The sequence below is a fragment of the Ruegeria sp. AF3 genome (assembly GCF_056536285.1).
Map to the genome: position 1 here is coordinate 629,907 of NZ_JBQFJM010000002.1, position 113,916 is coordinate 743,822.

Consider the following 113,916-nt stretch of genomic DNA (forward strand, 5'->3'; position numbering starts at 1 on the left):
AGAGCATCACTACGTGGCCTCAGTTCCCTTCCACGCGTTACCTCGCCTTCATGAGAAGCTGAAAGACCACATTCATGTTGAGCCTGGGGGGTATCTGGCCGCCCATCGCGAGATCTTGAGGCAGATCCGGCAGAAGGCGGAGGTGTAACTCATGGCGGATGAAAAACCCTGGAAAGACGTGATCGAGACAACTCGGCTGGAAAAGAACTGGGTCACACGGGTCGAGATCGGCTCACGTATCCTGGCGGTCTACGACACTCCCGGCGGCGTCTATGCCTCGTTGGCACTTTGCAATCATGGCGGTGCTGATCTGTGTGACGGGTATTTTGAAGGCTACGTCATCGAGTGCCCTTTGCATCAGGGCGCATTCGATGTGCGTGACGGACATGCGGTTTCGGCCCCTGCGACACGACCAATGAAGGTATTCGAAGCCCGCATCAAAAACGGCATGGTGCAGATCCGGGCGTAGCCCCGAACAGTCCTAGTCCGGTGCCGGCAACCCCGGCATCAGGATATATCCCGACGGAGCTTCAATACGCGCGATCCACGAATGGACTGCCGGGTAAGGAGCCAGCGATAACTTTCCCTGATAAGCCAGTGCTATGTAGGGGTAACAGGCCGGATCGGCGATCGTTGGACGATCACATGCCAGCCAGCGTCGTCGTGACAGGTGCTGCTCCATAATCTGCAGGGATTTTTGCCCAAGTGCCTGTGGCCCGGTCAAATCGATGTCGCGTTCAAACAGAACAATCGCGCGGGCCGTTGCAACGCCGTGGAAAATCTCGTTTACCGAATAGGACAGCCATTGTTGTATATCCCCATGCTCTTCTGGCGAATCCGGCGCCCAATCTGCCGCGCCATACTTCTGTGCCAGATACATCATGATTGCGGTGCTGTCGCGCAGGGTAAAGCCGTTGTCGTCCAGCACTGGGACCTTGTTCAGCTGGTTGACCTGCAAGAATGTAACCTGGTTCTGATCTCCGCTCAGCAGGTTGACATTGATGATTTGATGAATTGATGATCCAGCCGCAGCATGGACAGCAGCAGCCGAGCTTTGTGGCAACTGCCCGAGAGCCGGAAATCATATATCCGCGTTGCCCCGGGCCGTTCGCGTCAGCGCCTGTCTGACCGCTTTTCAAGTCGTGCAAACAATCGGCTGAGGCCGAAACACACAACAAAATAGAACCCGGCCGTGGTGATCCACGCCTCAAAGATCATGCGGGACGAGGCCACAAGCTCGACTGTTTTGTAGGTGAGTTCCTGCACCGAGATCAGCGACAGGATCGAGCTGTCCTTGATCAGCGAGATGAATTGGTTTGCCAGCGGTGGCACCACTTTCTTCAACGCCTGCGGCAGAATCACGTAACGCATCTCCTGTAGTTTGCTCATACCAATCGAGCGCGCCGCTTCGCGCTGGCCTTTCGGGATCGACTGGATACCAGCCCGGACAATCTCGCCGACAAAGGCGCTTTCAAACAGGGCCAGAACGATGACACCAGAAACCAGTGAGGGAAAACGGCGCATTTCGCCGAAAAAGAAGGTCCAGATATGTTTGTCCTCTTGCCGCGCTATACCACGAGCCCAACGTTCGAGGTTGAGCGCGTCAATCAATTGTTGTGACAGGAAGAAAAAGAAAATGAAAACGACCACAACCGGCGGCACGTTGCGGAGAAATTCAAGATACGTCCGTGCCAGCATCCGGATCGTCAGGTTTGCTGAACACCGCGCAACCCCCAGAATGGTGCCAAGCAACAAGGCCAGAATGCCCGAGTAAATACTGATACGGACTGTCGCCATAAGCCCCTGCAGAAACAGGTTCGCGAAATACTCTTCGCGGCCCGAATGCCAGCCAACGACATAGCCCGGGATCAATTCCCAGCGCCATTTGTAGTTCAGCGTGCCTTCGATCGACAGCCAGATATACCCGAAGAAAGCGATCAGAGTCACCACGATCAGATAATCTGGCCATCTCAGTTTCTTCAGGAAATCTTGCACCGGGATTGCTCCGCCTCAGGGTCGGGGGCGGCAATGCCGCCGCCCTTTGTTTTAGTCACTGAGCAACCTGGTCGGCCCACTCTTCTGTTGCGAACCAATAATTGTGACGCTCTTCCAGCCAACCCGAACGCCATTGCTGAGCAATCCAATTGTTGAAGAAGTTCAATGCATCCGGATCACCTTTGCGCATAGCAAAGGCTTCGCCACGCGGATCAAACAGATCGCCTTCCATCACGCGCAGAGTTTCAGGATTACGCCCTGCTTCCCGGTTGGGCGTAGGCTGTGAAGCCATTGTTGCGTGTGCATTTCCGTTAAGAACTTCTTGCGTCGACGCGCCATCTTCATCAAATAGCAACAAGTTTGCTTCCGGGAAGTTTTCCGCGATCACGACAGCGGGCGTTGCACCGCGACGGGCTGCGAACGTCACGTCTGCAGAATTCAGATCAGCCTGAGTCATTCCATCTGTCAGTTCCTTATTTACCAAGATGGCCAGACCGGAAAAAGCATATGGATCGGTAAAGTTGACAGTCAGGTTTCGCTGCGGCGTCACAGACATGCCCGAGATGATCACGTCGAAATTGCCCGAAACCAGCGCCGGAATGATACCGTCCCATGCGGTGGGAACAAATTCAACTTCGACCCCCATGTCTTCGGCCAGCTTGCGACCGACATCCAGTTCGAAACCGATCAGGTCACCGTTCTTGTCGCGCATCGACCACGGTACGAATAGCGACAGCCCAATGCGGATCACTCCATCCTGCTTGATGGTTTCAATCACACTTTCGCTGGACAGGTTCTGCGTTGTGCTTTGCGCCCAACCTGATGTTGCGACGCCTGTTGCAACGACCGCGCTCAGCGCCGCCCCCAACATTCTGCGAGAAAGCTTCATCTTGGTTCTCCTTGTTGTCCGACATAGTTTTCAGTTTTATTGGTCGACGGCATATTTCTTCTCCAGGTGGGTTACGCCAATCGACAGGATCAGGGTCACCACCAGATAGACCAGTGCAATGGTGAACCAGATTTCGAAACTCATGTAGGTATCGGATATGATGTTGCGTCCAAACGTGGTCAGTTCAGCCACCGCGATCACGCTTACAATCGCTGAGGATTTGATCAGGTGAACTACCTCACCGGTCATCGGTGGCAGCATGAACCGTACTGATTGCGGCAAAATGATATAGCGATAGGTCTGATACGGTGTCATCCCGATGGATTTTGCCGCCTCCCACTGACCCGTGGGAATTGCGTTGATACCAGCGCGGAAAATCTCGGAAATCAGGGCCGAATGAAAAACGGCAAGTGTCAGGATACTTGCCGTGTATCGGTCAAACCCAAAGATCGGCCCGAGCACATAATAGAAAAGATAAAGCAGAACCAGCAGCGGAATATTGCGGATCAGTTCCAGGTACCCCACGGCAACCGCTGACCCGATGACCAACCCCGATAGCCGCAACAGAGCCACCAAAAGGCCTATCGCCGTTGCCAGCAAAAAGGCGGTCACCGACAGTTGGATGGTGGCTACAAGCCCAATTGGGATTTCACCCCATTCAAACCCGACCTCGGTATTGCGGTACAGGAATTGCGGCACACGATACCATTGCCAGTTATAACCCATACTCTGCGCCCCGGCGTAAGCGCCATAGGCGATTAGACCAACAATAATGGAATAAATGACAACGGAAATCAGGACCGAGTCGAAAAACCGCTTGTGAAACGGTGGCTTTGGCAACGGCTGGCCCTTTGGCCCGGATATGCCCAGATCGCTCACGTTCAATGCGCCAGAATCTGATCCAGGAACAGGCGGCACCGTTCGCTGGAAGGGTTGGTAAAGAACTGTTCAGGCGGCGATATCTCGACGATCCGACCCGCCTCCATAAAGACCATCGTGTCTGCGACCTTGCGGGCAAACCCCATTTCGTGGGTAACCACAACCATGGTCATGCCGGTTTCGGCCAACTCGACCATCACGTCCAGAACTTCGTTGATCATTTCCGGATCGAGCGCCGAGGTCGGCTCGTCAAACAGCATGATCCGGGTTTCCATGCACAAAGAACGCGCAATCGCCACGCGCTGCTGCTGACCGCCAGACAATTGTGCCGGATATTTGTCGGCCTGTTCCGGAATATGCACGCGCTCAAGATAATTTCGCGCGGTCTCTTCGGCCTGTACCTTTGAAACTTTGCGCACTTTCATTGGGCCGATCATAAGATTTTCCAGCACAGTCAAATGCGGAAACAGATTGAACTGCTGAAAAACCATCCCAACTTCCTGGCGCAGTTCGCGTATCTCCTTGGCCCCCTCGTAAACTTCGATACCATCTATCACCAAACGGCCCGAATTGTGCCACTCCAGACCATTGAAACAACGGATCAGTGTGGACTTTCCCGAACCAGAGGGTCCGCAGATCACTACTTTTTCACCCTGATGAACCGTCAAACTAACGTCTTTCAGCGCATGGAACGTGCCATAATACTTGTCCAGATTGGTCACTTCAATCATCGGAGTGGCGTGTGTCATGTCGCGCCTGTCATGGTTCGGGACACCATACCTGGCAGTCTTTTGCGGTGAAAATTGCGCCGTGATTTCTCAGTTGGCCTCTCCGAAACCGTAGCGCGCGCGGGCCGACAAAGGGCGGTAGCGAAACCGTCCTGAAAGCTAGTGCCAGATTGGCGCTTTGACTGAGTGAGGCAGTCGGGCAAGGCCTGAGAATCCTTAAATCTGTTGCGCGCTAATTAATATGGTTGCTTAATATGCAATACTCGTCAATAAAAAACTCAGCGCGCCGTACAACACGACCCATAATTTGTGCTGACGACTAAGGAAGGAACCAAAAATGTCTGCCTGGATCAGGATGATATCTGACGAAGACGCCGACGAGCATCTGAAGGCCACTCTGGATCTGGCCCGGACGCCACATGGCACAGTGGACAACGTCATGCGTGTTCATTCCCTGCGCCCCAACACAATGAAGGGGCACGTGATTTTGTACCGGGCCTGCCTGCATGATGAGGCAAACACGGTTCCGATGTGGTTTCAGGAAGTCATCAGTTCCTATGTATCCACCCTCAACACTTGCCCCTATTCTTACGCCAACCACTGGTCCAACGCCCGACATCTAATTGATGATGACGCCCGCGCCGACCAGATTGAGGCGGCGCTCAAGGCGCATCGTCCGCAGGATGCCTTTGACGGCGCCCATCTTGCCGCGCTGACCTACGCAGAAAAACTGACGCTGACACCGGGTACGATGGTCGATTCTGATGTGGCCGGGCTAAAAGAGACTGGTTGGGATGATGGTGAGATACTCGAAATCAATCAGATCGTCGGCTATTTCAACTACGTGAACCGCTTGTTGAACGGGCTTGGCGTGACCACGGACGGAGATGTTGTGGGCTATTACGGCAGCGAGTGAAGGGAGAAGCCATGCAGGGAGACCCGCCGGGAAGACAGATCGACCGCGCAATTGGAGCATCGCTGAAAGAGCTGCGCCAAAGCCGAAAGCAATCGGCCCGCCGACTGGCCGAGCAATCGGGTATTTCCGCCGCAATGGTCAGCCGTATCGAAAACGGGCTTGTCTCTCCTTCGATCGACACCCTGGCTGCGCTGGCCGAAGCGCTTGAAGTCCCGATTGTGTCACTATTCCGCGAAGCCCGCACCGATCACACCGACTATACGCTCGTCCGCCACGGCGAAGGCTTGAAATCCACCCGTATCGCCGCAGGCCATAGCCATGAATATGTCAATCTGGCATTGCATTCACGCAAGGACCTGCGTTTTCAAGCCCGGCGCGTAACCCTTCTGCGCGAGGGTGGTCATCCTCCGACTTATGTCGGTCACGGCGTAGTTTTTGTTCAGGCGCTCGAAGGTGAGGCGGTCTATCGGTATGGCGAGGCCCGGTTCAAGCTGACCGCAGGCGACACGATCAGCGTCGACGCTGAACTGAACCACGGCTTCGAAGAGGTTCTGACCCCGGAATTCGTCTTTCTGACTGTTCAGGCCGAGCGCCCGTGATGCCTGCGTGACATGGCTCAGCCAGTCGATCTTGACCTGACCCGAGGGTCTATTCCGGCACATTTCCGGACACTGGCAGTGCCTGCTGCAATCGGAATGCTGTTCAACACGCTCTATAATGTCGTGGACATCTTTTTTGCCGGGCTGTTGTCGACAAGCGCACAGGCCGGGCTGGCCCTTGGGTTTCAGGCCTTCTTTATAACTTTGTCTGTTGGGGTTGGTCTTGGAGCCGCCATGAGCGCCCTTGTCGGCAACGCACTGGGGGCAGGCAACCACCGCATGGCCCGGCGATTGGTGGCGCAGGGTCTGACATATGGTTTTATCGCCGCCGGGCTTCTGGCGTTGTCAGGCCTCTGGTACGGCCCCGCGCTGATACATCTTGTGTCCGACCCCAGCGAATACCGTGATGCGGGGCTACGCTATTTCTATTGGCTTCTTCTGGCACTGCCCGGATTTCTGCTGGCTCATGGGTGCAACGGAATCCTCCAGGCTCATGGGGATGCGGTATCAATGCAGCGCGCCCTGATCGTGGCCTTCTTCGCCAATATCGCCCTGAATCCTCTGCTTATTTTTGGCATCCCTGGGCTGATCCCGGGGATCGGTTTTGACGGGTTGGCCATTTCTACCGTTATCAGTCAAACCGGTGTCATGATCTACATGATCCGGCAGGTGCTGCGACGACGCCGGATGCAGCGAATGCGGGTCGCCTATTTCACCCCGCGCCTGAATCGCTTTACCGTGATTTCCGTTCAGGTCCTGCCAACGGCGGTGTCTTTCATGGTGATGCTGCTTTCAGGATTTGTCATGCAGTTTGCCCTGAAAATATTCGGGGAACATGCCATTGCAGGCTTCGGGGTCGCCATTCGGCTGGAGCAAATTCTGCTTTTACCTGTGCTGGGTGTTACCGGCGCTGTGCTGCCAATCGCATCGCAGAATTTCGGCGCCCGGGATTTTCAGCGCGTGCGGGCGGCCCTGTTTTATTGCTGGAAAGTCGGATTTATCATGACGGCGATGGCCATCCCAATCCTGTGGGGCCTGAGCCCGCATCTGATGCGCCTGTTTACCACCGACCCCGAAGTCATCCGAGTAGGCGTCAGCTATCTGCGCGTCGACAGCCTGATTCTGCCGTTTTACATGATGCTCTTTTCCATCAATTCGCTGCTTCAGGCCCTCAAAAGACCCATCTGGACGGTCTGGATCAGCCTCTACCGCCAGGGCTTCGGGGTCGCATTCTTTGTCTGGGTCTTCGTCGGCCTGTGGCATTTCAACGAGATCGGTGTCTGGTTCGGAACGGCTACCGCAGTCGTCACGGGTTGGATCATCGCAATTCTGACGGCGAGTCACGTGGCACGGCATGAAATGGGCGGGTTATGGGTTTCGCGTCACCAGGACTCAAATCGAATCCAAAACTGATCCCGCCGCAAATCTCCTACCGCAGCCGCAATCCGGTTTCCGGATCAAACAGCATCGCACGCTCGGGCCGGATCGAGATGCCGATTTTCTCACCTTTCCGACTGCGCTGATCTTCGCGCTCTTCTACGATCAGTTTATCGCCATTGGGTGTCAGCAGGTAAGAATAGGACTCACCGACCAGCGCCTCTGTCAGGTCAACTGTGCAGATGTCACCGGGCCGATCAACCTGAATATGCTCAGGGCGAATGCCTAGTGTCACCCGCGTCGCTGCCTCGGACACCGATGGTGTCACTGGAATGGGGCTTGTCAGCGCCGGGTGACGAACAACCCCATCGGCCACATTGCATTCTAGGAAATTTATCGCGGGGGATCCGATGAAACCGGCCACGAAACGGTTGTCGGGATCGCGATACAAGTCCATCGGAGCACCCACCTTCTCAATCCGGCCATCCAGCAACACCACGATCTTGTCAGCCATGGTCAACGGCACTGCCAAATTTATCGCCCTCCGCTTCTCGGATAGCGAGGCACCATGACGATACCCATCTCGATGCCATGCCTGAAGGGCTTTCGTTTTCCCCGCGAGATCATCTCCTATGCCGTCTTGGCCTACCATCGGTTTGGGCTGAGCACTGCCGATGTCGAGGACTTGCTCGCCGAGCGCGGTGTCATCGCCATTCGTCTCTGGGTGAACCTGTTCGGTCCACAGTTCGCGGCTTGTATCCGACGCGATCGACCCCGGCCGCACGACAAATGGCATATGGACGAGCGCGTCGTCCCGATCAACGGCGTAAACACTGGCTGTGGCGGGCCATCGATGCCAACGGAGACGTTCTCGACATTCTCATTCAACCCCGCCGCAACGCCAAAGCCGCAAAGCGATTTTTCGCTCGTTTGGTCGCCGCCTACGGCAATCCGCGTGTCCTGATCACCGACAAGCTCCGCAGTTATACCAAGCCGATCCAGGCAATCACGCCTGACGCTGACCATCGAACACACAAGGGCCTCAACAATCGGATCGAAGGGTCACATCGGCCAACGCGGAAACGGGAAAAGATCATGGGCCGGTTCAAGTCACCGCGCCAGGCACAACGGTTTCTCGCGGTCCACGATCAGGTCAGCACAATCTTCCGCCCTCGCCGCTATCGCCTCACCGCCAAATCCTATCGCCACGCAATAGCCGATGCCTTTGATCTTTGGAACGGCTACACACCCGAGATGACCGCCTGACGGGCGCGGATCAGACCGCATTCAGCCCGGTGCAAATAAGTTGGCAATGCCATCTGATCTCATTCGCAATTAATGTGAGTTTGAGCCTCCGGATAAACGCAAACAATTCGAGCGAAAATTCACGATGATTGCAAGCCGAACTCAGGATAAGTGCAATCCGCTACAACTATAACAATCGTCGTTACCATGAGAGCTTGGAGAATCTGACACCCGCCGACGTCTATCACGGCCAAGGCGCAAAGATCCTAAAGATGAGAGAAGAGATCAAGAACCAGACAATCCGAAAACGCCGGTTACAGCACCAGGCCGTAGCCGCCTAAACTCAAACGAAACCGAACTAGAGCCTCCGTTGAAAAACCGCCTCAGCTCTCCGGAAGACTCTTACGACGGACAGGTTATTCATTCCAGGCGGCTATCTGGTTTTGTCGCATTTCATTAACCATCTGCCATGCGGAATGCAGTTATGATAGTCGCTTGCGCAAAATTGACTTAAGCAGGCCGTGACGATCTCAATCAAAGGTGGCAGCCGATTATTCTTTCACTATGATAGTCCCCATCATATGCGGGTGAAACACACAGAAGTAGACATAAACCCCGGGCTTGCCGAATATCACGGTTGCCTTTTCGTTTCGCTCTAGCGACCCGGTGTCCCAATCTTGCATCTCTTGTTCTGTTGCGGTGTGAGGCGCGATGTCCAGATTGGTCCAGATCACCTCATCACCAACCGAAATCTCAAGTTCTTCAGGCGCGAACTTGAATTTGCGAATGGAAACCTGATGGCTGGTTGCCCCGGCGGACGCACCCCGTGCGCCAGCCAGGAGAGAAAGCGGTGCCGCACCCAGTACCGCACCAAACTTTCTGCGTGACAGTGCAGCCATCAGCCGCAATTCAGCCCAGAAACCATCTGTTCGGCATGGCCTTCATGCTGTTTGAATGTGGTAAGAGCGTCCTGCAACAGGTTGGTGAGCGGTTCAACGGTGGTGTTGGGGATGAACTCGTCCTCAACCGTTTTGTTCACGATCTGATGATAGGCGAGCTCATTCTGCGCGTAGGCGCAATCAAAGGCTTCGCCGCGCAGCCCGCTCAGCTCATCGCGTTTCTCGACCGAATCTTTAACCAGTGCCTGGCTAAGCGCGTTGTCCTGGGGCGTCACATTCAATTGCTGGATCAAGGCCCCCGCCGCTTGATTCACGGCCGCATGATCACGGATCATTGTGTTTGCAAAAGCTCGAACGTCGTTATTGTCAGACAAAGCAAGAGCAAGATGCGCATAGCGGATGTCTATCTCACCGGCTGTGTACGCGGTATGTGCGATTTCAAGATCATTCATCTTGTTCTCATCTGCAACAGCAGCATATCCGGCAACGACAAGAGCAGCGGAAAGGAAAGCGGTTTTCATCTGGAATCTCCAAAGTTGATTGAAGCCCTGATATGCGTACAGTTAGCCTTGTCTTTGAATTACCTGTCGTACAGAAGGCATGCCCTATCGTTCGAACATGTAGACAGATATCGTACTCTTGGTAATATCAGCAACCATGCTTGATCTGCTAAGTGATATCCTGACCCGCCTGTCGCTTAAGGGGACACTCTATTTCCGTACCAGCCTTAGCGAACAGCCCTGGGGGATCCAGGTGCCGGCGTTCCAGAACGTGGCCCGGTTCCATTATGTACATCGCGGTGAGTGCGTGGTGCGCGTCGCAGGTGAAGATCGGGCGCTACGCCTTACCAAGGGCGATCTTATCCTGGTTCCACACGGGGCGGCGCATACGTTGAATTGTCGTGTTTCGGGCCCGGAAGACGCCTTGCCGCTTGATGATGTGCTTGAAAGGTCCGGCTATGATGGTAAGGGCGTTTTGGTGTATGGCGGCAACGATCCCAACATGGAGAACCAGCTGATTTGTGGTCATTTTTCCCTAGCCGAAGGATCAAGGCATCTCTTGTTTGACCGATTGCCGCCAAGCATTGTCATCCAGGATTATGGCACCGAGGCCAGCGATTGGCTGGAAGCGACATTGCGTGTGATAGGGTCCGAGGCAGGGTTCGGCCGTTTTGGAGGTGATTTGATAGCGCTGAAGATGTCAGAGGCGATTTTTGCGCAGGCTATCCGGTGCCATATCGAAGATACCGCCAGAACAGGGGGAAAACTCGCAGGTTTCGCCGATGTTCATCTTACCCGCGCATTGACGGCGTTCCACAATGACCCGACAGCGCAGTGGAGTGTCGATTCTTTGGCCAACAGGGCGGCATTGTCTCGGACAAGTTTCGCAATGCGGTTTTCCGAGAAGCTTGGGATCACACCGATGCAATATGTGACTGCATGGCGTATGCAGATTGCCCGCAGCGCGTTGGTAGAGAAAGGTGTCAGCGTTGCCGAGGCCGCGGATCTGAGTGGGTATTCCTCAGAAGCAGCGTTCAGCCGCGCGTTCAAGAAAGAGATCGGGCAACCACCTGCCAGATTTCGAACCTCTGCGTTACCGACTCAGGTCTGAACGATCTGCAATGTTGCCGGGTATATATTCATTTAAACGACAGTGCTCAAAAGTACCTGTTGCTGAGGAGAACACTTTTCCGTCGCAAAACAACGGAGAAGAAAGTTTCTGCTATTTGCCACCAAAGATATAACCGCCCTTATCGATTCTCCCGTCGCCATCGCCTTGATGGTGCCTTCTTCTTTCTCGGACTGGGCACTTTCAACTTCCTGACCCTCTATATCTCGCCGGCGTTCGGTCTTGCTGCGATGGTCCTGACCGTGTTCACCGAATACCGTCCGGGTTTGTTCTCGATTGCAGCCATACAAGCTTCACCATACAGTTGATTTGGTGATGGGGCTGGCCTTTCTCGCAATACCGGTCGTCCTTGGATTTTCGGAGCTGGATACGATGTATTACTGACTCAGCAGGGATGCGATTGCTACAGTGATCTCATTGCCCAAGCCGGAATTAACTGCCGAGGCCTCCCCGGTAGTCAAGAGCGCCGGTCAGCCTAGCTGCCCACAACGTTACCGATCAGAAAGGGACAACTCACCAAGGCCTGGCCTTAGATCCCATCTAATCGATTTTTTTTGACCGATAGACAATCAAGCCTTATGCCGAAGCAGATGTCTGCCGCCTTCACCTTTAAGAAGGTTGATCGTATCGCGCATGATCTCGTCAATGATCTGTCCTGCAGGTTTCGAGGTTCTTATGATACCCACACCTTCGCCGACAATACCGGGAGCGATTGACGGATTTCCGGATTTCTGAGCATTGTTCCAAAGCCGTCTTTCGGCATCCAAGTCGGCGTCTAGCGCGGCTTCTCGACCATGCCATTTATTGACAAAATCATTTCGACGCACCCGGATTGAGTATCGGTCCGGCCAAGAATAACCGCGAATGATGTCGGGAACCGAGGTTCGGACGGTTTCATCCCCTGATGCGCGCAAGATGTCGCTGAGAATCTGCGGATGGATCAGCGCCTCATCTGCAGCAACAAACCGAGTTCCGATCACAACGCCATCTGCGCCAAGCATCAGGGCCGCAGCCAGACCGCGACCATCGCCGATACCACCGGCGGCGCAAAGTACAGCCGAACTGTTCGATGCGTCAATTTTGTCAGCCACTTCGGGCACAAGCGCCATCGTGCCGCGCACCTCGCCGTGGCCACCAGCTTCGGCCCCCTGAGCCACGATGACATCGGCGCCAACCGCGATGGCGCGCCGCGCGTCCCGAAGCGTCTGGACTTGGCAGATAAGCGGAACGCCCGTCCGTTTGATCCTGTCGGCAAAGGGTGCAGGATCACCAAAGGACAGAAAGACCGCGGCTGGCCCGCGCTCCAGCACGTAATCGAGCAAAGAGGGCTGCTCTGCCAGCTTCCATGTGATCAGACCGCACCCGACCGGGGTGGTTCCGGCTGCATCGAACTGTTGCGCAATCCAGTGCAGATCGCCGTAGCCACCTCCAATCAGCCCAAGCCCGCCCGCCTGTGTCACAGCCGAGACCAATGCCCCACCCGCAACAAACGCCATTGGCGCCTGAATGATCGGGAGGGACAGGCTCAGGCTTTCGGTCAGCCGGGTTTTCACGTGACCTTCTTTCGGTAGTCGACAACAGGAAGCCCGCCGATGCCCCAGTTGTCCAGATCGACCTCGTCGATCACGACGACAGTCGTTGCGGGATTTTTGCCCAACACCTCGTGCAACAGTTCACTCACCCCTGCGACAAGCCTTGCTTTCTCGCTTTGGCTTGGGCCGGTTCCGTCAGGACCGCCTTCGCGGGTCACTTTGATATTCACATATGGCATGGGTTTACTCCTTTCGTGGAACGTAAGCGAAGACCTTGGTGACAATCCGCCAGTCGTTGCCGTGGCGGACAAGGGAAAGGTAGTCCAGATAGTCGCGCCCCATCATGGACATACGAGCCGTGACATGGGCCAGCCTCGGGCTGCCGAAGGAAATCTGCAGTATCTCTTCATCACGCGGGTCACCGCGCTTGGCAGGTGGTTCGCGTTGATCCACACGGGCCATATAGGCCTCGAGATCCAGATACAGCTCGTCGCCGTCAGTGGCGCAGACATAGGCCAGCTTCGGGTGAAACACATTTCTCAGGGCGTTGCTGTCAGCGTGATGAAGGCCCTCGAAATAGGCCTCCATCAATCCGACCACAGCTTTGTGATCGGCTGGTGTCATTGGATAAGCCCTTCGGCGCGCATCGCCGTTTGTGTTGCAGGACGTGCTGCCACCCGCTCGACATAAGCTTTCAGTTTTGGCCAACCAGACAAATCGATATCCGTAAAGTTCGCCCAGTTCGAGACAACGAAGAGATATGCGTCTGCGACCGAAAACTTACCGTCCACAAGATATTCCCGCCCATCGGCCAGTATGTTTTCGACTTGATCGAATTTCGTTTTGACGATGCTGCGTGCCTTAGTTTTTTCGGCGTCGGTGGAATCGTTCTTGAACAGCGGGCTGAAAGATTTGTGCAAATCGGCCGACACGAAACTCAAGTATTCCTGAACCCATGTCCGGGCCATCGTTCCGTTTGAGGGTGCCAGACCAGAAGACGGGTTCTTATCAGCAAGATATTGAAGAATGGTGGATCCTTCCCTGACAATTTCACCATTGTCCAGCGCAAGCACTGGCACGTATCCTCTGGGGTTGATGGTATAGAAATCCTCGCCGGATTCAGTTCGGCCAGCAGCAGTATCAACGGCCTCGGCTTCAAAAGGAGCGCCGATTTCGGTCAGTGCGATGTGGCAGGCAAGCGAACAAGCGCCCGGTTTGTAGTAGAGTTTCATGATGTTCCTTTCTGGGGATCAATGTTGACACCAGTGACATGGCGAAGGTGATAACCGTTGACAACTAGGTTTCGCTTGGTTACCCCGAAAAATGAGTAACCGAGCAGAAACCTGGTAACGCCCCATGGTCCTGAAGATGCGGAAAAACCGAAGCCCGGCCCCACCCGAACCCTGTATGCTGACCGAATGCATGGCAGTGATTTCTGGCGCGTGGGCGCCAAATGTGATCTGGTCGCTGCGGGCTGGACCACGTCGCTTTAGCGAGTTGCGTTCGGATATTCCGCCGATTTCTGCCAAGGTACTTTCGGCCCGTTTGTCGGAACTGGCTGCGCGAGGTGTACTGGTCCGCCATGTCCGACGCACGTCGCCCCCCTCGACGGAATACAGCCTGACCGAGCTTGGGGCCGAATTGATCCCGGCCCTTGACGCGATTGTTCAGGTCGGCCACCGACTGAAGGCACGACAAAGTGGTCAACAGGAGGCAGATGAAGTGGTCCCGTCTTCTCGGACAGCTTTGCAGCAAATCTAGGGTCAAGGTTCATTGGTTTTCGTTGTGCCGCGTGCTTCACAGCTCCGAAAACGGAGCGGTGACATGAGTGATTTTCTAGCTGACCGACGCGCAAATGGCGCGTCTCGAGCCTTTCTTTCCGAAGTCTCACAAAATACCACGGGTTGACGACAAGCGAGTCTTGAGCGGGATAATATTGGTCAATCGTAGTAGCTGTGTTGGCGAAGCCCACCCACAGCCTACGGACCACACAAGACGCTCTACAGCCGCTGGAAATGCTAGAGCAAGAAAGGTATCTTCGCGCAGATGATGCCGGGTTTGGCCGTCGAGCACGCAGAAGAGCAGACCGTGATGATCGACGCCACCCACCTGAAGGCTCACTGATCGGCGTCTAGTTCGGGCGTCAGTGCGGCGGGCGTGGACGCCTGATTGGTCGAACCAAGGGCGGCATGAACACAAAGCTGCACGCCATCTGCATCAGCCGAGAACGCCCCCTAGATGTCAATCGGCATGGAACTTTGGCCCCCTAAGGGCATCCAAAATTGACCCCCTGTTGACGTGCGGTTAACTGGCGCGATGCGGTGTAGCCTCCACAAGACGAAGCCGTATCGGGCCCGCGTTTGCTCGGCTATTCTCGGGTTTTGAAGCACCAGCTCTCGTTGCCAGTTTCGACGATGTCGCAATGGCGGGTAAGGCAGTCGAGCAGCGCGGTAGTCATCTTGGCATCGCCGAAGACCAAGGGCCATTCGCCGAAGTCGAGGTTGGTCGTCACGATGATCGATGTGCGCTCGTAGAGGCGGCTGATGAGGTGGAACAATAGCTGACGACCGGTTTGTGCAAAGAGAAGATGGCCAAGCTCGTCGAGTATCAGGAAGTCGAGGCGGCACAGCAGATCCGCCGTGCGCCCCTGTCGACCAGCGCGGGCTTACGCATCGAGTTTATTCACCAGGTCCACAACGTTGAAGAAGCGCCCCCGTCTGCCGCGACGGATGCACGCCCGAGCGATGCTGGCGGCCAGGTGAGACTTACCGGTTCCCGTGCCGCCGATCAGCACGACATTGCGTTGCCGCGCCAGAAACTCCCCGGTCGCCAGATCACGGACCAGCGCCTCGTTGACCGGCGTGCCTTCGAAGCTGAACTCATCGACTTCTTTCGCCAGGGGCAGCTTGGCAATCGTCATCTAGTATTTGATTGTCCTTCCCCCTGCAACTCTCACGGGTGTTTCGTCTCCTGATAGGAGCGACGCTCCGTGCCGAGCTTGGCGTTTATGTCAGTTAAACCACATTGCACTGGTGCGTTATACGATTTTCCGGTGCGATCGCTGAAATAGCACGCCGTCAAAAAACGCCATGTTGTTGCAGAGTTAGGACGAAACTTACGTCAAAGCAAAGAACGTGGGTTTACCATTTTCAAACTTTCGACAAGCACGGAAAACCCCTTAACTTCATGCTTTCACAGCGTTGAAAAAGCTGCCGCCGCCAAGTTCTTAAACTGAATATTGTAGGTAAATGGAGTGCCGAGGAAGATCGTCATCAATTAAAGCTGCATAACGATGGCGGGCCTCAAGGCCATCAACAAGATGTTGCAGAGCTTTGGCTGCGTGATCCGGATTGTGAAGCGGACGTATTTGAACAAAGTCGTCGAGTTGGACCACCGTGTCTTTAAGCGGCACTCTTGACCGGCGCCGGGATTCAAAGCCTTCTCTTCAGCAAAGGCAACTTTGGGGTACGGTCAAAATCGTGAACAGGATCTGCAAATATCAGTTCATGCCCGGGCTCAGCTCGCTTCGCCAATTCTCGAAAATGGCTCCTTAACCTACGGGTATGGCGCAATCTCCCAGGACGGCAAAAACTCGTAAAAGACCCCGGCTCAGTCGGGGTATTTTCTGCGACCCTCAAGAATTCGGATACAAGAGCAGGTGCGGATTCCTTGACTGAACTCGCGTAGGTAACGGCAATTCCGGGCAAACGGCCTCGGTGGCGAAGTCGAGTTACCCGAGATGCGTCCACGCATCCCGGCGTCGCAGTTTGCACCTATAGGAGTGGCAGGGCGTTACCGCGCCAAGTTAGGTCAGGTCGTCGACACGTGCGTCCGGTGCGTTCCGCTTGACCGACTCGATCCCGTTATCCCGCCCAGAAGCGCTGGTATAGCTCTCGCTGGTGCCGATGACCTGCCCGTTGCTGGCCTTCAAATTGAACATGTGACCGCCGGACTTGGTTTCCTTGCGTTCATACCGCTCGTCATCCGGTGCGTTCTTCTTGACTGACTCGATCCCGTTCGTGGCACTTGCCTTTTGAACATATCCTTCACTGGCCAGAATGATTTCACCATTCCCGGCTTTCAGACGAAACCGAAATTCCCCGGCCTTGTCTTTGTATATTTCGAACTTCCCGGCCATTTGACGCCTACTCCTCTGTTCTGCATTCGATTTTTCGAATACAGTCCTATAATTACACAATCGCCTCAAGAAAAAAGATGAGGCGTGTTATCTGCTCAGATCAAGCCCCCCTCCCCTTCTCCTTAGCCTTGCTTCCTAAGATTTTTCAGCTGTTACCGTAGTAAAGCTGGCACCCGAAGGTGCCGGTGGTCATTTGGTCAAAACTGATGTCGTGGGACGCATTTAGTTGCCTCAGAATCGCGAACAAAGTCCGTTCCGCAGCACTTTGGATAAGCAACTTCTGTTCAATCCGCTAAGCCAAGGGTCTTAGCATATTTTGTAAACGAACTGTATTTGATACCTATATATAGTGTAATTTACGCCTGAAATATGAACAGCTGCAAACTCTGTTTTGAAGCTTGTACTGTGTTTCAAGGGTTGCGTTCTGATGGTCAGCGGTGAAAGCGCGACGCCTCCGCGCCACCTCTAGTTTCCGACTGGATGGCCGTAAATTCTATAAAACTCCTTTTGCAAATTTTCGATATCTTGGGAAATCTCGAACTCGACTAAAGAACAAGTCTTAACATGTCGGTTGCTTTGTTCGCTTCAGTGCCCGTGACGTCCGCTTCAGCTTGGACAGGCGATGTATCCGACGATGCCAACAAGCCCCCTTCCCCAGCGCGCTAAGAAAAGGCGCCGGAACCTTTCCGACGCCTTTTCCTGCTTTGCTGGCCCATGATCTTACCCGTGGGTAAGGTCGTCTTCTTCGGGAAGCGCATCGATCAGCGCGGCAATCGCCGCTTCCAGCTTGCTTCGATCAACGCGTGTGAAATCCAGATCATACCGGATCTCGATCCGTCCACTTGAGGCAGCGCATTTTGCGATCCCAGCCCTACCCGAGACCTGAAATGTCGTTTTCGCACGGCGCGGTTTACCTGCGCTGACTGCATCCGACTTGCTTGAAGACGTGGCTTCTGGCTCAGCCAGAAATGACCTGAGAATTGCAACCTCGCGCGTACCATCCCGATCAGGCTCGCTCTTCAGTGCCTCGCTCACTTGGCGAACCAGACCCGGCGTCGCGTCGAACTTGCGCTTTAGCTCTACGCCCACGTTTCGCGGAATGTCGTTCGGGTGGATCAGAACTTTGTCCAGCATCAGCAACAAACTGGCGAAAGACCGGATATAGCTACGCTTAGTATAGCTGGCAGACTTAAACAGCGTGGAAACCGCTTTGTCGACATCCGGACAGTCATTCGCTGGGTCTTCGGAATATGCACGGGCGAGGGCGCCCATTTCCGCAAATGAGATATCCTTTCGGATCAGGTTCTCGTCAACCATGCGCCGGTAACTGTTGTCCAGATCACCCGCGTCAGAAATCCCCGCTGGAATTTTGGCGTAGGTTTCGTCCCCGGTCTCATCGTACAAAGCACGATAGGCGGACAAACGGCGCATGCCTTGGATCAATTCATACAGCCCGTCCGATCTGCGTTCCAGACGGATCGGGTTGGACAAGCCGATGTCCCGGATCGAATCTTTGAGTTCATCCAGTTCCGGATCAGGACCTGGTTTGCGATCTCGCGTCAGTTTTTCTGTGACAACGTCATTCAGCAACACCCGTTCTGTCACCAAACCTTCGGCTCTCAGCCGAACCAGTTCATGTGCAAGACGGTCGTTTTCGGCGCGGATGGATTGTTCCGTCGATTGCTGATCACGTAAAGCGTCGGCATTTTCCGAAATTGCCGCGGCCATTGGACCGCGTCGTTTTTCAAAAACTTTGTCCGGTACTTTACCAACAGGAATGTCATCCATAGTAGGTAGGTCAATATCGAACATTCTCCGCTTGCGGCTCATGCGTCATCCTCCACCTTGTCCCAGGCCGATAACATTACGCCCCGGAATTCCTCATACACATTGTCAAAAGTCGAGCGGGCACGCCGCCAGGTTTCGCGGGTCATCTCGCGGTAGTCCATTTCGTAAACCGAACTCAGAAAACGTCCCGACTGCTCCACCGCGCGGGTCATTTCTACCGGGTGCTGAGCGACATGTTCGCCAAAGACCTTCTTAAAGGCATCAAACATCGCCAGATGGAGCGCATTGCCCGGTTCATACCGCGTCAACAGGAACCGCAACTCACAGAAGGTTTTGGGCAATCCAATCTTACCCGTGGGTAAGGTCTTGTCGAACCCATAGGCCAGATCTTCCAACGCTTCTGCCAACTGGCCGATGAACGATGTGGTCGAGTCATACTCCCAATATCCGGGCCCAGAAGGGATATAAAGCATGTCAGCGGCAAAGACCGCATTCATAGACTGGTATCCGATTGCGGGCGGACAATCGAACAGAATGAGGTCATAAGCATCATCCGGAATCTGATCCAGATACCGGGAAACCGACGCAAAGAAGGACCATTCGGGATTCAGGTGCCGGTACTGGGCCGACGCAAATTCAACAAAGGCTGCGTTCGCACAGGAAGGTATCGCATCGATCGTCGACCAAGAGGTCTTCTTGATGAAATCACCAATTCGCAGATCACCAAGGCCCATGTCCGTTATCGCGGGCGGCAACTCCCGGCGGGGCAGGGTGGTTCCCGATTCCGCAGCGGCGGGGCGGTTATTCATGCGCTCTGTCTCACGAATGAGGTCGCGCGCCATGATCCCCCAAACCGTGTAGTCTTCGGCCACATCCGTCAGGCCCATCGAATGGCTCAATGTTGCCTGAGGGTCGAAATCCACCACGAGGACCCTATACCCGTCCAGGGCGGCCGCATGGGCGAGGTGCAGCGCCACGGTCGACTTTCCCGCGCCTCCCTTGAAGTTTGCGACAGCCGCACGAATGGCGCGCTTGCCTTCAGGGCGAGGGGGCATCAGGGACTTGCGATTAATCTTGAGCCGTCGCCGCAGCTCATTCACTTCTTCCAGGCTGAACCAGCGCTGACGCCCGTCGGGCTCAACTTCTCCGCCAGGCAGGGAAGGATCGGCTGCAAGCTTTCCGCGAAAGGTCGACTGGTTAACCCGGAAGATCAGTTCGGACACCTCCCAACTGGAAAACCGGCGGAGCGTTTTCTCCATCTCAGGGCTAAAGGTCTGCTGGCGAATCCAGCCCTGCAATTTGAGGGACTGATTGCGCAATGCGTTCAGGTCTTCGTGCGTGTACATGCCTCAGGTCTCGTAGTTTGGAACGTAAATTTCTGCTCGTTTCCTATTTACGCCTGATTTGCACTTTACGCAAAAGAAATTATGATGAGGGTGCGCTCTTACCCGTGGGTAAGAAAACAAGGCCTTAAACCCTACGAAGCGATTCGGCGGACCCTGTGAATACCAAAAGGCCCGGAAGGCCCCCGGCGACCAGTATATAGGGGGGCATTCTGGCAAGAAATGCTACATATTGGGGGACATAAAGGGCCGATAGGGGGACACCCAGAATGGCCCCCATCACCAATACTTCACCAAATTTCTTTTAGTTTTTTGAGATTGATCCGCACAAGATCAGGCGAAGTTCCAGTCTCTTCTTGACAGAATCGAAGCTTTGGACGCTAATTATCCCAAGATGGTGAAAAGCGTTGGCAAACGGCGCGAGATTGGCGGGACACACCCGCCTGAGGCAGACAGAGCGGTGAGAACGGGTATGCAGCTTGCGAAACCGGTCGGGCGAAATGCGCCGGCTTTAAAATATGATATACTGTCCGCACTGACCGTTCATGCGCTGTCAGGCGACAAGCACCGGCAACGAAGTATTCTGCGTATCATTGCGTTGATTACGACCCGATATAACTGGCGTAACAACGAATTATCCATTGGGCGGGAAGAAATTGCGCGCCTGTGGACAGTGAACGAAAGAACAGTAAAGCGCGAAATGTCCAGATTTCGCGCATTAGGTTGGATAACGGTAAAACGGCCTGCTGCGCGGGGTCGTGTTGCTGTGTACGAGATTGACCTGAAACAAATCCTGATAGACACCGAAGAGGTTTGGCCTGTTATCGGAACAGACTTTCAAGCCCGGATGACCGACGTGCCAGAACCTGAAACGAATGTTATTCCTTTCGCGACCAAACCAAATGCCCCGGAAAGCACCGAAGGGGATGTGTGGTCTCAGGTTCAGGCGATTCTTCACGGGCGCGATCCAGAACTATGGGCCAGCTGGTTTCAACATCTGTCCGAAGCAGAAAGGGCAGGGGGGCGCGTTGTTCTTGTCGCGCCGTCACGCTTCATGGCCGACTATATTTCGCAAAAGTGGACAGCGCGACTGTTGGCTGCCTACAGCCGCGTCGATCCGGGCATCAGGACGGTTCGCGTGGACGCTGCCGAATAACTGACTTTTGCTGTGTATCCTGCGGGATCTCCTCGTTCAGTTGACCAGGGAAACAGATACGAATACCCAATCGAAGCCGATCTGCCGGTATCGAACGACCTGGCCCGAGTAAAGAACGCATCATGGTTTCCGAGAGTTTTCTTCCCTTTCATGTCGAACAATTCTTGTCTGAAATGGAACATGGTGTGGTTTTCAACTTCTCGGAAAGTGGCGTGCACCCGATGTCGTTGAAGGGGTTGGTGGATCTGGCGGAAATCGATCTGGATCAACTGCTGGCGACCATGATCGACTATCCGCAAGTCAACGGAAAGCAATCCCTGCGCGAAACCATTGCCGGGTTTTATCCGAGCGCGTCGCCCGATGGTGTCATGGTTACGGTCGGAGCAACTGAGGCCAATACTCTGGTGGCAAATACCTTGCTGACCGCCGGGGACAACGTTGTGTGTTTTCGTCCGACATATGAACAGATTTCGGGGAATGTCGCCAATCGTGGGCACGAGGTGCGTTGGGTCAATCTGCTTGAGGCGAACGGATGGGGCATCGACGCTGAAGCACTGGACCGCGCTGTCGATGACAAAACGCGTATCATTCATGTGGTCAATCCCAACAACCCGACGGGCCGAGTGTTGAGCGACACCGATCGAGCGCACATCATAGCGGCCGCCAATCGTGTCAGTGCCTGGATTGTCGTCGATGAGGTCTACGCCGGAACTGAGCGGGAAGGGGACATTGAAACACCGTCATTCTGGGGCAGCACAGATCGGGTGCTGGTGGTGAACTCCATGTCAAAGGCCTATGGCTTGCCGGGCTTGCGGCTGGGTTGGCTGGTTGGTCCAGAAGACATCATTCAAAAGTGCTGGCGGCGGCATGAATATGCTTCGATTGCGGCGTCGATTCTGTCAATGGAACTGGCGGACAAGGCACTTGCTGAACCGGCACGGTCCAAGCTGAAAGACCGTGCGCGGCGTCTGATCCGCACCGGGTTCGATGTGCTGACACAGGAATTGGCGCGACACCAAGGTGTGTTTTCTGTTGTACCGCCTCAGGCCTCAGCCATGTCTTTTGTCCGGTTCAACCTTTCCATCGCGTCGGAAGAGCTGAGTTTGCGCCTGTTGCGCGAGAAAGATGTGCTTGTCATTCCCGGCTCACGGTTAGGGGTCGAAAGCCATTTTCGGTTCAGCTCCGCACTGCCGGAAGACCACTTGCGAGAGGGGCTTGCAAAGCTCAACGTTCTGACCGGTGATATTCTAAACCACGCGTGACGGGTAACGGATTGCAGGATTGTTAAAACGTCGCCACTGATTCGCGCCGTTTTGGTTTGTCGGAGACCGGGATGCGGTTGCCATTCGGGCACGAGGGATCGTTCGGAACCCGCGTGGCTTCACGAAAATGTCACGAAAACCGGGCCGATCCTCAGAAAATTGCCAGCGACAGGTCGTTGGGGATATTTCTGCTTATGGTTGCTTGAAATTTCATCAAGGCTTTATCCCAGAGCCAAAAGATGTCACGGTTTGCGGCAGCGAAAGACAACTTTCGCAACTTCTTTACCGACAGAAACCAAGAAAGCTGCGACGCAGTGTTCCTTGCGAATTGGCAAAATCAAAATCGAAATGAACGAAGTCTCAGCGGGCGTCGGTCTAATCCGGCTGCTGCGTGCGACCCCGATCAAGTGGGGCCGCGCAGCGACGAACTTATGGGAGAGAAATCATGAACAGATACATTCGGAACTCAGTGGCGGGGCTTTTGTCGTCGACCATGATCACAGGTGCCGCGTTTGCCGCTGGCACGCATCCTGAAACCGGCGAAGCGCTGGCGGACGATCAGACCTTTACCTACCGCATTCTGGACGAGCACAGCTCGGTCGATCCGCAGGTTGTCGAAGACGTTTCCGGTGCTGAAATTGTACGTGACCTGTTTGAAGGGCTGATGAACCAGGATGAGGATGGCAATCTGGTTCCGGGCGTTGCAACAGGTTACACCGTCGATGACAGCAAGAAGGTTTACACCTTCACACTGCGCGACAATGCGAAATGGTCGAATGGCGACCCGGTAACCGCCGGAGATTTCGTTTTTGCTTGGAAACGCGCAGTTGATCCGGCACTGTCCTCTCCTTACGCGTGGTTCATGGAGCTGATGTCGATCGAAAACGCTTCGGCAATCATCGCAGGCGAAAAGCCGATTGATGATCTGGGCGTCAAAGCCATCGATGACACAACCCTGGAAGTCACGTTGAGCGCGCCGCTGCCGTATTTCCCGCAGATGACGACGCATTCGACAACCTTCCCGGCACCTCAGAAGGTGATCGCGGAATTTGGTGATGAATGGACCAAACCGGGAAACATCGTGTCGAATGGCGCGTATGTTCTGACCGAGCACTTGCCGCAGGAACGTTCGGTCCGTGAGCGCAACGAGATGTACTGGGACAATGACAACACCATCATCGACAAGGTTGTGGCACTGGTCATCAATGATGAAAACGTAGCCCTGACCCGCTATCTGGCCGGTGAACTGGACCGGACCGAAGTTCCTGCCGGTCAATTCCCGCGTCTGCAAGAAGAGCATCCGGGCGAGGCAATCAGCTTCCCGCGCCTGTGCAACTATTACTACACGTTTAACGTGTCTGACAGCGGCCCTGAAGAATTCAAGGATCCCAAAGTTCGTCAGGCTCTGTCGCTAGCCGTTGACCGGGACATCATCACCAAGAACATCAAGGCCGGTGGCGAGCCGCCCGCGTATACATTCGTGCCAGAAGCAACCGCAGGCTTTACGGTTCCGGTCGTTGAAATGGCGTCAATGAGCCAGGCCGAGCGCGATGAGCTGGCCAAGGAACTGTTGGCCGAGGCCGGCTTTGGTGCGGATAACCCTTTGACCTTCTCGATGGTTTACAACACTTCGGAAGCCCACAAGAAAGTTGCTGTCGCGCTGAGTCAGATGTGGAAGCAAAAACTGGGCGCCAATGTTGAACTGGCCAACATGGAATGGAAAGTCTTCCTGGAAGAGCGGGGCAACCAGAACTTTGATCTGGCCCGCGGCGCGTGGTGTGGCGACTATAACGAAGCCTCAACCTTCCTTGACCTGTTGCAGTCGGATTCGGGCTACAACGACGGCAAGTATAACAATGCCCGTGTGGACGAGTTGTTGGCCGAAGCCAAAACTTCGGACGATCCGGCACCGCTGTACACCGAGGTCGAGCGTATTATCGCTCAGGAAACCCCCGTTATCCCGATCTATCACTATGCTGGTGTCTACATGATGGACAGCGATGTCGGAAACTGGCCGGTCAAAAACGTAGAGCAAAACTGGTATTCCAAGAACCTCTACAAAATCGCCGAGTAATCATCTTCTGACCATGACCTGCCCCGAAGTTTTCTTCGGGGCAGCGCCATCTATTGGGGGCATTGAATGCTTGCCTATGTCATTCGGCGGGTCCTGACCGCCATACCGACGATCCTGCTGCTGATCGTCGCCTGTTTCTTTTTGATGCACTATGCGCCCGGTGGGCCCTTTACCTCGGAACGGACGTTGCCGCCGCAGGTTTTGGCCAATATCGAGGCGCGGTATGGTCTGGACCAGCCGTTGTGGAAGCAACTCTGGGACTATCTGTACAATATCGTTGTGCATTTCGATTTTGGACCGTCCTTCAAGTTCAAGGACCGCGATGTGAACGACATCATCGCGCAGGGCTTTCCGATCTCGCTGACCTATGGGTCGCTGTCCTTTCTGGTCGCTACGGTGGTGGGCATCGGACTGGGGATTGCCGCCGCAATCCGGCACAACAGCTGGATCGACTACTTTGCGGTTGGGCTGGGGATTGCAGCGCAGGCGCTGCCCAACTTCATCATGGGTCCGATCCTGATCCTGACCTTCACCCTGTGGCTGGGATGGTTGCCCGGCGGTGGGTGGAATGGTGGTCAATGGCCCTATCTGATCATGCCGGTTATCGCCCTTGCGACATCTTACATGGGATCGATTGCACGGATCACCCGGTCTTCAATGCTGGAGGTTCTGAATTCGAACTTTATCAGAACCGCCCGTGCCAAGGGCCTGCCGACAAGAACCGTGATCTGGCGCCATGCGATGAAGCCGACCTTGCTGCCGGTCGTATCTTATCTGGGGCCGGTGTTTGTGTATGTGCTGACCGGATCCGTCTTTGTTGACATCTACTTCTCGACCGGTGGTCTGGGGCAGGCTTATGTCGGCTCGGCCTTGTCACGCGACTATGCCGTGCTGCTTGGGGTTACGATCCTCTATGGCGTTCTGACCGTTCTGGTAAACCTGCTGACCGATCTGGCCTATGCCTGGTTCGATCCGAAGATCCGCTACTGAGGGGCTGGATATGCTAGGAAAATCACAAAAAGCCGCGCATCTGGCCGAAGAAATCACCGATTATACAGCCGTTCAGGGGCGTTCGCTCTGGCAGGACGCGCGCATGCGCTTTGTACGAAACAAAGCAGCAATGGCCAGTGTGTTCATTTTGCTGCTTATCGTGTTGTTCACAATCCTTGGCCCGTATTTTGCGGTCTGGAGCAATGAAGAAATCGACTGGAATGTCATGGGCGATGTCCGGGGCATGGGAATGCCGTCGATGGAAACGGGTCACTATTTCGGTGTCGATGATCTGGGGCGCGATCTGTACAGCCGCGTCATTCAGGCTACTACGACGTCCCTGCTTGTGGGGTTGATCGGGGCGGCGACCGCTCTGATCGTTGGTACGTGTTATGGCATTACTGCCGGTTACTTTGGGGGTCGGACGGATGGCGCCATGATGCGTTTTGTCGACATCCTTCTGGCTATCCCGACAACTCTGATCATCATCCTTCTGCTGGTTGTTGCCGGGCGATCCTTCTTCACGCTTTTCATCGCACTAGGCGCGGTTGGATGGCTGACCATGTCACGTATCGTTCGCGGGCAGACGCTTGCCCTGAAGAACCGCGAATTCATCGAGGCTGCTCGCGCCGCAGGCGTCAGTGAATTCACGATCATGTATCGCCATATTTTGCCCAATCTGCTGGGTGTCGTGATCGTCTATGCCTCACTTCTGGTGCCCGAAATGATCCTGACCGAAAGCTTCATCTCATTCCTGGGACTGGGGATCTCCGAACCTTACACGTCGCTGGGAAGGCTGATCGCAGAAGGGGCGGGAACCATGGGCTATGGAACGCTGTGGCAATTGATGTTCCCACTGACATTCTATGTTGCCATTATCATCACGATGTTCTTCATCGGCGATGGTCTGCGTGACGCTTTGGACCCGAAGGACCGCTGATATGAGTCTGTTTTCCGTAAAGAACCTGAGCGTCCGGTTTGACACCCCCGATGGTGTCGTCGAGGCGGTCAAAGACATCAGTTTTGATATCAATCCGGGCGAATGCCTTGGTATCGTCGGTGAAAGTGGATCCGGCAAAAGTCAGACCTTCATGGCGGCAATGGGTTTACTGCCCCCCGCCGGACACACCAGCGGGTCAGCCAAGCTGAACGGTCAGGAGATTTTGAACCTGCCGGTGAACAAACTGAACCAGATCCGCGGCGATGATGTCGGCATGATCTTTCAGGATCCTCTGACCGCTTTGACGCCACACCTGAAGATTGGGCAGCAGATGCGCGAAGTGCTGCAGGTCCACGAGGGCCTGAAGGGGTCAGCCGCGCGCGCGCGCTGTCTGGAGTGGTTGGACAGGGTGCGCATTCCAGAAGCGGGCCGCCGTCTGGACCAGTTCCCGCACGAATTATCCGGCGGAATGCGACAGCGTGTTATGATTGCGATGTCGATGCTGTGCAGTCCCAAACTGCTTATTGCGGACGAGCCGACGACGGCGCTGGATGTCACTGTTCAGGCAGACATCCTTGATCTGATGGTTCACCTGCAAAAGGATGAGGGAACCGCGATTGCACTGATCACGCATGACATGGGCGTTGTTGCGCGCATGTGCGACCGGGTTCAGGTCATGCGCATGGGCCAATTCGTCGAAGCGGGCGAAACACGCGCGCTGTTCCGAAATCCGCAACATGAATACACGCGGGCCCTACTGGAGGCGATGCCCCGGATTGATGCCGGCGACGCACCGCGTGCTTTGGAAAAGGCCGAAGAACCCCTTCTCAAGGTCGATGACGTCAAAGTTCATTTCCCCATTCATGTCTCTGGCGGGTTGTTCGGGCGCAAGGTTCCGCTGAAAGCTGTCGATGGTGTCAGCTTTGATATTCGCAAGGGCGAAACTCTGGGTGTCGTGGGCGAATCCGGTTGCGGAAAATCGACACTGGCGCGCGCGGTTTTGCAGCTGATCGAACCCAGCGCGGGGGGTGTCAGCTGGTTAGGCCATCCGATCGTCGGCTTGAAGCGATCCGAGCTGAACAAGTACCGCAAGGACCTGCAGATCGTGTTCCAAGACCCTTTGGCCAGTCTTGATCCACGCATGACCATTTCAGCGTCGATTGCTGAACCGCTGAAAACCTACCGCCCCGATCTGACGGACCGGGAACGCAAACAGATGGTCGCCGCGATGATGGAGCGGGTCGGGCTGCAAGCGAACATGATCAACCGTTACCCGCACGAGCTTTCCGGAGGGCAGAACCAGCGCGTCGGCATTGCGCGGGCGATGATCAACAAGCCCAGGCTGATTATCTGCGACGAGGCGGTTTCAGCGCTCGACGTTTCCATTCAGGCGCAGATTGTCGAGCTGCTAAAGGAACTTCAGCAGGAATTTGGCCTGTCGATGATTTTCATCAGCCATGACTTGTCGGTTGTGCGTGCGGTATCGAACCGGATCATGGTTCTGTATCTCGGGCGAATTGTGGAAATGGGTGACGGTGAGGTGATCTGCTCGGAACCGATCCACCCTTATACTCAATCGCTGATTTCGGCCGTGCCAATACCGGACCCGGATGTAGAGCGGACGCGGCAGCGCCTCAAACTGCCGGGTGAGCTGCCATCGCCGCTTGATCCCAAAGCTGCATTACGTTTTTTGCCCAGTCGGCTGGTCAACGGTCGCAGTGATTATGTTCCAAAGCTGCAAGAAGTCGCTCCAGACCATTTTGTAGCGGAACATGACACACTGGATTCCATCATGGCCAATGGCTGATCGAAAGGTCTGCTGCAGGTTTTCGGTGCTTGAAGCATGCGCCGAAAACCTGCGCAGGGACTGTACGAAGAAACCGTAGCGTGTGGTGGGGCTTAACGCTCGGGAATGAAAGACAATCCTGACACAAGCTGTCGCAGGCCAAGAGCTGCTCCGGCAAAGATCGCCGCAAAGGTTATGGGTGCGCTATAGGCCAGCAGAGAAAAAGCGGAGATGCCTTGTCCGACACTGCATCCAACCGCAATTATTGCTCCGGGCCCCATTATCGCCGCCCCCAGCATCTGCCGCTTAAGCTCACGTGGATCTTCGCAGGCTTCCCAGCGGAAATGACCTTTTGACCATGACCCGAGGAAAGCACCAATCAGAACCCCTGAAACTGAACCGACCGCAAACGAGAGCGTGGTGCCTGAGGCGGTCATGAGATAGAACACGGTATCACCCAAAGGCGCGGCAAACGTGTGTGTCTGCAAGGTCTCACCGTCAAACCCGTGTGTGGCTACCCAATTGGTGCCAAGCCAGCCTGAAACGACTGCCAATCCGACCGCCGCACCCCAAAAAACCTGCGCAGGTGATTTACGAAAACGATCATTTGTCAGGGCAAACACTACTATGGCAGAGCCGACAAGCGTTCCTGTAACCCATGCAGGTATCGACGTCAGCCGTTCGGCAAGGAAGCTGACGCTTTGTGGATTACCGAGATCCATGGCTTCGGGAAAAAGCCAGATCCTGACATAGGCCAGAGGGCCGGACATGACCACATATGCGGAAAGGCCCACGATCAGGACAATGACGAATGACCGAAGGTCACCGCCGCCAAGGCGCGCGAGCGCGCCATAGCCACAGTTTCCGCTGATGGCCATGCCATATCCGAACATCAATCCGCCAATGACCGATCCGATCGGATTCCACGTCTGCGCAATATAGGTCGTGCTGAGTGGATCAATCCACCCTAACGCCATGCCCAAATGGCTGCCGACGATCGCAACACCAATCGCGACGGCCCACATACGCAGGCGCCGGTCGTCATTTGCATAAAGATAATCTTCAATCGCACCCAAGGTGCAGAACCGCCCAATGCGCGCGGCAAGCCCAAGTACAATGCCGCCGACCAGACCGACCAGCGCAACTGAATTGGCGTCTCCCAGAAGTTCGAACATGGCCAGTCTCCTCCCAAAGCTGGCGGTGTTTCTCTCGGGCTTCTACTTGTCCCGACAGAAAAGATTGTAGACGACTTCCAGAATCTGAGTCGACCGGTCGTCCGCCAATCTGTAGTAGATCGTTTTGCCTTCGCGTCGTGTCTTGACCAGCCCTTCAAAGCGCAGGCGGGACAACTGCTGGGAAACGGCAGCTTGTCTGGCCGACAGCATTTCCTCCATCTGCGTGACGGATTTCTCGCCAGATGACAAATAACACAGAATCATCAGCCGCCCCTCATGGCTGATCGCCTTGAGGAAATTGGACGCCGTCTGGGCGTTATCCATCATCCTGTCCAAGTCCTCGTCGCACATGTCCTTGGTGAACACGGGCAGTTTCGACTGTTTGTCCAACAAGATCCTCTCGCTTTCGTGGCTTCACGTATTCAAAACAGTATATGTAAATCCTGGGGATTTAACCAGAGCTCTCGATCATTACTCCGGCGTCACGTAGTAAAACACCCAATAGCCCCCAGAAAAAGTCTTCGCCAGGATAACCCTCGATCCGGCCGATTTCTTGACCGTCCTCCAGCAAAACAAAGGTCGGCGTATAGAAAAGAGGCCGATCCAGGGTAATCCCTTCGGGCGTGGTTGCGTGGATGTCCGTTCGTTGCAATGGGGCAGCTTTTCCTTCCGCTGTCAGCGGGTAGATCTCGGAAATTTCGGCGTCCCAGCGGGCGCACCACATGCACCCGTCTTCTTCCGCCATCAGCAACACCATTTCGGCCCGCGACGCAGCAGGCCAGATCAACAATGTGATGACGAACAATGTTTGAATTGCGTGACGCATCAAAAGCTCCGATTGACCGAGGTAGTATATTTTTATTATTTTGAATGTATGAATAATAGCCTGTCAGGACGGATTTGACCATGCTCGACATCACGTTTGCAGGGGCTCTGATCGCGGGGCTTTTGTCTTTCCTGTCCCCCTGCATTCTGCCCATAGTCCCGTTCTACCTCAGCTATCTGGCGGGCGTCGGGATGGAGCAGATTTCGGCCGGTTCGACGATCACCCCGGATGTTCGCCGCCGGGCGACCCTGTCAGCGATAGCTTTTGCCGCTGGGATCATAACGGTCTTCATGGCGCTTGGGGCCACGGCGTCGATCTTCGGTCAGATGGTACGCGCGTATTTCGACATTCTGCGATGGATCGCTGCGCTCATCATCATCGCGATGGGCCTGCATTTTCTGGGTCTTTTCCGTATCGGCTTCCTGTATCGGCAGTTTCGCGCAGACATCGGTGAGACGAGAAATGTAAGCGTGATCGGGGCATATGTTCTGGGGCTGGCTTTTGCCTTTGGCTGGACGCCTTGCGTCGGGCCGGTTTTGGCGGCGATCCTGTTCACGGCGGCTGGAACCGAGACCGCTTGGCGCGGTGCCGTGCTTTTGTTCGTCTATGGGGTTGGCATGACAGCGCCGTTTGTTCTGGCAGCCTTTCTGGTTCGGCCCTTCATGCAATGGATGGCACGTTTCCGGAAACATCTGGGAATGATTGAAAAGGCGATGGGTGTCTTGCTGATTCTTTTTGGCATCCTGATCGCGACCAATTCCATAAATCTAATCGCACAATGGATGCTGGATCACATGCCTTGGCTGGCGGCCATTGGCTAATTCGGGAGAACACCATGAAACGGATAGTATTGTTCTTGATTGCAGGGCTGTTTGCTGGGGCGGTTTACGCAGCTGAACTGGGGGATGACGGTCTGCATAAAACGCCGTGGATGCGAGACACGTTCAAAGACCTTCGTGAAGACCTTGAAGAAGCGAGGGGGGAAGGCAAGCGGCTGGTTCTGTTCATTGAACAACAGGGCTGCATCTACTGCAAAAAGATGCATGAAGAGGTTTTCCCGCAACCCGACCTATCTGCGTATATCGAAGAAAACTTCTTTGTCGTTCAGCTGGACCTACACGGAAGTACGATGGCCACCGATTTTGACGGAGAAGAAGCCGAGCAAAGATCACTGATGCGCAAATGGGGGATTCTGTTCACCCCTACATTGGTTTTCTTGCCGGAGGACGTGTCAGAGGATGCCACAGCAATCGAAGCGGCCGTTGCGGTCATGCCCGGGGCGTTCTCGAAGGGAACGACCCTCGATCTTTTTACCTGGGTCAATGAAAAACGGTACGAGCTTGATAACGGGGAAGATTTTCAACGGTATCACGCGCGCCGCATTCAAGAGAGAAACAATGTTTCGCAAGATTGACGTGTTGCAATATAAATAAAAAAATTCATTAAGATGAATTTAATGTTGCGATGAACCCTGCCCGTCGACTACGGTACACAGAGGCTTTGGGTCGCAAAGCGCCATCGGCGCGGTAGCAAATGGGAGGGATCATGAAGCTGAGACACTTGACTTTGGCTTGTATCATAACAGGCAGTGCCGCCATCGCGGCAGAAACAGGACCAAAAGAGGTACAGTTCGACGATTATGGCGCGGTGGAGGCTTCATTGACCGGCGTCGCTGGCGATGCGGCAAACGGTGCGGTCATCGTGGGCGAGAAATCCAAGGGCAACTGTGTGGCCTGTCATCAGGTCACGGCTTTGGCGGATATTCCGTTCCATGGCGAAGTCGGTCCGCTGCTGGATGGGGCCGGGGACCGGTGGTCCGAGGCGGAGCTTCGAGGACTGGTCGCAAATGCCAAGATGACGTTTGACGGAACGGTCATGCCGGCCTTCTACAAGGATGACGGCTATATCCGCCCGGGCGACGCCTATACGGGCAAAGCCCCGTCAGGGCCTTTGACGTCAATCCTGACTGCACAGGAAATTGAGGACGTCGTCGCGTTCCTCGCAACCCTAAAAGAACAATAATCACGCTTTCAGGCGTGAATTCGTGAGGATCCAAAGGAGATTGAAAATGGAATTTTCTCGTCGCGAGACTCTGGCTCTTGGTCTGGGCGCTGCGGTCCTGACCCTGATGCCGTTCCGCGCAAATGCGGCTGCGGAAGACGCGATAGCCGCGTTTACTGGCGGTGCAGACATGGCCGACGGCGGTGTGACACTGACGGCGCCGGAAATTGCCGAGAACGGAAACACCGTTCCGATCGAAGTCAGCGCGCCGGGTGCGGCTGCGATCCTGATCGTAGCGGCCGGAAACCCCGAGCCCGGCGTTGCCACGTTCAACTTTGGCCCGCTGGCTGCTGCGCAGGCGGCTTCGACCCGCATTCGTCTTGCAGGAACGCAAGATGTCATTGCTGTGGCCAAAATGGCTGATGGTAGCTTTGCCAAAGCTTCGGCAACCGTAAAAGTGACAATTGGCGGCTGCGGCGGCTGATCGCCACGCGCCCTGAAGAACAGGAGAACAACCAATGGCATCCGGTGTAAAACCCCGCGTCAAGGTTCCAAAAACAGCCGCTGCTGGCGAAGCAATCACGATCAAAACGCTGATCAGCCACAATATGGAAAGTGGCCAGCGTAAGGATAAGGAAGGCAACGTCATTCCGCGTTCGATCATCAATCGGTTCACCTGCGAATTTAACGGAGAACTGGTGATAGACGTGACGATGGAGCCGGCGATTTCGACAAACCCGTATTTTCAGTTCGATGCAACCGTGCCTGAAGCCGGGGAATTCGTTTTCACCTGGTATGACGATGACGGGTCCGTTTACGACACAAAAAAACCGATCGAGATCGCCTGACGGCTCGACCGTAACGGCAGATCAGCGCCGGTGGTAAAAACCTGCGCTGATCACCCAAGGGAGGAACGCAATGAATAAAAAAGCACTCACGGCGATCGCGGCAGTTCTGGCTTTCCCGGTTTCAGTGGCAGCTGGACCTGACGAAGACAAGCTGGTGATCAACGAAGAACTGGAAATGGTTTCGGTGACCGAGGCCCCGGCCCATGTCGAGAACTTCGATACGATCTACTCGGGGTGGCATTTCAGGACCGATGAAACGCAGGCGTTGCAGATCGACGATTTCGACAACCCGGCTATGATCTTTGTCGACCAGGCCGCTGATCTTTATGAGGCTGTCGATGGCGCGGCTGGCAAAAGTTGCTCTTCGTGCCACGATGATGTGGAAAGCTTCAAAGGGCTGCAAGCGTCCATGCCGAAGGTCGATGCGGAAACCGGCAAGCTGGTTGTGATGGAAGATCTGATCAACAAGTGCCGTACGGAACGCATGGAAGCAGATGCGTGGAAATGGTCTGGTGCCGATATGCAGGGCATGGTCGCGCTGATTGCCTTTCAGTCACGAGGGCTGCCCATGAATGTCGCCATTGACGGCGATGCTGCCCCATATTGGGAGCAAGGCAAGGAAATGTACTACACCCGATATGGTCAGCTGGAGTTGAGCTGCGCCAACTGTCACGAAGACAATTGGGGCAACATGATCCGGGCCGACCATCTGAGCCAGGGGATGATCAACGGTTTCCCGACTTATCGTCTGAAACAGGCCAAGCTGATCTCGCGCCACAATCGCTTCCGCGGCTGTATTCGCGATACACGCGCTGAAACCTTTGCAGAAGGCTCGGACGAATTCCGCGCACTGGAGCTTTATGTAGCATCGCGCGGCAATGGGCTTTCGGTCGAAACGCCGTCGGTACGCCAGTAACAAAGAACCCGCGCCGGGATTGTCGGGCGCGGGTTTTTCATTTCTACTACATTCACACATTTATATGTGAAACAGGAAAGCCGACAGATGATATCGCGACGTGATTTTCTACAGGTCTCCATGGCGGCCTCAGCGCTATATGGGGCATCCGGTTTAGGGAACTGGGCAAGGCTGGCGGCCCAGCAAAGCCTGAGCCAGGACCAGTTGCTGGAATTTGAGACCTTCGGAAATATCAGCCTGATTCATATCACCGATATCCACGCGCAGCTTAAACCGATCTACTTCCGCGAGCCCGAGGTCAATCTGGGCATCGGAGACGCGCGCGGGCAAATGCCGCATGTGACGGGGGCCGCGTTTCGCAAGGCTTATGGGATCGAAGATGGCAGCCCGTCCGCTTATGCGCTTACCTACAATGACTTTGCTGCATTGGCAAAAACCTATGGCCGCGTCGGAGGGCTTGACCGGGTCTCGACTATTATCAACGCCATCCGTGCCGACCGGCCAGATGCGCTGTTGCTGGATGGGGGCGACACCTGGCATGGCTCGTATACCTGCTATCAGACGGCGGGTCAGGACATGGTCAACGTGATGAATGCACTCAAGCCAGATGCGATGACATTCCATTGGGAGTTCACGTTGGGCAGCGAGCGGGTCAACGAGATCGTCGAAGGTTTGCCCTTTGCGGCGCTAGGTCAGAATATCTTTGACGCGGAATGGGATGAACCTGCGGAACTTTTCAGGCCCTACAAGTTCTTCGAGCGCGGCGGGGCCAAAGTTGCCGTTATCGGACAGGCTTTCCCGTATATGCCAATTGCCAACCCCAGTTGGATGTTCCCGGAATACTCGTTCGGGATCCGGGATGAGAACATGCAGGCCATGGTGGACGAGGTGCGCGACGCCGGTTCCGATGTGGTCGTTGTCCTCAGCCATAACGGCTTTGACGTGGATAAGAAGATGGCAAGCCGTGTTCAGGGGATTGACGTAATCCTGAGCGGTCACACCCATGACGCATTGCCTGAACCGGTTCTGGTCGAAAAGACGCATATCATCGCGTCCGGCTCGAACGGCAAGTTCGTCAGCCGCGTTGATCTGGACGTGCGGGATGGCCAGATGATGGGGTTGAAGCACAAGCTGATCCCGATCTTTTCAGACGTCATCGCGCCTGATCCGGCAATCACGGCCCTGATCAACGAACAGCGTGCACCATATGACGCGGCGCTAAGCGAAGTGATCGGCAAGACGGACTCGCTTCTTTATCGGCGCGGAAACTTCAATGGCACGTGGGACGATCTGATCTGTGACGCACTGATCAGCGAGCGCGAGGCAGACATTGCCATGTCGCCGGGTGTGCGCTGGGGTCCGTCGATCCTGCCCGGTCAGGAGATCACGCGTGAGGATATCTGGAACGTCACTTCGATGTCTTATCCGAATGCGTATCGTACGGAAATGACGGGTGAATTCATTCACGTGATCCTTGAGGATGTTGGCGACAACCTGTTCAACCCCGATCCCTATTACCAGCAGGGTGGCGACATGGTGCGTGTCGGCGGCCTTGGGTACCGAATCGATGTCACCAAACCGCAAGGGCAGCGGATCAGCGACATGACCCTGCTCAAGACAGGTGAGGCGATTGATCCGGAGAAATCCTATGTTGTGGCCGGTTGGGCCAGCGTCAACGAGGGCACCGAAGGCCCGCCCATCTGGGATGTCGTCGAAAACCACATTCGCAATCAGGGTACCGTAACCGTCGAACCGAATACATCGGTCGAGGTGATCGGAGCCTGACTGCGCGAACCGAACTTCAAACATTGAATACAAGATTTGCTGATCGAATGACGGAGGCAAACAAGATGAGCGAGAACCCAAGGGGAAAAGCCCCATCGCGTCGCCAGTTTCTAAGCGGTGCCGCCGCGGTTGGCGTAGGTGCGGTCGGAGCCTCAGCGGCGCGCGCCGCAGGCCCTGACCCGCTGATCACGCAGGTTCAGGAATGGGCACAGGCAACGGGCGAAGGCGTGGATGCAACTCCCTACGGCCTGCCAATCCAATTCGAGAGTGATGTTGTACGGCGCAATGTCGAGTGGTTGACCGCAGACACGATCAGTTCGATCAATTTCACGCCGATCCACGCGCTGGATGGTACGATCACCCCGCAGGGATGCGCGTTCGAGCGGCACCATTCGGGTGCGATCGAGTTGAGCAAGGCGGACTTCCGTCTGATGATCAACGGTCTGGTCGAAACTCCGCTGATCTTCACATATGAAGATCTGGAACGTTTCCCGCGCGAAAACCGTATCTATTTCTGCGAATGCGCTGCCAATACCGGTATGGAATGGGCCGGTGCGCAGCTCAACGGCGCGCAGTTCACGCACGGAATGATCCACAACATGGAATACTCCGGTGTGCCGCTGCGCACCCTGCTCGAAGAAGCGGGGGTAAAGACCGAAGGCAAATGGGTTTACGTCGAAGGCGCGGATGCTTCCTCGAACGGCCGCTCAATCCCATTGGAAAAGGCAATGGACGACGTACTTGTTGCGTTCAAAGCCAATGGTGAGGCATTGCGCAAAGAACACGGCTATCCGGTCAGGCTGGTCGTTCCCGGCTGGGAAGGCAACATGTGGGTTAAGTGGCTGCGCCGCGTCGAGGTCACCGAGATTGCTATCGAAAGTCGCGAAGAGACATCCAAGTATACGGATACACTCGAAGACGGAACATCACGCAAATGGACATGGGTAATGGACGCCAAATCGGTCGTCACCTCGCCCAGCCCGCAAGCACCGATCACGCATGGGCCGGGGCCGTTGGTGATCACCGGGTTGGCCTGGTCTGGGCGGGGCTCGATTACCGGCGTCGATGTGTCGGTGGATGGTGGCAAGAACTGGGCTGCGGCCCGTCTGGCGGCCCCCGGAACAGACAAGGCGCTGACCCGGTTTTATTTGGACCATAACTGGGACGGTACAGAGATGCTGTTGCAGGCCCGCGCCAAGGATTCGACCGGTTACGTCCAACCCAGCAAAGCTCAGCTGCGCGACGTGCGTGGTGAGAACTCGATCTACCACAACAATTGTATCCAGACCTGGTGGATCAAGGAAAACGGAGAGGCGGAAAATGTCGAAGTATCGTAAGCTATTGGCCGCCTCGGCCCTTGGGTTGTGCGTGGCGGTTCCAGCCCATGCAGACAAGCTTGGACTTGGGCGCCCTGCGTTGCCCGAAGAAATCGCAGCATGGGACCACGACGTTGCACCTGACGGAACCGGATTGCCCGAAGGGTCCGGCGACGTGTTCACCGGTGAAGAGGTCTTTGCCGAACGGTGCGCGATCTGTCATGGCGATTTTGCAGAAGGTGTGGGCAATTGGCCGAAACTGGCGGGCGGCGAGGGCACGCTTGCGGATAAGGACCCGCTGAAAACAGTGGGCTCCTTCTGGCCGCACCTTTCGACGGTATGGGACTATGTGAACCGTTCGATGCCGTTTGGAGACGCACAATCGCTGGAGCCTGACGATGTTTACGCGATTGTCGCCTATATCCTGTATTCCAACGACATCGTTGATGATGAGTTCACGCTGTCGCACGAAAATTTCCTTGAAGTGGAAATGCCGAATGCCGGGGGTTTCATCGTGGATGACCGCGAAACGGCCGAGGCGCATTTCTGGACGGATGAGCCATGCATGACGGATTGCAAAGAAGGCGTGGAAATCACCATGCGCGCCGCCGTTCTGGATGTAACGCCCGACGAAGCCGGGGCTGACAGTCCGGACCAGGCGTCTGTAAACGAAAAAACATCCGTCGAAGTCGAAGAACCTGCTGAGGACATAGCAGCACTTGATCCCGAAATGATCGAAAATGGCGAAGAAGTTTTCAAGAAGTGCAAGTCATGCCATCAGGTCGGCGAAGGGGCCAAGCATCGCACGGGTCCGGCATTGAACGGCGTTGCCGGTGCCAATGCGGCCGCCGTCGAAGGCTTTAAGTACTCCAAGGCCATGAAAGCTGCCGCCGAGGATGGGTTGATCTGGACGGATGAAGAGATGGCCGCGTTTCTGGCCAAGCCTAAAGCCTACATGAAGGGGACACGTATGTCCTTTGCCGGGCTGAAGAAACAGGATGAAATCGACGCGGTCATCGTTTACCTGAAGTCGTTCGGAAGCTGATCATGTGGCGGCGGTGGGCAACAGGTGTCATGTTTGCTGCGAGTATCCTGACAACTGCCGCCACCGCGACCGAAGACTTGGGCGATGCTGTAGCCGGCAAACTTGTGTTTGCCCAATGCAAAGAATGTCATCAGGTCGGCGCCGGTGCTGAAAACAGGATCGGTCCGCACCTGAATGGTGTATTTGGCCGCCGGGCTGCCGGGCTAGAGGAGTTCACCTATTCCAAAAGCCTGATCCGTGCAGGTACTTCGGGGCTGGAATGGCACGCCGACACATTGTCGGCTTACATTGAAAACCCCCGCGCATTCGCATCCGGCACCAGAATGAGCTTTCGTGGGCTCGAGAACCCGGAAGATCGGGCCAATGTAATTGCCTATTTGCGTGTGTTTTCCGACAACCCGCAGGACATCCCCGAAGCCGACCCAACGGCAAAGAGAACGGACCATTCCGTCAACCCCGAAATCCTCGCGATACAGGGTGATCCAGAATACGGCGAATATCTGAGCAGCGAATGCACGACATGCCACCAGATAGAGGGAGGCGATGATGGGATTCCCTCGATCGTTTACTGGCCCGACCAGGATTTCGTTGTCGCCATGCACGCCTACAAGGACAAGCAGCGGCCCCATCCCGTCATGCAGATGATCGCGGGCCGCCTGAGCAGTGATGAGATCGCGGCATTGGCCGCTTACTTCAACAACCCACAGTGACAATGCCCAAGGGGAGGAAACGCGATGACACTCAACAGACGGACATTTCTGGGAACCGCAGGGGTACTTGCCGCCGGACTGTCGGCCCCGATGGTGCTGGCGCAGGGAAAGCCCCGTGTCGTGGTGGTCGGGGGCGGGGCAGGCGGCGCAACCGCGGCGCGCTATATTGCCAAAGACAGCAAGGGCGAGATTGACGTCACCCTGATCGAGCCGTCCAAAACATATTACACCTGTTTTTTCTCGAACCTGTATCTGGGCGGGTTTCAGGAGCTTTCGGACATTGCGCACAGCTATGGCACTCTTGCCGCAAAATACGGTATCAACGTGGTTCACGATTGGGCCGTGGGTGTCGACCGCGACGCCAAAACCGTATCGTTAGCGGGTGGCGGATCTATTCCATATAACAAACTGATCCTGAGCCCGGGTATCGACTTTGTCGATGGCGCAGTCGAGGGGTGGGATGTGACTGCACAGAACAAGATGCCGCATGCGTATAAGGCGGGCTCTCAAACCGAGTTGTTGAAGGCGCAGGTTCTGGCGATGCCCGAGGGTGGAACCTTTGCGATGGTTGCGCCGCCGAACCCGTACCGTTGCCCCCCCGGACCTTATGAGCGGGTTTCGATGGTTGCGCATGTGCTGAAGGCGAACAATCCGACAGCGAAAATCATCATTGCTGATCCGAAAGACAAATTCTCCAAGATGTCTTTGTTCCAGGAAGGTTGGGCCGACCACTACGAAGGCATGATCGACTGGATCGGAGAGGATTTTGGCGGCGGCAATGTCTCGGTCAATCCGGATGCCATGACGGTGACCATCGATGGTGAAGAAACCCAGGTCGATGTCTGCAACGTGATCCCGGCCATGAAAGCCGGGCGTATTTCGGAAATGGCCGGTGTGACCGATGGCAACTGGGCACCGGTGAATGCGGCGGACATGTCATCGAAAGCTGACCCTGACATCTATGTTCTTGGTGATGCCAGCCAGCAAGGCGACATGCCGAAATCCGGTTTTTCGGCCAACAGCCAGGCGAAAGTCTGCGCCAATGCCGTTCGCGGTGCATTGACCGGATCAAAGATATTCCCGGCCAAGTTTTCGAACACGTGCTGGTCGCTCATTGATACGGATGACGGGGTCAAGGTCGGTGCGACTTATGAAGCAACGCCAGAAAAGATTGCCAAGGTGGACGGCTTTATCAGCCAGACCGGCGAAGGCTCCGACCTGAGAAAAGCAACCTACCAAGAGTCGCTGGGTTGGTATGCCGGTATCACATCGGACATGTTCGGTTAAGAAACGCCAAGGCTTTGACCGGTGTCAAAGCCTTGGCGGTGAAATCTGAAGAAATGTGGTTCAGGAGGAGGAACATCATCATGAAACACTTTATCGCATCAGCCGCTTTTTCGGTTGCATTAGCAAACCCGGTTTTTGCAGGGGAGGTCATTGCCGTCCCCTTTGACGGCAGCTTTGATGACGCCACCTTTGCCGTTGAATCAGCAATTGTTGGCCAGGGGCTGGTTATCGATTATGTGAGCCATGTTGGTGACATGCTGAACCGGACGGGGGCGGATGTCGGCAGCGACAAACAGATATTCGCAGCTGCTGAAATATTTATCTTCTGTTCCGCAAGGCTCTCGCGCGAAATGATGGAGGCTGACCCGATGAATATCGGCTATTGCCCCTACGGGATCTTCGTGGCCGAGGACGAAGGCGGTGTCAAAGTGGGCTACCGAAGCTATCCTGACGGACCAATGGAGAAAGTCGAAGCCTTGTTGGCCGGTATCGTAGAAGAAGCCGTTGGAAACTGACATGAACTACCAACAGTTTTTTCGTGATCAGCTAGGGCAATTGCAGGCCGAAGGAAATTACCGGGTCTTCGCCGAGCTTGAGCGTCATTGCGGAGCATTTCCAACTGCACACAACCATGCAGAAAACGGACCTGAGAAAGTCACAGTCTGGTGCTCGAACGATTATTTGGGAATGGGTCAGCATCCAAAGGTTCTGGCGGCCATGCACCGAGCGATCGACACCTGTGGCGCAGGGGCTGGCGGGACTCGGAATATTTCGGGGACCACGCATGAACATGTTCTGCTTGAGCAGGAGCTTGCGGATCTGCATGGCAAGGAAGCAGCGCTGCTATTCACGTCCGGGTATGTTTCAAATTGGGCTGCTTTGGGAACTCTGGCTTCGCGAATTCCCGGTATCACGGTTCTGTCCGACGAATTGAACCACGCGTCGATGATCGAGGGTATCCGTCACAGTCGTTGCGCAAAGCGGGTCTGGAAGCATAACGATTTGAAGGACCTTGAACGACATCTCATGGACCTGCCATCCAACGCACCAAAACTGATCGCGTTTGAAAGTGTGTATTCGATGGATGGCGATATCGCGCCGATTGCCGAAATCTGCGATCTGGCGGATCGGTACGGCGCGATGACCTATCTGGACGAGGTTCATGCCGTCGGGCTGTATGGGCCGCGCGGTGGCGGCATCGCTGAACGCGAAGAGCTGATGGATCGCCTGACGGTTATCGAAGGCACGTTGGGCAAAGCGTTCGGCGTGGTTGGTGGATACATCGCGGCGTCAAAGGAACTTGTCGACTTTGTCCGTTCCTTTGCCAGCGGATTTATCTTTACCACAGCATTGCCCCCGGCCGTCGCCGCCGGCGCCGCAGCATCCGTCCGGCACCTCAAGCATAGCAATGAGGAGCGGTGCCTGCATCAGCAACGCGTAAGCGAGGTTCGGAGCAGGCTGGACGCTTTGGGCATCCCGCACACGCCCAACCCAAGCCATATTATCCCGGTCATGGTCGGTGATCCGGTCAAGTGCCGCTTCATCTCGGATGTTTTGATGCGCGACTACGGGATTTATATCCAGCCGATAAACTATCCTACTGTCCCGAAAGGCACCGAACGCCTTCGGATTACGCCGTCACCTGTACATTCGTCAGAAGATGTAACCCTGTTGGTCGAGGCGTTGGGTGCATTGTGGACACAGTGCCAGCTTGCGCGCAAACCGATGGCCGCACAGTGAGAACTTGACGGAAGGCAAAGACGGACACGTAAAGAGGTGAGAGTTTTGTCTATGGAACGCCTCATCGATCTGCTGGGAGATTCGGGCACATTGGCTGCCGCCGGTTTGCTTGTTGGCATCCTGTTCGGAGTCACCGCTCAGAAATCTCAATTCTGTTTGCGGGCATCCACTGTTGAAGTCGCCGAGGGCGAGCTTGGCCCCCGTCTGGCCGTCTGGCTGGTCGCGTTCACGTCGGCGCTGACGCTGGTACAGGGGTTCGTCTCGATTGAATGGCTGGATTTGTCCGAGGCGCGGTCAATTGCGTCGACAGGCAGCCTGAGTGGCGCGGTGATCGGCGGTTTGATGTTTGGCGTCGGAATGATTTTGGCGCGCGGATGCGCGTCGCGCCTGTTGGTGTTGGCCTCATGCGGCAACCTGAGGGCAATGGTGACGGGGCTGGTTCTGACGTTGGTCGCGCAAGCGGCTTACACAGGTGTGCTCAGCCCCGCGCGCGAGGCGCTGTCCGGTCTTTGGACGATCGCAGGTGGCAACGCGCGCGACCTTTCGGCACTACTTGGATTTTCGCCGATCGCATACTCAGCCTTTGCCGCGGGGACATTTGTTCTGGCCGTTGCGTTTGCAGCGCGCCAGCAGGTTACAATGACAAAGATTGTCATGGCAGCCGGAGTTGGTGTCGCTGTGGCGCTTGGCTGGTTGATGACATTTGCGATTGCACAAGCCTCCTTCGACGTCGTGCCGGTGTCTTCGGTCACGTTCACCGGCCCGGCAACGGACACATTGATGGCGCTGGTGGCTGAGCGGAAAATTGCCCTGTCCTTTGGCATTGGTCTGGTTCCGGGCGTTGCAATTGGCGCCGCTGTTTCTGCCATTCTTTCCGGCGAGTGGAAGATCGAACAATTTGGCCCGGATACTCCGATGGAGCGCTACCTTGTGGGGGCCGTCTTGATGGGATTTGGTGCAATGTTGGCAGGTGGCTGCGCCGTTGGTGCCGGATTGTCCGGGGGATCGTCCTTGTCGCTAACTGCGTGGCTTGCCGTCTTCTCGATGTGGGTCGGGGCCGTCGCCACCCATCGGATGATGATGCGAATGCTCGTTCTTCGGCGGTCCTGACTTATTCGAATTCCATCTGTTCGTAGACACGACCGGCGTTTTTTGTGGCCAGTTCCTCGAACGTGTCCAAATGGGCATAAAGGGTTTGGTCGACGTAATAGGCCTCGGCCAGATCCCCGCCTGCATCCATATGTTCGCGTATCTTTGCGCGCAGGTAGACCAGATAATCACGTGTATACCGGCGCACCTGATCCATGTTCGTAGGATGACCGTGCCCGGGGATCACATATGTGGCTTCCAGTGCCTCGAACTCATTGTCCCAGGTCTCAAGCCAATCTGCGGTGTAGGTGTCCTGAAAGATCGGCAGCATACGTTCGTGAAATGCCATGTCACCCGCGATGACAAGGCTTTGATTGGGCAACCAGATCGAAATGTCGCCGGGGCTGTGCGCAGGTCCAAGATGTTTGGCCTCGATGCGAAAATCGCCGAGTTCGACGATGTATTCATCGTCAAACGTTTCTGTCGGACCGGCCAGAAAAGTTCCTTTTGCCTTGTCCTTGTTATATGCCTGCATCCCTTCAAGGATTTGCGGCCCATATTCTTCGAATTCAGCCGCCGCATCTGAATGAGCAACGATGGGCACTCCAAGTTCCGACCAGTAGGCGTTCCCCAGCATGGCGTGCCCCTGACCGTTTTCGTTAAAGACAAGCTTCACGGGCTGATCCGTGATCGCTTGGATCTCCTTGTGAAGCGCTTCGGCAAGCGCATAAGCCGCGCCACCGTTGATGACGACAACGCCCTCTCCGGTCACGATGAAGCTGAGGTTGTTGTTGTGGCCCGAATTCTCATAGGTTGGGGGTGCGGTTGCACCGATGGCGGAAAAGACGCCGGGAATAAACTCGACAGGTTTCGAGTAAAGAACGCTCTGCGGGTACTGGTCAGCAATATCCTCACTGGCCCAGGTTTGTGTGGCCAGGGTACAGGCAATCAACAAAGCGCGCATCATGCAGGCTCTCCAATAAATCGATAGGTCGAACCGGCCTTTTCGACACGGCCAAATCCGCCATTTGGCAGATGGAATCCAATAATATTCATTTGGGCATGAGAAATCTGATCCAGCAGCGATTTCCGTGCACTTGCCGCGGCGTCGGGGTCCTGATCCGTACCGCTGCGCCAATCCGGACGCTCGAACGCGACGTGCGGATTGCCGAGCGCATCGCCCACGACCATCACCGCGTCACTGCCTTTGCGAATCTCGAAGGCCATATGTCCGGGCGTGTGCCCGAAACTAGCGCGTGCTGCGATACCGGGAAGGATTTCCTGCCCATCATCAAAAAACGCAACCATGCCTTCGATGGCTTCCATGCGCCGCTTTGCGCCCACCGCGAAGGCCGTGCGGTCGGCCCCTATCTTTTCCACGGTTGCGGGGTTCCACCAATAGTCCCATTCCGTGCGGCCAAGATGAAATCTGGCATTGGGAAAGAGTGGATCTCCGAAGTCGTCCAGCACACCCCAGATGTGATCTGGATGTGCATGGGTGAAGATCACCTGCGTGACCTCATCCGGAGACAACCCGACGGCGTCCAGAGTTTCCGGAAGTTTGCCAGCGGTTTGCATGAAGTCGGGCCCGGCTCCAACGTCGAACAGTATGGTATTCTGGTCATCGCGGTAGAGCACAATGTTGCACTCGGGCTGGTAACTGGTCAGATCTGCCTGATAGCGGTTCAGAAGTTCTGTTAGCTCTGCCTCGGGCATTGCGCCAAAGACCATTTCGGGCGGCAACGACAGATACCCATCTGACAAAGTCGAAATCCTTGCCGATTGGCCAAGTGTCATCTCCGCAATCGCAAAGCTGGGTCGCAGGCAGAGCGCCAGACATGCGCCCTGAGACAGGAAGGTGCGCCGGGAGAAATGTGGGTCTCTGCTCATACATAATCATTAAGATGAATGTTTTTATTTGTAAATGATGAATGACGCGGACGGCACATTATCTCTGGGGCTTTCCACCACTTGCGTTGGAATGTTCGCAGCAAGGTGTCGCACATCTGGCCCATCCCAAAGTACCTTTGACACGTCTTTGCGAAGCAGATACGGAATGGACTACCTGGAGCGGCGGTGAAAACCTGTGCATCGCGGCGCAGGATGTCCTGTTGCAGGTGCAGGGCACCCGCCACGGCTTGCAGGAGATTTCAACGCAAAGCGACCTACCAGGACACTACAATTGTGACGTCACCCAGCCAGCGCATGCGGCAGGTGTTCAACCAGAGCCCGTTGCACGACCGCAAATCTTGGCGTGTGTGCGATTTCCTCTAGCGTCGCGACCCAAAGTGGAACCTCGATTCTGGGATCAATGTCGTTCAACCTGTGAAGCCGGGGATCAGCGTCGCCAATAAAAGCAGGTAACAAAGCTCGCCCCGCACCCGATGCAACCATCTGCTGAAGCACCAGAAAACTGTCTGCTCCGTTTGTCATGTCATCGGCGCGAACATGTTCAGCCAACCATTTGGCCGGGAGTGAACGGCTGAGAGCCCCATCAAGCCGCATCCATTTTTGGTCACGGGTACCGTCACTGTAAACCCCAAAGAACAACGTTCCTGCGCGCTCTCCGGTCAACCCTTCACCAAGTTGAACTGAAGGGCGGACAACTATATCCGCAGTTAACCTGGTCAGATCATGGTGACTGTTACCGCTGAGGATCGTCAGTTCGAGGCTCGGATAGAGGGCGGAAATTGAGTTTAGTATCTGTGGCAGGACAAACTGGCAAAGGCTGTCCGTGGACGCGATACGCACATGACCCGCAGGCGAACGATTTGCGCCCACAACGGCGCGTTCTACCGAAAGCACGGCGTCTTCAACGCTTTCCATGGCGGACAGAATTGTTCTGGCTTCGGGAAGTACTGAATACCCTGACGGGTCTTTCCGAAAAACAACACAGCCATATCGGTGTTCGAAGGCGGCAACTCTGCGCAGGACGGTTGCATGTGCAACGCCCAGGGCTGTCGCCGCCGCATTCAACGAGCCGTGTTTGCTGACGGCGAGGGCATACCGAATATCGTCCCAATTGTCGTTGTTCATAAATGAACAGGAGAGGCCGAATAACAAACAATTACAAGAAAAATCGTTCAAGCTATCATATGGCACATTAAACAGGGAGCCACACCATGATTAAGAAGTCTTCGATCTTTGCGGCAGGTCTTTTGTCCTTGGCCGTAGTTGGAACTGCAATTGCTCAGGATAGCGAAAACCCGGCTGTAAAAGCGCGGACTTCGATTATGCAGCTTTACGCTTTCAACCTTGGCACGTTGGGCGCCATGGCCAAGGGAGAGGCAGAATATGATGCCGAAGCGGCTACGCGAGCCGCAAATAATATTGTCGTTGTGTCGCAGATCGACCAGTCCGCGATGTGGCCAGCCGGATCGGATAATGTGTCAGACCCGTCAACCCGCGCCTTGCCCGCTATTTGGGAAAACTTCGCAGATGTCGGGGCCAAAGGGCAGGCACTGGCCGATGCCGCTGTTGCGATGCAGGCTGCGGCAGGTCAGGATGTTGAAGCTCTGAAAGGGGCGATGGGCCAACTTGGCGGAGCCTGTTCGGCCTGTCACAAAGCATACAGAGCACCAGAAAATTAAAGGAGTATTGATCAGTGCGGCGCATTCTACTTTTCGCCGTTCTAGTCATGCTTATGGTCGGGTTGGCCGGTTTGCTGCTAACCCGGCCGCAAAGAGTTGATCCGGCACAGTTGGCCGGTCTGACCCCCGACGTGACCAGAGGGGCGTCTGTCTTCTATTCAGCAGGATGCGCCTCGTGCCACTCGGCCCCGGATGCCCGCGCGGAAGGAAAGCTTGTTCTAGCAGGCGGGCGCCGGTTTGAAACGGATTTCGGTACGTTTGTAGCTCCAAACATCTCCAGTGATCCAGACACCGGAATTGGATCATGGTCCGTGCTGGATCTGGCCAATGCCCTGAAACACGGAACAGGACCAAAGGGACAACATTATTACCCGGCCTTTCCCTATACCTCTTATGCCAAGATGACGGTCGAGGACGTCGCGGCGCTTCATGCGTTTTTGAACACCCTGCCTGCATCTGATGCGGCAAGTATCCCGCATGACGTTGGTTTCCCTTTCAATATCCGGCGCGGGCTGGGGTTGTGGAAATTTCTGTTTTCGGGCTCGGGCTGGGTGGTTGAAGGTGATTTGACCGATCAGCAAATCCGGGGGCGGTATCTGGTGGAAGCTTTGGGGCACTGCGCGGAATGCCATACACCGCGAAACGGACTGGGAGGGTTGAAGCGGGATCTCTGGCTGACCGGAGCGCCAAATCCGAATGGCAAGGGGCGCATCCCCGGTCTGACCACCGCCCAGCTTGACTGGTCCGAGGCTGACATCGCTGAATATCTGAAATCCGGTTTCACACCGGATTATGACAGCGCCGGAGGCGAAATGGTCGAAGTCATCGAGAACACCTCGAAACTAAGCGATGAAGACCGATTGGCCATTGCTGCTTATCTGAAATCCGTTCCCGTTCAGTGAATTGGCTACTGGTTGCAGAAACTCGGGCATTTGTCAGCGCAGGTCTTATGACACTGGTTCTGAGCAACGCAAAAAACGTTTGGATTGCTGGGTCAAACCAGCACGGCTACATTGCTCAGATCTCTGGCAATGCGGATCAGCGGGCATTGCTCTCCTATGGCCAGCCGACCCGCGTCGGTTAATCCCATCACTTCGGCGGGTATGCGAGTTGCGGCAGCCAATGCGTCTTCCAACGGCACTTCTGCCTGCGTGGTCAGGACACGCAGTGCTGTGGTCAAGTCCAAATCAGCCCCCGCTAAAGTGCCATCAGACAGTGTCAAACGGCCGTCTTTGCGGGAAATGCGGCGGCCTTCCAGTTCGAACATGCGCTGGTCTGTGCCAGCCGGTGCCATCGCATCGCTGACCAGAAATATCCGGCCTGGGCCCCGCTTGGCGGCCCAGGCTGTGCGCATGGCTTCAGGGTGAACATGAATACCGTCTGCGATCAGTCCGGCGTTTAATCGACCCGAGGTCAGAACCGCCCCGACAAGCCCGGGAGATCGATTGCCAAGTTGGCTCATTGCGTTGAACAGATGCGTGACGCAGGACGCACCGGCTTCGGCATAGGACAAGCAGGTATCAAAATCCGCATCACTGTGGCCCAGCGAAACAACGGCGCCTGCTGAGACCAGCGCTTTCACCTGCGCAATTGACACGTTTTCTGGCGCAACCGTCAGCATCAATGCGGGCAGGGCATGCGCAGCCGCGACAAGCGTCGTCAGGTCCTCGTCATCCATGGGGCGGATCAGGGCTGCATCATGGGCACCTTTCCGAGCCACCGAAAGATGCGGCCCTTCCAGATGCAGGCCAGCGATCCCCGGAACACCCGCAGAAATCGCGGCCTTGACCGCTTCGATGGCGGCGCGGGTCTTGGCTGCGGTATCTGTGATCAGGGTGGGAAGGATCGAGGTTGCCCCAAGCGCCCGGTGCGCCTTGGCAATGCGTGCAAGTGTTTCGACAGATGGGGCGGCGTTGAACATCATTCCGCCGCCGCCATTCACTTGCAGGTCAACATAACCGGGCGCCAGTATATCGCCATGCAGGTCGACAAGCTTGCCAGCGTCTGTCTTCACGTCAACGCCTATGTCAGTGATGCGGCCCGCCTCCAGCCGCAGCGCGGCACCGTCGTGCAATCTGGTGCCGTCGTAAACAAGCCCGCCGTGGTAGATGATCGCCTGGCCGCTCATACCGTTTCCGTCACTTTTCGCAGGTGACGTGGCGCATCCGGGTTGATCCCGCGTTGTACGGCGACCTGCTCGACCATTGAATAAAAGGACACGATGGCGGCTACCGGGTCCGTCAACCAGTGATCCGTGCGGACATGAGGCAGCACCTCGGCCTTTGTTACCTTTGGGCTGGTAGCAAATACCTGTGCCCCTTTGGCTGCGAGAGTGTCGGCAACCTCGGCCAACAGCGGCTCTGCCGGGTCATTGGCGGCAAAGGCAATAACCGGGAATCCGCCTTCCACGATCGAGACCGGGCCGTGCAGCACCTCGGCCGAGGAATAGCTTTCGGCATGGATCTGGCAGGTTTCTTTGAATTTCAGCGCAGCCTCGTTCGAGATCGCTACGCTTGGTCCGCGGCCAAGCGTATAAAGCGAGCTTTGGGTGACGACAGCCGCCGCTTTGCTCCAGTCACACCGCGTGGCGGCATCAAGGTGCTTGGGCAGGTCACGCAGCGCAGCCAGAAGATCTTTGTCGCCTTTCAGTTCCGCCAGCAGCCAAAGCCCGGCAACCAGCGAGGTCACGAATGTCTTTGTCGCCGCTACACTAAGCTCAGGACCCGCGTGCAGCGGCAAAGCCGCCTCAGCCGCCAGTGCAAGGGGCGACGACGGATCATTTGTGATTGCCACCGTGCTGGCCCCGGCCTTTCGGGCACTTTTCGTAAGCTGCACGATATCCGGGCTTTTTCCTGATTGTGAAACAGAAAGGCAAAGCGCCCCGGCCACATGCAGGTCGGCGCCATACACGGACGCGACTGACGGGCCGACGGATGCCATGGGCAAACCAAGAAGCAGTTCGCTTGCGTATTTCAGAAATGTGCAGGCGTGGTCCGAAGAGCCACGCGCCGCCGAAATCATGAACTTCAGCCCGCCGTTCCGGGCGACGTCCGTCGCTGTGCTCAGGGCATCTCCGCCATTGCTGAGTAATCGCTCGACAGCAACAGGAATCTCTTCGATTTCCTGACGCATCAGGGTCGTTTTCGGGGTCATCGGGGCAGCCTTTCCATCGGAATCACAGATCATGGAGTGAGTCGCAGCTCAGCCACGAAGTCGTAGGCATCGCCGCGATAGTTGGATTTTGTGAACTCGGCGACGCGCCCGCCTTCCAGATGGGAAATCCGCTGGATGCTCAGCCCTGCTGCGCCTTCGGCGACACCGAGCAGAGCGGCATCTTCAGCCTCAAGATTAACGGCGGAAATCTTCTGGATAGCGCGAACTGGTCGGCAGCCGTTTTCTTCCAGAAGATCGTAGAGTGAGTCGCGCACGGCTAGTGGGTTTGGCAGAATGTCCAATGGCAACGAGGCACGTTCGACTGCCATGGGGCGCCCGCCAGCTTCTCGCAGGCGGCAAATGCGGGCCACCTGTCCGTCAGCGGGCAGCCCGAGTACCGCCGTTTCCTCGGGTGATGGCAGAAAAACGCCCCGTTCCAACCACTTGGAGGTTGACTCCATGCCGCGCAGGCGCATGTCCTCACTGAACGAAGTCAGATGCGAAAGCGATTGTTCTAATTTCGGCGCGGCGTTCCGCACGAAAGATCCGGAACCCTGCCGCTGTACGATTGCGCCCTGTTTCACCAATTCCTGAATGGCCTTGCGCACGGTGACCCTGGACAGGCCGGTGATCTCGGCGATTTCGCGCTCGGGCGGTAATGAGGAATTCGGGGGAAGGACACCAGCGTCGATGCCTTCTTCCAGCCGCTGGCGCAGCCGGACATAGCGCGGCCCTCCGCTGTTTTCGAGCCAGTCGTCAGAAGCCAGAAAAGAAGCCGCGTTCATGCCGAATGCTCCACTTGAAAAGCCCGGGCCAACGCGATGGCTCCGTCGATAGGCGCACCTTTGGGTTCTGTTACTGCGCCACGCGCACGATCCGGCAGATACGCCTCGTAATGTGGGCCAATACCCCCGGTCAGGCATAATGGCATGGCCGGGGTCCAACCCATTGCTTCCAGTGCCTGCAAAAGATGCGCGGCGCCTTCGCGCATAAGCGAAACCGCCCGTTCATCCCCTGACCTTGCTGCCGCTGTCACCTGTCGCGCAATTTGGCCGAATTCATGAGGTCGGGCCGCAGCCGCGAAAGCGACAATGCCGCTTGTACTGCCAAATTCGTTCAGCAAGGCCTCAGTCAGGTTGGATTTTGGCACCAGCCCATCCCATGCATCCAGCGTCTCCGAAAGCGCTCTGCGCCCAATCCACTGAGCAGAAGCCTCATCCCCCAGCACGGAGCCCCAGCCACCAGAAAAGCGTCGGCCGTTTTGCGATTGAAGGGCCAGAAAAGAACCCGTCCCGCAATGGGCGATTGCACCGTCGGTTGCCTGATGCGCACCCGCCAGCGCAGGGTGGCGATCATCCTCAACCAGTATACTGTCCAACGGCAAATCCGAGGCCACCCGCTGGGCGATCTGATCACCGGTAACGCCTGCCAGTCCAAAATACGCCGGTGCCGGTCTCAGGACGTCTGGCTGAACACTGAGCTTGGTCGCAAGCATTTTCAAGCCGTCTTTCAGACGTGCAATCGCACCGTCATAATCGCTGGCAACGTTGGCTGGGCCAACCTCGACCACCAGCCGCTGCTCCCCATCGTCATAGGCGATCCGACAGGTCGTTCCGCCGCCATCTGCTGCGATGATTGGATTGTTTTTCGACCTAAGCATGATGATACCTATATAATGCCTATGCTGTAATGTAAATGCCAAAGTAAATCCAATAAGGGCAGAAAGATCAAAAATACATTGATTAATAAGGCCAATAGCGGCTGAAAAAAAATTAGTGGACAAATGGTATTGTATAGGTATGCTTTCTGGCAACGAGGAGAAACACGTGCTGCCACACATCACAGAACAACTCCACCCGGACGCATACGATTTGGGCAACCGACCGCTGGAAGAGGCGGCGCTGACCCTGTCCAGGGGTCAGCAGGAAGCGGCCGGTGCCCCACAGGGCGCCCTGCGTGCGATTTGCGACGGTGCCGACGCCATGGCCCGCAGTCTGGCATCAGGTGGTTCATTGTATTACGCGGCGGCGGGGTCTTCGGGGCTGATGGCTGCGGCTGATGCAATGGAACTGGGCGGTACTTTCGGCATTGATGAAAACCAAGTCCATATCCTGATGGCCGGAGGGTTGCCGCAATCCGCGCATATGCCCGGTGGAACCGAGGACGATACCGATGGGCTGATCGACGGGCTGGCCGTGCTTACGTGCAACGATACGGTCATTGCTGTCTCTGCCAGTGGCACCACCCCCTATACACTTGAGGCCGCGCGACTTGCGCGTGCCGCGGGTGCCAGCACGATCGGGATAGCCAACAACCCGGGCAGCCCGCTGTTGGCGCAATGCGATCACGCGATTCTGCTTGCCACCCCGCCTGAACTGATTTCAGGCTCAACCCGAATGGGCGCCGGTACAGCCCAGAAAATCGCGCTGAACATGCTGTCCAGCCTTATGGCAATCAAGTTGGGTCATGTTCACGAGGGCATGATGGTCAACCTGCGAGCAGACAACGCAAAGCTGCGGGCGCGTGCGACCGGCATCGTCGCCCGGATCGCCGGAGTTGATGCAGGCACCGCCCATAACGCCTTGGCTGAAGCGCAAGGAGACACCAAATCCGCCATTCTCATCGCCGCTCGCGGCGTTTCACTGGCGGCAGCCAATGCGCGCCTGAAAGAAGCGGGCGGAGTTCTGAGCGCGGCACTGACACCTGATAAATAACTGCAAACCAAATGGGAGAGTACAATGAAACGTAATAGCCTGAAACTGGCCTTGCTTGGTGGGACGCTGTTAGCCTCTGCCGCCTATGCCGAGGACGTCACCCTGACTATCGAAAGCTGGCGTAACGATGACCTGACACTGTGGCAGGACCAGATCATCCCGGCCTTTGAAGCAAAGCATCCTGGCATCAAAGTCCAGTTCACGCCGTCTGCCCCGGCAGAATACAACGCGGTTTTGAACTCGAAACTTGATGCGGGGTCTGCCGGTGACCTGATTACCTGCCGCCCCTTCGATGCTTCGCTGGCGCTTTATGAGGCCGGTCACCTGACCGATCTGTCCTCGGTCGAGGCGATGAACAACTTCTCGGACGTTGCAAAGTCTGCCTGGCAGACGGATGACGGTTCGGCCAGCTTCTGCGTGCCGATGGCATCGGTTATTCACGGCTTCATCTACAACAAGGACGCTTTTGCCGAGTTGGGCCTCGAAGTGCCGACCACAGAAGACGAGTTCTTTGCCGCTTTGGACAAGATCAAGGAAGACGGCACTTACATCCCAATGGCAATGGGTACCAACGACCAGTGGGAAGCTGCCACGATGGGCTACAACAACATCGGGCCGAACTACTGGAAGGGTGAAGAAGGTCGTCAGGCGTTGATCGCAGGCGAACAGAAGCTGACCGATGAAGCCTGGACAGCCCCTTATGCGACGCTGGCCCGTTGGGGTGCGTATCTGGGTGATGGGTACGAAGCACAGACCTATCCCGACAGCCAGAACATCTTCACTTTGGGCCGCGCAGCCATCTATCCTGCGGGATCATGGGAGATTTCCGGCTTCAACGCACAAGCCGATTTCGAAATGGGCGCTTTCAAGCCGCCGGTTCAGAACGCAGGTGACACCTGCTATATCTCGGACCACACGGATATTGGCATCGGCATGAACGCGGCCACAAAGAATCCTGAAGCCGCTGAAACATTCCTGACCTGGGTCGCAAGCCCCGAGTTTGCTGAAATCTTCGGCAACGCTCTGCCCGGCTTCTTCCCGCTGTCGAGCACTCCGGTCGAGTTGCAGGACCCGCTGGCCAAGGAAATCGTCGGTTGGCGTGAAGAATGTGAATCGACCATCCGCTCGACTTATCAAATCCTGTCCCGCGGCACACCAAACCTCGAGAACGAGACCTGGGGCGCATCCGTTGCCGCGATCAAAGGTGCCAAGTCGCCTGAAGAGCTGGGTGCAGAACTACAGGCGGGCCTCGCCTCGTGGTACGCACCACATCAGTAAGCTGAACCATACCCGGGCAGCATGAGTTGCCCGGGTACGCCAAGCATTCCATCGAAAGCGTTCCCATGACCCGCCCCCGCATCCGCTGGCATATCGTCGTGTTTCTGGCACCAGCCGTGCTTGTCTACACAGCGGTGATGATCTTTCCCCTGTTCAACACGCTCCGTCTGGCCCTTTACTCTGAGGTCGACCAGAGCCGCGTTTTTGTTGGACTGCAGAACTTTCAAACGCTGTTTTTCGATCCGATCTGGTCGGAACAGTTCTGGAATGCGCTGGGCAACAATTTCTGGTTCTTTCTGATTCACATGCTGGTACAGAACCCCATCGGCATCGCGCTGGCAGCGCTGCTCAGCCATCCGCGCCTGCGATTTGCGGTGCTCTATCGGTCGGCGATCTTCATTCCAACAATCCTGAGCTTTGTGATCGTCGGATTTGCATGGAAACTGATCCTGTCGCCCATCTGGGGCATCGCGCCTTCGATGCTGGATGCGGTTGGGTTGAAATCCCTCTTTGCCCCGTGGTTGGGGAAGGAGGAATACGCTCTGACCACTCTGGCGCTGATTTCGGTCTGGCAGTTTGTCGGTATCCCTATGATGCTGATTTACGCGGCCTTGCTATCGATCCCTGAGGAAATCCTGGAAGCCGGGGAAGTGGATGGCATCACCGGCACAAGTGCCTTCTGGAAGATCAAGCTGCCGCTTATCCTGCCTTCGATCGGGATCATCTCAATCCTGACATTTGTCGGTAATTTCAACGCCTTCGATCTGATCTATGCTGCACAGGGTGCCTTGGCGGGGCCTGACTTCTCGACCGATATTCTTGGCACCTTCATGTACCGCACATTCTTTGGCTTCCAGCTGCAATTGGGTGACCCGCATATGGGTTCGGCCATCGCTGGTGCGATGTTTGCAATCATCCTGCTGGGTGTCTGTGTCTACCTTTTCGGCATCCAGACCCGGATGCGCCGGTACCAGCTGTAAGGAGCAGATGACATGAACAAGGCCCGCTCCAACCCGCTAAACACCTTCGCGATGCATGGTGCTCTGATCTTTTATACGCTGATCGCTCTGTTTCCGGTTTTTGTGATCCTGATCAACAGCTTCAAGACCCGCAAGGCAATCTTTCGCGAACCGCTGGCGCTGCCTGATGCCGACAGTTTTTCGATGATCGGGTATCAGACAGTGATGAAGCAGGGGGATTTCTTCCTTTATTTCCAGAACTCTCTGATTGTGACGGTTGCATCCCTGACTTTGGTCCTGCTGTTTGGCGCAATGGCGGCTTATGCGCTGAGTGAGTACCGGTTCAAGGGCAACATGCTTATGGGTCTGTACTTGGCGCTTGGAATCATGATCCCGATCCGCATCGGCACTGTGGCCATCCTTGAAATGATGGTGGCGACCGGGCTTGTGAACACCCTGTGGGCGCTGATCCTTGTCTATACGGCGCAGGGCCTGCCCTTGGCGGTGTTCATCCTGAGCGAGTTCATGAAACAGGTGAGTGACGACCTCAAGAATGCGGGCCGTATCGACGGGCTAAGCGAATACACAATCTTCTTTCGGCTTGTGTTGCCGCTGGTGCGTCCGGCAATGGCAACGGTTGCCGTGTTCAACATGATCCCGATCTGGAACGATCTATGGTTCCCGCTGATCCTGGCTCCTGCGGAAGAGACCAAGACACTGACGCTGGGGAGCCAGGTCTTCATCGGTCAGTTTGTGACAGACTGGAACGCGGTCCTGTCAGCCCTTTCAATGGCGATCCTGCCGGTGCTGATCCTCTATGTGATCTTCTCGCGACAGCTTATCCGCGGCATCACGTCAGGAGCGGTGAAATGACCCGCGTCCTGATCGTAGGCCTTGGGAACATGGGGCTGAGCCATGCGTTGGCACATCACCATCACCCGGACGCGCAGATTGTCGGGCTGGTGAACCGATCCGGCCGCGTGGATCACCCTGATCTGACGGGCTATTCGGTGTATTCAAGTTTTGAAGCCGCTCTGACCGAAACCAAACCCGATCTGGTTGTGATCGCGACCTACTCGGACAGTCACGCCGATTACGCCTGCGCCGCGATGGAGGCGGGTGCCCATGTGTTTGTCGAAAAACCACTCACCACCAATGTTGCCGATGCGCGGCGTGTGGTCGAAACAGCGGCGCGGCTGAACCGAAAGCTGGTGGTGGGCTATATCCTGCGCCACCACCCATCCTGGATGCGCCTGATCGCCGAGGCTCGCACTCTGGGTGGCCCCTATGTGTTCCGTCTGAACCTGAATCAACAATCCTCAGGGCCTGAGTGGGAGACGCACAAGGCCCTGATGCAGACCACGTCACCCATCGTGGATTGTGGTGTGCATTATGTCGATGTGATGTGCCAGATCACCGACGCAAAACCCCTTCGCGTTCATGGCATGGGTCTGCGCCTGTCGGATGAAATCGCGCCTGACATGTACAATTATGGCCAGTTCCAGGTCGTGTTCGACGACGGTTCGGTCGGGTGGTACGAGGCTGGGTGGGGTCCGATGATGTCCGAAACCGCGTTTTTCGTGAAGGACATCGTTTCGCCCAACGGGTCTGTTTCGATCACCGACGGAAACAAGGGCGCGTCAGCAGACATCGATGGTCATACCAAGGTTGGTGGCCTTCTGGTTCACACGCCGCAGGGCGACCGGACTATCGACATGCCTGATGAGCCCGGTCATCAGGAACTCTGCGATGCTGAACAAGCCTATATGCTGCGCGCCATCGCCGAGGATATCGACCTGACCCGCCACATGTCCGACGCCGTACAATCCCTTGCAATCTGCCTGGCCGCTGACCAAAGCATCCGCACCGGCCAACCCGTTTCTCTTGAGGAGACCCGCCAATGACCGCCCTGTCACTGAAAAACATTCACAAATCTTTTGGCAATGTAGAGGTCCTGAAGGACATCAATCTTGAGGTTGAGGACGGCGAGTTTGTGGTTTTTGTCGGCCCTTCCGGATGCGGAAAGTCCACTCTTCTGCGCGTTATTGCGGGGCTTGAAGACGCCACATCGGGCGAGATCAGAATTGCTGGCGAGCAGGTCAATCTGACCCCGCCCTCGAAACGCGGCATCGCCATGGTGTTCCAGAGCTACGCGCTTTATCCACACCTGAATGTACGCGGCAACCTGACCCTTGCCCTGAAACAGGAACGCCAGCCGAAAACCGTGATCGACGAGCGCGTCGCCGAGGCGAGCCGGATGCTGGGGTTGGAGCCCTACCTTGACCGCTACCCATCCGAACTGTCGGGGGGGCAGCGCCAGCGTGTTGCCATCGGTCGCGCCATCGTGCGCCAACCCAAGCTGTTTCTGTTCGACGAGCCGCTGTCCAATCTTGATGCCGCTTTGCGCATGAACACCCGGATTGAGATTGCAAATCTACACAGGCAACTCTCGGCTTCGATGATCTACGTCACGCACGATCAGACAGAAGCGATGACACTGGCCGACAAGATTGTGGTGCTGCGCGACGGACGGGTGGAACAGGTCGGCACCCCGATGGAGCTGTACAACAACCCGGCAAACCGCTTTGTCGCCGGATTTCTTGGTTCACCATCCATGAATTTTCTGCCCGCAGACAGCCTGACCCCGGGCGATGCGCGTGAACTTGGGTTGCGCCCGGAAGACATCCGCTTGGAAAGTGGCGGACCGATTGCCGGCACCGTTTCACATGTTGAACAGCTGGGTGGTGATACAAATGTCATTCTGCAAACCAGCAACGTGCCAATCACAGTCCGGTTGTTTGGCCAGCACGCGATTGCCCCGGGTGACGATGTACAATTCGGGTTTGATCCCAGCCGCGCATATTACTTCGGGAATGACGGACAGAGATTACAGTAACGGCAGTTTTCGACCCGTTCTGCACCAGTTTGTTCTGGTGTGAGCGTAACCCAAAGAGGGCAATCGCTGGAAAACATGACTGGTTATGCAAGATTGTGGCGTGTGAACATGAATTGCCCGGATGGCAGGTTCGACCGGAAGTCAGCGGCACGACCGGACAGCGCCCTGTAGAACTGACGCAAGCCGGGCTCGATATCTTCAGCCAGATTTTCGCACTGTTGGCACAAGGTATTGACCAGGCTGTTAGGGTGTCGATTTGTGATCGCCAAAATCAGCTCTGCATGTGCAACCCTGAGTTCCTGGAACGCCGCTGTTTGCAACAGGGCCTGATCGCCCACCAAAACAAAGACGGATTCCGGGTTGGCTTTGCCTTTCAGATCAACATGCCCGGCCTCTAACATGGCCAGATTCCTATGCGTGATTTCATGGACGCCGTTTGAAACGACGATGTCGTAGCCGACCGTTCGACAGCATTGTTCGATCCGCGCTGAGACATTCACGACGTCACCGATGACCGTATAGTTGAACCGTTTCTGCGAGCCGATATTGCCGACGCAGGCCTGTCCGGTCGCAAGCCCCGTTGCCAGCGCGATAGGGGGGCGGTTTCGCATGATGTCGGATGCATTGAACTCTGCCAAAGCGCGCCGCATCTTCAGCGCGGCTAATGCAGCCCGGCACGGGTGGTCAGCGACAGGTAAAGGCGCGTTCCAGAACGCCATAACAGCGTCGCCGATAAACTTGTCGATGGTTCCTCGTTCAGCCAGTATCTGGTCGCCGATACTGGAAAAAAGCGCATTCAGCAGCGAGACCAGCTCGGTGGCAGATGCGGACTCAGACAAAGGTGTAAAACCCCGGATGTCGGAAAACATCACTGTGATATCCTGCGTCTCACCTCCCAATTGCAGCTGATGTCCCGAGGCTTCCATCTCATCAAGGATCTCCGGGGCGACGTAATGAGAAAAGACTTTTCGGATTTTGCGCTTTTCCCGTTCGGTAGACAGGAAAAGATATCCTGCCAGCAGCCCGAAATTAGCCATGCCACCGATAAGCGGAAATGTGGCGTCGAACAAAACCGACTGGTTTTGAAAGACCAGCCAACTCAATATCAGAACGGCGGCAGCGGCGACACCGCCTGCAATGAAAGATGCAACCGCACCAAAACTGGACATGACGGCAATCACGACAAGCCCGAGAAAGGCGAAGGCAAGCATTTCCTGCGCTGCAGTCACATCCGAGCGGCTTAGCATTTCGTTGGTCAGGACCTGTTCCAGCACCTGGGCGTGAATTGAAACGCCGGGAACGCTCTCGCCAAGCGCCGTCTGGTGCATATCGAATAAACCGGCGGCCGACGTTCCGATCAGTATGATCCGCCCCTCAACTTCCGCCCGAACGTCCGCATCATCCGAGCCTTTGAGGATATCGTTGGCCGAAATATACAGCTCGGGCGCATCGCGCCTGTATCTCAGCCAAATCTCGCCGTTTTCTGTTGTTGGTATCCGGTATCCCCCGACCTCAACCGCCAACATGATGCCTGTTTCATCCTGTGCACCTTCGGCCACAATATTGGTCTCGCCCAAGGCAACTCTCAGGGCTTCAATTGACAGACCCGGCAACAGCCCATCCGGCCCGCGCCAAAGAACCGGCACGCGGCGCATGATACCGGTTCCGCCGATGGGCGAGACGTTGACCCCACCAATACCTGCCGCGGTCCGGTCCAACGGAGGCGCAATTGGCGTCCAATGAGGAACTGAAATTAGACCCGCGGCGGGATTTTCACCGAATTCAATGATACCTGCTTTTGCAGTGATGGGGTTTCCTTCCGCCGACATTCGTGCGGCAGTCCCAAGAACGACCGGCAAATAGGCGATTTCCATCCCAAGCAAGACATCATTATCGAGCTTTTGAGCGTGCCGTCCAACTGTGAGGACCCCTTCCAGCGATGGATCGTTCAGAAGCCGTGCGGGGGAAAACCGGTCAGGCTCAGCGAACAACATATCAAATGCAATAGCCGCAGCACCGTATTCACCCAGATTCTGAACCATTTGCGCCACCAGAGTCCGGGGCCAGGGCCATTGCCCCCAATTGGCCAGAGAGGCTTCGTCAATATCTACAACCCGTATGGGAAGGTCGGGATTGAACTCTCGCGGAGATGACCTTTGCAGAACGTCGAAATAGATCAGACGGGTCATTCGCACCGGATAGGGATCCATGACCCTGACGAAACAGCCCACCAGGATCAGACACAATCCGACAAGGCGGAACGCCCATTTCCCTGTCCTGGTTTTGCTCTTCTCGTCGCTCACGTCGTTCTCCGGACAAGTGAGTCCATTTCAGCTTTTCCGACAACGCTACCGGAGCAGCTCACTATTTGATTCTTGCTGCTCTGGATCTTCCTGACCTGGTTCCTCCCGATCAGGTTCTTCTGGTTCAGGTTCTTCCGGTTCCGGTTCAGGTTCTTCCGGTTCAGGTTCTTCCGGTTCCGGTTCGGGTTCTACTTCCGGCTCTGGTTGTGACGGGGGCGATGGCGGTGCTGCGACGCTGATAGCGCGCGGCTGCGGCGCAGTTCTGCGAATGTCGGCCCTGTCGACTCTGGCCTGCTGCACGGGTGCACCTTCGCCAGAACACCCCTCAACCCTCACCTGCAATGGAGGCAGCAGGCCTTCCTGCGACTGAACAAATGGGAAACCAGATTTCAGCGCCTGATCATACTGCTCCTGATCAGCAGGCCGCCCGACTGTCCCGCCTCCACTGGTGGCATACATGCTGCATACGCGGCCTGTGGACCTGCAAGACCCCTGTGCACTGCACATTTGAACCGTTCCGTGCAGTACAAGCATTGCACTCTGGGTTTGTGATACGACCCACATGTCGAAAGTCGTGCCACGAACGGCCATAGTCGCAGTCGGTGTCTTGATCGAATATGCACCTTTTCGGCTTTTGCCGGAAATGAATCGAAAGCTGCCACCCAAGGCCTGCACGGCAAAGCTTTTGGCCTTTCGATTGCCGCGCAGCATAGTCACGTCCAACACCATATGCGCATTGGGGCCAACGGCAATTTTTGTTTCGTCCACAAATACGATCTGTACCAAACCGCTGTGATCTGTAGATATCGTATCGCCTGATTCAACGTCCATTCCTGAAATGACAGGTTGAGTGTTTCCGGCGCGAATGATCTGAGCGCCTTGCTTGGCGCTGATAACTGTTCCGATGTTGGCAAGGGCCTGCGCCGGCATGAGCGCGACAACAAATACAACCAACACAATCTTTAACCAAGTCAAACCAGAGCCCCTTCCCCCGACGGGTCTAAGTAAGCGCGAAGCGCGCCAAGCTCGATTTTTGCCCCCAGAAATGTGTTATTCTTATTCAAATGCTCTAAAATGCTAGCAATATTTATGCATTATGGTGTGTATTTGTAGCAAGTTGTTTTTTTAATCCGCGTTTACCAGCTTAAACACTTACGGATATGTGGGCGATGGTCTCCGCCATGGTCAGTAGGTATGAACAACATGCTAACACCAATGGAAAAGAGAGCCGTAAGTGGGGCTAACTGGCAGGTGTTTAGCAAAGCAATTGAACAGGCCAAAGCGCAGCACCCGTCAAATTCGCGCATAGGGCACGTGGCTCATCGCTTTTCTCGCGATGAGCCTTGATGCTTTTGCAGCGTGTTGTTGAAGGATCAGAGGAATCGTTCGGGCAACAATGCGTCCGGCATGTTTTGGTAACATACGGGTCTCAGGAACCGCCGGATTGACAATGTGCCGACCGAGGTGGCACCGAAATTGGTCGAAGCGGGGTAGGGGCCGCCATGCACCATGCTGTCACAGACCTCGACGCCCGTGGGAAAGCCATTGGCCAGCACACGTCCGGCCTTGCGCTCGAGGATCGGCATCAGGGAACGCGCGGTGTCCATGTCCGCATCATCCATATGCAGGGTACAGGTCAGCTGACCTTGCAGGCTGTGTGCGACGGCCTGCATTTCGTCAGGCGTTTCGGCGGTCACAATAACGCCTAGCGGGCCAAAAACCTCTTCACCAAGGGTTTCGTTTGCCAGCCAGTTCACAGCATTGGTGCGAAACAGGTGCGGGGACGCGGTGCGTTGGCCACACATCGAGGTCAGAACCTCCTGCACACCTGTTGTATTGGCGATCCTTGCCTGACCAGCTCGATAAGCGTCGGCGATGCCGTCGGTTAGCATGGTCTGCGCGGGTGTCTTTGACAGGGCGGTTCGCGCGGTCTCAGCGAAGCGGTCCGCTTCTGTACCCGCCAGCATAACGGCGACCCCGGGGTTGGTACAGAACTGACCTGCGCCCATGGTCAGCGACCCCGCCCAGTTCTGAGCAATGTTGTCGCCCCGGTTCGTCAGCGCAGCATCGAGAATGAACATCGGGTTGACCGAGCCAAGTTCGCCGAAAAACGGGATTGGCTCAGGACGCGCGGCACATAGATCGAACAGTGCCCGACCACCAGCCAATGAGCCAGTGAATCCGACAGCCCTGATCAGCGGGTGTTGTACCAAAGCGGAACCCACGGTCCGGTCACCCCCCTGAATCAGACTGAAAACACCGGGATGAATTTTGCAGCGTTCGATGGCAGCATGTATGGCCTCGGCTATGATCTCACCGGTGCCCGGGTGAGCGCTGTGCCCTTTTACGACAACGGGGCACCCAGCAGCCAAAGCGGCTGCGGTGTCGCCGCCTGCAGTTGAAAAGGCCAAAGGGAAATTCGAAGCACCGAATACGGCGACAGGGCCAATAGGGCGCTGAATCATTTTCAGATCCGGGCGCGGCAGCGGCGAGCGGTCTGGCAACGGGCCGTCGTGGCGCCGATCCAGATACTCACCGCTCAGAATATGTGTGGCAAACAAGCGAAGTTGGCCCGATGTGCGACCCCGCTCCCCTTGCAGACGGGCCTCGGGCAGGCCGGTTTCCTGCGTGCCTATTGCAGTAATCGCCTCGGCGCGGGCTTCGATCTCATCTGCTATGGTATTCAGAAATGCCGCGCGGTCTTCCCGAGTCGAAAAACCATAGCTCCAGAACGCTTCTTCGGCAGCTTCCGCAGCTGCATCAACATCCTGAAGACGCCCCACCGAAAAACTGTGTGAAGGTCCAAAAGCGGGTCGTGACTGAAAAAACGTGTCACCTGAAAGCCAATTTCCAGAGATGAGGTGCTTACCATGGGGGGAGCAGGTCATGAAGGTTCCATATCTACGATTCTAAAGTTATGGATAATGTATCCAATTAAGAGGGACAATCAAGCGCCCTGTTACGTCTCCTCCATAGCGCGTTTTGCCACGATCATCTCCAGCAGCTGTTCCTTTGTTCGCCGGATGTGCCGCATCAGCATGTCACAGGCTTCGTCGACGTTCCCTGCTTGCGCCAGTTTCAACAGCTCTCGATGTTCTTTTTTCGCCGGTTCCCGCTGCTTCATAACGCTCAGATGCATTCGGACATAGCGGTCTGATTGCAGATTGACGCGATCCAGCAATTCATTTGTCAGTTTCCTCTGCGATGCCGCGTAGAGGGCGGAGTGGTATTGATAGTTCAGGATCCCCCACTTCCCGACGTCATTCTCGTCATAAGACGCTTCCATCTGTGTCAATATGTCGTTGCATCGTGCAAAGTCGGCAGATGTCATCTGCGGGATGGCTCTGCGGAAAAGATCGACTTCAATAAGCATTCGAAGGTCGAATATCTCTCCGATTTCATTCAGGGAGTGTTTAGTGACTGATCCGCCCCGATTATTGGCCCATTGAATCAGGCCTTCAGCGTTCAGACGCTTCAGGGCCTCGCGGATGGGCATCCGCGATACGTCGTATTCCTCGGCCAGAGCTTCCTGGCGAATAGCTTCACCTTCGGCAAGTTCACCGTTCAGTATCCGCTCACGAAGATCGTTCGCGATGACATCTGGTAGGCTTTGCTTGGTTATTGCGCGCTTTCCTGCCATATTTTTCCTGCCACTTGTTTGGGTACAGCTACCGGTTACCGGCGGTTATTCCAAGCTGAGCCGCGACGCGACCACCTAGAAAGCTGATTAAGGACACTCCGTTTAATAATGCATCCAATATCCATGTTGTTTCAACCCTGCTGAGACAGCGAGGTAAGACCAAGTGCGAATGGAACCTTCTGTGACCGCCTTTCCCTGAGAGCGGGCACGGTCAATGCACTGTTTAGTCAGACACCCCAGGTGTCCGACAAGCGATACCCGCCAGGCCAGGGGTCATCTGGGTCAAGCATGTGTTGATGAATGCCGGAGATCCAGCCGCGCCCACTTATTTCGGGGACAATCGCGGCACGGCCCGCCACCTCGGTGGCATCGACGATCCTGCCAGTGAACCGTGATCCGATGATCGAGACCGCCTCGAATGTCTGACCCGGCGACATCAACCCCTTTGCAGCCATCAGCGCCATGCGTGCGGAAACCGCTGTACCCGTGGGCGATCTATCAACTTTGCCCGGTTGGATTGCGACGGCAGATTTGCCAGTTAATCCGGTCTCGGTCTGGCTGATCGGGCCGCAGAAAGCACAGAATGAAATGTGGTCCCAATCCGGGTTTTCAGGATGCGAAAACCCAAGCTGTTCATTGGCTGCATTGGTGATCTTCACCCCCAATCGGGCGATGTCACGGGCCTCGTGTTCGACAATCTCGAATCCCAATGCCTGTGCATCGACCACGACAAAACTGTCACCCCCATAGGCGGTATCAACCATGATCGTATCCAATCCGGGTACCTCAAGCGGGACGGACAGTTTGTCGGCAAAGCTGGGCAGGTTCTGCACGAAAATGCGTTGCGCTTTGCCACCGCTGCATTCCGCCCGTACACGAACCAGCCCGCCCGGGGCCTCAAGCACCATATGAGTTTCGGGTTCCTGCATCGGAATGATCCCGCCATCCAGCAATACGGTTGAAACACAGATCGAGTTCGAACCGGACATGGGTGGTGTGTCTTCGGGCTCCATAATGATAAAGGCCGCGTCGGCCTTGGGGTGTTTCGGGGGCACCAGAAGATTGACATGACGGAAAACACCGCCCCGAGGTTCGTTCAGAACGAAGTTGCGCAGCGTCTGGTCGCCCGCGACAAAGCTGCGCTGTTCCCACAGAGTATCGCCCGGTGGCGGGGCGACACCCCCAACGATAACATCCCCTACTTCGCCTTCTGCATGGGCTGAAATGACATGAACGGTTTTGCTGCTCCGCATCGGATCTCTCAATATTGTGCGACAGGCTCGCCCAGAGCGTCGAAAATCGGTGTAACGCCCAGACCCGGACGGGCGGGTGCGGTCATCCGGCCGTTGACACGCTTTGGCGCACCCTCGGCAATGTCCACCGTGCCGTAGGAATTGAAATCCGTGGCAGAGAATGTGAACTCGGACGGCGTTGAACGGGCCAGATGTGCAATGGCTGCGGTGGTGATGTCACCACCCCAGGTATCTTCGATCGTCATGGGGATGCCGTGCGCCACGCAGAGGTCACGCATAAGGCGGGCTTTGGTCAACCCTCCGACTTTCGAGATCTTGAGGTTGATCACATCCATCGCGTCTTCGGCAATGCCGCGGACCAGCGTGTTGGGGGTGTCGATCACCTCGTCCATCACGAAAGGCAATGCGGTGCGGCGGCGGATCGACACGCATTCCTCATAGGTCAGACAAGGCTGTTCCACATAGACATCCAGACCCGAAATCGCTCCCACCACGCGGGCGGCCTCGTGCCGGGTCCAGCCGGTATTGGCGTCCGCTACCAGCAGGTCCGTCTTTTTCAGAACGGCGCGGGTGGCGTGGATACGGTCAATGTCGTCATTGGCCTCGCCACCCACCTTGAGCTGAAATTTGGTGTAGCCTTCGGCGGCATAGCCTTCGATCTTTTTGGCCATGATCTCGGGTGCTTCCTGACTGATCGCGCGATAAAGCACCACATCGTCCTGCGCCGCGCCACCCAGCAAGGTGTAAAGCGGCTGTTCCGTGGCCTTGCCCAGCAGATCCCAGCAGGCAATATCCACCGGGGCCTTGGCATAAGGATGACCCCGCAAGGCCGCATCCATCGTGCGGTTGATCTGACCGATATTCAGTGGGTCCTGCCCGATCAAATGCGGGGCCAGCTCTGCCAGCCCGGCCCGGACGCCGAGCGCGAATGACGGCAGATAGGCCGAGCCAAGCGGGCAGCATTCGGCATAGCCTTTCAACCCCTCATCCGTGATGATTTCCAAAACGGTGCTGTCAAACACTTCGACAAAATTGCCGTTGGACCAGCTATAGCGGCCTTCTTTCAGCGGCAGATTCACCTGATATACGTTCAGCCCGGTGACTTTCATAAGGTGTTCTCCAGATTAGAAGCGTGTGGATGCGAAAGGTGACATATCGAGCACCGGCTTGGCGTCAGTGACCAAATCAGCCACCAGTTCGGCCGTGCCTGCGGACTGGGTCAGCCCCAGATGACCATGACCAAAGGCATAAAGCACCTGTGGTGCGCGCGAGGATCGGTCAATCACTGGCAGGCTGTCGGGCAGTGACGGGCGAAAACCCATCCATTGCGTGCCGCCTTCCAGATTCAGGTCTGGTATGAAGCGCCCGGCCTTGGCCAGCAACGTGTCAGCGCGCCGGTAATTCGGGGCTAGGTTCAATCCACCCAGTTCGACTGCTCCTCCGATGCGCACACCGCCGTTGATCCGGGTTACCACAAACCCGTGCCCCCCAAAGGTCAGATGCGTGCGCAGGTCAAAAGCGCCTTCGGGCAGGGTCGTGTTATAACCCCGCTCGGTCTCTAGCGGGATATGATCCCCTAGGGATTTGGCCAGTTGGTGTGACCAGGCTCCGGCGGCGACAATCACCTGACCTGCCGAAATGTCACCGATGACGGTGACGAGACGCACGCCGTCATCGGTTGGTTTCAGTGCCGTGATCTCTGCGACCCTTACCTGTCCACCGCGCGCGATGAACTGTGCCGCCAGATGGTCCGTCCAGCGGGCCGGGTCGACGGTATTCATCCATGTCGGGGTAAAACCCGCATGGGTGAAACGCCGGTTCAGTCCGGGTTGAATCTCGGCAATTGCATCCGGACTGTCCAAAAGATCAAACGTGATGCCATGGTCCTTGCGCAGGTCCCAGGTGGGCAGGCTGGCACGGAAATCTCTCTCACTCTCGAACAACTGCAATTGGCCTTGGCGCTGCATCAGCGCCTCGCCGTCAACATACGCGATCTGGCGCTCCAGCGCGGAGCGGCTTTGGTTCATCAGCGCGGCCTGTGCGGACAGTGAGGCAGCATAACGATCCCGCCAACTGGCCCGCCAGAACCGGAGCATCCACGGTGCAATACTCAGCGCATAAGCGGGCGGGATCGACAAAGGCCCCAGCGGATCAAGAAGCCATTTTGGTGCTTTGCGCATGATCCCCGGAGTTGCAAGCGGCACAATATCTGTAAAGGCAAAGGCCCCGGCATTGCCCTTTGACGCCCCGGCTGCAACGCCTTCACGGTCCAGCACCAGCACCTGCCTTCCACGCTTTTGCAATTCCAGCGCAGCGCTGATGCCAATGATGCCAGCACCGATCACAACTATGTCCGTTTTGGTGTCATGCTGCATGGTTTCAGGTTCTCAAATAGTGGTGCGGGGTCGGGAACCGGACAGTGTCTGTCCCAGGATTTGATTTCAAAGCGCGATACCATCACGGAACGGATCATTCGGCGCGAAAACCAACCTGCCTTCCGACATGATATGCGCCTGCCCGGTCAGGGTGGGAATGACACCCCCGTTCGGGCCGGGTTGGTAGCTCAGCACATAGGGGCTGCCGATCACGCTTTCCTGCACAATCTCTTCCCCGGCGGCCAGCGCCCCGTTTTCCGCCAGACAGGCGAGGCGCGCCGAACTGCCCGTACCGCAGGGCGACCGGTCATATTGATTGTCCGGGCACAGTACAAAGTTGCGGCTGTGAACATCCTTGTTGGGGGATTGATCCTGTAGGATCACGTGATCGACCAGTTCTCCGTTTTCACCACGCACGCCCTGTGCGATGCAGGCTTCACGTATGGCGATGGTCAGATCTGTCAACGCACGAAAATTTCCCGGATTCACCGGGATCGGGCTGGGATCAACAATGAAGAACCAATTTCCGCCATAGGCAAGATCGCCGGTTATCGACCCATGGCTGCCGACCTCAATTTGCACAGCTGCCCGCACGCGGCGGCTCTCGACATTTGTGACGCGCACGGTATTGGCGTCCAGCAACTCCACCGAGATGACCCCGACCGGGGTTTCCACCCGGTGCGTGCCCGGCCGGATCCGACCCATATGGGCCAGAGTGACACCCAAACCGATGGTGCCATGCCCGCACATGCCCAGAACGGCATCCGCATCGAAATAGATCACGCCGGTCTCGCATCTTGAATCTTCGGGCGCGACCAGAAGCGCGCCCACCATTCCGGGCTGTCCGCGCGGTTCCAGTAAGATGGATTTGTAGAACACCTCATGCTCGGTGGCCAAGCGTCGTGCACGCTCGGCCAGTGGGCCGGACCCCAGATCGGGGCCACCGTCGAGGATTACCCGCGTAGGCATTCCCCCGGTGTGACTGTCAATCACATGCATTCAGCAATGACCCCGCCCTGGTCGGACCAATCAGTAAACCAAGTGCGGAACAGGTCGTATTGCTGTTCGCAATAGTTGCGCTGGGCATCCGTCAACTCGTCGGTTTCGTTGAAGTGCAAGCGGTACTCTTCTTCGCCGTTCAGGACCAGCAGGTGTTTGTAATACAGTACCAGATCGGTGCCTTCGTCAAAGCTGGCCAGCACGCCAAAGGCTTCTTCCAGTTCCCGCGCGCGAAGGCGGGCTTCGGCATGACCGGCTGCCGCTTTCTGACACAGGGCCGCCAGCAGAAGTGCCTCTTTTGGCAGGGCAGTGCCAATCCCTGTGATCGAGCCGGTGGCGCCGCAATTGACGAAGCCATGGTAGACTTCGGTGTCTACACCAACCATCAGTGTGACCTGATCATCTTTCGAGGTAATGTGTTCCGCCGCATAGCGCAGATCGCTTTTGCCACCGAATTCCTTGAACCCAACCAGGTTGGGATGATCTGCGCGCAGTTCCAGGAACAGATCGGCGCGCGTCGCAAAGCCGTAAACCGGGCTGTTATAGATGATTGCCGGAATATCAGGTGCAGCCGACAGGATCGCTTTGAAATGGTTGCGCTGCGCCGCGATGGACGATCCACGCGACAATACACGCGGGATCACCATAAGCCCTGCCGCACCAACTTTTTGCGCATGTGCGGCAAGCGCTACGGCGGATTTCGAATTTATCGCACCGGTGCCGACGACAACGGGCAGTCCGGCTGCGATCAGACGTTCGACACCTTCCATCCGTTCGGCATCCGACAAGAGAGGCCAATCGCCCATCGAGCCGCAATAGACCACGGCGGACATGCCTGCTTCGATCATTTCCTTGCCCTTTTTCACCAGCGCGTCGAAATCCGGTGTCCGGTCCGGCTTGCAGGGGGTCATCAGGGCTGGCATGGTGCCGGTGAAGATATTCTGGGACATGAAGGTAACCTTCCTAATTGTATTGGGGCGGGGGCTTTTATCGCACATTCGACAGGAATTTGCGGGTATGTTCGGATTGGGCTTCGCTAAAAATCTGCGCGGGTGGACCGATCTCTTCCATCACGCCCTGATGAAAAAAAGCAACCCGGTCTGATACATCACGAGCGAAACCCATCTCATGCGTGACACAAATCATCGTCATCCCTTCTTCGGCCAATAACCGCATCGTGTCGAGAACCTCGCCCACCAGTTCAGGATCCAGCGCCGAGGTTGCTTCGTCAAACAGCATGTACTCCGGCTCCATCGCCAGCGCGCGGGCAATGGCAAGTCGCTGCTGCTGACCGCCCGATAAGGCCGAGGGAAAAACGTTCAGCTTCTCGCCCAACCCTACATGGGTCAACTGCTTTGCGGCAATGTCACGCGCCTCGTCCCTCGACTTGCCTTTGACAATCTTCGGGGCCAACGCAACGTTTTCCAGTGCTGTCAGGTGCGGAAAGCTGTTCCATTGCTGGAACACCATCCCCAGCTTTGTGCGCAGCTTGTTGATGTCGGTGCCTTTAGCATGAACATCAATGCCATCAACCCTGACCGATCCCTGCTGGATCGGTTCCAGCCCGTTGATGCAATAGAGAAGGGTCGATTTACCGGAGCCTGACGCACCGATCACCGACAGAACTTCTCCTTTCTGCACATCCAGATCGATGCCTTTCAGCACATGCAGCGATCCGAAATATTTGTGCAGGTCGCGAATTTCGATCATTGGGCCCACCTTTTTTCTAGTGACGCGGAATACCGCGAAATCGGATAGCTGAGCGCGAAATAGAACGCGCCAGCGATTGTCAGGATCAGGAACGGTTCCTGCGTGCGGGTGATCAGGATCTGGCTGGCCTTGAGCAGCTCGACATAGCCCAGAACTGAGACCAGTGCGCTGTCTTTCATCACACCCAACGCGACCCCGACCCATGCCGGGAACACCGCGCGCCCACCGATCGGGAAGACGACATAGCGCAGATCCTGCCAATAGGTCATGCCCAGACTGCGCGCCGCGCGGCGCATCGGATCGCCGACGGCCTCAATCCCGCCGCGCGCCACATTCGCAACCAGTGCTGCTGTGTAGATGGATAGGATCACCACGCCCGAGGCGAACGGGTCCAGATTGAGTCCGACAATTGGTGCAAAGTTGTAAAACAGCACCAGTTGGATGATCAGAGGGACCGAACGGAAAATGTCCAGAACCGGAGCCAACGTCAGGGTCGCTGCCAATTTGCCCTCGTACAGAAGCCAACCGCACATCACGCCAAAAACCGTTCCAATGGAAATCGAAAGCATTGAGATCCAGAGCGTTCGCAGCGCGGCTTCGCCCAGAAACCACAGATCGTTGATGTTGAAGCTGCTGAAAAAGCTGACAGTGGGTTGCATCTGTGCCTCCTTCAGTAGCGGAAAAGCCGGGACGCCAGCAGGCGCGAGGCAAGAAGGATGATTTTGACGATCACGTAGTAGATGACCGCGGTGACGGCGAAATACTCAAAGATTCGGAAAGTGCGCGAGGCAAAGAACTGCGTCTCGCCCGACAGTTCCCGGAAGCCGACCAGCATACCCAGTGACGACATCAAAACAGCCCAGACCATCTGGTTCGTGATCGGATGATAGACAATGCGAAACACCTGCGGGATCACGACGCGTGTGTAAGCCTGCCACGCAGTCATGCCCAGCGATCGCGACGCACGTAACTGTGTCTCGGGGACGGCCTGAAAGCCGCCACGGAAGTTTTCAGCCAGATAACCGGCGCAATTGAATGTCAGTCCGGCCAGCACGATGAAGTACGGCGACAGATGCAGGCCAAAGGCACCAAGCCCGAAGCCGAAAAAGAACAGCTGGAACAGTGCCGGAGTATTGCGCGCCAGTTCGACCCAGGCTGAGGCGAACCAGTAAGGCAGTCCTTTCAGGTGCAGCCGCGTCAGTGCCAGACAAAGCCCGATGATGATGCCAAGGACCATTGCCAGCACGGCAACCTGTATCGTCAGCAGCGATGCTTCAAGCAGGTCTGGCAGGCTTTTCATCACCGGCCGCCAATGGAAGTTATAGTCGAACACGGGTGTTCCTCACGCAATCTACCGGTCCTTTCGCCCGGCCATAGCCGGACGAAAGCATGGAGTAGGAAAGGGTCAGTACATTACGCCGGGAATGCGCAGCTCAGGCGCTTCGCCGCCGACATATTTACCCCAATGCTCCTGATAGCGGCCCGAACGCACCTGGTGGGTCACGAACAGATTCAAGAAGTTCAGCCAGGTGACATCTTCGCGCTTGCCGACAACCGAAGTGTAGTCGGTGGTCCATGGCATGCGAGGACCGGCAACAACGGTTTCATATTGCTGGGTAATCGGCAGCACGGCAGTGTTTGTGGTAATGCCGATATCGGCCTTGCCCTGAGCCACCGCCAGGAACACTTCGTTCTCGGATTGATAGCCCTGATAATTGCCTTCTTCACCCCATTCGGCGGCGATCTTCAGCCATTCCTGTTCGGGTACGGTGCCGATCGCGGCAGCCACGCGCTTGCCACGGATATCCTCGAAGGTTTCAATGCCGCTTTCGGCATTCACCACACCCTGCGCATAATAGATGGCGTAAGGAATGGTAAAGCCCACCGTCCGCGCCCGTTCAAGGCTGTCCGAGGTTGCTCCGAACACAACGTCTGCGCGTCCGGTGACGATCACTGGCAGGCGTTCCGCCCAGGTCAGCGGCAGGATTTCGGCCTCAACTTCAAGAGCGGCGGCCAGATCATTGCAGTATTCGACATCAAAGCCTGCCGGTTCGTTATTCGCGTCGCGATACCCAATTGGCGGAAAATCCAACACAACACCGCAGCGCAATGTCCCGCGATCTACGACATCGTCCAGCGTGTCCGCCATCGCAGGAACCGTGGTGATGGTGGTGAGGGCCGCCAGTGCGGCGAGTTTCTTGAGCATGTGATCCTCCCTGAATCAATCGATACGCGCAGCTATAGAGGATATTGTATCCAACATCCAGTATTTTGTTGAGCAGGGAAAGCCTGCTTTCAAAGGGTGTCATGGCTCTTGTGTGCGATTGAAATGACTGACTTGGCCTGCGTGGAAGGCCGTCGTTCGACGGTGGCCAAAAGGAATTGGCACCAGGTATTACAGAGTTGGAGGTTTTGGCTGAAAGTGGTCCGTCGTCAAACGTGAAGGTGCATTGTGCTCAGAACCCGGGGTGCTTTCAGCTTGAGACGGAAGACGTTTTGTGATGGGAGTGTGTGACGCCTAGGCAACTCCAACCTGCGTCTCTTAAAGAAAACCGGCAATGCTGGCCCGCGCGACCAAATGTGCGTTCGGTCAGACTTTGACGGCTTGGAGTTCTTCGAGCAGGTCGAGGAGTTGATTGAGTTTTTCCAGCGTATTAGCACCGGGCTGAATGCGGCCTGATCCTCGCCCGTCAGGCGGTCATCTCGGGTGTGTAGCCGTTCCAAAGATCAAAGGCATCGGCTATTGCGTGGCGATAGGATTTGGCGGTGAGACGATAGCGGCGAGGGCGGAAGATTGTACTGACCTGATCGTGGACGGCGAGAAACCGTTGTGCTTGGCGCGGTGACTTGAACCGGCCCATGATCTTTTCCCGTTTCCGCGTTGGCCGATGTGACCCTTCGATCCGATTGTTGAGGCCCTTGTGTGCTCGATGGTCAGCGTCAGGCGCGATGGCCTGGATCGGCTTGGTATAACTGCGGAGCTTGTCGGTGATCACGACACGCGGATTGCCGTAGGCGGCGACCAAACGAGCGAAAATCGCTTTGCGGCTTTGGCGTTGCGGCGGGGTTGAATGAGAATGTCGAGAACGTCTCCGTTGGCATCGATGGCCCGCCACAGCCAGTGTTTACGCCGTTGATCGGGACGACGCGCTCGTCCATATGCCATTTGTCGTGCGGCCGGGGTCGATCGCGCCGGATACAAGCCGCGAACTGTGGACCGAACCGGTTTACCCAGAGACGAATGGCCTCGCGGCTAACGATGACACCGCGCTCGGCGAGCAAGTCCTCGACATCGGCAGTGCTCAGCCCAAACCGATGGTAGGCCAAGACGGCATAGGAGACGATCTCGCGGGGAAAACGAAAGCCCTTCAGGCATGGCATCGAGATGGGTATCGTCATGGTGCCTCGCTATCCGAGAAGCGGAGGGCGATCAATTTGGCAGTGCCCCCTCGCGATATGTCCCAGATTTGGGCTGTAAATGACGAAGGACGGACCATGGTAGCGCGCTACAAGAATCTGTCGCGGCCACGAATTTCGCTTTGGGAGTCGCGGCGTGCGCGTTCGATATTTCACGAACGCCACGGCGGGACGATCCCGGAGGCGATGCTTTTTCAGATTATTGAAGAATAAAGGCGCATCGCGCACGCGTCCAAGCAGAAAACTCTGGCGGTGCGGCTGGAGGGAGAACGTCAAGCGCGACTTCCTAACGACAAAACCAAACGCGATCCATCCCGCGAGATGTTCGCGATCGATACCAGCTATCCGGATCTTCCTACCTACCTGATGGATGATATTTATGGAAACAAACGAAAGACTAGACCTGGTCCGCAGTGACAGGTGGATCGCATTTGATCGCGCAAATATTATGCTGAACAGGCTCACTTCTCTCATAAAGATGCCAAAACAGTCCTGGATGCCTGGCCTTATGGTTTATGGCAGCTCAGGGATAGGAAAGACCATGATCGCTAAGCGTATGGAAAGCCTGTACCCAACCCAATACGAAGCAGATATTGGTGTCACCCGAACACCGATCCTATTACTGCAGGTGCCACTCGCGTCCGACGAGAGGCAATTTTATTAGCGCACTCCGGCGTCGATCGGGGCGCCGACTTTAGAAGACGAAGAATGTCCAAGCTATCATACATTCTTCAAGCCGTTGGCGTTGAAAGAAAGCTTCGGTGGATTTTTTTCGGAGATATGCAGCTTCCAAATCAAAGTTACATAGATGATGCGCTAAAGAGATTTGGTAACAATATGTCGTGGGTTGAGTTTTCTTTGAACGGTCGCCATGGCATCGATTATCTGGAGATCGAAAGCCAAGATCATGCTGTGGATGTATGGATGAATTTTGTGGTTTGGTTTGAACAGAGATTTTGCAGCAAAATGAGCCTCAAAAGGCTCTATGGTATGAACTACCAAAATGAATTTGGAAACGACTTTTGGTTTAATTTTTGCCTTCTTAGAACGGGAGCGTGTGCTCCAATACAAGATCAAGATGCGATGGAATATGAAGATTCTTAATACTATTTTGTAATTGGGTAGTTTTTTTTATCGATCCTCTACCGGCTCGATCCGGCGCAGTCCAGGCACATCTCCTTTGATGACCGCAACCGTTTGGTGCAACCCTTATGCCTATGGGTTCTGTTGCAAATTTTTTGCCATTGACGCTCGCGCCACCAGCGGGTGAATGACTATCGGTATTTTCAAGTCGAAAGTCGGACTAGAATCTCTTTCAAAGGCGCACAATATCTCAGGGAAGTGATCCTGATCGCGGTGTTTTCTATGTCCGATATGGAGTGTCTTATCGTGATCTGGAAGAAATCATGCACGAACGAGGCGTTTCTGTTGATCATACAACGCTGAACCGATGGGTCACACGGTATTCCGGTGCGATTGCAGAAACAGTGCGCCGCCGAAAAGCCCTTGTGACCGCTCTTGTGTCTGACGTCAGACAGGACGGTCTTGAAGAAGAGATCACCGAACTTGATCGGAACATACATGCCGGGCATCGTGCAAGTTAGGTTTGCCAGCGGCTGGCCACGATCCCAGGTGTTGGCGTGCTCACAGCAACAGCGATGGCCGCTACCGTCGCTGATCCTTTGCAGTTTTGGTCGGCACGCCAGGTCGCCGCCTGGCTCGGACTGGTTCCGAGACAGAACTCGTCGGGAGGCAAGGACCGGTTGGGACGGATCACGAAGATGGGAGATGGCTATCTGCGCAAGCTCCTCGTTGTAGGCGCGACGGCTGTACTCAGACGGATCAGTCATGCACAGACGCAGATCGCAGAATGGGTCCGATGCCTGCTCAAAAACAAACCAGTCCGACTGGTCAGCGTGGCTCTGGCGAACAAGACCGCACGGATCGTTTGGGCTGTCATGTCGAAAAAGGAGGCCTATAAGCCAGTCTGAGATTTCGGGGCGTCCAAAAATCGCTCCATACGAGTTGCAAGGGCATTTCCAGTGACGATGAACTTGCCGCCGCAGCCGGAACACCCCGGGGTATTGCCAGAGCGTCATAGCCCGGCAAGTTGACAGGGACCCGGCCCGCGGACTTCATCAGGGCCAGCGGTCAAATGTGCCGCGCACAAAGGCCGGACAAATGACCGCTACGCAAAACGATCACAAACTCGAAGAAAACTCTTGCAAAACCGGGGCTGTCCACAATTGGCAATGCCCCTTGAAATGCTGCCGGACTATGCGAAGAAATGCGCAGGCGAATGCGCCATGAATGACACGGCTTTGCTGTTCGGAGCTCTGGGCTGGGGCAGCTACAAGGGTGAGATCGACATCTACACCCCCTACTTCGGCAGCTCTGGCACAGGTCAGGCGAATGTCAGCTTTTCGGTCTGAAGGCAGAACTCGGGACCTTTTCATTTGAAGAAAGCACACCTGTTCGGCTTTAATCCGCGAGCCGAACGGGTAAGGTCGGGGACTGGACAAATTGGTGTTCAGTTACAAGAGAAGGCTTGCGCATGGATTGGGACGCGTTTTCGCATTGGGGTCAGCACATTTCGAAATGGGCGGCCGATTACCACAAGACACTTGCTGAACGTCCTGTTCGGGCCAAGACCACACCAGGAGAAATCGCGGCCCAGCTAAAGGCATCGCCCCCCGATAGTGGCGAGCCCATGGAAGCCATCATGGCCGATTTCGAACGAATCGTGATGCCGGGTATCACACATTGGCAACATCCCCGGTTCTTTGCCTATTTCCCGGCCAACGCAGCGCCGCCGTCGATGCTGGCTGAAATGCTGGTGACCACAATCGCGGCGCAATGCATGCTATGGCAGACCTCACCAGCTGCGACCGAGGTCGAAGGTGTCATGGTCGATTGGCTGCGGCAGGCGCTTGGATTGCCGGAAGGAACGACCGGAGTTATTCAGGACAGCGCATCATCCGCCACGTTGTCGGCTGTGCTGACCATGCGGGAACGGGCCACAGGGTTTACCGGCAACCGCGAAGGCCTGAACGCCAAGGGCGCACTGCGCATCTACTGCTCGGATCAGGTTCATTCGTCGATTGATCGGGCCTGCTGGGTTGCAGGGATCGGTCAGGACAATCTGGTGAAACTGCCGACACGTGGTCCGACCTATACGATTGATGCAGAGGCTCTTGATGTCGCAATTCAGGGTGACATCGCGGCCGGGTATGTACCTGCTGGTATCATTGCAATTACGGGCGGCACCGGGGTTGGGGCCTGCGATGATCTGGTGGCGGTGGCTGACATCGCGCAAAAATACGACCTCTATACGCATCTCGACGCGGCCTGGGCGGGGTCGGCGATGATCTGCCCCGAGCTTCGTGAGGCCCTTTGGCCCGGGGCGGATCGTTACGACAGCATTGTCTTCAACCCACATAAATGGATGGGGGCGCAGTTCGATTGCGCGATCCAGTTTCTGCGGGACGCCACGCCACAGCTCAACACGCTTAAGATCGAACCGGAATACCTCAAGACCACAGGGGCAGAGGTAACGAATTATTCGGAATGGACAATCCCTCTGGGTCGACGGTTCCGGGCATTGAAGATCTGGTTCTTGATGCGGTCATACGGTCTCGACGGGTTGCGGAGCCGAATTCGCAACCATGTGCTCTGGGCCAATGAACTTGCAGAAAAGATCGGCGCGATAGAGGGGTTTGAGATCACCACCGGCCCGATCCTGAGCCTGTTTTCCTTTCGCTGTCCAGGGGATGACGCCGCTCAGCAGCGACTGGTGGACGCGCTGAATGACGATGGCCGAATTTACCTGACGCAAGGCATGTTTAATGGCCGCAAGATCATCCGTTTTCAGGTCGGGCAATTCGACACAACCCGCGATGACGTGCTGATGGCGGCGGATGTCATCCGCGATGTCTGGGAGAGCCTGTTATGAAATTCGCAACGTTCAGTGCTGCAGGGGATACCTTCTTTTGGGTGATTACCGATGATGGTGCGATCGCCCTGAACGGTGATTTTCCTGAGTTTTCCAGCCTGTATGAAGTCATTGCCGCAGGTGAGTTTGCCCAAGCCGAAACCGAAGACTATGAATATCTAACACGCTCACTCTCGTTATGAGTGAGGGACCATCGGTGGGTAGGTCAAAGGTCACTTGTAGGTCTTTGAAGGATGAAAGGATATTGAGGAAAGCGCTTTTCCGGCAACTTCGACGAGAGTTTAGCGAGAGATAAGAAAATGTTGAAAGTCGTTATACATCAGGGGTTTCATAAAACAGGCACTCGAACACTGCAAACAATGTTGCTCAGAAATCGTTCCCGATTAAAGGGCAGAGTGAATATTCTGGTTCCGAGTGATCTGCAAGAGGCGGGCTTCTCAGCACGGCGCTTTTCTGTAGTGCAAGAAGAACGAGTGCTAAATAAGTTTCGTAAACAATTAAGACAAGCTCTGGCGCGCTTTGAAAACGAAACAGACAAACCGCTTTTGATTAGTAACGAGGAGTTTGCGGGCCTGATTCCAGGGCGTAAAAATGTGTATTCTTATTCCATGGTAACGGTTTTGTCTGAAGTGCTATTGGATGAGATCGAGAAGTTCGCTGATGGTAACGCGCGTGCAACCTTCTTTTTTACCACCAGGAACGCCTCTGATTGGATTAAGAGTGTTTATTGGCAAAACATACGTTCGAACCGAATTCAGGAAGGCCTTTCGGAATACGCGGACCTACTTCAGCAAGGCGCAGATCTTGCTGGTGTGGTTGCCCGAGTTAAGGATGCCGTATCCTCCCGAGCCGACGTTGTTTCCCTAGACACCTCAAACATGAGTGACCGTCTATTTCCCGCCACAAAGGTGCTATCGATGCTGAACGTAAGGTCCGATGATCTTACGCCTGTCAGTAACTTGAATGTCCAACCGGTTGGAGCCGCAGAGTATTTTCTGGAATTGAACAGATCAAACATGACGGACGAAGAGGTCATGGAAGCGAAACGGCTCTTTTTGGACAATCTGAAGGTGCGCAAGAAGTAAAAAGGTGGCCGCGCGCTCGCCGCTGTCGCGGTCTTTACTGGCGCGCCTCAGGATAGCCGACCAGTCTGACCTGAGATTTCAGAATAACACACGTGACCAGCCCCAAGCGTGTTTTCCCCAAGCGGGCACGCCTATAGCTTTTGCACACCATGCATGGTCAGGGTGCTCACCAGATCGGCATAATCCTCGCGGGCTTTGGGGCCTGCGCCGGTGTTCCACATGTAATACCAGTTTAACATGCCAAAGACTGACATCGTCGCTCCCCGAAGCTTGTCCTTGGCTCCGTCAAAAGAACCGGGGGACAACTCCAGAAGTATGTCGCGTACAAAGTTCACCAGATCAAGCTGATAGCCCCGTAGCCTTTTTTGCTGTTCCTCGGTCAGTGCGCTCATGCCACTGATCTGAACCCGGTGCTCGTCATCTGCACCCTGATAGGCAAAAAGGATCTCGCGCACTGCTTTGCGCAGTTTCTGTTCGGGGCTAAGGCCGTCCAGATCAACATTGCAAATCCGGTCTCGCAACTCACGCAAGTACGTTTCAAGGATGTCATACAGGATGGCATCCTTGCTGTCATAGTAGTGGTATATGTTTGCTTTCGAGATCCCACATTCTTTGGCCAAAAGGGTCATCGAAGCACGGTCAAACCCCTGGTCGGCAAACACTTTTGCCGCCATCTTCAGGATCTGCTCTCGCTTTTGGTCGTGGTCTTTAGCAATTGTCCGGGCCACGGCTCAGTCCTTATCGCGATTGTCTACAACGCGCTTCGCCTTGCCCTGAGAGCGTTCGACGTCGCCGGGGTCCCCTACTACAATTTCGGTTGAAACGCCAACGACGTCCTTGATCCGCTTGGTCAGCATCCGAGCAGCGGCCGTTTTTGACAGCTCGTCGGTGGAATCGGGGGAGGATTCAACAAAGACCCGCATGGCGTCCATGCGACCGGATTTATAGAGCTCGATCTGGTAATAGGGGGCAAGACCGCCCGTTGCCATGACCTGTTCCTCGATCTGGCTGGGGAAGACGTTGACGCCGCGCAGGATCATCATGTCGTCGCTGCGACCGGTGATCTTTGCCATCCGGCGCATTGACCTTGCTGTCCCCGGCAGCAGGCACGTCAGATCGCGTGTGCGGTAGCGGATCATCGGCAGCCCTTCTTTGGTCAGAGTCGTGAACACCAATTCTCCGGTTTCGCCATCGGGCAGGACTTCTCCGGTCGCCGGGTCGATGATTTCCGGCAGGAAATGATCCTCCCAGATTACAGGTCCGTCTTTTGTTTCAACGCATTCATTGGCGACTCCGGGGCCCATGATCTCGGACAGGCCATAGATATCGACGGCGTGCATGTCGAAGGCTGCCTCGACCTCGGCCCGCATCGCGTCAGTCCAGGGTTCGGCGCCAAAAACGCCAACCTTCAGCGAGCTCTCACGTGGGTCGAGACCCGCCTTGTGGAACTGTTCTAGGATATTGAGCATGTAGGAGGGTGTAACCATGATACCGTCAGGACGGAAATCGTTGATCAGATTGACCTGCTTTTCGGTTTGCCCGCCCGACATCGGGACGACAGTCGCGCCAAGGCGTTCGATCCCGTAATGGGCACCTAGCCCACCGGTGAACAGCCCATAGCCGTAGGCATTGTGCACCATGTCGCCCTTGCGCAGCCCAGACGCCCGAAGAGACCGCGCGCCAAGGTCAGCCCAATTGTCGATGTCATTCTTTGTGTAGCCGACCACTGTCGGTTTGCCTGTCGTGCCGGAGGAAGCGTGCAGGCGAATTATCTCGCTGCGCGGGACTGCAAACAAGCCAAACGGATAGTTATCGCGCAGGTCGTTTTTATATGTGAACGGAAACTTTGACAGATCCGAAAGCTGCTGAAGATCGTCGGGATGCACGCCAGCCTCGTCAAAGCGCTGCTTGTACATCGGAACGTTTTCATAGGCGTGACGCACGGACCATTTCAGGCGCTCAAGCTGCGTGGCGCGAATTTCGTCGATCGAGGCGATTTCGATCGGGTCCAGGTCCGCTTTGTTGGGGGTAAGGTCTTCCATAGCGTAACTCCTCCAGTCACGAAACTATTCTTGAAAATTCTGGCCGCCAACGGCGCGGGACATGCCGCGAAATTCAGCGATCAGAGTATTGTCTTGATTGATGACGCGGACGTCGTAGATACCGCTGCGGCCGGACAGGTTGACTTCTGTCGCGGTAGCCGTCAGGCGGTCACCTTTCCGTCCCGGTGCAAGATAGCTGACCATTGTATGTTGCCCTACAGTTGCAACATTCCGGCTGTTGCAGGCAAAGGCAAAAGCGCTGTCGGCAAGAGCGTGCGTGACGCCGCCATGGCAAATACCGTGTCCGTTACAGTGATGCGGTGCAACAGTCAGTGACAGGACAGCGCGCCCTTCTTCGACCTCCACAAGCTCCATCCCGAACCATTTACTGGCTTCGTCATTGGCCCACATCGCTGCCGCGGATTTTTGGGCGCGTTCTTTTGGGGTCATCATCATCTTCCCTGAAAATGCGGTGCGCGTTTTTCGAGGAAACTGGACACGCCTTCTGCGTAATCGGCACTTTCCCCGCAGGTTTTCATTGCGTCCGCTTCAATTTCAAGCTGATCGGACAAGGATGTGGTGGCTGCTGTTTGAATGCACTGCTTGGTCAGACCCAAGCCAAGGGTGGGGCCGTTGGCGAGTCGCGTGGCAAGAGCGCGTGCTTCGGTCATCAGCTGATCATCGGGCAACGCCTTCCAGATCAGCCCCCAGTCTTCGGCCTGTTTGGCGGTTAGGGGCATTGCTGTCAGGGCCAGCCCCTTAGCGCGCGCCTCGCCCAACAATCGGGGCAGGTGCCAGCTGCCGCCTGTGTCCGGAATCAACCCGACCTTGGAAAAGCTTTGAATGAACTTTGCGCTTTCCCCGGCCAGAACCATGTCGCAGGCCAGTGCAAGGTTCGCGCCTGCACCCGCGGCCACGCCGTTTACGGCACAAATTACCGGGAAATCCAAAGACCGGATCAGTCGAACCAAAGGGGCATAGAAAGTGCGTACAGTTTTGCCCAGATCAGGCGGGCCATCCATTTTCGAGGGATCGCGGTCTCCAAGGTCCTGACCCGCACAAAAACCGCGCCCTGCGCCGGTCAGCAAAATCGCGCGGGAACCATTTTCGCGCGCGCTTTTCAGCGCGTCCTGAAGGGCAAGATGCATCTCCTCATTGAACGAGTTCAGCTTGTCGGGGCGGTTCAGGGCTATTTCAACCCAGTTTCCGTGATCATGTACAAGGATCGTATCGCTCATGGCAGTCTCATCTGTTCCCGTGACAACTTAATCATTGCATTAACCGAACGGTTGGTCAATATATAAACCCGAACCGAATCTGGACTGATCAAAGGGATTGCCAATGTCGCAGCCGTCGCTGGTGAGTGTTGACTTTAAGGGCGACGTGGCCTGGGTCACGGTCGACAACCCGCCGGTGAACGCAACCTCGACGGGCGTTCGGCAGGGTCTGGCCGCCGCGGTCGATGCAGTTCAGAAAGCTCGGGTTGCCGTCCTGTGCTGCGCCGGTCGGACATTTATCGCGGGCGGTGACATGTCCGAGTTTGATGCGGCTCCGGTTGAGCCGCATTTGCCTGATGTTGTTCAGAAAATCGAAGACAGTAATGTGCCGTTTATCGCCTGTATGCACGGCAACGTGTTAGGTGGCGGGTTTGAAATTGCCATGGCCTGCGCGTGGCGGATCGCAGCGCCGGGCACCAGCTTTGGGTTGCCGGAAGTCAATGTGGGCCTCATCCCGGGGGCAGGGGGCACGCAGCGATTGCCGCGCCTTGTTGGAATGGAAGCAGCGATCGACATCGCCTGTTCGGGAAAAACCCTGAAAGCCGAGGAAATGGCCAATCTCGGCGGAATTGACCTGATTGCCGATAACCCAACGGTGGCTGTTCTGGACTTTGTCGCCAACCTGCCAAAGCGCCCGGCACCTGTCAGTCAAAGGCCCGTCGGCGAATTCGCGTCTGACCTTCTGGAGACGACCCGTCAGGCTTTGATAAAACGCGCCAGGGGTCAGCAATCACCGCTGGAAAACCTGACCGCGCTCAGCTGGTCGTCCGAACCCTTTGCTGCCGCACAGCCGAAGAGCGTGCGCGCCATCTGGCTCTGCGTCAAAACTCTGAAAGCCGCGCCTTGCGGTACGCCTTTTTTGCCGAGCGCAAGGTGGCCAGACCTTCGATGATCGCTGGTATTACCCCGCGCGATATCAGCCGGATCGCAGTTGTCGGTGGCGGGTTGATGGGCGCAGGGATCGCCACCGCTGCCCTGAGTGGCGGGCTGTCTGTTACTTTGATTGAAAGAGATTTGGATGCAGCTGCCGCCGCCCGTAGCCGGGTTGAGGGGCTGCTACAGAGGGCGGTCAAGCGGGGTAAGATGTCCGAAGCACAGCTGCGGGAACGCCTTGCTGCGTTTCGAGCTGTGGACAGCTACTCCGAAGCTGCGAACGCTCAGCTGGCGATCGAGGCTGTGTTTGAAGACTTGTCAGTCAAGCAACAGGTTTTTGCAGAATTGGCCCGCCATATGCAGCGTGACGCGATTCTGGCCACGAACACGTCTTACCTGAGCCCAGTCGATATCCTCGCGGGTATCGAAAATCAATCGCGGTGTATTGGCCTGCATTTCTTCAGCCCTGCCCATGTTATGAAGCTGTTGGAAGTCGTGCATACGCCGCAAACTTCGCCCGAAGTTGTCGCCACCGGGTTTGCACTTGGAAAAAGGCTTCGCAAGGTTTCTGTGCTGTCGGGCATCTGCGATGGTTTTATTGGCAACCGGATGTTGGCTGCGTATCGGCGCGAGGCCGATTATTTGCTGGCGGATGGGGCGTTGCCTTATCAGGTGGACCAGGCAATGCGAGCTTTCGGGATGCCCATGGGGCCTTACGAGTTGCAAGATCTGACCGGCCTCCAAATCGCCTGGGCCAACCGAAAACGTAATGCAGCAACCCGCGACCCGAACGAACGTTATGTGACGATTGCTGACCAGCTTTGCGAGATGGGTCGTCTTGGCCAACGCACGGGCAAAGGATGGTATCGCTATGAAGACGGTACTCGCGAACCGATCCGTGATCCCGAAGTGGACGCGTTGATCGAGTCCTACTCGGCTGATCAGGGCATAACGCGGCGGGCATACGCACAGGACGAAATCGTGTCGCGTATTTTGGCGGTGCTGGACAACGAGGGCGCGTTGATCATTCAGCAGGGGATCGCCGAGTCCGCGGAAGCCGTCGATATGGTTCAAATTCACGGCTACGGCTTTCCGCGCTGGCGCGGCGGGCCGATGAACTACTGCAAGGAAATCGGAGCCAGCGCGACGCAGGCAATGATGGAAACCGTAGCCAAGGAAAGCCCCGGTTCATGGCACGTCGCGGGCTGTCTTGGAGACAATTAACAAGTTGATGGTTACAAAAGTGACCATTAACGCATTCTTGACTCATGTTTCACAGGGAGGAGACAGAACTATGAAATTCACCAGGTTGAGCACACTTCTTGCCTCAGCTGCACTGGCCGTTTCAGGTACAGTGGCGCTTGCGGCAGACTATACGCTGACCATCTCCAGCTGGGCCCCACCGACCCATGGCATCAATGCCAAGATGTGGCCGAAATTCGTCGAGATGATCGAAGAGGCCACCGATGGTCAGGTCACCGCCGAGCTGAAGCTGGGCCTTGCCCCGCCCCCCGCGCAGATGGACTTGATCATGGATGGCGCTGCCGATGCCTCGATCATATTCCACGGCTATCAGCCGGGTCGGTTTGTCACCACCAAGATGATCGAACTTCCCGGATACGAAGGCTCGGCCGAGGCTGCGTCGGTTGCGTATTGGCGGGCATATGACGCGCATTTGAAGGCAGCGGATGAACACCGTGGTGTGAAAGTGATCGCTTTGCACACGCATGGTCCAGCTCAGCTGCATTCCAGCAACCCGGTAACAACACTGGACGAAGTCTCGGGCCTCAAAGTTCGCATCCCCGGCGGTGTTGGTGGTGACGTGGGCACGGCGCTGGGTGCAACCGGTATCCAGGTTCCTGCACCGAAAGTGTATGAAACCCTGGCTTCCAAAGCCGCAGATGGCGTCGTCATGCCCTTTGAATCCCGCAAAGGTTTCAAGCTGACGGAAGTGGCCCAGAACGTCTATGAGGTCCCTGGCGGCCTGTATCGCGGTTCGTTTGCCTTTATCATGAACGAAGACACCTTTGCTGATCTGCCCGCCGATCTGCAGGCAGCGCTGGAAGAAAACGTTTTCGGGGAACCGCTGAGCCGCGAAATTGGCAAGATCTGGGATGAGATCGATGCGATCGGCCGGGAAGAGACCGAAGGCACCGAAGGTAACGCAATCCATGCCGCATCCGCTGAAGATCTGGAAAAGTTCAATGCGATTGCCGCGGATGTACGCGCCAAGGTTATCGACGAAGTCAGTGGCACAGGCATCGACGCCCAGGCAGCCTACGACATGATCGTAAATGAAATGGCTGCGCAATAACGCAGTCGGGCTGGCGGACGCGATCCGCCAGCCGATTTCACCCGCTGGGGACCCGTTATGCAATCTCTCGTGACCTTTGCGCGTCGCGTCAGTATCGTGCCAACGCTGCTGGCCTGTGCCGCGCTATTCATCCTGATGGTGATGACATTCTTTGATGTCATCCTGCGCTCTGTCTTCAACGCCCCGATCGAGGCGGCGACAGAGCTGACCCGGATCCTGATGGCCATCCTCGTGTTCTCGGTCTTGCCGATGATCTCAGCAGGGAAGGGCCAAATCGCTGTGGACTTGACGGATGGGCTGTTTTCTCGCCTGCGGTTAAGCCGGGTGCGCGATGGGATCGTGTATCTGGTGTCCGGCGTCATGTTGATCTGGCCGATCCAACGTGTCTGGCTACTTGCCGAGCGCGCGCGGGATTACGGGGACGTCACGGAATACCTTTCGATCCCTGTCTTCTATGTAGGCTGGTTCATCTCTGGGTTCATAGCGATCACCGCTGTTGCAATGGTCATCACCGGCTTTTTGCACTTTCTTGCCCCCCATACCTTGTCGGAGCACCCCCAATGACCGCTGCCCTGATCGGTTTTGTTCTTGTTCTTGTTCTTGTGCTGGTGCGCTTACCTATCGTGTTTGCAATGGGATTGGTCGGAACGCTTGGGTTTGCCTATGAACGCGGTGGCAGCATCCTGTCCGAGCGTGGGCTGAAAGCCGCGATGTCGATGGTGGGTCGTCAGATCACCGACACGGCGCAGGATTACGGCCTGTCGGTCGTCCCGCTGTTTATCCTTATGGGCTTGTTCGTGAATAAAGGTGGTCTTGCGCGCGAGCTTTACGCAGTTTCAAATGCTTTTCTGGGTCATTTCAGGGGCGGTATCGCCATGGCGACGGTTGCGGCATGCGGAGGTTTTTCGGCCATTTGCGGCTCGTCTCTGGCAACGGCGGCCACCATGTCCAAGGTCGCAATGCCGGAAATGCGCCGCTATGGCTATTCCGACGAGCTGTCGACGGCATCGATTGCAGCGGGCGGTACGCTTGGTATCCTTATTCCGCCTTCGGTGATCCTGGTCATCTACGGGCTGCTGACCGAAACCTCGATTGGAAAACTTTTCGTTGCGGGTATCATTCCCGGTCTACTTGGCATCCTGTTCTACCTGCTTGCCGTCCGCTGGACCGTCGCGCGCAAGCCCGAGTCGGGACCGGCGGGTGAACGTCACGGCTGGGCCGAGCGTCTGTCGGCGGTGCGCTCAGTCTGGGCCGTATTGCTGCTGTTCTTTCTGGTGATTGGCGGATTGTACGGTGCATTCGATTTTCATCCACTGAACCTGACCTTCAGCCCGACCGAGGCGGCAGGCATGGGCGCAATGGGCGCTTTCCTGATCGCGCTGTCACGAGGCGGGCTTACTTTGGGGTCGACTTTTGAGGTGCTGAAGGAAACCACCTATACCGCCGCGGCATTGTTTTCCGTTCTGATCGGGGCACAGATCTTTTCGAATTTCATCAACCTTGCCGGTCTGCCTGAAGCGCTCATCGCGTTGGTTACGGCCTATGACGTTGAACCTTTTGTGGTGATCCTGATGATCCTTGGAATCTACATCATTTTGGGTTGCGTCTTTGAATCCCTGTCGATGCTGCTGCTGACGGTGCCGATCTTTTTCCCGCTGGTCACATCGTTGGGGTATGACCCGATCTGGTTTGGTATTGTTGTGGTTGTGGTGACTGAAATCAGCCTGATCACTCCTCCCGTCGGCTTGAATGTCTTTATTCTGAAAGGTGTGGTCGGGGATGTATCAACCGGAACAATCTTCAAGGGTGTCACTCCGTTCTGGGTGGCGGATATCTTCCGGCTGGCCCTGATCGTTCTGGTGCCGTGGTTGGTGTTGGTTCTGCCTGAACAAATGGGGGCGATGGGGCACTGATGTTCTCTCTGACCGCGCTTCCTGACGGGTATCACACAGATCCCTATCCTGCCTACGCCGCGCTGCGCGAGGATACGCCCGTCTGCTGGCAGCCTGACGGATCGGTTATCCTGTCTCGGTACGAGGATCTGGACCTTACTTACCGGGACATCACGCGGTTCATATCGGACAAGAAAGCGGTATTTGGTCCAAAATACGGAGTCGACAGCCCTTTGTATGAACACCACACCACCAGTTTGGTGTTTAATGACCCGCCGCTGCACACCCGTGTTCGCAAGGTGATGGTCGGGGCGATGAACCCGCGCGCGTTGGCGCAAATGGAACCGGGTCTGATCCAGCTTGTCGATGGGCTGCTGGACGAGATGCAGGTCAAAGGCAATGTCGAACTGATCGAGGATTTTGCCGGAGCAATCCCGATTGAGATCATCGGCAATCTGCTGGGTATACCACGATCCGAACGCGGGCCATTGCGCGATTGGTCTCTGGCCATTCTTGGTGCTTTGGAGCCGCAATTGACGCCAGAGCAGGAAGAGTGGGGTAACCGCTCGGTCTCGGACTTCAAGGACTTCCTGAGGAATATCATTGAGGATCGCCGCGCCAACCCCGGAGATCCGGCAACGGATGTCCTGACCCGGCTGATCCAGGACGATACGGATGGTGGCCTGACCGAGGTAGAGCTGTATCAAAACTGCATATTCATCCTGAATGCGGGGCATGAGACGACAACGAACCTGATCGGCAACGCATTGGAGCTGTTGGACCGGCACCGCGACAAGCGGGCGGAGTTTCTGGCTGACCCGAACCTGATCGTTCCGGCTGTGGACGAGTTTCTGCGGCTGGAAAGCCCGAACCAGTTCGGCAATCGCCTGACCACTGTTGATGTAACGTTCCACGGTCAAACCATTCCGGCTGGTACCGATGTTCATCTGTGTATCGGTGCGGCCAACCGCGATCCACGGCAGTTTGACCGGCCCGACGAGATGATCTTGGACAGACGCCCCAACAAGCATCACGCCTTTGCCGGAGGGCCCCATACCTGCGTCGGCCTGACCCTCGCGCGTCTGGAGGGCCGGGTGGCCGTCGGCCGGTTTCTGACCCGTTTTCCAGACTATCGCATCACCGACGGCGCCGAGCGGGGCGGGCGTATCCGGTTTCGGGGATTTGCACGATTACCCGCGCGGGTCTGAGAAACCCGGCTTGGGAAAATTGCTTGGTAAATTATTGACCGACCGTACGGTTTAAAATATGATTTCGCGAGACCGGCCTATGGCAGCGCGGGGATCGCGACTAAGACGAGGAGACGCTCATGACTATCCAACAGATTTCCAGCTTTGCAGCCGGTGAGTGGGTTTCGCCCGGCGAGGGTGCCCGCGCAATAACAAGCGCTGTGACCGGCGAGGTTATCGCCACAGCGGGTAACAGCGCGTTGGATGTCCAGGGGATGTTGGACTATGCGCGCAATGTCGGAGGGCCGGCACTGCGCAAAATGACGTTCCATGAACGCGCCAAAATGCTCAAGGCGCTGTCCGTCCATTTGGGCCGACACAAGCAGGTCATGTATGATTTGTCTTTCAACACCGGTGCGACGCAATCGGATCATATGATTGATATCGACGGCGGCATCGGAACGATGTTTGTCTTTGCCGCAAAAGGCCGTCGTGAAATGCCGGACGGTCATGTCTATCTGGATGGCGATGTCGAGCAGCTTTCGCGCAACGGTACTTTCCTGGGGCAGCACATTTGCACCCCGCTGCAAGGGGTGGCAATTCACATCAACGCGTTCAATTTTCCGGTTTGGGGGATGCTGGAAAAGTTTGCCCCAACCCTTCTGGCGGGCGTTCCGGCGATTGTAAAACCAGCCACGAGCTCGTGTTATGTGACCGAGCTGTGTGTTCGGTTGATGCTTGAGTCCGGGATCTTGCCAGCGGGTGCATTGCAGTTGGTCTCGGGTGGTTTGGGTGACATGCTGGACCGTCTGACCATGCAGGACGTGGTCAGCTTTACCGGATCCGCCGATACGGCCCTGAAACTGCGCTCCAACCCGGTGATCCTTGAGAACTCGGTACGGTTTGTTGCGGAACAGGACAGCCTGAACTGTTCGATCCTTGGCCCCGATGCCGCGCCGGGCACGCCGGAATTTGACCTCTTCGTGAAGGAAGTCCAACGCGAGATGACCACGAAGGCAGGGCAGAAATGCACCGCAATCCGTCGGATCATCGCGCCCGAACCGCAGGTACAGGCGGTAATTGACGCGTTGTCGGCGCGACTGGCGAAAACGACCATTGGCGACCCAAAGCTGGAAGCCACCCGTATGGGTGCGTTGGTTTCGAACGGTCAGAAGCGTGATGTTCTGGAAAAGGCAGCTATCCTTGGGCAAGAGGCCGAGCGTGTCTTCGGCAACCCCGATGATTTTGTGGTTGAGGGCGCTGATGCCGAAAAGGGTGCGTTCCTACCGCCCATGCTCTTCCATTGCGCCAATCCTGACGCGGCGCAACGTGTGCACGATACCGAAGCCTTTGGTCCGGTCAGCACTGTGATGGGGTATCGCGATCTTGACCATGCCATTGAGCTGGCGAACCGGGGGCAGGGCTCTCTTGTGGCGTCAGTAATCACCCATGATCCAGAAGTGGCGCGACAGGTTGCCATGGGATCAGGGGCTTATCACGGGCGTCTGTATTTCAACAGCCGTGACTCGATGAAGGAATCCACCGGTCATGGTTCCCCTCTGCCGCACATGGTTCATGGCGGTCCGGGACGCGCCGGTGGCGGCGAAGAAATGGGCGGGGTACGGGGTGTGAAACACTATATGCAGCGCACCGCTATTCAGGGATCGCCCGATCTGCTGACAGCGATTGGACGGAAATGGGTGCCTGGCGCGACCGAAGTCAAAGGCCCTGCTCATCCCTTTACCCGCCGGTTTCACGATTTGTCGATTGGCGAGACCCTTCACACTGCGACAAGAACTATCACCATGGAAGATATTGAACACTTCGCCAACTTCACCGGTGATACCTTCTATGCGCATATGGATCAGGCGGCAGCGGAACGTAACCCGTTCTTCCCGGGCAGGGTTGCACATGGGTACTTGCTGTTGTCTTTCGCAGCCGGATTGTTCGTCGAACCGAACGAGGGGCCGGTTTTGGCAAATACCGGTCTTGACGGGCTGCGTTTCATGAAACCGGTCGAGGCTGGTGACACCATCAAGGTTCGTTTGACGGTCAAGCGCAAGACCAAGCGCAATGACGACTACGGCGAGGTTCGCTGGCACGTTACCCTGACGCAGCAAGACGATGAGCTGGTCGCAGAATACGAGTTACTGACCATGGTTGCCTACTAGGCACAAGTGCAGGTGCGCAGGGGCTGGATGGCAATTCCCTCCGGCCCGATTATACTGTGCTTATGAAAGATACGGCCCCAGAATGGTTCGAAACCTGCGTCAGCCAGTTGACCACAACTGGCACGCAACGTGTGGTCTGTTTTGGTCACGATTTTCGGTGATCTGGCCCAGAGCGGGTCTGACCAGGTTAGTGGCGCGCTGATCACAGCGCTGACCAACCTTGCAGGGATCAAGGCCGAAGCCACGCGTGTTGCGCTGCACAGGCTGCGCAAGGAAGGCTGGATCGAAAGTACGCGGGTCGGGCGAAACAGCGTTCACAGATTGACCGAATTTGGCCGTAGTCAAAGCGCCGCCGCCGCCCCGCGCATCTATTCCCGCGAGACGAATACACCAGAAACTTGGCATGTGCTTATCGCCAACAGTTCAGACAGTTCGCGAAAAGAGTTAGCGGATCTGATGCTGACCGGAGATTATATTTCGGTTAACCCCACAACAGCCATGTCGGCAGGACCCGTCCCGGAGAACCTTGAAGAACTGCTGGGTGTTGAAAGCAGCGCTATTTCGATCCCCGGCTGGCTGCGCGACCTTTGTGGCCCTGAAGTGCTGAAGTCTGCCTATGATCAGTTCTTGCACTCCATTCAGATCACCGAGCAAATGCTGCCTGTCGATGGCGTCGGCGATCCGCTTAAAATAGCGGTGCTGCGCGTATTGATTGTGCATGGGTGGCGTCGTTTGGTCCTGCGCCATCCGTCCCTGCCTCCGGCCTTTTTGCCCGCCGATTGGAAAGGCGCGGAGTGTCGCGCGGCGGTGTCCCGATTGCTGGGACAATTGTCCAAACCGGATCTTGCAACGCTGGAATCTGCGGTGGGTGGTTGACTCGTTTTTTGCCGAGCTCGGGATGGCGCTCTTTGGGGTTGGAAGACGATGTGAAAGAAGTGCCATTTAATGTTACAGAAAGCTGACATAAGCGATTACATGGTAACATAATGCTTGCGCCGAATCGATTGAGCATTTATTAACCGACCAGACGGTTAATGACTTGTGTTCCAACGGGAGACCCAATTGATGGACGCCTTCATCTGCGACGCAACCCGCACCCCGATTGGGCGGTATGGTGGTGCGCTTTCATCGGTTCGCACGGATGATCTGGCGGCTATCCCGCTGGCGGCCCTGATGGCGCGCAACCCGCAAGTCGACTGGACCAGTGTGGATGACGTCATTTATGGCGATGCCAATCAGGCAGGAGAGAGCAATCGCAACGTTGCCCGGATGGCGTCCCTGCTGGCCGGATTGCCGACGGACGTACCTGGAACAACGATAAACCGCTTGTGTGCCAGTGGCATGGATGCCGTCGGAATGGCGGCGCGTGGCATCAAGGCAGGCGATTATGATCTTTCAGTTGCGGGTGGCGTGGAAAGCATGTCGCGCGCACCGTTTGTAATGCCCAAAGCGACGTCGGCGTTTACGCGCAGCAATGCGGTTTACGACACGACGATTGGCTGGCGCTTTGTGAACCCAAGGCTACAGCAGCAGTATGGTGTCGATTCCATGCCGCAAACGGCTGACAATGTGGCCGAAGATTATGGGATCAGCCGTGAAGACCAGGACGCCTTTGCCGAGCGCAGCCAGGCACGATGGGCTGCGGCGCACGCGGCAGGCGTGTTCCAAGAAGAAATCACGCCGGTTTCAATTCCACAGCGCAAGGGCGATCCGATTGTTGTCGATACGGATGAACATCCGCGCCCGGGAACCACAGCGGAAAAACTCTCGGGCCTCAAGGGTGTGAACGGGCCGGACAAAACTGTGACTGCAGGGAATGCCTCGGGCGTGAATGATGGTGCAGCCGCGATCCTGATGGCGAATGAAGCGACAGCGACAAAGAACGGCCTGACCCCGATTGCCCGTGTGGTTGGCATGTCCGTCGCGGGTGTCGAGCCTCGGGTCATGGGTATTGGTCCGGTTCCTGCCAGCCGAAAGGTTTTGCGCGCGCCGGGCTGAGCATCGACCAGATGGATGTGATCGAGTTGAACGAAGCTTTCGCGTCGCAAGGTTTGGCAACGCTGCGAGAGTTGGGCCTGCCCGATGACGCCGCCCATGTGAACCCGAATGGCGGCGCAATCGCCCTTGGCCATCCATTGGGGATGAGCGGCGCCCGACTTGTGTTGACCGCAGCGTACCAACTGAAACGCACCAAAGGGCGCTATGCGCTTTGCACAATGTGCGTCGGTGTCGGGCAAGGCGCTGCACTTATTCTTGAACGCGTGTAACGGAGGAGACGGGACATGTATGCCCAGATGGTAGAATCCGAGGCGTCTAACGATGATCCTGAAAAGCTTGCTGAATTTCAGGCGCGGATCGACGCGGATATCAAGATCGAACCCAAGGACTGGATGCCTCAGGGGTATCGCAAAACGCTGATCCGCCAGATCGGACAGCACGCGCATTCCGAGATCGTCGGACAATTGCCCGAAGGGAACTGGATCACGCGTGCACCGACGCTGCAACGCAAGGCAATCCTTCTAGCCAAGGTGCAGGATGAAGCCGGCCATGGGCTCTACCTGTATTGTGCGGCCGAAACACTGGGTGTCAGCCGTGATGAGATCACCGAGATGCTGCTGGACGGTCGCATGAAATACTCGTCGATCTTCAATTACCCGACGCTGAACTGGGCGGATATCGGCGCCGTCGGATGGCTGGTCGATGGGGCTGCCATCATGAATCAGGTGCCGCTGCAAAGAACGTCTTACGGGCCGTACTCACGCGCCATGATCCGCATCTGCAAGGAAGAAAGCTTCCATCAGCGCCAAGGCTATGACGCGATCCGCAAGATGGCCGAAGGCACGCCCGAGCAGCGCAAGATGGCGCAGGACGCGATGAACCGCTTCTGGTACCCGTCGCTGATGATGTTTGGGCCGTCCGACAAGGATTCCGTCCACTCCGCGCAGTCGATGGCTTGGAAGATCAAGATCAACACCAATGATGAGCTGCGCCAGAAATTCGTCGACCAGACCGTCCCACAGGCCGAATATCTGGGTCTGACAATCCCCGACCCGAACCTGAAGTGGAACGAGGAGCGCGGGCATTACGATTTCTCAGAGCCGGATTGGTCGGAATTCTTCGATGTGATCAAGGGTAACGGTCCCTGCAACGTCGACCGTCTGGCAGCGCGCAACAAGGCCTGGGATGACGGCAAATGGGTGCGTGACGGGCTGTTGGCCCACGCGCGCAAGAAACAGGCCGGCAATCTGGCCGCCGAATAAGCTTACCCTGAGGAGGAAACCCGATGAATACCGAATGGCCCCTGTGGAAATCTTCATCCGCGGTCAACATGGGATGAGCCACCGACATGTCGGCTCGCTGCATGCCCCGGACGCGGAAATGGCGATCAAGAACGCACGCGACGTCTATACCCGCCGCAACGAAGGCGTGTCGATTTGGGTGGTAGAAGCCAACAACATCTCGGCCTCGTCGCCCAGTGACAAAGGTCCGTTGTATGAGCCCAGCGAAAGCAAAGTGTACCGACACCCGACCTTTTTCGACATCCCCGAAGAAGTGGGGGCGATGTGATGACCCGCGACGAAGCGTTTCAGCAGTTCCTGCTGCGGATGGGGGACAATACCCTGATCCTGGGCCATCGCGTCAGCGAATGGTGCGGCCACGCGCCAGTGTTGGAGGAGGATATTGCACTGGCCAACACGGCGCTGGACCTGATTGGGCAGACCCAGATGTGGCTTGGCCTTGCCGGAGAGATAGGCGGCGGCAAAACCGCCGATGATTTGGCATTTCTGCGCGACGCGTGGGATTTCCGCAATGTGTTGTTGGTCGAGGTTCCGAACGGTGATTTCGGCCGCACCCTGATGCGCCAGTTCCTGTTCGATGCCTGGCATTCGATCATGCTCGGCCGTCTTCTGACATCTTCTGATGATCGTGTCGCCGCGATTGCTGCCAAAGCCAGCAAGGAAGTCGCCTATCATCTGGAGCGTTCGGCAGAAACGGTCGTAGGTCTGGGTGATGGAACCGAAGAAAGTCACACCCGGATGCAGGCGGCGCTGGATTACCTCTGGCCATATGTAGGCGAGATGTTCGTCAGCGACGACATCGACGCTCAGATCGCTGCGGCCGGGATCGCGCCGAACCCGGCCGATCTGCGCGAAGAATATGATGCGCTGGTCAAACGGGTTCTGGCCAAGGCGACATTGACCCTTCCGGAAAGCCGATTTGCCCATAAAGGCGGGCGGGACGGGCGCATGCATACCGAACATCTGGGCCATCTGCTGACGCAGATGCAGTGGCTGCAGCGCGCCTATCCCGGTGCAAGCTGGTAAAAGCGGATGCGGGTGTCGACTGACCAGATATGGAGCTGGCTGGATGCCGTGCCCGATCCCGAAATCCCGGTTATTTCCGTCGTGGATTTGGGCATTGTGCGCGATGTGCACTGGGACGCTGACACTCTGGTCGTAACCGTCACGCCAACCTATTCCGGTTGCCCGGCGACATCCATCATCAGTATGGATATCGAAACCGCCCTGCGCGATCACGGCATCGGAGATCTGCGCATAGAAACCTGCATCTCACCAGCCTGGACAACCGATTGGCTGAGCGAAAAAGGTCGCGCCAAGCTGGAAGAGTTTGGCATCGCCCCGCCACAACCGGCGGGCGGGCCAGAGCGCTGCCCGCATTGCGGCAGTAAAGCAGTTGAAAAGGTCAGCCAGTTCGGTTCGACCCCGTGCAAGGCCCATTGGCGCTGCACCGACTGCCTGGAACCCTTTGACTATTTCAAGTGCATCTGAGGAGGAGCACCGGATGGCACGTTTTCATGACCTGAAAGTCACCGACATCCACAAAACCATCCGCGATGCGGTTGTCGTGACGCTTGAGCCTGTCAACGGCGCGGCGGATCAGTTCGATTTCACCGCAGGCCAATACCTGACGTTTCGCCGCGACTTTGACGGAGAAGAACTGCGCCGGTCCTACTCCATTTGTGCAGGCAAGGATGACGGGGTACTGCAAGTCGGGATCAAACGTGTCGACGGCGGCGCGTTCTCCAGTTGGGCCAATTCCGAGCTTAACGTCGGGGACGTTGTGCAGGCGATGCCACCGATGGGCAGCTTTCACACTCCGATCGATGCGAATGCAGAAAAACAATACCTTGGCTTCGCTGGCGGCTCTGGCATCACGCCGGTTCTGTCGATCCTGAAGACGACACTGACCCGCGAACCCAAATCCCGCTTTACGCTGATCTACGCCAACAAGGGCATCAACACGATCATGTTCCGCGAGGAGCTGGAAGATCTGAAAAACCTCTTTATGGGCCGCCTGAACGTAATCCACATTCTTGAGGCGGATGCACAGGAGATCGACCTGTTCACCGGTCTGGTAACGCAGGAAAAATGCGCTGACCTGTTCGAACATTGGGTCGATACTCAGAACGTGGACACAGCCTTTATCTGCGGTCCCGAGCCGATGATGCTGGGGATTGCTGCCGCGCTGCGCGCGCATGGGCTTGACGACAGGCAGATCAAGTTTGAACTCTTTGCCAGCGCTCAGCCGGGTCGGGCTAAACGCAAGGAAGGTGCGGCAGATGCGGGCACGCAGGCTAACCAAACCAGCGCATCAATCACTCTTGATGGGTCCACTCAGACGATAACTCTGCCCAAGGACCAATCCATTCTGGACGCTGCCTTGGAAAACGCCATGGACGCCCCTTACGCCTGCAAGGCTGGTGTCTGTTCAACCTGCCGCTGCCGCGTTCTGGAAGGCGAAGTTGAGATGCTCGCCAATCACGCGCTTGAGGATTACGAGGTTGAAAAAGGCTATGTACTGAGCTGTCAGGCCTATCCGGTCACCGACCGCGTGGTCGTGGACTACGACCAGTAAATGGAGAAGACCGATGACTGACACCATGACACTCGACAGCTATCTGGCCGCCGGCGGTGTGCTGACCAACCCGACCAATGTTCCGCCGCGCTACCGCGCCGAACTCATGAAGCTGATGGCCACGTTCGTGGACAGCGAACTTGCCGGTGCCGCCGGATTCGCAGACATCATCAATCAGGGTCCGGGAATCAAGGAACGTATCGCAGCCGCGAGGATTGTTCTTGAGAAAACGGATCACGCCGATCAGGTTCTCAGGATAATGGGTGAGTTTGGGGCCGATACCGAGAGATATGCCACACATCATCCGTGGACGGCGCGCCTGGATCGTGACGCAGATATCGGTGCGACCCGCAGCGCGCATGACATGCGCCTTGCGGTATTCAATTATCCGATCTCGGGCTGGACTGACGCCGTCATCATGAACCTGCTGATGAGCCGTGCGGTCATGGAACAACTGGCCGAGTTTTCAATGGTATCCTATCAACCGCTGGCCGAAGCGTTCCGCAGCATCGCCCCCGTCGAAGCCCATCATGGCGCGTTGGCGCTGGAAGGTGCTGTGAAGCTTGCCGGGAACGGAGAGACAGAGCAGATGCAGGATGCGGTTAACTATTGGTGGCCCCGTGTTGCTGTGTCCTTTGGTGGCGATGATCTGAAACGGTTTGAGCTTCTGAAATCGCTGGGCTTGCGCCACAATGGCAACAACGCCCTAAAAGAGCGATGGGTTCAGGCAGCAGGCGCCGCCGTGAAACAGCTGGGCCTGAAACCACCGGCCTAGTTCTGTGTAAACGCCAAAGGCGCGTTGAGAGGCACTTCCGGGCGCGGGCGATGTGAAACTCGCCCGGCGGTGCAAATCTCCGAGTGGGATCTGGTCATCGCCTTAGGTATTGTTGGTCCACCAGATTCTGAGAGCAATGACCTGACGTTTCACGCCGGCAGATTGCGGTATTGGTATTTTCCTCTTTTCATATCTGAGTGATTGCGCAAACTGAGCGTAATCAAGCGCCAGTTAAAACTCAGCAGAAGACAGTGCCTTGGCGGCCGTGCTGGCGCGAACAGGGTTTGAGGATATCACCGCCACAACGCACCGGAAGGAACCGCCATGGATTTTGCCCCATCGCCGCGCGCCAAGGAAATGTATGACCACCTGAAAGCGTTTATGGAGGCGCATATCTATCCGCGCATACGCGATCACAAAGAAGAAATGGCGGCAGGCAGTTTCCCGGTTTCGTTTTGGAAGATCTCAAGGCGTTGGCTCGGGCCGAAGGGTTGTGGAACTTGTTCCTGCCCAGCCTGCGCGACGATGAACCCGGCACCCGACTGAGCAATCTGGAATACGCGCCGCTGGCCGAACTTATGGGGCAGGTGGCCTGGTCTTCGGAAGTGTTCAATTGCAGCGCGCCCGATACCGGCAACATGGAACTGTTGCACATGTTCGCCACTCCGGAACAGCGCGAGACGTGGCTGGTGCCGCTGTTGAACGGTGAAATCCGATCCTCTTTTGCGATGACTGAACCGGATGTGGCCAGTTCGGACGCGACCAATATTACCACTTCGATACGGCGTGAGGGGGATGAATACGTCATCAATGGCCGCAAGTGGTTCATCACAAACGCCTGCCACCCGAACACCAGATTGTTTATCGTCATGGGTAAAACGGATCCCAATGCGGATCGGCACAAGCAGCAGAGCATGGTCATTGTCCCAAGGGACACGCCCGGTTTTGAGATTGTTCGCAACCCCACCATTCTGAACATGCACGACCCCGAGGGTCATGCCGAGCTGGTCTTTAAGGATGTGCGCGTCCCGGTCAGCAATCTTTTAGGAGAGGAAGGCAGCGGGTTCGCTCTGGCGCAGGCCCGGCTTGGTCCCGGTCGCATCCACCATTGCATGCGATCGATCGGTGCGGCGGAAATGGCACTTAACCTGATGGTCGAACGCGCGCAGGAACGGAAGGCGTTTGGCAAGCAGCTTGCAGAACAGGGCGTGATCCGCGAATGGATCGCCAAGTCCCGGTTAGAGATCGAACAGGCGCGATTGTTGACCCTGAAAGCGGCCTGGAAGATTGATCAGGTGGGCGCAAAGAAGCATTCCGAGAGATTTCATTGATCAAAGTCGTGGCGCCCAATGTGCATGCTGCTGTCACGGATCGCGCGATGCAGGTCTTTGGCGCGATGGGCATGACCCCGGATACTCCGCTGGCCGACAGCTATACCTGGGCGCGCGCTGCGTTACGCGGATGGGCCGGATGAGGTGCATTTGCAGGCCATTGCCAAGCAAGAGTTGACGAACTCGAACTTTGGCATGTCGGCCCAATGGCTGACCCCTCCATCGCGCTAGGCCGGGGGCGGCATCAGGTCTTGCGCGCCCTGCTTTGTTTGAGCGGCAGAAACAGGGTACTTGTCCCGCGGCAGGGGGTAGGAAGTGAAGGGTAGGATGTAGCCCTGCGAAAATCCTACTGCCCTCTGACCTCGCGCACCCATGCGATGATGGTTTGTCGCGCTTCCACGTCCATTTGAACCGCTGAGGGCGGCGGCATGGCATGGCTGATTCCGGCCTGCAGGTAAATCTGGTCGGCGTGCCGGGCAACATCGCCGGGTGTTTCAAGATAAACCTTCTTGGGGCCCATTTCATGGTGCCATAAACCGGCTCGCGGGCATGGCACATCGAGCAGTTGCCCAGCACAGTGTCATAGGCTTCTTCAAACCCCGCAGCCGACGCAAATTTTTCTTCGTAAGATGTCAGCGCCCTTGCTTCGGCGTCTTCCCATGTTTCGCCGGTTCTGACAGAAGACAGCCATGCGATCACGATCATGAGGATGACAGTGACACCCCAGGTCCAGTGCGGCCCTTTCCCGGTCGCGTGCATCGTGTTGAAGTAGTGGCGGATGGTCACGCCGGTCAGGAAGATCAGGCTGGCGATGATCCATGAATACTGGGTGCCAAAGGCCAGAGGATAATGGTTCGACAGCATCAGGAACACGACGGGCAACGTCAGGTAGTTGTTGTGCGTCGACCGCACCTTGGCGATCTTTCCATATTTGGCATCCGGCGTCCGACCCGCCTTGAGGTCTTCCACCACGATCCGCTGGTTGGGCATGATCTGGAAGAACACATTGGCCGTCATGATGGTTGCGGTGAACGCACCCAGGTGCAAAAGCGCAGCACGACCGGTAAAAATCTGATTGTAACCCCAGGACATGGCCACCAGAATCACGAACAGCAACAGCATCAGCGCGGTGGGTTGCTCACTCAGGCGCGACTTGCACATCTGGTCGTAAAGCAGCCAGCCGATGGTCAGTGACCCGCCCGAGATCAATATCCCCTGCCACAAAGCCAGATCCGCTTTGGTCGGATCAAGCAGGAACAACTCGCCCCCGACCCAATATATGATCATGAGCAAGGCCGCACCCGAAAGCCATGTCGTATAGCTCTGCCATTTGTGCCAGGTCAGGTGCTCGGGCATACGCGCGGGTGCGACCAGATATTTGACGGTGTGATAGAACCCGCCCCGTGCACCTCCCACTCCTCGCCATAGGCCCCTTCTGGCAAGGCAGGGTTCGGCTTAAGCATAAGGTCGAGCGCGATAAAATAGAATGACGCGCCGATCCACGCCATCGCCGTGATCACATGCAGCCAGCGGACGGAAAAGGCCATCCACTCCCACAAAACAGCCAGGTCATACATGGCGTTGCTCCTACATATCCAAGTTCTTCGGCACTCTAGGTGATAGAGTTTTCATCGGGTATTGCTACGAAAGATCAAGCAGTATCAAAAATAACAATACAATGTCAGTCTACAGGATCACGCGGCGCAACGCTCAGCTTCCGCGATAGGTCGCGTAGCTGAAAGGCGAAAGTAGTAGCGGAACATGATAATGGGCGTGTTCGGACATTCCGAACCGGATCGGAATCAATTCCAGAAAACGCGGGCTTTCAGGCGGCACGCCACTGGCGTCGAGGTATTCGCCCGCATGAAACACCAATTCGTATTCGCCTGTCGAAAACTCGGCTTCGGGAAGGATTTGTTCATCGGTGCGACCGTCTTCGTTGGTGAGCAGAGTTTTCAGCAACGCGCGGTCTGTTCCGTTGATCCGGAACAACTCGATCTTCATCCCTTTGGCAGGGCAGCCCCGTGCCGTATCCAGGACATGTGTTGTAAGGTAACCGGCCATTTGCACCTCTCGCTAAGCATCGCTGTTACTATTGCAATACCCTTGCGGCAGGCAAAGGCAGTCTGTCAAAAGACTGCTTACAGTATTTTTTGAAAAACATAGGTGATTGTTTGGGTTATTCGTCTTTTCACCAAGAGGGAAATTGATGTGACGCGGTATCCACGAGACATGACCGGCTATGGCCGGCAAGTGCCAAACGCAAACTGGCCAAACGGGGCCAAAATCGCAGTTCAGATTGTGCTGAACTATGAAGAAGGCGGCGAAAACAACGTTTTGCACGGGGATGCCGCATCCGAGGCGTTTCTTTCCGAAATCACTGGTGCGGCCCCTTGGCCGGGGCAAAGGCACTGGAACATGGAATCCATTTACGAATACGGCAGCCGCACAGGGTTCTGGCGGGTGCATCGGCTTTTGCAGGACCTTCCTGTCACGGTTTATGGCGTTGCCACAGCATTGGCCCGTGCACCGGCGCAGGTTGCGGCGATGAAGGCCGCAGGCTGGGAGATTGCCAGCCATGGCCTGAAATGGGTTGAGCACAAGGACATGGATGCGGAAGAAGAACGCGCCCAGATCCGTGAAGCGATCCGGCTTCATGCCGAGGTTGTGGGCAAACCACCGCGTGGCTGGTACACGGGCCGCTGTTCGATGAACACGGTCGATCTGGCCGCCGCCGAAGGCGAGCTGGCCTATATTGCCGACAGCTATGCCGACGATTTGCCTTATTGGGTCAAGGCTGGTGGCAAGGATCAGTTGATCGTGCCTTACACAATGGATTGCAACGATATGCGGTTTGCAATTCAGGCGGGCTATACCAACGGCGAACAGTTTGAAAGCTATCTCAAGGACAGCTTCGACATGCTCTACGCCGAAGGCCAAGCGGGCGAGCCGAAGATGCTTTCGATCGGACTGCATTGCCGCCTCATCGGCCGCCCTGGTCGCGCCATGGCCCTGAAACGCGCACTCGACCACTTCAAGAAACATGACGGGGTCTGGTTTGCCACCCGCGAACAAATTGCTGATCACTGGGCGCAAACGCATCCGCCAAGTCAACGGCTGACCCCGTCGGAAATGGACCGGCCAAATTTTGTTGCTGAATTTGGCGGTGTGTTCGAACACAGCCCGTGGATTGCCCAAGCGGCCTTTGATCTGGAGCTGGGCCCCACACATGACAATGCCGCAGGTGTTCACAACGCGCTGGCGCGCGTATTCCGTTCCGCCACAACCGAGCAGCGGCTTGGCGTCCTGACAGCCCACCCTGATTTGGCAGGCAAACTTGCTGCTGCGGGACGTCTGACCAAGGAAAGCACGGCAGAACAGGCTGGGGCAGGTCTGGACATGCTGACGGATGAAGAACGTGTGACCTTCACGACCCTGAACGACGCCTACACAACCAAGTTCGGCTTTCCTTTTATCATTGCGGTCAAGGACAACACCAAAGCAAGCATTCTGGAGGCTTTTCACCGTCGGATAGATAGTGACCGAGACACCGAATTCGCTGAGGCCTGCCGTCAGGTCGAACGGATTGCCGAGTTGCGGTTGATCGAGAAATTCGCGCAATGACATCCACGCTGAAACTCCGGCCACTGACCGCCGAGGCCTTTGCGCCGTTCGGCGATGTCATCGAGGTGTCTGGGGCGGTGGACAAATACATCAATCAGGGAAAATGCGCACGATACCATGATCGCGCCCAGCTGGATTTCCATGAGGGGCGCGCAGGGATCAGCGTTTTCCAATCCCGGGCCTTCAACCTGCCTATCAAACTTGAAATGGTCGAGCGCCACCCCGACGGCAGCCAGGCCTTTCTGCCGCTTTCAGATAAACCCTTTGTCGTTGTTGTGGCGCCCGACAACGCGGGTGTGCCGGGTGAGCCTGTTGCATTCATCACCGCGCCCGGACAGGGCGTGAATTATCACCGGAACACCTGGCACGGGGTTCTGACACCGCTTCATCCCCCTGGGTTGTTCGCCGTGGTCGACCGAATAGGAAACGGGCCAAACCTTGAGGAGTATTGGTTCCAGAATGCCTACACGATCACTGAATAGGGGACATTGCCGGAAGAGGGGCCGGCCCACGTAGTTTTTTGGGAGGAAAAACGCGATGTCAGATGCAACTTTAGGGACGCCGGAGCAGCTCCGTGACCCGAACTACACCCCGCCAATTCTGAAGGCGGTTCCTTTGGGAATTCAGCACGTGCTGGCGATGTTCGTTTCCAACGTCACGCCAGCGATCATCGTTTGCGGTGCGGCGGGTTTCGGGTTTGGTTCGAACAGCCCCGATTTCCCGCAGATGATTTACATGATCCAGATGTCGATGTTCTTTGCGGGTGTTGCGACACTGTTCCAGACCATTGGGCTGGGGCCTGTTGGTGCCCGCCTGCCAATCGTGCAGGGACGTCATTTGCCTTTATTCCGATCATGATCCCGTTGGTGGTTGGAAAGGGCGTTGATGCGATTGCCGTATTGATGGGTGGTATAGTCGTTGGCGGCCTGTTTCATGCCAGCCTTGGGTTGTTCATTGGCCGTATTCGCTTTGCGCTTCCGCCCTTGGTTACCGGTCTTGTTGTCACCATGATCGGGCTTGCGCTTGTCAAAGTCGGCATCCAGTACGCGGCAGGCGGTGTACCCGCCATCGGTACCGAAGAGTACGGCTCTGGTCTGAACTGGCTCATGGCCGGAACTGTGATTGTTGTTACTTTGGGCCTGAAGTTTTTTGCCCGTGGTATGCTGTCGGTGTCGGCGGTTCTGATTGGCCTGTTGGTCGGCTACGTGGTGGCATTCGCACTGGGTCAGGTGAATTTGGGCAATGTCGGGCGCGCGTCTCCGTTTGCCATGCCGAACCCGTTTCACTTCGGTATCGAGTTTTCATTCGCGGCGATCATTGGGTTCTGTGCGATGTCTTTCGTGTCGGCTGTTGAAACGGTCGGGGATGTGTCCGGTATCACCAAAGGGGGCGCGGGACGCGAGGCAACCGACAAGGAAATTCAGGGCGCGACTTTTGCCGATGGTCTTGGAACTGCTGTATCAGGCATCTTTGGGGCCCTGCCGAACACGTCGTTCAGTCAGAATGTCGGCCTGATCGCGATGACCGGCGTCATGAGCCGCACGGTCGTAACCATAGGTGCCCTGTTCCTGATCATATGCGGGCTTATCCCCAAGATCGGCGCGGTGATCTCGTCCGTTCCGATCGAGGTTCTGGGCGGCGGTGTGATCGTGATGTTCGGTATGGTGGTTGCAGCTGGTGTCTCGATGCTGTCGGACGTGACGTGGAACCGCCGCAACATGGTGATCTTTGCGATTTCACTCAGCCTGGGTCTGGGCTTGCAATTAGAGCCCGGCGCTTTACAGCATCTGCCCGGAACTCTCAAAGTTCTGGCGACATCCGGGATATTGCCTGCTGCTATCATTGCCATTGTCTTGAATCTGGTTCTGCCCGAAGAGCTTTCGGATGAAGCGACGGAAGAGGTGTCCGGTGGAATGGCAGGCCACGGGTTGGGCTTTATCAAACAGGACGATCACGTCTGACCGGTTCAGCCCGGAATTGTAGATGAAAAAGCGGCGTACGTAGTGCGCCGCTTTTTGGTTTCAGGCCTGGCAGGCTTGGCCCATCGCTCACATAAGAAACGCGTATTTCGACGCGACGCTTAGGCGACCATACGGGGATGCCATCAGAAATCGACCTCAATCGCGATGCCTTTCTGTACGGCCAGCTCGACAACAGACGCAGCAACCGCCAGATCCTGAAGACCTACGCCAGTGCCATCGAACAACGTGATCTGATCGTCTGATGTCCGGCCCGGGTTCGTTCCGTTGATGACCGCACCCAACTGGACCAGGTCACTTTCCCTGATCAGGCCCTGTGCCACGGCGTGTTGAGCCTCGCCAATCGAAATCGACTGTGCGATTTCATCTGTGAATACAGATGCTTTGGCCAGCAACGCCGCCTCGACTTCCTGCTTGCCCTTGGTGTCCGTTCCCATGCACGCGATATGCGTTCCAGGGCTGACATGGTTTGCCATCAGCGATGGCGCAAAAGCCGAGGTGATCGAGATTATGACATCCGCTTCGGTCATGCCATCAAGTTCGACTGCTTCAAACGGAACACCGGCTTCACTGGCGACCTTTTCAATGTTGGGCAGCATCTCGGGGTGGTAGTTCCAGCCAAGGACCTTTTCAAAGGTGTGGGTCTCCAGCGCCGAGCGTAGCTGAAAGGTTGCCTGATGCCCGGCCCCGATCATACCGATCACCCGCGCGCCCGCACGGGCAAGGTGCTTGATAGATACAGAAGAGGCCGCCGCAGTGCGCAAGGCCGTCAAAAGGTTGCCGCCAACCATCGCCGACGGTTTCCCGGTGTCAGGGTCAAAAAGAAAAACAGTGGATTGGTGATTGATCAACCCGCGCTTTTCCAGGTTGTTCGGCCAATACCCCCCGGCCTTCAGGCCCAGTGTCAGCCCGGCGCGATCAAACCCGCCTTTAAAGCCGTACAGAGCATCCTCATGCCCGATGGCTTCGCGCACGACAGGAAAGTTGTAGGCGTCCCCTGCGGCCATAGAGGCAAAGACCTGTTCGACGGCAAAGGCCGCCGCGTCGCGGGTCATGAGGTTGGCGATTTCGCGCTCGGGTACGATCAGCATGTCATTCTCCATTCGAAATTCGTGCGCCCGTGCGTTTCACCGACAAAAGCGGGCGCGCACGGGCGACTGTCCGGCCATGTTTGGCCGAAAGCTTATTCTTTGAGCAATCAGGCTCAGTACGCGCGGCCGCGGGCTGACACTGGCCACACGCATTCGACCTTGCCATTCCGGACGCCCACATACCAATCATGCACGTTTGCGGTTGGGTCACAGTGCCCCGGCACCAACTTCAGCTTGTCATTGACCTTGAGCGCCCCGCTCGGATCCATCACGACGCCATGTTCATCCGAGCATTTGATGTATTCGACATCGTCACGCCCGAAAACAACAGGCAGACCGCTATCCACCGACTGCGCCTTGAGACCCGCATCGACGATTGCCTTGTCAGCCTTGGCGTGGCTCATGACGCTGGTCAGGATGAAGAATGCGTTTTCCCATTCGCCCTGGTCGATCCGGTTGCCGTTCTCGTCCAGGATGCGACCGTAATCGGCATCCATGAACGCATAAGACCCGCATTGCAGCTCATTATACACGCCCGAGTTGGATTCGAAGTAGTATGACCCAGTACCGCCGCCCGAGACCAGCTCGCACTCGATACCCTCGGCTTTAAGGCCGTCTACTGCGTCTTTGACCATCGCGATGGCGGTATCCAGTTTCTCCTTGCGTGCCTCATAGCTGTCGAGGTGTTGCATTGCGCCCTGATAGGCCTGAATTCCGCTGAATTTCAGGTTGTCAGCAGCCTCAACCGCCTTGGCGATTTCAATCACTTCGGGTGTCGTTGTGACCCCGCACCGACCTGCGCCGCAATCGATTTCCACGAAGACTTCCAGCTGTGTTCCATGCCGGACTGCCGCCGCCGAAAGGTCGGCGACGTTTTCCAGATCGTCGACACATACAATAATGCGGCTGCCCAGTTTTGGCAGGCGTGCGAGGCGGTCAATTTTGGCCGGGTCACGCACCTGGTTCGAAACCAGAACGTCCTTGATCCCACCACGAACGAACACTTCGGCCTCGGAAACTTTCTGGCAGCAGACACCGACGGCACCACCGATTTTCTTGCAGCTTGGCCACGTCGACCGACTTGTGCATTTTACCATGCGCGGTGACGCATCCCGTGCGCCTTGGCATAATCGCCCATCTTCCTGATATTGCGTTCAAGCGCGTCGAGATCCAAAATCAGGCTGGGTGTCTGGATATCTGCTTCGTCCATGCCAGGCTTGGCCGGAATGTCGTAACCTACTTCGAACTGGTCGAGAGTGCTCATATCTTTCATCTCCGTAATCCTATACCGGGATTGTTTTTTGTTGGGGTATATTCAGGCGTTCATCCAGGGCAGCCGGTCCAGATCGACATTGCCCCCTGTAACAATCAATCCGACACGCTTGCCCTTGAAGGCGTCCGGGTTCTTGAGAACCGTGGCCAGCGGAACGGCCGAAGATGGCTCCATCACAATCCGCAGGTGCTTCCATGTCAGTTTCATCGCATCGATGATCTCCTGCTCGGAGGCAGTGTAAATCTCTGAAACGTGGTTCGATACGAAATGCCAGGTGAGATCCTTCAGCGGCACCAGCAGCCCGTCAGCAATCGTCTTCGGCGCATCATCCGCGATGATATGACCGGCCTTGAAGCTGCGATAGGCGTCGTCTGCCTGTTCGGGTTCTGCCGCGATGACCGCTGTTTCTGGGGCCAGATTGGACAGGGTCAAACATGTTCCGGATACCATGCCACCGCCGCCGATTGGCGCGACGACTGCGTCCAGACCGTCGGTCTGCTCGATAAACTCGCGAACAGGTGCCTTGCCCGGCGATGACCCGAGGATCGTTGTAGGGATGAACAAAGTCACCGCCCGTAGCCGCCTGAACCTCGGCAAATGTCGCTTCGCGCGACGAGGTGGAGGGTTCGCATTCTGTAATCTTCCCTCCATAACGGCGGACCGTATCCTTCTTGGCGCGGCGCTGTCCGAGGCATGACCACGTTGCAGGGAATGCCCCGTTTCATCGCGGCATAAGACAGGCACGAGGCGTGATTGCCCGAAGAATGGGTGGCGACACCTTTTTCAGCCTGTTTCTCATCCAGCCCAAAAACCGCATTCGCAGCACCTCGTACTTTGAAAGCGCCTGGTTCCTGAAAGTTTTCGCATTTGAAGAACAGCTGCGCGCCTGACAGTTCATTGAGAAAGTCCGAAGTTCGCACCGGGGTGCGGCGGATATAGGGTTTGATCCGGTCATGCGCCGCAAGCATGTCGTCATAGGTTGGGATATACATTGTGCAATCCTTCATCATGCCGCGTTCTTCTGAACGGAACCGGGATGGCCGCGATAGTATTCCTGTGCGGCGGCAACTCCGGACCCCAGGTCGATGTTCAGTCCCAGGTCAACCATGCACATCTCGGCAGTGGCGATCCCGGACAGAGCCATGACATCCGTCAGGCTGCCCAGATGCCCGATCCGGAACACCTTGCCCGCGACCTCACCAAGGCCCACGCCAAAGGCAACGCCGTATTTTTCAGCTGCGTGCGTGACAATATCCGTCGCGTTGAAGCCGTTCGGCGTGCGGATTGCGCTTACGGTATCGGAATAGACCGTCGGGCTGCTGGCACAAAGCCCCACCCCCCCAGCGGCACGGACCCCTTCGGCAATCCGGTGGTGTCGGGCGAAAACGTTCTCCAGACCTTCACTCAACAGCATAGAGCAGGCTTGATTGAGGCCATTCATCAACCCGACAGCGGGTGTATAGGGGTAAGCATTGTTGGCGTATCCCTTGGTCATGTCCCGGACGTCAAAGAATGTGCGGGGCAGAGTGCCGGTTTTGGTTGCTTCCATCGCTTTCCGGCTGAAACCGACGATGGCAAGGCCAGCGGGCAACATGAAACCCTTCTGCGACCCCGTAACGGCAACATCCACGCCCCATTCATCAAACCGGAAATCCATCGATGCGATGGATGAGACACCATCAACAAACAGCAGGGCCGGGTGTTGCGCGGCAGTCAGCGCCTTGCGCACAGCAGCGATATCCGACTTTACGCCAGTTGCCGTCTCGTTATGCGTGGCTAGAACAACCTTGATCTCATGGCTTTTGTCGGCGGCAAGGATTTCTTCGTACCGGTCAGCCGGCAGCCCATCGCCCACGGGGTTTCGACGATCTCAACATTCAGCCCATGGCGCTGGCACATATCGATCCATCGATGGCTGAACATGCCGTTGCGGGCCGCCAGAACCTTGTCACCGGCGGACAGCGTATTGGTCAGGGCGGTTTCCCAGCCCCGGTTCCGGTCGACGGGAAAATGAAGACTTCGGCGCTGTCGCTTTTAGAATGTCCCGCACGCCCGCGCGCGCAGGATGCAGGATTTGCCCGAACAATGGCGAACGATGGTCGATCGTGGGCATATCGCAGGCTTTGCGCAGGCTTTCCGGGATGTTCGTCGGGCCCGGGATGAAAACGGGGTTTTGAAAGCTCATGGATGGTCTCCTTCCGTCCTTGCCAGCACAATAAGTTTCAGCAACCCGATTGGAAATTTTTTTGAAAACGCATTTCAAAATTCGGGATAAGAGATTTAACTTATAGTTGTCAGTGAGTTATATTTTTCATATCCTGAAATAGTCTTTCATAAATGACAGAGGGCTTTTATGGAATCGCAAGACAATGACCCGAAACTCCGTCGCAAAGCCCGGGGAAGACCGCGGGGGTGGGATGACAAAACCGCGCAGAATACGATCAAATCGCTGGATCGGGCGATGGAGGTTTTCGAATATCTGAGCCAGGCGCAAGGCAAAGCTCTTACTGAACTTTCAGATGAAATGCGTCAGGCACCGGCCACCGTTTATCGCATCCTCGTGACGTTACAGGGCGGGGTCTGGTCGAGTTCGACCATGAAGAACAGGTTTGGCATTGGCCCGCAGGCGTTTGTGATCGGCTCGCGGTTTTGCGTCGTACCAGTCTGGTGGAACGGGCAAGGCCGATCATGCGCAAATTGATGGAAACCACGGGTGAAACCGCCAATCTGGGAGTTGAGAAAGAAGGTCTGGTGCTGTTCCTGAGCCAGGTTGAAACACATGAAAGTATCCGGGCGTTTTTTCCGCCCGGTACATTGTCACCCATGCACGCGTCGGGCATCGGAAAAGCGTTATTGGCCCACATGGACGAAGACAGATTGAACCGAAGGTTGGCCTCAGCGAATTTACAGGCTTTTACGGATCAGTCGATTACCGGCGCTGAGGCGTTGAAGAAAGATCTTGCAGCAATCAGATTGCGGGGTTTTTCCGTGGATAACGAAGAAAAGACTACGGGTATGCGATGCATTGCAGCACCCGTTTTCGATATCAACAGAGAGGCGGTCGCGGGGCTTTCAGTTTCCGGGCCAACCAGTCGCGTCGGAGCGGCCGAAATCGAACGGCTGAGCCGCCCGGTGATGGAAGCAGCGCGCCAGTTGACGCTGGCTATTGGTGGGACAGTTTTGCCACCGCAACCCTAAGGCTTTGCCGCCAGATTGCGGCGAACGCTGACCCCGGATCCGCTTGCCGCGCCACAACACCAACGCGCGGAGACGCTCATTGTGCACAGACAAACTCAACAGCAGAACAGGCGTGACCCTTTCCGGTTATCTGATTTTCAGCTCCCCCTATTACTGTGCGACTTTTTGTTTGTGTTTGTTGAACTGTTGGTCGAAGAGGTTTTTGAAGGGGCCGTTTTTCTGCATGAGTTGGTCGAGGTTTCCCTGTTCGGCGATAGCGCCGTCCTGGATGACGATGATCTTGTCTGCCTCCAGCACGGTTGACAGGCGGTGGGCGATGACGATGACGGTGACATCCTGTGTCAGGGCGTCCAGTGCCTCTTTGACCAGCGATTCCGATTCCGCGTCCAGCGCGCTTGTGGCCTCGTCCAGCAGCAGGATCTCGGCCTTTCGCAGAATGGCACGGGCAATCGCGATGCGCTGTTTCTGACCGCCCGACAGAAAGGTTCCGTTCTCGCCCACCGGGGTCTCATAGCCCTGCGGCAGGTCGGTGATGAACTGATGCGCATGTGCGGCCCGGGCTGCCGCGATCACCTCTTCATCGCTTGCATCGGGCGCCGAGCAGCGCAGGTTGTCCATCACCGAGGCCGAGAACAGGAACGTGTCCTGACCGACATACGAGATTTTCCGCCGCAGCGAGGCAAAGCTGACCTCCCTCAGGTCCTGGCCATCAATCTCGACGCTGCCCTGATCGGGGTCGTAAAACCGCATGATCAGGCCAAACAACGTGGATTTGCCACCACCGGACTGGCCGACAAGGGCGGTGGTTTTCCCGGCCTCGAAAGTGGCGCTCATGTTGTCGATCACCGGCACCGTGCCCTGATAGCCAAAGGTCACATTGCGCAGCGTGATCTGTCCGGGGCCGTCACTCAGGTCACGGGCCCGGGGGCTTTCCACCATCGTGTCCTCCTGATCCAGCAGGCTGAACAACATGCCGACACCGACCATGCAGGTTTCAATCTGGACCCGCATCCTGGACAGGCGCTTGGCAGGTTCATAGGCCATCAGCAAAGCGGTGATGAAGGACATCAGCTGACCCGCGGTCGGCTGTTCGGCACCCGCGATACCCATCGTGCTGACAATGAGAACCCCGGCAACCGCCAGACCGGCCAGAAACTCCATCAGCGGGCTGGCAATGGCCTGCAGCCGGGCGATGTCGTTCGAGCGCTGTTCGACCTTCCGGATCGCGGTCTCCATTCGGTCGATCATGCGATCTTCAAGCGCAAACACCTTGATCACCTTGATCCCCGCCGAGGTCTCCTGCAGCACCCGGATGATCTCTGCCAGCGATTTGAACTCGGCCTGCATGATCGAGCGCACGCTTTTCAGCAGATACCGCACCCCCAGCAGGGCAATCGGGCCCACCACAAAGAACATCACCGACAGGACCGGCTGCTGATACACCATGACCGCAATCAGGCCGACCAGGGTCAGGGCATCGCGGACAAACCCGGTGACCAGAACATCGATCAGGCCCCGGGCCGATTGCGCGCCATTGGTCGTGCGCATCAGCAGATCCGACGATTCAGTGGTCGAGAAGAACGACACTCCGTGCCGGACCAGCTTGCGGTACAGCTTCTCCTGCTGCTGGGCCACAATCCGGTTGCCCGCGCGTGCCAGAAAAACGGCCTGAATATACGAGGCCACCGCCTTGGTCAGGAACAGAAGCACAACCCCCAGCGCAATGACATGCGCCCATCCCCGCAATTCCGGGTTGGTCATGGCATCGATGATATATTCCATCATGTAAGCCGAGCCGGCGGTGGTGACCGCCACCGCGATCATCGCCAGGATCGCAACGCCGTAAAGCCCGCCCTGCGCATAAAAGCTCTCACCGACAAGCCGGCCCATATAGCCCGATCGCCACTTGTTCCAGGCGCGCTTCATCATTGCGTTCTCCAAATCCGTGAAACGGTGCGCACGCCCAGATACCCCATATCCCGCCGCGCCTAAAGGACAGATGCAACCCTGCGGCAGACCAACCCATCCCAACATCCAAACACGCTAAATAAGACCTAACCCTCAAACCCGCAACCAATACCAAAAAACTCAAGCAAGCAAAAATCGCAATCGAACGGCTAATGTGCTTTGGAACACCATGCCTTTGGTCGAAACCAATACAACTGCCGCAAATGGCCAGTATCCAACACCCAGTTGGTTGCAGAAACAGGCGCTGCAACAATTACAGACGCAAACGTGACTGCTTGGAGCAGGAGTTTCGTTTTATTTCACTGCTAAATATGGCAATTCTGCCCTTGCGGGTCCGATCCGCGATTGAGAAACACAAGCAGGTCGCGATCATTCGATGAGAGCTGAGATGACTTCTGAACAAGCCGTCCGCGATGCGGTTCAGACGCATTCGAAGCGTGTCTGGCGGTTTGCGCTGGCATTATCGGGTGCCTCAGATGTAGCCGACGATTTGTTGCAGGCCACATGTTTGCGCGCGCTTGAAAGACATCATCAGGTGACGTCGCATAACCGTCTGGACAGCTGGTTGATGACAATCTGCCGGTCGATCTGGCTGAATGAGCTGCGTTCGCGGTCGGTTCGGAGCGCGCAGGCGCTGTCGGTGACCCCCGAAGCGGATCTGATTGCAACGGGACCAGACACAGAAACGAATATTTTCGCGGCTGAAGTGTTTAATCAAGTGATGCAGTTGCCTGAGGCACAGCGCGAAGCGGTAACGCTCGTCTTCGTTGAGGGGTACAGTTATCGCGAAGCAGCTGCCTTGTTGGAGGTTCCAATTGGCACGATCATGAGCCGGCTTTCGAATGCCCGGCAGAAGCTTAAAACCGTGATGCAGATTGATGCAGCGGACACCGCGCGACGGGTGGCAAATGACGTTTTCCGACGAGACGCTTCTAGCGTATCTGGAAGGCAGCCTGGACGAGGCTCAGACCCGCGCTATTGAGGCTGCGGTTGAAGATGACGCTACGTTGGAACATCGTCTGATGGCGCTGGATCCGTTTGCGCCAGTTGTTCGGGATGTTTTTGAGAACCTGCCCGCTGAAGCGCCGAAGGTGGACCTGCCGGAAAAAACGACGCGGCCCGGCATTAACGGGTTTCTGCGTCTTGTTGCGGTGGCTGCCAGCGCGGCTTTTGCAGCCGTCGCCGTAACATTCTGGGCCTCCCGGCCAGCAGATTTAAGCTGGGCCCAGCAGGCCGCGATCTATCAATCACTTTACGTGCCGGAAACGATTGCATCGCTGGACAGCTCGGACGCGTCGCTGGCCAAGCAATTTGCAATGGCCGAAGCCGAGTTGGGACGATCGCTGAATCAGGACATACTGGAAGCATTGCCAGGGTTGGAGCTGAAGCGTGCGCAGGTTCTTTCATTCAAAGGCAAGCCCTTGATCCAAGTGGTTTTTGCCGATGATCAGGGTCGACCACTTGCCTTCTGTGTTATTCGCCAAGGACCGAATGCCCAAAGTACCGACGTCCAACTATCGGTGTTGAGCGGTTTGGCAACTGCAAAGTGGGAGCAAGGCGGTTATGGATATATGCTGTTGGGCAGTTCCCCGCATACGGATTTAAGCGCTGAACTGGAAGTGTTGACCCGTACATTCTCGGGCTGATGGAAAACCCTTGTGAACAGTTGCAAATGCCCGAAGAATGCCGGGTATGACGTCGAAGAAAACCATGCCCCTTCCAGAAGACGAGGTCGATGATCTTGGCCCAGCCAGTATCTATGACGGAGATCCGGCAGAAGAGGACGACCCTTGGTTTTTGCCCCCGGACCAGGACGTGGAGGAAGATTTCTTTCTGCCTGGTCCCCGATCAGATCAGCGCCCGTTGTTCGATCCGCGCGATTGGCATTCGGCACAATCAGAATTGTCGGCAGAGCTTGCTGATCTTGCCCTGACCTTTGGCGCTCTGGATGAGCGGCTGCGTTCGGGGCCTGAGGGGTGGACGCACCGTTTGGCACTTATGGAAACGTCCGATCTGGGGTGGTGGACAGGGGATCGGGTCAGCGTAGACCGCCTGGCTTTGTGGGCGGGTCTGAGGATCGGCGCGACCCACGATGACGTGCAGGCGCTGTTTCGGGCAGGTTGGGCCGTGCGCCGTCTGAGCTCAGGCGCAGGCCCGGCTACAGGCGGGTGGGAAAGCGGGTTGACCGCGTTTCTCGACCGTCTGGCTCAGGGCTCTGATGCGACGCCCGAAGCGATCGTTGATCTGGCCGAAGTCATGCAGAATGCTGAAAGGTTGCACCCGGTAACACAATCGGCGATCGCGTTTCATGCTTGGCGAGCTATATCGCAGGGCGTCGGACACGACACCGAGGCGGCAATCATCGCAGCGCGGCACGCGGCTTCGATGGGGCGGGGCGGCGCAATGTTCATGCCACTGGCGTTGTCTGGTCCGGGTGCGTTGCGCGGAACGGGTGGGCCGACGGAAAAGTTAGGGTCTTGGATACAGGGCGCCGGGCAAGCCGTTCTTGCGGCCTTGCTGCACCTCGACCGGATCAGTGCCTGGGAGGGCAAGGCGCGCGACGCGACGCAGGATTTGAGCGGTCGCACCCCCGCGTCTGATTGATGCTCTGGCGGCGTGGCCCATGGTCTCGGCCCCGCTTGCGGAAGAACACCATTTCTTCGCGCGCGGCGGTTCAGCGGAATTTTGACCTGTTCACCCGGAGAGGTCTGGTGCGTGAAGTCACCGGCCAAGGCCGTTACCGGGTCTGGACTGCCGCACTATGATCCGTCAACCACTTGAAGATGCGTGCGGAGGGAAGCACGCTTTCAGCGCCCA

General features: G+C 56.4%; 106 protein-coding genes and 15 pseudogenes (2 of these 121 running past the window's edge). 69 read left to right on the forward strand and 52 right to left on the reverse strand.

All coding sequences use genetic code 11. The features are described 5' to 3' along the window. Both ACR3FC_RS19615 and ACR3FC_RS19620 read left to right on the forward strand, forming a co-directional pair. Positions 1-148, forward strand: partial view of a fatty acid desaturase family protein gene (locus ACR3FC_RS19615; protein WP_480478023.1) — the final stretch only. 794 nt of this gene lie to the left of the window's left edge; only the last 148 of its 942 coding nucleotides appear in the window; its start codon lies off the left edge, out of view; its stop codon occupies positions 146-148. A gap of 3 nt (positions 149-151) precedes the next feature. Then, entirely contained in the window at positions 152-469 is a 318-nt protein-coding gene (locus ACR3FC_RS19620; RefSeq protein ID WP_480478025.1) for a non-heme iron oxygenase ferredoxin subunit, read from the forward strand. Positions 470-481: 12 nt separating this feature from the next. On the opposite strand, the gene ACR3FC_RS19625 is transcribed toward ACR3FC_RS19620, so the two are convergent. Genes ACR3FC_RS19625 through ACR3FC_RS19645 form a run of 5 tightly spaced genes read right to left on the reverse strand, consistent with a single transcriptional unit; the run spans position 482 to position 4,512 of the window. Next, on the reverse strand, positions 482-1,063 hold the full coding sequence (locus tag ACR3FC_RS19625) for a glutathione S-transferase N-terminal domain-containing protein (RefSeq protein WP_480478027.1): 582 nt from the start codon (positions 1,061-1,063) through the stop codon (positions 482-484). A 50-nt stretch (positions 1,064-1,113) separates the two neighbouring features. Continuing rightward, entirely contained in the window at positions 1,114-1,995 is an 882-nt protein-coding gene (locus ACR3FC_RS19630; protein ID WP_480478029.1) for an amino acid ABC transporter permease, read from the reverse strand. Positions 1,996-2,050: 55 nt separating this feature from the next. After that, positions 2,051-2,884 carry a transporter substrate-binding domain-containing protein gene (locus ACR3FC_RS19635; protein ID WP_480478031.1) on the reverse strand — a complete coding sequence of 278 codons (834 nt, stop codon included), beginning with the start codon at positions 2,882-2,884 and terminating at the stop codon, positions 2,051-2,053. Positions 2,885-2,920: 36 nt separating this feature from the next. Further along, complete coding sequence (locus tag ACR3FC_RS19640; protein ID WP_480478033.1) at positions 2,921-3,763, reverse strand: amino acid ABC transporter permease; 843 nt, start codon at positions 3,761-3,763, stop codon at positions 2,921-2,923. A gap of 2 nt (positions 3,764-3,765) precedes the next feature. Further along, on the reverse strand, positions 3,766-4,512 hold the full coding sequence (locus ACR3FC_RS19645) for an amino acid ABC transporter ATP-binding protein (RefSeq protein WP_480478035.1): 747 nt from the start codon (positions 4,510-4,512) through the stop codon (positions 3,766-3,768). A gap of 316 nt (positions 4,513-4,828) precedes the next feature. On the opposite strand from ACR3FC_RS19645, the gene ACR3FC_RS19650 reads away from it, so the two are divergent. From ACR3FC_RS19650 to ACR3FC_RS19660, 3 genes are read left to right on the forward strand one after another with little or no spacing between them, the layout of a single operon-like run. Next, positions 4,829-5,407 carry a carboxymuconolactone decarboxylase family protein gene (locus ACR3FC_RS19650; RefSeq protein ID WP_480478037.1) on the forward strand — a complete coding sequence of 193 codons (579 nt, stop codon included), beginning with the start codon at positions 4,829-4,831 and terminating at the stop codon, positions 5,405-5,407. 11 nt (positions 5,408-5,418) lie between these two features. Continuing rightward, positions 5,419-6,006, forward strand: coding sequence for a helix-turn-helix domain-containing protein (locus tag ACR3FC_RS19655; RefSeq protein ID WP_480478040.1), 588 nt, complete (start codon positions 5,419-5,421; stop codon positions 6,004-6,006). A 12-nt stretch (positions 6,007-6,018) separates the two neighbouring features. Continuing rightward, a complete protein-coding gene (locus ACR3FC_RS19660) occupies positions 6,019-7,419 on the forward strand; it encodes an MATE family efflux transporter (RefSeq protein WP_480478042.1) in 1,401 nt (466 codons plus the stop codon). Between the two features lie 16 nt (positions 7,420-7,435). Here ACR3FC_RS19660 and ACR3FC_RS19665 read toward each other — a convergent pair whose 3' ends face one another. Further along, the gene (locus ACR3FC_RS19665; RefSeq protein ID WP_480478044.1) at positions 7,436-8,035 is read right to left on the reverse strand and encodes a TOBE domain-containing protein; all 600 of its coding nucleotides are present in this window, start codon (positions 8,033-8,035) and stop codon (positions 7,436-7,438) included. Here ACR3FC_RS19665 and ACR3FC_RS19670 point away from each other — a divergent pair. Continuing rightward, positions 7,952-8,649: pseudogene (locus ACR3FC_RS19670) on the forward strand (IS6 family transposase). The gene ACR3FC_RS19665 and the pseudogene ACR3FC_RS19670 overlap by 84 nt on opposite strands. A gap of 530 nt (positions 8,650-9,179) precedes the next feature. On the opposite strand, the gene ACR3FC_RS19675 reads toward ACR3FC_RS19670, so the two are convergent. After that, the gene (locus tag ACR3FC_RS19675) at positions 9,180-9,527 is read right to left on the reverse strand and encodes a cupredoxin domain-containing protein (protein ID WP_480478046.1); all 348 of its coding nucleotides are present in this window, start codon (positions 9,525-9,527) and stop codon (positions 9,180-9,182) included. Further along, positions 9,527-10,048: a DUF4142 domain-containing protein gene (locus tag ACR3FC_RS19680; RefSeq protein ID WP_480478048.1), complete on the reverse strand. Its 522-nt coding sequence runs from the start codon at positions 10,046-10,048 to the stop codon at positions 9,527-9,529. The genes ACR3FC_RS19675 and ACR3FC_RS19680 overlap by 1 nt, the downstream gene beginning before the upstream one ends. Positions 10,049-10,184: 136 nt before the next feature. On the opposite strand from ACR3FC_RS19680, the gene ACR3FC_RS19685 reads away from it, so the two are divergent. Beyond that, positions 10,185-11,138 carry an AraC family transcriptional regulator gene (locus tag ACR3FC_RS19685; RefSeq protein ID WP_480478050.1) on the forward strand — a complete coding sequence of 318 codons (954 nt, stop codon included), beginning with the start codon at positions 10,185-10,187 and terminating at the stop codon, positions 11,136-11,138. A gap of 587 nt (positions 11,139-11,725) precedes the next feature. On the opposite strand, the gene ACR3FC_RS19690 is transcribed toward ACR3FC_RS19685, so the two are convergent. From ACR3FC_RS19690 to gstA, 4 genes are read right to left on the reverse strand one after another with little or no spacing between them, the layout of a single operon-like run. Then, complete coding sequence (locus ACR3FC_RS19690) at positions 11,726-12,709, reverse strand: NAD(P)H-dependent flavin oxidoreductase (protein ID WP_480478052.1); 984 nt, start codon at positions 12,707-12,709, stop codon at positions 11,726-11,728. After that, complete coding sequence (locus ACR3FC_RS19695) at positions 12,706-12,927, reverse strand: tautomerase family protein (protein WP_480478054.1); 222 nt, start codon at positions 12,925-12,927, stop codon at positions 12,706-12,708. Before ACR3FC_RS19695 ends, ACR3FC_RS19690 begins: the two co-directional genes overlap by 4 nt. 4 nt (positions 12,928-12,931) lie before the next feature. After that, positions 12,932-13,312 carry a nuclear transport factor 2 family protein gene (locus tag ACR3FC_RS19700; RefSeq protein WP_480478056.1) on the reverse strand — a complete coding sequence of 127 codons (381 nt, stop codon included), beginning with the start codon at positions 13,310-13,312 and terminating at the stop codon, positions 12,932-12,934. Beyond that, positions 13,309-13,920 (reverse strand): glutathione transferase GstA, encoded by a 612-nt coding sequence (gene gstA / locus ACR3FC_RS19705; RefSeq protein ID WP_480478058.1) that lies wholly within the window; start codon positions 13,918-13,920, stop codon positions 13,309-13,311. The genes ACR3FC_RS19700 and gstA overlap by 4 nt, the downstream gene beginning before the upstream one ends. 190 nt (positions 13,921-14,110) lie before the next feature. Between gstA and ACR3FC_RS19710 the strand changes: the two genes are divergently transcribed. Beyond that, entirely contained in the window at positions 14,111-14,449 is a 339-nt protein-coding gene (locus tag ACR3FC_RS19710) for a winged helix-turn-helix transcriptional regulator (protein WP_480478060.1), read from the forward strand. A gap of 94 nt (positions 14,450-14,543) precedes the next feature. After that, positions 14,544-14,925: pseudogene (locus ACR3FC_RS19715) on the forward strand (transposase); the annotation flags it as partial. A 131-nt stretch (positions 14,926-15,056) separates the two neighbouring features. Here the strand turns inward: ACR3FC_RS19715 and istB are convergent. From istB to ACR3FC_RS19735, 4 genes and pseudogenes are all read right to left on the reverse strand, one after another. Next, positions 15,057-15,626: pseudogene (istB, locus tag ACR3FC_RS19720) on the reverse strand (IS21-like element helper ATPase IstB); the annotation flags it as partial. A gap of 867 nt (positions 15,627-16,493) precedes the next feature. Beyond that, a complete protein-coding gene (locus ACR3FC_RS19725) occupies positions 16,494-16,826 on the reverse strand; it encodes a YegP family protein (RefSeq protein ID WP_480478062.1) in 333 nt (110 codons plus the stop codon). Positions 16,827-17,546: 720 nt separating this feature from the next. Beyond that, a complete protein-coding gene (locus ACR3FC_RS19730) occupies positions 17,547-18,656 on the reverse strand; it encodes a ParB/RepB/Spo0J family partition protein (protein WP_480478064.1) in 1,110 nt (369 codons plus the stop codon). Beyond that, the gene (locus ACR3FC_RS19735; protein ID WP_480478066.1) at positions 18,653-19,960 is read right to left on the reverse strand and encodes an AAA family ATPase; all 1,308 of its coding nucleotides are present in this window, start codon (positions 19,958-19,960) and stop codon (positions 18,653-18,655) included. Before ACR3FC_RS19735 ends, ACR3FC_RS19730 begins: the two co-directional genes overlap by 4 nt. A 469-nt stretch (positions 19,961-20,429) precedes the next feature. Between ACR3FC_RS19735 and ACR3FC_RS19740 the strand changes: the two genes are divergently transcribed. From ACR3FC_RS19740 to ACR3FC_RS19765, 6 genes are all read left to right on the forward strand, one after another. Next, positions 20,430-21,113, forward strand: coding sequence for a DnaA N-terminal domain-containing protein (locus tag ACR3FC_RS19740; protein ID WP_480478067.1), 684 nt, complete (start codon positions 20,430-20,432; stop codon positions 21,111-21,113). Positions 21,114-21,235: 122 nt separating this feature from the next. Further along, positions 21,236-22,375, forward strand: a complete 1,140-nt coding sequence (locus tag ACR3FC_RS19745) for an aminotransferase class I/II-fold pyridoxal phosphate-dependent enzyme (protein WP_480478069.1) — start codon at positions 21,236-21,238, stop codon at positions 22,373-22,375. Between the two features lie 445 nt (positions 22,376-22,820). Then, on the forward strand, positions 22,821-24,449 hold the full coding sequence (locus ACR3FC_RS19750; RefSeq protein ID WP_480478071.1) for a peptide ABC transporter substrate-binding protein: 1,629 nt from the start codon (positions 22,821-22,823) through the stop codon (positions 24,447-24,449). 66 nt (positions 24,450-24,515) lie between these two features. After that, positions 24,516-25,439 carry an oligopeptide ABC transporter permease OppB gene (gene oppB, locus ACR3FC_RS19755; RefSeq protein ID WP_209507493.1) on the forward strand — a complete coding sequence of 308 codons (924 nt, stop codon included), beginning with the start codon at positions 24,516-24,518 and terminating at the stop codon, positions 25,437-25,439. 10 nt (positions 25,440-25,449) lie between these two features. Then, the gene (locus ACR3FC_RS19760; protein ID WP_480478073.1) at positions 25,450-26,379 is read left to right on the forward strand and encodes an ABC transporter permease subunit; all 930 of its coding nucleotides are present in this window, start codon (positions 25,450-25,452) and stop codon (positions 26,377-26,379) included. Position 26,380: 1 nt separating this feature from the next. Continuing rightward, positions 26,381-28,186 carry an ABC transporter ATP-binding protein gene (locus ACR3FC_RS19765; protein ID WP_480478075.1) on the forward strand — a complete coding sequence of 602 codons (1,806 nt, stop codon included), beginning with the start codon at positions 26,381-26,383 and terminating at the stop codon, positions 28,184-28,186. A 92-nt stretch (positions 28,187-28,278) separates the two neighbouring features. Here ACR3FC_RS19765 and ACR3FC_RS19770 read toward each other — a convergent pair whose 3' ends face one another. The 3 genes from ACR3FC_RS19770 to ACR3FC_RS19780 form a co-directional block, all read right to left on the reverse strand. Next, entirely contained in the window at positions 28,279-29,340 is a 1,062-nt protein-coding gene (locus ACR3FC_RS19770; protein WP_480478077.1) for a YeeE/YedE family protein, read from the reverse strand. 42 nt (positions 29,341-29,382) lie between these two features. After that, positions 29,383-29,691: a metalloregulator ArsR/SmtB family transcription factor gene (locus ACR3FC_RS19775; RefSeq protein WP_480478211.1), complete on the reverse strand. Its 309-nt coding sequence runs from the start codon at positions 29,689-29,691 to the stop codon at positions 29,383-29,385. A 100-nt stretch (positions 29,692-29,791) separates the two neighbouring features. Beyond that, positions 29,792-30,166 carry a hypothetical protein gene (locus ACR3FC_RS19780; RefSeq protein WP_480478079.1) on the reverse strand — a complete coding sequence of 125 codons (375 nt, stop codon included), beginning with the start codon at positions 30,164-30,166 and terminating at the stop codon, positions 29,792-29,794. A gap of 80 nt (positions 30,167-30,246) precedes the next feature. Between ACR3FC_RS19780 and ACR3FC_RS19785 the strand changes: the two genes are divergently transcribed. The 14 genes from ACR3FC_RS19785 (at position 30,247) to ACR3FC_RS19850 (ending at position 42,924) form a co-directional block, all read left to right on the forward strand. After that, positions 30,247-30,987, forward strand: coding sequence for a cytochrome c biogenesis CcdA family protein (locus ACR3FC_RS19785; RefSeq protein ID WP_480478081.1), 741 nt, complete (start codon positions 30,247-30,249; stop codon positions 30,985-30,987). 14 nt (positions 30,988-31,001) lie between these two features. Beyond that, entirely contained in the window at positions 31,002-31,580 is a 579-nt protein-coding gene (locus ACR3FC_RS19790; protein ID WP_480478083.1) for a thioredoxin family protein, read from the forward strand. A gap of 131 nt (positions 31,581-31,711) precedes the next feature. Continuing rightward, positions 31,712-32,188, forward strand: a complete 477-nt coding sequence (soxX, locus tag ACR3FC_RS19795) for a sulfur oxidation c-type cytochrome SoxX (RefSeq protein WP_267366181.1) — start codon at positions 31,712-31,714, stop codon at positions 32,186-32,188. A 46-nt stretch (positions 32,189-32,234) separates the two neighbouring features. Then, on the forward strand, positions 32,235-32,651 hold the full coding sequence (soxY, locus tag ACR3FC_RS19800) for a thiosulfate oxidation carrier protein SoxY (protein WP_209507502.1): 417 nt from the start codon (positions 32,235-32,237) through the stop codon (positions 32,649-32,651). Positions 32,652-32,685: 34 nt separating this feature from the next. After that, positions 32,686-33,015, forward strand: a complete 330-nt coding sequence (soxZ, locus tag ACR3FC_RS19805) for a thiosulfate oxidation carrier complex protein SoxZ (RefSeq protein ID WP_209507503.1) — start codon at positions 32,686-32,688, stop codon at positions 33,013-33,015. A 70-nt stretch (positions 33,016-33,085) separates the two neighbouring features. Then, positions 33,086-33,931: a sulfur oxidation c-type cytochrome SoxA gene (gene soxA, locus ACR3FC_RS19810; RefSeq protein ID WP_480478085.1), complete on the forward strand. Its 846-nt coding sequence runs from the start codon at positions 33,086-33,088 to the stop codon at positions 33,929-33,931. Positions 33,932-34,018: 87 nt separating this feature from the next. Then, positions 34,019-35,716 carry a thiosulfohydrolase SoxB gene (gene soxB, locus ACR3FC_RS19815; protein ID WP_480478087.1) on the forward strand — a complete coding sequence of 566 codons (1,698 nt, stop codon included), beginning with the start codon at positions 34,019-34,021 and terminating at the stop codon, positions 35,714-35,716. A gap of 65 nt (positions 35,717-35,781) precedes the next feature. Further along, on the forward strand, positions 35,782-37,053 hold the full coding sequence (soxC, locus tag ACR3FC_RS19820) for a sulfite dehydrogenase (protein ID WP_480478089.1): 1,272 nt from the start codon (positions 35,782-35,784) through the stop codon (positions 37,051-37,053). Next, positions 37,037-38,077: a c-type cytochrome gene (locus ACR3FC_RS19825; protein WP_480478091.1), complete on the forward strand. Its 1,041-nt coding sequence runs from the start codon at positions 37,037-37,039 to the stop codon at positions 38,075-38,077. Before soxC ends, ACR3FC_RS19825 begins: the two co-directional genes overlap by 17 nt. A 29-nt stretch (positions 38,078-38,106) precedes the next feature. Further along, positions 38,107-38,787, forward strand: a complete 681-nt coding sequence (locus ACR3FC_RS19830) for a c-type cytochrome (RefSeq protein WP_480478212.1) — start codon at positions 38,107-38,109, stop codon at positions 38,785-38,787. A 24-nt stretch (positions 38,788-38,811) separates the two neighbouring features. Next, positions 38,812-40,074 (forward strand): FCSD flavin-binding domain-containing protein, encoded by a 1,263-nt coding sequence (locus tag ACR3FC_RS19835; protein WP_480478093.1) that lies wholly within the window; start codon positions 38,812-38,814, stop codon positions 40,072-40,074. An 80-nt stretch (positions 40,075-40,154) separates the two neighbouring features. Further along, positions 40,155-40,589 (forward strand): DUF302 domain-containing protein, encoded by a 435-nt coding sequence (locus ACR3FC_RS19840; protein ID WP_480478095.1) that lies wholly within the window; start codon positions 40,155-40,157, stop codon positions 40,587-40,589. Position 40,590: 1 nt separating this feature from the next. Further along, on the forward strand, positions 40,591-41,814 hold the full coding sequence (gene hemA / locus ACR3FC_RS19845) for a 5-aminolevulinate synthase (RefSeq protein ID WP_480478097.1): 1,224 nt from the start codon (positions 40,591-40,593) through the stop codon (positions 41,812-41,814). A 51-nt stretch (positions 41,815-41,865) separates the two neighbouring features. Further along, positions 41,866-42,924: a YeeE/YedE family protein gene (locus ACR3FC_RS19850; RefSeq protein ID WP_480478099.1), complete on the forward strand. Its 1,059-nt coding sequence runs from the start codon at positions 41,866-41,868 to the stop codon at positions 42,922-42,924. A 1-nt stretch (position 42,925) separates the two neighbouring features. Here ACR3FC_RS19850 and ACR3FC_RS19855 read toward each other — a convergent pair whose 3' ends face one another. From ACR3FC_RS19855 to ACR3FC_RS19865, 3 genes are all read right to left on the reverse strand, one after another. Then, complete coding sequence (locus tag ACR3FC_RS19855) at positions 42,926-43,870, reverse strand: MBL fold metallo-hydrolase (RefSeq protein WP_480478101.1); 945 nt, start codon at positions 43,868-43,870, stop codon at positions 42,926-42,928. After that, positions 43,867-44,793, reverse strand: a complete 927-nt coding sequence (locus tag ACR3FC_RS19860; RefSeq protein WP_480478103.1) for an MBL fold metallo-hydrolase — start codon at positions 44,791-44,793, stop codon at positions 43,867-43,869. The genes ACR3FC_RS19855 and ACR3FC_RS19860 overlap by 4 nt, the downstream gene beginning before the upstream one ends. A 300-nt stretch (positions 44,794-45,093) precedes the next feature. Beyond that, the gene (locus tag ACR3FC_RS19865) at positions 45,094-45,939 is read right to left on the reverse strand and encodes a LysR family transcriptional regulator (protein ID WP_480478105.1); all 846 of its coding nucleotides are present in this window, start codon (positions 45,937-45,939) and stop codon (positions 45,094-45,096) included. A gap of 86 nt (positions 45,940-46,025) precedes the next feature. Between ACR3FC_RS19865 and ACR3FC_RS19870 the strand changes: the two genes are divergently transcribed. Together ACR3FC_RS19870 and ACR3FC_RS19875 are read left to right on the forward strand one after the other, a co-directional pair. After that, a complete protein-coding gene (locus ACR3FC_RS19870) occupies positions 46,026-46,493 on the forward strand; it encodes a c-type cytochrome (RefSeq protein ID WP_480478107.1) in 468 nt (155 codons plus the stop codon). Between the two features lie 14 nt (positions 46,494-46,507). After that, positions 46,508-47,395 (forward strand): c-type cytochrome, encoded by an 888-nt coding sequence (locus ACR3FC_RS19875; RefSeq protein WP_480478109.1) that lies wholly within the window; start codon positions 46,508-46,510, stop codon positions 47,393-47,395. A 92-nt stretch (positions 47,396-47,487) separates the two neighbouring features. Here the strand turns inward: ACR3FC_RS19875 and nagA are convergent, their stop codons facing one another. Genes nagA through ACR3FC_RS19895 form a run of 4 tightly spaced genes read right to left on the reverse strand, consistent with a single transcriptional unit; the run spans position 47,488 to position 51,306 of the window. After that, positions 47,488-48,621 carry an N-acetylglucosamine-6-phosphate deacetylase gene (nagA, locus tag ACR3FC_RS19880; protein ID WP_480478111.1) on the reverse strand — a complete coding sequence of 378 codons (1,134 nt, stop codon included), beginning with the start codon at positions 48,619-48,621 and terminating at the stop codon, positions 47,488-47,490. Further along, entirely contained in the window at positions 48,618-49,646 is a 1,029-nt protein-coding gene (locus tag ACR3FC_RS19885; RefSeq protein WP_480478113.1) for an SIS domain-containing protein, read from the reverse strand. Before ACR3FC_RS19885 ends, nagA begins: the two co-directional genes overlap by 4 nt. A 29-nt stretch (positions 49,647-49,675) precedes the next feature. Next, positions 49,676-50,431, reverse strand: a complete 756-nt coding sequence (locus ACR3FC_RS19890; protein ID WP_480478115.1) for a GntR family transcriptional regulator — start codon at positions 50,429-50,431, stop codon at positions 49,676-49,678. Next, a complete protein-coding gene (locus tag ACR3FC_RS19895; protein WP_480478117.1) occupies positions 50,428-51,306 on the reverse strand; it encodes a glucosamine kinase nucleotide-binding domain-containing protein in 879 nt (292 codons plus the stop codon). The genes ACR3FC_RS19890 and ACR3FC_RS19895 overlap by 4 nt, the downstream gene beginning before the upstream one ends. A gap of 139 nt (positions 51,307-51,445) precedes the next feature. On the opposite strand from ACR3FC_RS19895, the gene ACR3FC_RS19900 reads away from it, so the two are divergent. From ACR3FC_RS19900 to ACR3FC_RS19925, 6 genes are all read left to right on the forward strand, one after another. Continuing rightward, on the forward strand, positions 51,446-52,360 hold the full coding sequence (locus tag ACR3FC_RS19900) for an N-acetylmuramic acid 6-phosphate etherase (protein ID WP_480478119.1): 915 nt from the start codon (positions 51,446-51,448) through the stop codon (positions 52,358-52,360). Positions 52,361-52,384: 24 nt separating this feature from the next. After that, complete coding sequence (locus tag ACR3FC_RS19905) at positions 52,385-53,638, forward strand: ABC transporter substrate-binding protein (protein WP_267366202.1); 1,254 nt, start codon at positions 52,385-52,387, stop codon at positions 53,636-53,638. Between the two features lie 65 nt (positions 53,639-53,703). Beyond that, on the forward strand, positions 53,704-54,618 hold the full coding sequence (locus ACR3FC_RS19910; protein WP_267366203.1) for a carbohydrate ABC transporter permease: 915 nt from the start codon (positions 53,704-53,706) through the stop codon (positions 54,616-54,618). A 12-nt stretch (positions 54,619-54,630) separates the two neighbouring features. Further along, the gene (locus ACR3FC_RS19915; protein ID WP_267366204.1) at positions 54,631-55,470 is read left to right on the forward strand and encodes a carbohydrate ABC transporter permease; all 840 of its coding nucleotides are present in this window, start codon (positions 54,631-54,633) and stop codon (positions 55,468-55,470) included. After that, positions 55,467-56,501, forward strand: coding sequence for a Gfo/Idh/MocA family protein (locus ACR3FC_RS19920; protein WP_480478121.1), 1,035 nt, complete (start codon positions 55,467-55,469; stop codon positions 56,499-56,501). The genes ACR3FC_RS19915 and ACR3FC_RS19920 overlap by 4 nt, the downstream gene beginning before the upstream one ends. Next, entirely contained in the window at positions 56,498-57,493 is a 996-nt protein-coding gene (locus ACR3FC_RS19925) for an ABC transporter ATP-binding protein (protein WP_480478123.1), read from the forward strand. Before ACR3FC_RS19920 ends, ACR3FC_RS19925 begins: the two co-directional genes overlap by 4 nt. Positions 57,494-57,576: 83 nt before the next feature. Here the strand turns inward: ACR3FC_RS19925 and ACR3FC_RS19930 are convergent, their stop codons facing one another. The 14 genes and pseudogenes from ACR3FC_RS19930 to ACR3FC_RS19995 form a co-directional block, all read right to left on the reverse strand. Next, positions 57,577-59,796, reverse strand: coding sequence for a CHASE2 domain-containing protein (locus tag ACR3FC_RS19930; protein WP_480478125.1), 2,220 nt, complete (start codon positions 59,794-59,796; stop codon positions 57,577-57,579). Positions 59,797-59,841: 45 nt separating this feature from the next. Further along, on the reverse strand, positions 59,842-60,771 hold the full coding sequence (locus ACR3FC_RS19935) for a FecR family protein (RefSeq protein WP_480478128.1): 930 nt from the start codon (positions 60,769-60,771) through the stop codon (positions 59,842-59,844). A 398-nt stretch (positions 60,772-61,169) separates the two neighbouring features. After that, on the reverse strand, positions 61,170-62,684 hold the full coding sequence (locus ACR3FC_RS19940; RefSeq protein WP_480478130.1) for an aldehyde dehydrogenase (NADP(+)): 1,515 nt from the start codon (positions 62,682-62,684) through the stop codon (positions 61,170-61,172). Between the two features lie 71 nt (positions 62,685-62,755). Beyond that, complete coding sequence (locus ACR3FC_RS19945) at positions 62,756-63,436, reverse strand: GntR family transcriptional regulator (protein ID WP_480478132.1); 681 nt, start codon at positions 63,434-63,436, stop codon at positions 62,756-62,758. Positions 63,437-63,663: 227 nt separating this feature from the next. Further along, the gene (locus ACR3FC_RS19950; RefSeq protein WP_480478134.1) at positions 63,664-64,689 is read right to left on the reverse strand and encodes a trans-3-hydroxy-L-proline dehydratase; all 1,026 of its coding nucleotides are present in this window, start codon (positions 64,687-64,689) and stop codon (positions 63,664-63,666) included. Positions 64,690-64,697: 8 nt separating this feature from the next. Further along, positions 64,698-65,798 (reverse strand): cis-3-hydroxy-L-proline dehydratase, encoded by a 1,101-nt coding sequence (locus tag ACR3FC_RS19955; RefSeq protein WP_480478136.1) that lies wholly within the window; start codon positions 65,796-65,798, stop codon positions 64,698-64,700. Positions 65,799-65,813: 15 nt separating this feature from the next. Continuing rightward, positions 65,814-67,064, reverse strand: coding sequence for an NAD(P)/FAD-dependent oxidoreductase (locus ACR3FC_RS19960; RefSeq protein WP_480478138.1), 1,251 nt, complete (start codon positions 67,062-67,064; stop codon positions 65,814-65,816). A gap of 66 nt (positions 67,065-67,130) precedes the next feature. After that, on the reverse strand, positions 67,131-68,063 hold the full coding sequence (locus ACR3FC_RS19965) for a 4-hydroxyproline epimerase (protein ID WP_480478140.1): 933 nt from the start codon (positions 68,061-68,063) through the stop codon (positions 67,131-67,133). Next, positions 68,054-69,013: a dihydrodipicolinate synthase family protein gene (locus tag ACR3FC_RS19970; RefSeq protein WP_480478142.1), complete on the reverse strand. Its 960-nt coding sequence runs from the start codon at positions 69,011-69,013 to the stop codon at positions 68,054-68,056. Before ACR3FC_RS19970 ends, ACR3FC_RS19965 begins: the two co-directional genes overlap by 10 nt. A 37-nt stretch (positions 69,014-69,050) precedes the next feature. Beyond that, on the reverse strand, positions 69,051-69,773 hold the full coding sequence (locus ACR3FC_RS19975; protein ID WP_480478144.1) for an amino acid ABC transporter ATP-binding protein: 723 nt from the start codon (positions 69,771-69,773) through the stop codon (positions 69,051-69,053). Continuing rightward, positions 69,770-70,432 carry an amino acid ABC transporter permease gene (locus ACR3FC_RS19980; protein WP_480478146.1) on the reverse strand — a complete coding sequence of 221 codons (663 nt, stop codon included), beginning with the start codon at positions 70,430-70,432 and terminating at the stop codon, positions 69,770-69,772. Before ACR3FC_RS19980 ends, ACR3FC_RS19975 begins: the two co-directional genes overlap by 4 nt. Before the next feature lie 11 nt (positions 70,433-70,443). Further along, complete coding sequence (locus tag ACR3FC_RS19985) at positions 70,444-71,106, reverse strand: amino acid ABC transporter permease (RefSeq protein ID WP_480478148.1); 663 nt, start codon at positions 71,104-71,106, stop codon at positions 70,444-70,446. 72 nt (positions 71,107-71,178) lie between these two features. Further along, positions 71,179-71,979, reverse strand: coding sequence for a transporter substrate-binding domain-containing protein (locus tag ACR3FC_RS19990; RefSeq protein WP_480478150.1), 801 nt, complete (start codon positions 71,977-71,979; stop codon positions 71,179-71,181). A gap of 484 nt (positions 71,980-72,463) precedes the next feature. Continuing rightward, a pseudogene (locus ACR3FC_RS19995) lies at positions 72,464-73,172 on the reverse strand (IS6 family transposase). A 397-nt stretch (positions 73,173-73,569) separates the two neighbouring features. Here ACR3FC_RS19995 and ACR3FC_RS20000 point away from each other — a divergent pair. The 8 genes and pseudogenes from ACR3FC_RS20000 to ACR3FC_RS20035 all read left to right on the forward strand — a co-directional run bounded on the left by ACR3FC_RS20000 (position 73,570) and on the right by ACR3FC_RS20035 (position 78,227). Next, on the forward strand, positions 73,570-73,854 hold the full coding sequence (locus ACR3FC_RS20000) for a TniB family NTP-binding protein (protein ID WP_480478152.1): 285 nt from the start codon (positions 73,570-73,572) through the stop codon (positions 73,852-73,854). Between the two features lie 44 nt (positions 73,855-73,898). Continuing rightward, positions 73,899-74,294 (forward strand): hypothetical protein, encoded by a 396-nt coding sequence (locus ACR3FC_RS20005; protein ID WP_480478154.1) that lies wholly within the window; start codon positions 73,899-73,901, stop codon positions 74,292-74,294. 204 nt (positions 74,295-74,498) lie between these two features. Beyond that, a pseudogene (locus tag ACR3FC_RS20010) lies at positions 74,499-74,692 on the forward strand (IS6 family transposase); the annotation flags it as partial. Positions 74,693-74,800: 108 nt separating this feature from the next. Next, positions 74,801-75,181: pseudogene (locus ACR3FC_RS20015) on the forward strand (transposase); the annotation flags it as partial. Between the two features lie 261 nt (positions 75,182-75,442). Further along, positions 75,443-75,622, forward strand: a complete 180-nt coding sequence (locus ACR3FC_RS20020; protein WP_480478156.1) for a hypothetical protein — start codon at positions 75,443-75,445, stop codon at positions 75,620-75,622. Positions 75,623-75,744: 122 nt separating this feature from the next. Continuing rightward, complete coding sequence (locus ACR3FC_RS20025; protein ID WP_480478158.1) at positions 75,745-77,142, forward strand: pyridoxal phosphate-dependent decarboxylase family protein; 1,398 nt, start codon at positions 75,745-75,747, stop codon at positions 77,140-77,142. Further along, positions 77,139-77,324: a hypothetical protein gene (locus ACR3FC_RS20030; protein WP_480478160.1), complete on the forward strand. Its 186-nt coding sequence runs from the start codon at positions 77,139-77,141 to the stop codon at positions 77,322-77,324. The genes ACR3FC_RS20025 and ACR3FC_RS20030 overlap by 4 nt, the downstream gene beginning before the upstream one ends. Positions 77,325-77,441: 117 nt before the next feature. After that, on the forward strand, positions 77,442-78,227 hold the full coding sequence (locus ACR3FC_RS20035) for a hypothetical protein (protein ID WP_480476969.1): 786 nt from the start codon (positions 77,442-77,444) through the stop codon (positions 78,225-78,227). Positions 78,228-78,358: 131 nt separating this feature from the next. Here the strand turns inward: ACR3FC_RS20035 and ACR3FC_RS20040 are convergent, their stop codons facing one another. The 4 genes from ACR3FC_RS20040 to paaG are packed head-to-tail and all read right to left on the reverse strand — an operon-like array spanning position 78,359 to position 81,507. Continuing rightward, positions 78,359-78,955, reverse strand: a complete 597-nt coding sequence (locus ACR3FC_RS20040) for a TetR/AcrR family transcriptional regulator (protein WP_480478162.1) — start codon at positions 78,953-78,955, stop codon at positions 78,359-78,361. Between the two features lie 3 nt (positions 78,956-78,958). Continuing rightward, positions 78,959-80,269, reverse strand: coding sequence for a phenylacetate--CoA ligase PaaK (paaK, locus tag ACR3FC_RS20045; protein ID WP_480478164.1), 1,311 nt, complete (start codon positions 80,267-80,269; stop codon positions 78,959-78,961). Positions 80,270-80,293: 24 nt separating this feature from the next. Continuing rightward, positions 80,294-80,719, reverse strand: a complete 426-nt coding sequence (gene paaI, locus ACR3FC_RS20050) for a hydroxyphenylacetyl-CoA thioesterase PaaI (RefSeq protein WP_480476971.1) — start codon at positions 80,717-80,719, stop codon at positions 80,294-80,296. A gap of 2 nt (positions 80,720-80,721) precedes the next feature. Further along, positions 80,722-81,507, reverse strand: a complete 786-nt coding sequence (paaG, locus tag ACR3FC_RS20055; protein WP_480478166.1) for a 2-(1,2-epoxy-1,2-dihydrophenyl)acetyl-CoA isomerase PaaG — start codon at positions 81,505-81,507, stop codon at positions 80,722-80,724. Positions 81,508-81,610: 103 nt separating this feature from the next. Here paaG and ACR3FC_RS20060 point away from each other — a divergent pair, with 103 nt between their 5' ends. From ACR3FC_RS20060 to ACR3FC_RS20140, 17 genes and pseudogenes are all read left to right on the forward strand, one after another. Then, positions 81,611-82,438 carry an enoyl-CoA hydratase/isomerase family protein gene (locus tag ACR3FC_RS20060; RefSeq protein WP_480478168.1) on the forward strand — a complete coding sequence of 276 codons (828 nt, stop codon included), beginning with the start codon at positions 81,611-81,613 and terminating at the stop codon, positions 82,436-82,438. Continuing rightward, entirely contained in the window at positions 82,435-83,643 is a 1,209-nt protein-coding gene (locus ACR3FC_RS20065) for a 3-hydroxyacyl-CoA dehydrogenase family protein (protein WP_480478170.1), read from the forward strand. The genes ACR3FC_RS20060 and ACR3FC_RS20065 overlap by 4 nt, the downstream gene beginning before the upstream one ends. A 70-nt stretch (positions 83,644-83,713) precedes the next feature. Next, positions 83,714-84,733: a TRAP transporter substrate-binding protein gene (locus tag ACR3FC_RS20070; RefSeq protein ID WP_480476975.1), complete on the forward strand. Its 1,020-nt coding sequence runs from the start codon at positions 83,714-83,716 to the stop codon at positions 84,731-84,733. 57 nt (positions 84,734-84,790) lie between these two features. Continuing rightward, positions 84,791-85,297 (forward strand): TRAP transporter small permease, encoded by a 507-nt coding sequence (locus tag ACR3FC_RS20075; protein WP_480476977.1) that lies wholly within the window; start codon positions 84,791-84,793, stop codon positions 85,295-85,297. Next, positions 85,294-86,646: a TRAP transporter large permease gene (locus ACR3FC_RS20080; protein ID WP_480478172.1), complete on the forward strand. Its 1,353-nt coding sequence runs from the start codon at positions 85,294-85,296 to the stop codon at positions 86,644-86,646. Before ACR3FC_RS20075 ends, ACR3FC_RS20080 begins: the two co-directional genes overlap by 4 nt. Next, positions 86,646-87,833, forward strand: coding sequence for a cytochrome P450 (locus ACR3FC_RS20085; protein ID WP_480476979.1), 1,188 nt, complete (start codon positions 86,646-86,648; stop codon positions 87,831-87,833). Before ACR3FC_RS20080 ends, ACR3FC_RS20085 begins: the two co-directional genes overlap by 1 nt. Positions 87,834-87,952: 119 nt before the next feature. Next, on the forward strand, positions 87,953-89,983 hold the full coding sequence (paaZ, locus tag ACR3FC_RS20090) for a phenylacetic acid degradation bifunctional protein PaaZ (RefSeq protein WP_480478174.1): 2,031 nt from the start codon (positions 87,953-87,955) through the stop codon (positions 89,981-89,983). 129 nt (positions 89,984-90,112) lie between these two features. After that, the gene (locus ACR3FC_RS20095) at positions 90,113-90,859 is read left to right on the forward strand and encodes a PaaX family transcriptional regulator C-terminal domain-containing protein (protein ID WP_480478176.1); all 747 of its coding nucleotides are present in this window, start codon (positions 90,113-90,115) and stop codon (positions 90,857-90,859) included. A gap of 189 nt (positions 90,860-91,048) precedes the next feature. Next, a pseudogene (gene pcaF / locus ACR3FC_RS20100) lies at positions 91,049-92,250 on the forward strand (3-oxoadipyl-CoA thiolase). A 15-nt stretch (positions 92,251-92,265) separates the two neighbouring features. After that, positions 92,266-93,243, forward strand: coding sequence for a 1,2-phenylacetyl-CoA epoxidase subunit PaaA (gene paaA / locus ACR3FC_RS20105; protein WP_480476985.1), 978 nt, complete (start codon positions 92,266-92,268; stop codon positions 93,241-93,243). Positions 93,244-93,266: 23 nt separating this feature from the next. Next, positions 93,267-93,550: pseudogene (gene paaB, locus ACR3FC_RS20110) on the forward strand (1,2-phenylacetyl-CoA epoxidase subunit PaaB). Next, a complete protein-coding gene (gene paaC, locus ACR3FC_RS20115; RefSeq protein WP_480476987.1) occupies positions 93,550-94,308 on the forward strand; it encodes a 1,2-phenylacetyl-CoA epoxidase subunit PaaC in 759 nt (252 codons plus the stop codon). Before paaB ends, paaC begins: the two are co-directional and overlap by 1 nt. Positions 94,309-94,314: 6 nt before the next feature. Continuing rightward, positions 94,315-94,773, forward strand: a complete 459-nt coding sequence (paaD, locus tag ACR3FC_RS20120; protein WP_480476989.1) for a 1,2-phenylacetyl-CoA epoxidase subunit PaaD — start codon at positions 94,315-94,317, stop codon at positions 94,771-94,773. A gap of 13 nt (positions 94,774-94,786) precedes the next feature. Beyond that, positions 94,787-95,860, forward strand: coding sequence for a 2Fe-2S iron-sulfur cluster-binding protein (locus ACR3FC_RS20125; RefSeq protein ID WP_480476991.1), 1,074 nt, complete (start codon positions 94,787-94,789; stop codon positions 95,858-95,860). Between the two features lie 13 nt (positions 95,861-95,873). Beyond that, positions 95,874-96,635 carry a Phenylacetic acid catabolic protein gene (locus ACR3FC_RS20130; protein ID WP_480476993.1) on the forward strand — a complete coding sequence of 254 codons (762 nt, stop codon included), beginning with the start codon at positions 95,874-95,876 and terminating at the stop codon, positions 96,633-96,635. A 455-nt stretch (positions 96,636-97,090) separates the two neighbouring features. Then, positions 97,091-97,966 (forward strand): acyl-CoA dehydrogenase family protein, encoded by an 876-nt coding sequence (locus tag ACR3FC_RS20135; protein ID WP_480478178.1) that lies wholly within the window; start codon positions 97,091-97,093, stop codon positions 97,964-97,966. A 20-nt stretch (positions 97,967-97,986) separates the two neighbouring features. Continuing rightward, on the forward strand, positions 97,987-98,109 hold the full coding sequence (locus tag ACR3FC_RS20140; protein ID WP_480478214.1) for an acyl-CoA dehydrogenase family protein: 123 nt from the start codon (positions 97,987-97,989) through the stop codon (positions 98,107-98,109). Positions 98,110-98,707: 598 nt separating this feature from the next. Here ACR3FC_RS20140 and ACR3FC_RS20145 read toward each other — a convergent pair. Both ACR3FC_RS20145 and uraH read right to left on the reverse strand, forming a co-directional pair. Beyond that, a pseudogene (locus tag ACR3FC_RS20145) lies at positions 98,708-99,543 on the reverse strand (urate hydroxylase PuuD); the annotation flags it as partial. 133 nt (positions 99,544-99,676) lie between these two features. Beyond that, complete coding sequence (uraH, locus tag ACR3FC_RS20150; protein ID WP_480476999.1) at positions 99,677-100,030, reverse strand: hydroxyisourate hydrolase; 354 nt, start codon at positions 100,028-100,030, stop codon at positions 99,677-99,679. Between the two features lie 147 nt (positions 100,031-100,177). On the opposite strand from uraH, the gene puuE reads away from it, so the two are divergent. The 3 genes and pseudogenes from puuE to ACR3FC_RS20165 all read left to right on the forward strand — a co-directional run bounded on the left by puuE (position 100,178) and on the right by ACR3FC_RS20165 (position 103,551). Next, the gene (puuE, locus tag ACR3FC_RS20155) at positions 100,178-101,590 is read left to right on the forward strand and encodes an allantoinase PuuE (protein ID WP_480477001.1); all 1,413 of its coding nucleotides are present in this window, start codon (positions 100,178-100,180) and stop codon (positions 101,588-101,590) included. After that, complete coding sequence (locus ACR3FC_RS20160) at positions 101,587-102,072, forward strand: ureidoglycolate lyase (RefSeq protein ID WP_480478180.1); 486 nt, start codon at positions 101,587-101,589, stop codon at positions 102,070-102,072. The genes puuE and ACR3FC_RS20160 overlap by 4 nt, the downstream gene beginning before the upstream one ends. A 55-nt stretch (positions 102,073-102,127) precedes the next feature. Beyond that, positions 102,128-103,551: pseudogene (locus ACR3FC_RS20165) on the forward strand (uracil-xanthine permease family protein). Between the two features lie 143 nt (positions 103,552-103,694). On the opposite strand, the gene bhcD reads toward ACR3FC_RS20165, so the two are convergent. From bhcD to bhcA, 4 genes and pseudogenes are all read right to left on the reverse strand, one after another. Then, positions 103,695-104,660, reverse strand: a complete 966-nt coding sequence (gene bhcD, locus ACR3FC_RS20170; RefSeq protein WP_480478181.1) for an iminosuccinate reductase BhcD — start codon at positions 104,658-104,660, stop codon at positions 103,695-103,697. Positions 104,661-104,773: 113 nt separating this feature from the next. Then, positions 104,774-105,933 (reverse strand): annotated as a pseudogene (gene bhcC / locus ACR3FC_RS20175) (3-hydroxy-D-aspartate aldolase BhcC). A 42-nt stretch (positions 105,934-105,975) separates the two neighbouring features. Then, a pseudogene (gene bhcB, locus ACR3FC_RS20180) lies at positions 105,976-106,940 on the reverse strand (beta-hydroxyaspartate dehydratase BhcB). Continuing rightward, positions 106,940-108,118: pseudogene (gene bhcA / locus ACR3FC_RS20185) on the reverse strand (L-aspartate--glyoxylate aminotransferase BhcA). The pseudogenes bhcB and bhcA overlap by 1 nt, the downstream one beginning before the upstream one ends. A 168-nt stretch (positions 108,119-108,286) precedes the next feature. Here bhcA and bhcR point away from each other — a divergent pair. Beyond that, a pseudogene (bhcR, locus tag ACR3FC_RS20190) lies at positions 108,287-109,131 on the forward strand (HTH-type transcriptional regulator BhcR). A gap of 150 nt (positions 109,132-109,281) precedes the next feature. Here the strand turns inward: bhcR and ACR3FC_RS20195 are convergent. After that, positions 109,282-111,060 carry an ABC transporter ATP-binding protein gene (locus ACR3FC_RS20195; protein ID WP_480478183.1) on the reverse strand — a complete coding sequence of 593 codons (1,779 nt, stop codon included), beginning with the start codon at positions 111,058-111,060 and terminating at the stop codon, positions 109,282-109,284. Between the two features lie 427 nt (positions 111,061-111,487). Between ACR3FC_RS20195 and ACR3FC_RS20200 the strand changes: the two genes are divergently transcribed. From ACR3FC_RS20200 to ACR3FC_RS20210, 3 genes are all read left to right on the forward strand, one after another. Further along, positions 111,488-112,081: an RNA polymerase sigma factor gene (locus ACR3FC_RS20200; RefSeq protein WP_480478185.1), complete on the forward strand. Its 594-nt coding sequence runs from the start codon at positions 111,488-111,490 to the stop codon at positions 112,079-112,081. Continuing rightward, complete coding sequence (locus tag ACR3FC_RS20205) at positions 112,008-112,745, forward strand: anti-sigma factor (protein WP_480477017.1); 738 nt, start codon at positions 112,008-112,010, stop codon at positions 112,743-112,745. Before ACR3FC_RS20200 ends, ACR3FC_RS20205 begins: the two co-directional genes overlap by 74 nt. Before the next feature lie 64 nt (positions 112,746-112,809). Continuing rightward, positions 112,810-113,703 carry a helix-turn-helix domain-containing protein gene (locus ACR3FC_RS20210; protein WP_480478187.1) on the forward strand — a complete coding sequence of 298 codons (894 nt, stop codon included), beginning with the start codon at positions 112,810-112,812 and terminating at the stop codon, positions 113,701-113,703. Between the two features lie 203 nt (positions 113,704-113,906). Here the strand turns inward: ACR3FC_RS20210 and ACR3FC_RS20215 are convergent. After that, positions 113,907-113,916 (reverse strand): annotated as a pseudogene (locus tag ACR3FC_RS20215) (UDP-glucose dehydrogenase family protein) (it continues 1,291 nt past the right edge of the window).

Excerpts from the sequence above, each read along its gene's own strand:
- ACR3FC_RS19780 (WP_480478079.1), bottom strand. The coding sequence starts at position 30,166 with ATGCGTCACGCAATTCAAACATTGTTCGTCATCACATTGTTGATCTGG.
- ACR3FC_RS20125 (WP_480476991.1), top strand. The coding sequence starts at position 94,787 with ATGGCACGTTTTCATGACCTGAAAGTCACCGACATCCACAAAACCATC.
- ACR3FC_RS19990 (WP_480478150.1), bottom strand. The coding sequence starts at position 71,979 with ATGCTCAAGAAACTCGCCGCACTGGCGGCCCTCACCACCATCACCACG.
- paaD (WP_480476989.1), top strand. The coding sequence starts at position 94,315 with ATGCGGGTGTCGACTGACCAGATATGGAGCTGGCTGGATGCCGTGCCC.
- ACR3FC_RS19960 (WP_480478138.1), bottom strand. The coding sequence starts at position 67,064 with ATGCAGCATGACACCAAAACGGACATAGTTGTGATCGGTGCTGGCATC.
- ACR3FC_RS20000 (WP_480478152.1), top strand. The coding sequence starts at position 73,570 with ATGGAAACAAACGAAAGACTAGACCTGGTCCGCAGTGACAGGTGGATC.
- paaI (WP_480476971.1), bottom strand. The coding sequence starts at position 80,719 with ATGACCCCAAAAGAACGCGCCCAAAAATCCGCGGCAGCGATGTGGGCC.
- ACR3FC_RS19965 (WP_480478140.1), bottom strand. The coding sequence starts at position 68,063 with ATGCATGTGATTGACAGTCACACCGGGGGAATGCCTACGCGGGTAATC.
- uraH (WP_480476999.1), bottom strand. The coding sequence starts at position 100,030 with ATGGCCGGTTACCTTACAACACATGTCCTGGATACGGCACGGGGCTGC.
- ACR3FC_RS19890 (WP_480478115.1), bottom strand. The coding sequence starts at position 50,431 with ATGAACGCGGCTTCTTTTCTGGCTTCTGACGACTGGCTCGAAAACAGC.
- ACR3FC_RS19945 (WP_480478132.1), bottom strand. The coding sequence starts at position 63,436 with ATGGCAGGAAAGCGCGCAATAACCAAGCAAAGCCTACCAGATGTCATC.
- ACR3FC_RS19925 (WP_480478123.1), top strand. The coding sequence starts at position 56,498 with ATGACCGCCCTGTCACTGAAAAACATTCACAAATCTTTTGGCAATGTA.
- ACR3FC_RS20025 (WP_480478158.1), top strand. The coding sequence starts at position 75,745 with ATGGATTGGGACGCGTTTTCGCATTGGGGTCAGCACATTTCGAAATGG.
- ACR3FC_RS19920 (WP_480478121.1), top strand. The coding sequence starts at position 55,467 with ATGACCCGCGTCCTGATCGTAGGCCTTGGGAACATGGGGCTGAGCCAT.
- ACR3FC_RS20030 (WP_480478160.1), top strand. The coding sequence starts at position 77,139 with ATGAAATTCGCAACGTTCAGTGCTGCAGGGGATACCTTCTTTTGGGTG.
- ACR3FC_RS19650 (WP_480478037.1), top strand. The coding sequence starts at position 4,829 with ATGTCTGCCTGGATCAGGATGATATCTGACGAAGACGCCGACGAGCAT.
- ACR3FC_RS20005 (WP_480478154.1), top strand. The coding sequence starts at position 73,899 with ATGTCCAAGCTATCATACATTCTTCAAGCCGTTGGCGTTGAAAGAAAG.
- ACR3FC_RS20205 (WP_480477017.1), top strand. The coding sequence starts at position 112,008 with ATGACGTTTTCCGACGAGACGCTTCTAGCGTATCTGGAAGGCAGCCTG.
- soxC (WP_480478089.1), top strand. The coding sequence starts at position 35,782 with ATGAGCGAGAACCCAAGGGGAAAAGCCCCATCGCGTCGCCAGTTTCTA.
- soxX (WP_267366181.1), top strand. The coding sequence starts at position 31,712 with ATGAAGCTGAGACACTTGACTTTGGCTTGTATCATAACAGGCAGTGCC.
- ACR3FC_RS19760 (WP_480478073.1), top strand. The coding sequence starts at position 25,450 with ATGCTAGGAAAATCACAAAAAGCCGCGCATCTGGCCGAAGAAATCACC.
- ACR3FC_RS19860 (WP_480478103.1), bottom strand. The coding sequence starts at position 44,793 with ATGAGCAGAGACCCACATTTCTCCCGGCGCACCTTCCTGTCTCAGGGC.
- soxY (WP_209507502.1), top strand. The coding sequence starts at position 32,235 with ATGGAATTTTCTCGTCGCGAGACTCTGGCTCTTGGTCTGGGCGCTGCG.
- ACR3FC_RS20020 (WP_480478156.1), top strand. The coding sequence starts at position 75,443 with ATGCCCCTTGAAATGCTGCCGGACTATGCGAAGAAATGCGCAGGCGAA.
- ACR3FC_RS20060 (WP_480478168.1), top strand. The coding sequence starts at position 81,611 with ATGTCGCAGCCGTCGCTGGTGAGTGTTGACTTTAAGGGCGACGTGGCC.
- ACR3FC_RS19645 (WP_480478035.1), bottom strand. The coding sequence starts at position 4,512 with ATGACACACGCCACTCCGATGATTGAAGTGACCAATCTGGACAAGTAT.
- ACR3FC_RS19730 (WP_480478064.1), bottom strand. The coding sequence starts at position 18,656 with ATGAGCCGCAAGCGGAGAATGTTCGATATTGACCTACCTACTATGGAT.
- ACR3FC_RS19770 (WP_480478077.1), bottom strand. The coding sequence starts at position 29,340 with ATGTTCGAACTTCTGGGAGACGCCAATTCAGTTGCGCTGGTCGGTCTG.
- ACR3FC_RS19680 (WP_480478048.1), bottom strand. The coding sequence starts at position 10,048 with ATGAAAACCGCTTTCCTTTCCGCTGCTCTTGTCGTTGCCGGATATGCT.
- ACR3FC_RS20070 (WP_480476975.1), top strand. The coding sequence starts at position 83,714 with ATGAAATTCACCAGGTTGAGCACACTTCTTGCCTCAGCTGCACTGGCC.
- oppB (WP_209507493.1), top strand. The coding sequence starts at position 24,516 with ATGCTTGCCTATGTCATTCGGCGGGTCCTGACCGCCATACCGACGATC.
- ACR3FC_RS19655 (WP_480478040.1), top strand. The coding sequence starts at position 5,419 with ATGCAGGGAGACCCGCCGGGAAGACAGATCGACCGCGCAATTGGAGCA.
- ACR3FC_RS19885 (WP_480478113.1), bottom strand. The coding sequence starts at position 49,646 with ATGACCCCGAAAACGACCCTGATGCGTCAGGAAATCGAAGAGATTCCT.
- ACR3FC_RS19835 (WP_480478093.1), top strand. The coding sequence starts at position 38,812 with ATGACACTCAACAGACGGACATTTCTGGGAACCGCAGGGGTACTTGCC.
- paaG (WP_480478166.1), bottom strand. The coding sequence starts at position 81,507 with ATGAGCGATACGATCCTTGTACATGATCACGGAAACTGGGTTGAAATA.
- ACR3FC_RS20200 (WP_480478185.1), top strand. The coding sequence starts at position 111,488 with ATGACTTCTGAACAAGCCGTCCGCGATGCGGTTCAGACGCATTCGAAG.
- ACR3FC_RS19665 (WP_480478044.1), bottom strand. The coding sequence starts at position 8,035 with ATGGTAGGCCAAGACGGCATAGGAGATGATCTCGCGGGGAAAACGAAA.
- ACR3FC_RS20085 (WP_480476979.1), top strand. The coding sequence starts at position 86,646 with ATGTTCTCTCTGACCGCGCTTCCTGACGGGTATCACACAGATCCCTAT.
- ACR3FC_RS19635 (WP_480478031.1), bottom strand. The coding sequence starts at position 2,884 with ATGAAGCTTTCTCGCAGAATGTTGGGGGCGGCGCTGAGCGCGGTCGTT.
- ACR3FC_RS19685 (WP_480478050.1), top strand. The coding sequence starts at position 10,185 with ATGCTTGATCTGCTAAGTGATATCCTGACCCGCCTGTCGCTTAAGGGG.
- ACR3FC_RS19865 (WP_480478105.1), bottom strand. The coding sequence starts at position 45,939 with ATGAACAACGACAATTGGGACGATATTCGGTATGCCCTCGCCGTCAGC.
- ACR3FC_RS19750 (WP_480478071.1), top strand. The coding sequence starts at position 22,821 with ATGAACAGATACATTCGGAACTCAGTGGCGGGGCTTTTGTCGTCGACC.
- ACR3FC_RS19840 (WP_480478095.1), top strand. The coding sequence starts at position 40,155 with ATGAAACACTTTATCGCATCAGCCGCTTTTTCGGTTGCATTAGCAAAC.
- ACR3FC_RS20080 (WP_480478172.1), top strand. The coding sequence starts at position 85,294 with ATGACCGCTGCCCTGATCGGTTTTGTTCTTGTTCTTGTTCTTGTGCTG.
- ACR3FC_RS19745 (WP_480478069.1), top strand. The coding sequence starts at position 21,236 with ATGGTTTCCGAGAGTTTTCTTCCCTTTCATGTCGAACAATTCTTGTCT.
- bhcD (WP_480478181.1), bottom strand. The coding sequence starts at position 104,660 with ATGCTGATCGTACCCGAGCGCGAAATCGCCAACCTCATGACCCGCGAC.
- paaZ (WP_480478174.1), top strand. The coding sequence starts at position 87,953 with ATGACTATCCAACAGATTTCCAGCTTTGCAGCCGGTGAGTGGGTTTCG.
- ACR3FC_RS19785 (WP_480478081.1), top strand. The coding sequence starts at position 30,247 with ATGCTCGACATCACGTTTGCAGGGGCTCTGATCGCGGGGCTTTTGTCT.
- soxA (WP_480478085.1), top strand. The coding sequence starts at position 33,086 with ATGAATAAAAAAGCACTCACGGCGATCGCGGCAGTTCTGGCTTTCCCG.
- ACR3FC_RS19955 (WP_480478136.1), bottom strand. The coding sequence starts at position 65,798 with ATGAAAGTCACCGGGCTGAACGTATATCAGGTGAATCTGCCGCTGAAA.
- ACR3FC_RS19940 (WP_480478130.1), bottom strand. The coding sequence starts at position 62,684 with ATGACCTGCTCCCCCCATGGTAAGCACCTCATCTCTGGAAATTGGCTT.
- ACR3FC_RS20065 (WP_480478170.1), top strand. The coding sequence starts at position 82,435 with ATGATCGCTGGTATTACCCCGCGCGATATCAGCCGGATCGCAGTTGTC.
- ACR3FC_RS19910 (WP_267366203.1), top strand. The coding sequence starts at position 53,704 with ATGACCCGCCCCCGCATCCGCTGGCATATCGTCGTGTTTCTGGCACCA.
- ACR3FC_RS19725 (WP_480478062.1), bottom strand. The coding sequence starts at position 16,826 with ATGGCCGGGAAGTTCGAAATATACAAAGACAAGGCCGGGGAATTTCGG.
- gstA (WP_480478058.1), bottom strand. The coding sequence starts at position 13,920 with ATGAAACTCTACTACAAACCGGGCGCTTGTTCGCTTGCCTGCCACATC.
- ACR3FC_RS19740 (WP_480478067.1), top strand. The coding sequence starts at position 20,430 with ATGCAGCTTGCGAAACCGGTCGGGCGAAATGCGCCGGCTTTAAAATAT.
- ACR3FC_RS19950 (WP_480478134.1), bottom strand. The coding sequence starts at position 64,689 with ATGCGGAGCAGCAAAACCGTTCATGTCATTTCAGCCCATGCAGAAGGC.
- ACR3FC_RS19855 (WP_480478101.1), bottom strand. The coding sequence starts at position 43,870 with ATGATGCGCGCTTTGTTGATTGCCTGTACCCTGGCCACACAAACCTGG.
- ACR3FC_RS19675 (WP_480478046.1), bottom strand. The coding sequence starts at position 9,527 with ATGGCTGCACTGTCACGCAGAAAGTTTGGTGCGGTACTGGGTGCGGCA.
- ACR3FC_RS19830 (WP_480478212.1), top strand. The coding sequence starts at position 38,107 with ATGTTTGCTGCGAGTATCCTGACAACTGCCGCCACCGCGACCGAAGAC.
- ACR3FC_RS19710 (WP_480478060.1), top strand. The coding sequence starts at position 14,111 with ATGGCAGTGATTTCTGGCGCGTGGGCGCCAAATGTGATCTGGTCGCTG.
- ACR3FC_RS19620 (WP_480478025.1), top strand. The coding sequence starts at position 152 with ATGGCGGATGAAAAACCCTGGAAAGACGTGATCGAGACAACTCGGCTG.
- ACR3FC_RS19660 (WP_480478042.1), top strand. The coding sequence starts at position 6,019 with ATGGCTCAGCCAGTCGATCTTGACCTGACCCGAGGGTCTATTCCGGCA.
- ACR3FC_RS19915 (WP_267366204.1), top strand. The coding sequence starts at position 54,631 with ATGAACAAGGCCCGCTCCAACCCGCTAAACACCTTCGCGATGCATGGT.
- ACR3FC_RS19735 (WP_480478066.1), bottom strand. The coding sequence starts at position 19,960 with ATGTACACGCACGAAGACCTGAACGCATTGCGCAATCAGTCCCTCAAA.
- ACR3FC_RS19850 (WP_480478099.1), top strand. The coding sequence starts at position 41,866 with ATGGAACGCCTCATCGATCTGCTGGGAGATTCGGGCACATTGGCTGCC.
- nagA (WP_480478111.1), bottom strand. The coding sequence starts at position 48,621 with ATGAGCGGCCAGGCGATCATCTACCACGGCGGGCTTGTTTACGACGGC.
- hemA (WP_480478097.1), top strand. The coding sequence starts at position 40,591 with ATGAACTACCAACAGTTTTTTCGTGATCAGCTAGGGCAATTGCAGGCC.
- ACR3FC_RS19900 (WP_480478119.1), top strand. The coding sequence starts at position 51,446 with ATGCTTTCTGGCAACGAGGAGAAACACGTGCTGCCACACATCACAGAA.
- paaC (WP_480476987.1), top strand. The coding sequence starts at position 93,550 with ATGACCCGCGACGAAGCGTTTCAGCAGTTCCTGCTGCGGATGGGGGAC.
- ACR3FC_RS19695 (WP_480478054.1), bottom strand. The coding sequence starts at position 12,927 with ATGCCATATGTGAATATCAAAGTGACCCGCGAAGGCGGTCCTGACGGA.
- ACR3FC_RS19895 (WP_480478117.1), bottom strand. The coding sequence starts at position 51,306 with ATGCTTAGGTCGAAAAACAATCCAATCATCGCAGCAGATGGCGGCGGA.
- ACR3FC_RS20210 (WP_480478187.1), top strand. The coding sequence starts at position 112,810 with ATGCCCCTTCCAGAAGACGAGGTCGATGATCTTGGCCCAGCCAGTATC.
- ACR3FC_RS19870 (WP_480478107.1), top strand. The coding sequence starts at position 46,026 with ATGATTAAGAAGTCTTCGATCTTTGCGGCAGGTCTTTTGTCCTTGGCC.
- ACR3FC_RS19700 (WP_480478056.1), bottom strand. The coding sequence starts at position 13,312 with ATGACACCAGCCGATCACAAAGCTGTGGTCGGATTGATGGAGGCCTAT.
- ACR3FC_RS19975 (WP_480478144.1), bottom strand. The coding sequence starts at position 69,773 with ATGATCGAAATTCGCGACCTGCACAAATATTTCGGATCGCTGCATGTG.
- soxB (WP_480478087.1), top strand. The coding sequence starts at position 34,019 with ATGATATCGCGACGTGATTTTCTACAGGTCTCCATGGCGGCCTCAGCG.
- ACR3FC_RS19825 (WP_480478091.1), top strand. The coding sequence starts at position 37,037 with ATGTCGAAGTATCGTAAGCTATTGGCCGCCTCGGCCCTTGGGTTGTGC.
- ACR3FC_RS19905 (WP_267366202.1), top strand. The coding sequence starts at position 52,385 with ATGAAACGTAATAGCCTGAAACTGGCCTTGCTTGGTGGGACGCTGTTA.
- ACR3FC_RS19790 (WP_480478083.1), top strand. The coding sequence starts at position 31,002 with ATGAAACGGATAGTATTGTTCTTGATTGCAGGGCTGTTTGCTGGGGCG.
- paaA (WP_480476985.1), top strand. The coding sequence starts at position 92,266 with ATGTATGCCCAGATGGTAGAATCCGAGGCGTCTAACGATGATCCTGAA.
- ACR3FC_RS20195 (WP_480478183.1), bottom strand. The coding sequence starts at position 111,060 with ATGATGAAGCGCGCCTGGAACAAGTGGCGATCGGGCTATATGGGCCGG.
- ACR3FC_RS19980 (WP_480478146.1), bottom strand. The coding sequence starts at position 70,432 with ATGCAACCCACTGTCAGCTTTTTCAGCAGCTTCAACATCAACGATCTG.
- ACR3FC_RS19775 (WP_480478211.1), bottom strand. The coding sequence starts at position 29,691 with ATGTGCGACGAGGACTTGGACAGGATGATGGATAACGCCCAGACGGCG.
- ACR3FC_RS20130 (WP_480476993.1), top strand. The coding sequence starts at position 95,874 with ATGACTGACACCATGACACTCGACAGCTATCTGGCCGCCGGCGGTGTG.
- ACR3FC_RS19970 (WP_480478142.1), bottom strand. The coding sequence starts at position 69,013 with ATGTCCCAGAATATCTTCACCGGCACCATGCCAGCCCTGATGACCCCC.
- paaK (WP_480478164.1), bottom strand. The coding sequence starts at position 80,269 with ATGGAAGACCTTACCCCCAACAAAGCGGACCTGGACCCGATCGAAATC.
- ACR3FC_RS20160 (WP_480478180.1), top strand. The coding sequence starts at position 101,587 with ATGACATCCACGCTGAAACTCCGGCCACTGACCGCCGAGGCCTTTGCG.
- ACR3FC_RS20035 (WP_480476969.1), top strand. The coding sequence starts at position 77,442 with ATGTTGAAAGTCGTTATACATCAGGGGTTTCATAAAACAGGCACTCGA.
- soxZ (WP_209507503.1), top strand. The coding sequence starts at position 32,686 with ATGGCATCCGGTGTAAAACCCCGCGTCAAGGTTCCAAAAACAGCCGCT.
- ACR3FC_RS20075 (WP_480476977.1), top strand. The coding sequence starts at position 84,791 with ATGCAATCTCTCGTGACCTTTGCGCGTCGCGTCAGTATCGTGCCAACG.
- ACR3FC_RS19765 (WP_480478075.1), top strand. The coding sequence starts at position 26,381 with ATGAGTCTGTTTTCCGTAAAGAACCTGAGCGTCCGGTTTGACACCCCC.